The organism is Alkalibacterium putridalgicola (genome assembly GCF_900109825.1).
GTDB lineage: Bacteria > Bacillota > Bacilli > Lactobacillales > Carnobacteriaceae_A > Alkalibacterium > Alkalibacterium putridalgicola.
In genome coordinates this window covers 1-86,827 of sequence record NZ_FOBL01000008.1, presented here as the reverse complement: position 1 = coordinate 86,827, position 86,827 = coordinate 1, and the positions used below count along the sequence as shown (strand labels likewise).

The 86,827-nt window shown below is 44.9% G+C and carries 76 protein-coding genes, 1 pseudogene and 1 riboswitch; of the genes and pseudogenes, 60 read left to right on the top strand and 17 right to left on the bottom strand.

From position 1 onward, the window contains the following. Positions 1 to 161 precede the first annotated feature (161 nt). A complete protein-coding gene (locus BMX84_RS12400) occupies positions 162 to 470 on the bottom strand; it encodes a hypothetical protein (protein WP_143058666.1) in 309 nt (102 codons plus the stop codon). A 12-nt stretch (positions 471 to 482) separates the two neighbouring features. On the opposite strand from BMX84_RS12400, the gene BMX84_RS12395 reads away from it, so the two are divergent. Continuing rightward, a complete protein-coding gene (locus BMX84_RS12395; RefSeq protein ID WP_143058665.1) occupies positions 483 to 779 on the top strand; it encodes a hypothetical protein in 297 nt (98 codons plus the stop codon). A gap of 120 nt (positions 780 to 899) precedes the next feature. Then, positions 900 to 2,597, top strand: a complete 1,698-nt coding sequence (locus BMX84_RS04135) for a M3 family oligoendopeptidase (protein ID WP_091487472.1) — start codon at positions 900 to 902, stop codon at positions 2,595 to 2,597. Positions 2,598 to 2,670: 73 nt separating this feature from the next. Here BMX84_RS04135 and BMX84_RS04130 read toward each other — a convergent pair whose 3' ends face one another. Continuing rightward, positions 2,671 to 3,693, bottom strand: coding sequence for a GNAT family N-acetyltransferase (locus BMX84_RS04130; protein WP_091487471.1), 1,023 nt, complete (start codon positions 3,691 to 3,693; stop codon positions 2,671 to 2,673). Then, positions 3,694 to 4,458: a GNAT family N-acetyltransferase gene (locus BMX84_RS04125; RefSeq protein WP_091487469.1), complete on the bottom strand. Its 765-nt coding sequence runs from the start codon at positions 4,456 to 4,458 to the stop codon at positions 3,694 to 3,696. Between the two features lie 539 nt (positions 4,459 to 4,997). On the opposite strand from BMX84_RS04125, the gene BMX84_RS04120 reads away from it, so the two are divergent. From BMX84_RS04120 to BMX84_RS04110, 3 genes are all read left to right on the top strand, one after another. Beyond that, on the top strand, positions 4,998 to 6,371 hold the full coding sequence (locus BMX84_RS04120; protein ID WP_246119096.1) for a peptidoglycan DD-metalloendopeptidase family protein: 1,374 nt from the start codon (positions 4,998 to 5,000) through the stop codon (positions 6,369 to 6,371). Between the two features lie 103 nt (positions 6,372 to 6,474). Then, positions 6,475 to 7,239 (top strand): TrmH family RNA methyltransferase, encoded by a 765-nt coding sequence (locus tag BMX84_RS04115; RefSeq protein ID WP_091487467.1) that lies wholly within the window; start codon positions 6,475 to 6,477, stop codon positions 7,237 to 7,239. 160 nt (positions 7,240 to 7,399) lie between these two features. Further along, positions 7,400 to 7,927 carry an HD domain-containing protein gene (locus BMX84_RS04110; RefSeq protein WP_091487466.1) on the top strand — a complete coding sequence of 176 codons (528 nt, stop codon included), beginning with the start codon at positions 7,400 to 7,402 and terminating at the stop codon, positions 7,925 to 7,927. 779 nt (positions 7,928 to 8,706) lie between these two features. Here BMX84_RS04110 and BMX84_RS04105 read toward each other — a convergent pair. After that, a complete protein-coding gene (locus tag BMX84_RS04105) occupies positions 8,707 to 9,573 on the bottom strand; it encodes an SDR family oxidoreductase (protein ID WP_091487464.1) in 867 nt (288 codons plus the stop codon). Positions 9,574 to 9,602: 29 nt separating this feature from the next. Continuing rightward, positions 9,603 to 10,022: a hypothetical protein gene (locus tag BMX84_RS04100; protein WP_091487463.1), complete on the bottom strand. Its 420-nt coding sequence runs from the start codon at positions 10,020 to 10,022 to the stop codon at positions 9,603 to 9,605. Positions 10,023 to 10,214: 192 nt separating this feature from the next. Further along, a riboswitch (M-box (ykoK) riboswitch) is annotated at positions 10,215 to 10,382 on the top strand. A gap of 239 nt (positions 10,383 to 10,621) precedes the next feature. Between BMX84_RS04100 and mgtE the strand changes: the two genes are divergently transcribed. The 10 genes from mgtE to BMX84_RS04050 all read left to right on the top strand — a co-directional run bounded on the left by mgtE (position 10,622) and on the right by BMX84_RS04050 (position 22,744). After that, the gene (gene mgtE / locus BMX84_RS04095) at positions 10,622 to 11,989 is read left to right on the top strand and encodes a magnesium transporter (protein WP_091487461.1); all 1,368 of its coding nucleotides are present in this window, start codon (positions 10,622 to 10,624) and stop codon (positions 11,987 to 11,989) included. Between the two features lie 109 nt (positions 11,990 to 12,098). Further along, positions 12,099 to 12,437, top strand: a complete 339-nt coding sequence (locus tag BMX84_RS04090) for a winged helix-turn-helix transcriptional regulator (RefSeq protein ID WP_371860943.1) — start codon at positions 12,099 to 12,101, stop codon at positions 12,435 to 12,437. 303 nt (positions 12,438 to 12,740) lie between these two features. Next, positions 12,741 to 13,787, top strand: a complete 1,047-nt coding sequence (pheS, locus tag BMX84_RS04085; RefSeq protein ID WP_091487458.1) for a phenylalanine--tRNA ligase subunit alpha — start codon at positions 12,741 to 12,743, stop codon at positions 13,785 to 13,787. Positions 13,788 to 13,793: 6 nt separating this feature from the next. After that, entirely contained in the window at positions 13,794 to 16,211 is a 2,418-nt protein-coding gene (gene pheT, locus BMX84_RS04080) for a phenylalanine--tRNA ligase subunit beta (protein ID WP_091487456.1), read from the top strand. Positions 16,212 to 16,757: 546 nt separating this feature from the next. Further along, complete coding sequence (locus BMX84_RS04075; RefSeq protein WP_091487454.1) at positions 16,758 to 17,027, top strand: cell division protein ZapA; 270 nt, start codon at positions 16,758 to 16,760, stop codon at positions 17,025 to 17,027. Positions 17,028 to 17,050: 23 nt separating this feature from the next. Then, complete coding sequence (locus BMX84_RS04070) at positions 17,051 to 17,611, top strand: CvpA family protein (protein WP_091487452.1); 561 nt, start codon at positions 17,051 to 17,053, stop codon at positions 17,609 to 17,611. Positions 17,612 to 17,730: 119 nt separating this feature from the next. Then, entirely contained in the window at positions 17,731 to 20,103 is a 2,373-nt protein-coding gene (locus BMX84_RS04065; RefSeq protein ID WP_091487450.1) for an endonuclease MutS2, read from the top strand. A 104-nt stretch (positions 20,104 to 20,207) separates the two neighbouring features. After that, positions 20,208 to 20,519, top strand: a complete 312-nt coding sequence (trxA, locus tag BMX84_RS04060; protein ID WP_091487448.1) for a thioredoxin — start codon at positions 20,208 to 20,210, stop codon at positions 20,517 to 20,519. A gap of 284 nt (positions 20,520 to 20,803) precedes the next feature. Then, entirely contained in the window at positions 20,804 to 21,085 is a 282-nt protein-coding gene (locus BMX84_RS04055) for a hypothetical protein (protein ID WP_091487446.1), read from the top strand. 207 nt (positions 21,086 to 21,292) lie between these two features. Next, positions 21,293 to 22,744, top strand: coding sequence for an FAD/NAD(P)-binding protein (locus BMX84_RS04050; protein ID WP_091487440.1), 1,452 nt, complete (start codon positions 21,293 to 21,295; stop codon positions 22,742 to 22,744). 62 nt (positions 22,745 to 22,806) lie between these two features. Here the strand turns inward: BMX84_RS04050 and BMX84_RS04045 are convergent, their stop codons facing one another. Beyond that, complete coding sequence (locus tag BMX84_RS04045; protein ID WP_091487439.1) at positions 22,807 to 23,235, bottom strand: DUF2507 domain-containing protein; 429 nt, start codon at positions 23,233 to 23,235, stop codon at positions 22,807 to 22,809. Positions 23,236 to 23,446: 211 nt separating this feature from the next. Between BMX84_RS04045 and racE the strand changes: the two genes are divergently transcribed. The 4 genes and pseudogenes from racE to cbpB all read left to right on the top strand — a co-directional run bounded on the left by racE (position 23,447) and on the right by cbpB (position 26,071). Further along, positions 23,447 to 24,256 (top strand): glutamate racemase, encoded by an 810-nt coding sequence (racE, locus tag BMX84_RS04040; protein ID WP_091487438.1) that lies wholly within the window; start codon positions 23,447 to 23,449, stop codon positions 24,254 to 24,256. Between the two features lie 10 nt (positions 24,257 to 24,266). Then, a pseudogene (locus tag BMX84_RS04035) lies at positions 24,267 to 24,869 on the top strand (XTP/dITP diphosphatase); the annotation flags it as partial. 18 nt (positions 24,870 to 24,887) lie between these two features. Beyond that, on the top strand, positions 24,888 to 25,412 hold the full coding sequence (locus tag BMX84_RS04030; protein ID WP_091487436.1) for a metallophosphoesterase family protein: 525 nt from the start codon (positions 24,888 to 24,890) through the stop codon (positions 25,410 to 25,412). Between the two features lie 179 nt (positions 25,413 to 25,591). After that, the gene (gene cbpB / locus BMX84_RS04025) at positions 25,592 to 26,071 is read left to right on the top strand and encodes a cyclic-di-AMP-binding protein CbpB (RefSeq protein ID WP_091487435.1); all 480 of its coding nucleotides are present in this window, start codon (positions 25,592 to 25,594) and stop codon (positions 26,069 to 26,071) included. An 83-nt stretch (positions 26,072 to 26,154) separates the two neighbouring features. Here cbpB and BMX84_RS04020 read toward each other — a convergent pair whose 3' ends face one another. After that, entirely contained in the window at positions 26,155 to 27,036 is an 882-nt protein-coding gene (locus BMX84_RS04020) for a mechanosensitive ion channel family protein (RefSeq protein ID WP_091487434.1), read from the bottom strand. Between the two features lie 165 nt (positions 27,037 to 27,201). On the opposite strand from BMX84_RS04020, the gene BMX84_RS04015 reads away from it, so the two are divergent. The 4 genes from BMX84_RS04015 (at position 27,202) to BMX84_RS04000 (ending at position 29,294) form a co-directional block, all read left to right on the top strand. Beyond that, on the top strand, positions 27,202 to 27,612 hold the full coding sequence (locus BMX84_RS04015; RefSeq protein ID WP_091487433.1) for a DUF948 domain-containing protein: 411 nt from the start codon (positions 27,202 to 27,204) through the stop codon (positions 27,610 to 27,612). Positions 27,613 to 27,658: 46 nt separating this feature from the next. Beyond that, positions 27,659 to 28,165: a YtxH domain-containing protein gene (locus tag BMX84_RS04010; RefSeq protein WP_091487431.1), complete on the top strand. Its 507-nt coding sequence runs from the start codon at positions 27,659 to 27,661 to the stop codon at positions 28,163 to 28,165. Between the two features lie 87 nt (positions 28,166 to 28,252). Beyond that, on the top strand, positions 28,253 to 28,801 hold the full coding sequence (locus BMX84_RS04005; RefSeq protein ID WP_091487429.1) for a DUF421 domain-containing protein: 549 nt from the start codon (positions 28,253 to 28,255) through the stop codon (positions 28,799 to 28,801). After that, a complete protein-coding gene (locus tag BMX84_RS04000; protein ID WP_091487428.1) occupies positions 28,782 to 29,294 on the top strand; it encodes a DUF421 domain-containing protein in 513 nt (170 codons plus the stop codon). Before BMX84_RS04005 ends, BMX84_RS04000 begins: the two co-directional genes overlap by 20 nt. Before the next feature lie 49 nt (positions 29,295 to 29,343). Here BMX84_RS04000 and BMX84_RS03995 read toward each other — a convergent pair whose 3' ends face one another. After that, positions 29,344 to 30,444 (bottom strand): M24 family metallopeptidase, encoded by a 1,101-nt coding sequence (locus BMX84_RS03995; protein ID WP_091487479.1) that lies wholly within the window; start codon positions 30,442 to 30,444, stop codon positions 29,344 to 29,346. A 205-nt stretch (positions 30,445 to 30,649) separates the two neighbouring features. Here BMX84_RS03995 and ccpA point away from each other — a divergent pair, with 205 nt between their 5' ends. After that, positions 30,650 to 31,651: a catabolite control protein A gene (gene ccpA, locus BMX84_RS03990; RefSeq protein ID WP_091487426.1), complete on the top strand. Its 1,002-nt coding sequence runs from the start codon at positions 30,650 to 30,652 to the stop codon at positions 31,649 to 31,651. 382 nt (positions 31,652 to 32,033) lie between these two features. Here ccpA and BMX84_RS03985 read toward each other — a convergent pair whose 3' ends face one another. Both BMX84_RS03985 and trhO read right to left on the bottom strand, forming a co-directional pair. Next, positions 32,034 to 34,661, bottom strand: coding sequence for a transglycosylase domain-containing protein (locus BMX84_RS03985; protein WP_091487425.1), 2,628 nt, complete (start codon positions 34,659 to 34,661; stop codon positions 32,034 to 32,036). A gap of 174 nt (positions 34,662 to 34,835) precedes the next feature. Further along, positions 34,836 to 35,801: an oxygen-dependent tRNA uridine(34) hydroxylase TrhO gene (gene trhO / locus BMX84_RS03980; RefSeq protein WP_091487423.1), complete on the bottom strand. Its 966-nt coding sequence runs from the start codon at positions 35,799 to 35,801 to the stop codon at positions 34,836 to 34,838. A 270-nt stretch (positions 35,802 to 36,071) separates the two neighbouring features. Between trhO and BMX84_RS03975 the strand changes: the two genes are divergently transcribed. Further along, positions 36,072 to 37,460: a C40 family peptidase gene (locus BMX84_RS03975; RefSeq protein ID WP_177165457.1), complete on the top strand. Its 1,389-nt coding sequence runs from the start codon at positions 36,072 to 36,074 to the stop codon at positions 37,458 to 37,460. A 794-nt stretch (positions 37,461 to 38,254) separates the two neighbouring features. On the opposite strand, the gene BMX84_RS03970 is transcribed toward BMX84_RS03975, so the two are convergent. Beyond that, positions 38,255 to 40,060, bottom strand: a complete 1,806-nt coding sequence (locus BMX84_RS03970) for a M3 family oligoendopeptidase (protein WP_091487420.1) — start codon at positions 40,058 to 40,060, stop codon at positions 38,255 to 38,257. Positions 40,061 to 40,169: 109 nt separating this feature from the next. Between BMX84_RS03970 and BMX84_RS03965 the strand changes: the two genes are divergently transcribed. The 19 genes from BMX84_RS03965 (at position 40,170) to recN (ending at position 54,712) form a co-directional block, all read left to right on the top strand. After that, a complete protein-coding gene (locus BMX84_RS03965) occupies positions 40,170 to 40,691 on the top strand; it encodes a VanZ family protein (protein WP_091487418.1) in 522 nt (173 codons plus the stop codon). Between the two features lie 144 nt (positions 40,692 to 40,835). Then, positions 40,836 to 41,561, top strand: a complete 726-nt coding sequence (locus BMX84_RS03960) for a YebC/PmpR family DNA-binding transcriptional regulator (RefSeq protein WP_091487417.1) — start codon at positions 40,836 to 40,838, stop codon at positions 41,559 to 41,561. A gap of 149 nt (positions 41,562 to 41,710) precedes the next feature. Next, a complete protein-coding gene (gene comGA / locus BMX84_RS03955) occupies positions 41,711 to 42,787 on the top strand; it encodes a competence type IV pilus ATPase ComGA (RefSeq protein WP_091487415.1) in 1,077 nt (358 codons plus the stop codon). Then, a complete protein-coding gene (gene comGB / locus BMX84_RS03950) occupies positions 42,735 to 43,799 on the top strand; it encodes a competence type IV pilus assembly protein ComGB (protein ID WP_091487414.1) in 1,065 nt (354 codons plus the stop codon). Before comGA ends, comGB begins: the two co-directional genes overlap by 53 nt. 15 nt (positions 43,800 to 43,814) lie before the next feature. Further along, positions 43,815 to 44,150: a competence type IV pilus major pilin ComGC gene (gene comGC, locus BMX84_RS03945; RefSeq protein WP_091487412.1), complete on the top strand. Its 336-nt coding sequence runs from the start codon at positions 43,815 to 43,817 to the stop codon at positions 44,148 to 44,150. Between the two features lie 15 nt (positions 44,151 to 44,165). After that, a complete protein-coding gene (gene comGD / locus BMX84_RS03940; protein ID WP_091487410.1) occupies positions 44,166 to 44,618 on the top strand; it encodes a competence type IV pilus minor pilin ComGD in 453 nt (150 codons plus the stop codon). Then, positions 44,605 to 44,928 (top strand): type II secretion system protein, encoded by a 324-nt coding sequence (locus tag BMX84_RS03935; protein ID WP_091487408.1) that lies wholly within the window; start codon positions 44,605 to 44,607, stop codon positions 44,926 to 44,928. Before comGD ends, BMX84_RS03935 begins: the two co-directional genes overlap by 14 nt. 2 nt (positions 44,929 to 44,930) lie before the next feature. Continuing rightward, positions 44,931 to 45,377: a competence type IV pilus minor pilin ComGF gene (gene comGF / locus BMX84_RS03930; RefSeq protein ID WP_177165456.1), complete on the top strand. Its 447-nt coding sequence runs from the start codon at positions 44,931 to 44,933 to the stop codon at positions 45,375 to 45,377. Next, a complete protein-coding gene (locus BMX84_RS03925) occupies positions 45,377 to 45,862 on the top strand; it encodes a hypothetical protein (RefSeq protein ID WP_143058664.1) in 486 nt (161 codons plus the stop codon). The genes comGF and BMX84_RS03925 overlap by 1 nt, the downstream gene beginning before the upstream one ends. A 270-nt stretch (positions 45,863 to 46,132) precedes the next feature. After that, positions 46,133 to 47,194, top strand: coding sequence for a M24 family metallopeptidase (locus BMX84_RS03920; RefSeq protein WP_091487403.1), 1,062 nt, complete (start codon positions 46,133 to 46,135; stop codon positions 47,192 to 47,194). Positions 47,195 to 47,319: 125 nt separating this feature from the next. Then, entirely contained in the window at positions 47,320 to 47,877 is a 558-nt protein-coding gene (efp, locus tag BMX84_RS03915) for an elongation factor P (RefSeq protein WP_091487402.1), read from the top strand. A gap of 53 nt (positions 47,878 to 47,930) precedes the next feature. Further along, positions 47,931 to 48,335, top strand: coding sequence for an Asp23/Gls24 family envelope stress response protein (locus BMX84_RS03910; protein ID WP_091487477.1), 405 nt, complete (start codon positions 47,931 to 47,933; stop codon positions 48,333 to 48,335). Next, positions 48,332 to 48,817 carry a transcription antitermination factor NusB gene (gene nusB / locus BMX84_RS03905; RefSeq protein WP_091487400.1) on the top strand — a complete coding sequence of 162 codons (486 nt, stop codon included), beginning with the start codon at positions 48,332 to 48,334 and terminating at the stop codon, positions 48,815 to 48,817. Before BMX84_RS03910 ends, nusB begins: the two co-directional genes overlap by 4 nt. A gap of 173 nt (positions 48,818 to 48,990) precedes the next feature. Then, entirely contained in the window at positions 48,991 to 50,340 is a 1,350-nt protein-coding gene (gene xseA / locus BMX84_RS03900) for an exodeoxyribonuclease VII large subunit (protein ID WP_091487399.1), read from the top strand. Positions 50,341 to 50,353: 13 nt separating this feature from the next. Further along, positions 50,354 to 50,569 (top strand): exodeoxyribonuclease VII small subunit, encoded by a 216-nt coding sequence (locus tag BMX84_RS03895; protein WP_091487397.1) that lies wholly within the window; start codon positions 50,354 to 50,356, stop codon positions 50,567 to 50,569. Positions 50,570 to 50,601: 32 nt separating this feature from the next. Continuing rightward, positions 50,602 to 51,483 carry a polyprenyl synthetase family protein gene (locus tag BMX84_RS03890; RefSeq protein ID WP_091487396.1) on the top strand — a complete coding sequence of 294 codons (882 nt, stop codon included), beginning with the start codon at positions 50,602 to 50,604 and terminating at the stop codon, positions 51,481 to 51,483. Positions 51,484 to 51,507: 24 nt separating this feature from the next. Next, on the top strand, positions 51,508 to 52,314 hold the full coding sequence (locus BMX84_RS03885; protein ID WP_091487394.1) for a TlyA family RNA methyltransferase: 807 nt from the start codon (positions 51,508 to 51,510) through the stop codon (positions 52,312 to 52,314). A 198-nt stretch (positions 52,315 to 52,512) separates the two neighbouring features. Next, entirely contained in the window at positions 52,513 to 52,962 is a 450-nt protein-coding gene (gene argR / locus BMX84_RS03880) for an arginine repressor (RefSeq protein WP_091487392.1), read from the top strand. Positions 52,963 to 52,993: 31 nt separating this feature from the next. Continuing rightward, positions 52,994 to 54,712 (top strand): DNA repair protein RecN, encoded by a 1,719-nt coding sequence (recN, locus tag BMX84_RS03875; RefSeq protein WP_091487391.1) that lies wholly within the window; start codon positions 52,994 to 52,996, stop codon positions 54,710 to 54,712. Positions 54,713 to 54,784: 72 nt separating this feature from the next. On the opposite strand, the gene BMX84_RS12780 is transcribed toward recN, so the two are convergent. Continuing rightward, on the bottom strand, positions 54,785 to 54,898 hold the full coding sequence (locus BMX84_RS12780; protein ID WP_281282298.1) for a SpoIIIAC/SpoIIIAD family protein: 114 nt from the start codon (positions 54,896 to 54,898) through the stop codon (positions 54,785 to 54,787). A gap of 178 nt (positions 54,899 to 55,076) precedes the next feature. Here BMX84_RS12780 and gndA point away from each other — a divergent pair, with 178 nt between their 5' ends. The 4 genes from gndA (at position 55,077) to BMX84_RS03855 (ending at position 60,055) form a co-directional block, all read left to right on the top strand. After that, on the top strand, positions 55,077 to 56,516 hold the full coding sequence (gndA, locus tag BMX84_RS03870; protein ID WP_091487389.1) for an NADP-dependent phosphogluconate dehydrogenase: 1,440 nt from the start codon (positions 55,077 to 55,079) through the stop codon (positions 56,514 to 56,516). Positions 56,517 to 56,737: 221 nt separating this feature from the next. Continuing rightward, a complete protein-coding gene (locus tag BMX84_RS03865; RefSeq protein ID WP_091487388.1) occupies positions 56,738 to 57,430 on the top strand; it encodes a response regulator transcription factor in 693 nt (230 codons plus the stop codon). After that, entirely contained in the window at positions 57,427 to 58,968 is a 1,542-nt protein-coding gene (locus tag BMX84_RS03860) for a HAMP domain-containing sensor histidine kinase (RefSeq protein WP_246119097.1), read from the top strand. Before BMX84_RS03865 ends, BMX84_RS03860 begins: the two co-directional genes overlap by 4 nt. A gap of 157 nt (positions 58,969 to 59,125) precedes the next feature. Continuing rightward, the gene (locus BMX84_RS03855) at positions 59,126 to 60,055 is read left to right on the top strand and encodes a nuclease-related domain-containing protein (RefSeq protein ID WP_091487386.1); all 930 of its coding nucleotides are present in this window, start codon (positions 59,126 to 59,128) and stop codon (positions 60,053 to 60,055) included. Positions 60,056 to 60,659: 604 nt separating this feature from the next. Here the strand turns inward: BMX84_RS03855 and yidC are convergent. Together yidC and BMX84_RS03845 are read right to left on the bottom strand one after the other, a co-directional pair. Then, complete coding sequence (yidC, locus tag BMX84_RS03850) at positions 60,660 to 61,640, bottom strand: membrane protein insertase YidC (protein WP_091487385.1); 981 nt, start codon at positions 61,638 to 61,640, stop codon at positions 60,660 to 60,662. An 82-nt stretch (positions 61,641 to 61,722) separates the two neighbouring features. Next, entirely contained in the window at positions 61,723 to 62,094 is a 372-nt protein-coding gene (locus BMX84_RS03845; RefSeq protein WP_091487383.1) for an acylphosphatase, read from the bottom strand. A gap of 176 nt (positions 62,095 to 62,270) precedes the next feature. Here BMX84_RS03845 and BMX84_RS03840 point away from each other — a divergent pair, with 176 nt between their 5' ends. The 5 genes from BMX84_RS03840 to BMX84_RS03820 all read left to right on the top strand — a co-directional run bounded on the left by BMX84_RS03840 (position 62,271) and on the right by BMX84_RS03820 (position 69,742). Continuing rightward, positions 62,271 to 64,637 carry an FtsK/SpoIIIE family DNA translocase gene (locus tag BMX84_RS03840; protein ID WP_091487382.1) on the top strand — a complete coding sequence of 789 codons (2,367 nt, stop codon included), beginning with the start codon at positions 62,271 to 62,273 and terminating at the stop codon, positions 64,635 to 64,637. A gap of 199 nt (positions 64,638 to 64,836) precedes the next feature. Next, positions 64,837 to 65,934: a BMP family lipoprotein gene (locus tag BMX84_RS03835; RefSeq protein WP_091487475.1), complete on the top strand. Its 1,098-nt coding sequence runs from the start codon at positions 64,837 to 64,839 to the stop codon at positions 65,932 to 65,934. Between the two features lie 190 nt (positions 65,935 to 66,124). Next, the gene (locus tag BMX84_RS03830; RefSeq protein WP_091487474.1) at positions 66,125 to 67,732 is read left to right on the top strand and encodes an ABC transporter ATP-binding protein; all 1,608 of its coding nucleotides are present in this window, start codon (positions 66,125 to 66,127) and stop codon (positions 67,730 to 67,732) included. Continuing rightward, complete coding sequence (locus BMX84_RS03825) at positions 67,707 to 68,783, top strand: ABC transporter permease (protein ID WP_371860944.1); 1,077 nt, start codon at positions 67,707 to 67,709, stop codon at positions 68,781 to 68,783. The genes BMX84_RS03830 and BMX84_RS03825 overlap by 26 nt, the downstream gene beginning before the upstream one ends. A gap of 2 nt (positions 68,784 to 68,785) precedes the next feature. Continuing rightward, on the top strand, positions 68,786 to 69,742 hold the full coding sequence (locus tag BMX84_RS03820; protein ID WP_091487379.1) for an ABC transporter permease: 957 nt from the start codon (positions 68,786 to 68,788) through the stop codon (positions 69,740 to 69,742). 280 nt (positions 69,743 to 70,022) lie between these two features. Here the strand turns inward: BMX84_RS03820 and mnmM are convergent, their stop codons facing one another. Then, positions 70,023 to 70,586 (bottom strand): tRNA 5-(aminomethyl)-2-thiouridylate-methyltransferase MnmM, encoded by a 564-nt coding sequence (gene mnmM, locus BMX84_RS03815; protein WP_091487377.1) that lies wholly within the window; start codon positions 70,584 to 70,586, stop codon positions 70,023 to 70,025. 228 nt (positions 70,587 to 70,814) lie between these two features. Between mnmM and BMX84_RS03810 the strand changes: the two genes are divergently transcribed. The 5 genes from BMX84_RS03810 (at position 70,815) to BMX84_RS03790 (ending at position 82,507) form a co-directional block, all read left to right on the top strand. After that, positions 70,815 to 74,111, top strand: a complete 3,297-nt coding sequence (locus BMX84_RS03810) for a LysM peptidoglycan-binding domain-containing protein (RefSeq protein WP_177165455.1) — start codon at positions 70,815 to 70,817, stop codon at positions 74,109 to 74,111. 654 nt (positions 74,112 to 74,765) lie between these two features. Continuing rightward, positions 74,766 to 77,183, top strand: a complete 2,418-nt coding sequence (leuS, locus tag BMX84_RS03805; RefSeq protein ID WP_091487373.1) for a leucine--tRNA ligase — start codon at positions 74,766 to 74,768, stop codon at positions 77,181 to 77,183. A 908-nt stretch (positions 77,184 to 78,091) separates the two neighbouring features. Continuing rightward, the gene (locus BMX84_RS03800; RefSeq protein WP_091487372.1) at positions 78,092 to 79,855 is read left to right on the top strand and encodes an ABC transporter ATP-binding protein; all 1,764 of its coding nucleotides are present in this window, start codon (positions 78,092 to 78,094) and stop codon (positions 79,853 to 79,855) included. Between the two features lie 219 nt (positions 79,856 to 80,074). After that, on the top strand, positions 80,075 to 81,739 hold the full coding sequence (locus BMX84_RS03795; protein WP_091487370.1) for a putative polysaccharide biosynthesis protein: 1,665 nt from the start codon (positions 80,075 to 80,077) through the stop codon (positions 81,737 to 81,739). Positions 81,740 to 81,778: 39 nt separating this feature from the next. Next, complete coding sequence (locus BMX84_RS03790; protein ID WP_091487368.1) at positions 81,779 to 82,507, top strand: pseudouridine synthase; 729 nt, start codon at positions 81,779 to 81,781, stop codon at positions 82,505 to 82,507. Between the two features lie 108 nt (positions 82,508 to 82,615). Here BMX84_RS03790 and BMX84_RS03785 read toward each other — a convergent pair whose 3' ends face one another. Together BMX84_RS03785 and BMX84_RS03780 are read right to left on the bottom strand one after the other, a co-directional pair. Next, positions 82,616 to 82,879, bottom strand: a complete 264-nt coding sequence (locus BMX84_RS03785) for a hypothetical protein (RefSeq protein WP_091487367.1) — start codon at positions 82,877 to 82,879, stop codon at positions 82,616 to 82,618. Positions 82,880 to 82,995: 116 nt separating this feature from the next. After that, positions 82,996 to 83,841 carry an NAD(P)H-hydrate dehydratase gene (locus tag BMX84_RS03780; RefSeq protein ID WP_091487365.1) on the bottom strand — a complete coding sequence of 282 codons (846 nt, stop codon included), beginning with the start codon at positions 83,839 to 83,841 and terminating at the stop codon, positions 82,996 to 82,998. A 226-nt stretch (positions 83,842 to 84,067) separates the two neighbouring features. On the opposite strand from BMX84_RS03780, the gene pepV reads away from it, so the two are divergent. Both pepV and BMX84_RS03770 read left to right on the top strand, forming a co-directional pair. Continuing rightward, complete coding sequence (gene pepV, locus BMX84_RS03775; protein ID WP_091487363.1) at positions 84,068 to 85,474, top strand: dipeptidase PepV; 1,407 nt, start codon at positions 84,068 to 84,070, stop codon at positions 85,472 to 85,474. 165 nt (positions 85,475 to 85,639) lie between these two features. Beyond that, positions 85,640 to 86,581, top strand: coding sequence for a midas domain-containing protein (locus tag BMX84_RS03770; RefSeq protein ID WP_091487361.1), 942 nt, complete (start codon positions 85,640 to 85,642; stop codon positions 86,579 to 86,581). Positions 86,582 to 86,827: the final 246 nt, after the last annotated feature.

Genomic DNA, 86,827 nt, shown 5'->3' with positions numbered 1-86,827 from the left:
AAACAGCATCATTATTATTATGTTCTTATAGAGTTACCTATTAGGGGGAGTCAATTGAAACATAGAAATACAATCTCAGGAGGGCTGATCAGTCTCTTAATTGACGCACTCGTAAAGACAAATAGTTTGAGCACTGCTAATGAGCTCCACATTGGACGTAGTCAGGAACATAACAGTTTGAGCAGTGCCATGATCTCCACATTAGACGTACTGACAAGAAAAATAGTTTGAGTAGTGCCAATGAGCCCCGCATTAGGTGTACTGACAAGAAAAATAGTTTGAGTAGTGCCAATGAGCCCCGCATTAGGTGTACTGACAAGAAAAATAGTTTGAGTAGTGCCAATGAGCCCCATATTAGACGTACTCACCAGGAAAACAGCTTGAGCAGTGCTAATGAGCCCCACATTAGACGTACTCATCAGAAAAATAGCTTGAGCAGTGCTAATGAGTCCCACATTAGACGTACTCACCAGGAAAACATATTGAGCACTGCTAATGAGTCTCGTATTGGACGTGCTCAGGAAGAAAACAGTTTGAACAGTGCCAATGAGCTCCACATTAGACGTACTGACAAGAATAATAGTTTGAGTAGTGCCAATGAGCCTCGTATTGGACGTACTCATCAGAAAAATAGCTTGAGCAGTGCTAATGAGCTCAACATTGGACGTGCTCAGGAAGGAAATAGTTTGAGCACTGCTAATGAGCCCCACATTAGACGTACTCACCAGAAAAAGAGTTTGAGCAGTGCCAATGCGCTGTTCGCATTAAGTGTTCACTGACTATAGAACTAGATCAATGCTTTTATCCAGTGTAATACTAAGAGTTTATTCATTTAATTATACTGAAATTATAATCCCTGTGCTATACTGTTATTAACTTATAACTACTGGAGGAAGACAATGAAATTTAATGACTACACTTATGAAAGACCGGATTTTGACCTGTTCAAAAAAGATTTCATCCATCTGATCGATCAGCTGAAAGGCGCTTCATCTGTAGACGAAGTAAAAGAAGCGATCGACGAAGTGTCGGCGCTGACCTCTTCGCTGGATACGATGGCTACTTTGGCATCCATTCGCTACTCGATCGATACAAAGGACGATTTCTATGAACAGGAAGACAACTATTGGAATGAATATGGCCCATTGTACCAGGAATTAAATACCCGATACTACAGGGCCATAATGGAGTCGCCTTACTTAGAAGAGTTGAAAGACAGTTATCCAAGGACGTTTATCCAGAATATGCAGTTCGAACTGGACTCCTTTGATGCCAGTGTCATCGAACTGCTTCAGAAGGAAAACCAGCTGAGCAGTGATTATCAGAAGCTGATTGCCGCTGCAGAAATCGAATTCGACGGGAAGACGCTTACTTTGTCTCAGTTTGGTCCCTATCTACAGTCGACGGACCGTGCCGTCAGGAAAGAGGCAAGCGAAGCCCAACTGAGCTACTTTGAAGAAAATGAAGAAAAACTGGATTCGATTTACAACGAACTGGTCACCGTCAGAGATCAGATCGCTAAAAAATTGGGCTACAAAGATTTCGTCGAATTGGGTTATGTCCGAATGAAACGCTTTGACTACGACCGTGACATGGTTGAAGTATACCGAAAGCAGGTCCTGGACTATGTGGTTCCTGTCACGAAAAAACTGGCTAAGCGCCAGGCAGACCGTATCGGAATCAAGGATCTGAAACATTATGACGAAGCCTTGCAGTTTCTGGACGGGAATCCGACGCCTCAGGGAGATCCGGATTATATCATTGAAAATGGACGCAAGATGTATCATGAATTAAGTGATGAAACAGCAGAATTTATCGACTTTATGTTCGATAAAGAACTGGTCGATCTCCTGTCTAAAGAAGGAAAAGCGAGTGGCGGCTACTGTACGTATATTCCCGACTACAAGTCTCCATTCATTTTTGCCAACTTTAACGGGACCTCTGGCGATATCGATGTTCTCACACACGAAGCGGGTCATGCCTTCCAGGTCTACCAGTCACGCTGGATCAAGCAACCGGAGATCGTGTTCCCGACGTTTGAAACATGTGAGATCCACTCCATGAGCATGGAATTCTTCACATACCCGTGGATGGAACTGTTCTTCAAAGAGCAGACGGATAAATACAAGTTCGACCATCTGAGTGGCGCGATCCGTTTCCTTCCTTATGGGGTGCTAGTGGATCACTTCCAGCATGAAGTGTATGAAAATCCTGAGTGGTCGCCAGAAGAGCGCAAAGCATGCTGGAGAAAGCTGGAGAAACAGTACCTGCCGCAGCGCGATTACTCTGAGAGTGACTTCTTGGATAAGGGGACGTACTGGTTCAGACAGGGCCATATTTTTGCTTCGCCGTTCTACTATATCGATTACACGCTGGCTCAGGTCTGTGCCCTGCAGTTCTGGAAACGTGCCATCGTTGATGAGGATGACAAAGCCTGGGGAGACTACATGGCCATCTGTGAAGCAGGCGGCACAAAAAGCTTCCTCGAAACAGTCGATACAGCCAATCTGCGTTCACCTTTTGAAGAAGGTTCGCTGGAGCGAGTCGTGAAAACGATCGATGATGCCCTGGCAGCTGTGGACGACAAAGCGTTATAAGATAAGACAAAAAAAGATAACCGCTGAGCATATAGCATTTAGCATATGCCAGGTGGTTATCTTTTTGTATGTTCTACTCTTTAGATGTGTAATCATTCAGCTGATCTTCAAGAGCCTCGAGCGTTTCTGTCTCTTTTTCAAGGATTTTCTCCAGATCCTGTAGCTCTTTCTCAACATTCTGGATAAGTGTATTGGCTCGCTCGAATGATTCAGAAATGTCATCAGATAAAAGTGCCTCTTTCGATAAGCCATGCAGGATCCAAGGGGAAGGCAGATCGAAAGGATGATCTGTCGGAAGAAGGGCAGCTTCGGCTTCGGAAAGATCCCACCAGATCACTGTCTCACTATCTTTCTGTTGAGCCACCTTCAGCTTTTCCTGAATGGTTCTGAACAAACCGGACTGTTCCATAAAGTCTGACCACGGATAAACGACATGTAAATAATTCGTGCCTTTAAATTCTTCCCATAAGATGACATAGCGGCTTTGGTCTGCATTTTCGTAATAATGCCAGTCATCAATGGACCCTTCGAACAGTTCTTCACTGACAGGGAAAGGGTAATAGGCTTCAAGCGGAAAGACTTTTTTATCAAAAGACGGATCAAGGTACGTGCGTCTGATCCAGTCCGCCTTTTTGGCTTTTTCAGTGACTTCTTTCCACCGTGTTGATTCGTCTATGATCAGACTGTCGACAGAGTCTGATTGAGCGGCATAAAGCAGTGTCACTGGTGGCAGACCGACTTTTTTCAGGACCGCCTGAGAGGCTTTATTGTACTGTTCGGTATTGGCACCGATCCATTTTACATCCGGATGTGAAAGGGCCTGTTCCAAACTGTACCTGACTATTTGGGTCCCGTAGCCGTTTTTTCTATGCCGATGGTCAGTCCGTAAGCGTCCAAGCATGGCATAGTGATCCTTGAATATTGTGAAACCCGATAAGGCAACGAGTTCATCAGATACAAACAAACCAAAAAGATGATTAGGCCCTCCGATAATACGGTGAAAGGCCCACAGCATATAGTCATCGTCCAAGCCTGTCTGCATCTTTTTATAATAAGAAATATCTTCTTTTGTTAACCGTCTTATCTCTTCGCTCATTTAACCTTCTCCTTTGATAACTTTTTGTGCACCGATACGAAAACCTTCATAGTGGAATCCCGCTTTTTTATACATATCTTTAGGAGAATCTTCCGCATCAGCCACGAGGAAGACAAGGGTCTGCCTTGTCAGTGCTTCATTAATAATGAATGACTGTAATGCCGAGGCAATGCCTTTTAGCCGGTGCTTTTCCAGTGTGAACAAGTCATCCAGTTCCAGCCCCTCATCGCTATCGATCATAATGCAGGAACCGGCCGGCTCTCCCTGGAAGTATGCGAGAAGAAAGGTGACTGCTTTATCTTTGAAGAGGCGGTCGTAATAAGGTTGTTTAGATTCGGCAAAAGAGTCAGATACCGTTTTATCTTCTATATAATTCAGTCGCTTGAATGCATCCAGCTGGTCAGCTTGTACTTCGGATACGTTGATATCCGGATGTTTCTCTTTAAATACATAATGTGCCGGATCAAGTGAATAGAGTTCCAGCTTTTCCAGTCCATACTCTTCACCATTTAAGTAGTCTAAAGTATCCGGCATGATACCCTGATTTTCCGGCCAGTAAAATTTAACGTGGGTTAGACCATTTTCTTCTGAGAATGTCCTATGCATCGATTCGATCAGTTCGAACTCTTCTTTCGTCGGGGAATATTTCAGCTGAAAGAAATTTGAATCATATCTGAATAAGACATCCGGATCATAGTACTGTGCAAAAAACTCGTTTTCATCGATCAGTGTGCTGTGTGTGGCAATGGCATTAAATGTGACCATACGTGTCTTCCTTTCTATACTTACTATAGAATAGCAAATTCAAAGGTAAACGTTAAGCCTAAAGTGACAAGTGATCCGAGAGAAAATAGAAATATGCTGCTCATAAACGTTTAAAATCTGATTTTAATACAGTTTTGAGTTAGTGATCGAGGCTGGAATACGACTGAAATCGGATACAATTTATACTGGATAAAAAAAAAGTGTCAAATTAAAATGAGATTTGTCACCTTTTGTTCACCGTTTTTTGTCAGAATTATAAGTTGGAGCGGAGCGTATTTAATTAGAAAAGCCTTTATACCAGCATTTGTAAAGGTTACGTTTTGCCATGGTTTCTTCAAATAATACAGTTATGTAACAAACGGACACAGATTTTGTCATTAGATTTAAATCTTAGACTATCCTATCCTATGCTATGATGTTTTTAGTGCTTGAAACAAATGAGCAAACATTAAAAGTATAAACCAACATTTAAACGTATAAAAATAGAAAGATCACCGTTAAGGGTCGATCAATAAATTGTGGATTAGGAGTTTTTCAGATTGAATAAAAAACGTATCATTACAGCAATGGCTTCAGTATTACTTGCAGCACCATTCTTGCGTCCGATGGAAGTCGATGCTTCTCAAAAATTAAATGAACTTCAGCAGCAGGAACAACAGCTGGAAAAAGAAGCACAAAAAGTGAGCGGCGAAATTCAGAGTCGTGAAGAAAAAATGGAAGCACTTGAAAATGAAAAAGCTCAACTTGAAAAAGAAGTAACGGCCCTTCAAGCAGATATCGACGCTTTGGTTTTGGAAATCAACGAACAGGAAAAAGAAATCCAACGCATCAAAGAAGAAATCGAACGTCTGCAGGACGAAATCGCGCAACTGCAGCAGCAGATCGATGACCGTAATGAACAACTGGAATCACAAGCACGTTCTGTACAGACGAACGCCAGCGCTTCAGACATCGTCGACTTGCTGATGTCTGCTGAAAGTTTGTCTGATTTAGTTGGACGCATCAATGTCGTCAACAAACTTGTTACTGCAAACCAGGAAATTATGGAAGAACAGATCGCTGACCAGAATGCTTTAGAAGAAAACGAAAAACAAGTTAAAGCTGAACAGACAGAGATGGAACAAGTTAAGGCTCAGCTGGAAGTCAGCCGTAATAACTTAATGAACCAGCGTCTGGAATTAGATGACAAAATCGTTCAGATCGCTGAAAAATATGAAATGACTGACGAAGAAAGAAAATCATTCGTCAATGAACAAGCGATCATTGCAGAACGTACGAGCACTTTAAATGAAGAGATGAAAGCTGAGAAACAGCGCATCATTGAAGAAGAACGTGCCAGACAAGAAGCGATCCGTATCGCTCAGGAAAAAGCTCAGAGAGAAGCCGAAGCGAAAGCTAAAGCAGAAGCGGCAGCAAGAGCCAAAGCCAAAGCAGAAGCAGCAGCTAAAGCCAACGAAAAAGACCAGGCTTCAACGTCTTCAAACAGTTCGAACAGCTCAAACAATGCTTCGTCAAATAGTGTTCAAAACAGCAGCGGCTGGTTACGTCCAGCAAATGGCCGATACACGTCACCCTTTGGCTACCGTGTACATCCTGTAACAGGCAGACGTACATTCCACAATGGAACAGATATTGCCGGTGGAGGACCGATCAGAGCCACTCGTGCAGGTACAGTAAAATCAGCATCATATTCTGGAACATACGGTTACCGTGTGATCATAGATCATGGTGATGGCTATGAAACCTTATATGCTCACATGCAGCCTAACTTAAGTGTTGCGCCGGGACAGAGAGTTTCTCAAGGACAGCAACTGGGAATCATGGGTACGACAGGACGTTCAACAGGCGTTCACTTGCACTTCATCGTTTATAAAAACGGTACACCAGTTAATCCTATGAACTACATCAGATAATCAAGACTACTAAACCGCAAAGAGAGAAGGCTGAAGAGCTTTCTCTCTTTTTTCATGTCGTGTATACTGAATTATGAAGATCAGAGCTGGAGGAATGACTATTATGGAAAGAATCGAATCGACACAGAACAAGCAGGTAAAAGAATGGAGAAAACTGCTGACACGTAAAGGCAGAAAGAAACAGAACAGATACCTCGTAGAAGGCCTTCATTTAGTAGAAGAAGCAATAAAATCGGATACTGAGATCGATGTACTGGTCATCAGAGAAGATAAAGTCATGGATTATGCCTATCTATATGAAAAAAGTGAGATAGATGCTGTGGAAGTAACGGAAGAAATTACCAGTATGCTGAGCGATGCTGTGACCGAACAGGGGATCCTGGCCGTCGTTAAAAGTCAGGAATCTCCTGACGATATCAGAGGAAATAAGCCTGTCCTGATTCTGGATGAAGTCCAGGACCCGGGGAATCTTGGTACCTTGATACGCACCGCTGATGCTGCTGGGTTTGAAGGTGTCATTATAGGAAAAGGCTCTGTTGACTTGTTCAATCCTAAAGCACTTCGGTCAGCCCAGGGCAGTCACTTTCATTTGACTATCATTCATGACGATATCGAAACTTGGATCGGAATGTTTAAAGACAGAGGTATTCCTGTCTATGGAACAGCTTTAGATGAAAGAGCGGTATCTTTCCGTTCGATAGAACCGCAAGATAAGTTTGCATTGATCGTAGGGAATGAAGGGAATGGGGTGAATCCCAAGCTTCTGGAACAGACCTCAGAAAATCTGTATATTCCAATCAAAGGCCAGGCAGAATCGTTGAACGTCGCCATCGCTGCAAGCATATTGATGTTCAGTCTTTATCAGTGATCAGCGTTTTTTGACAATTTTGTCACAAACGTCATGAAAACGTTTCTAAATTAGATTGTTTCCTTTTCTTTTTTCACTTAAAGGAGTAAGATTATTTATGGACAGTCGCATAATGCACGACTGCAGACAATCACTGACTCGTTTGAAAAGGGGACATTTGATGGAATTTGTTCGTTCAATTTGGGAAAATGATACAGATTATATGACATTAGTCGAAGATTTACTTGAAGATGAAGATTTACTTAAATTAGATGATATTACACATCACCACTATACAACACGCCTGATCCATTCATTATTTGTATCCTATGTAAGTTATAAGATCGCTAAACGCCTGAACCTTAATGTGAGAGCAGTTGCCAGAGCAGGCTTGCTGCATGATTTCTTTCACGAAGGCAGAGAAGAGATCGCATTAATGAATGAAGGTTCTCACAACTGTGTTCACCCAAAAATCGCAGTTAAAAATGCTCAACGCCTGACTGAATTAAGTGAACTTGAAAAAGATATTATACTGAAGCATATGTTTTTAACAACGACTGGCGTGGGGATCCCTCGGTATAAAGAAAGTTTTGTTGTGACATGTGTGGATAAATACTGCGCCATCAATGAAGTCTCAACACCTGTCAGATCTAAAGTCAAGCAGAAACTTTCGGAATGGAGCTTGAAACTAAGAGTGGTCCATGCTTAGTCTTAGATACCTATTAGTATGAAGTTCTGATTTAGAAGCTGTTTCCATTTATGTTTAGATAGTTTGAACATAAATGGAAACAGCTTTTTTGTATTTTTTACTTTATTGGCCGTCTAGTAAAGAACGGACGAGATTTTGGGGGGAAAGGTGGATACTTGTGACTCTGCAGGAACAAGATGACAGACTCGAGATACACAAGGAACTGAGTGTTTCATTATATAAGTGAAGTGACACACTCAAATTATAGATGATTCTGACTTTGTCATTTCTGGTTTAAAATGACAAGGTCAGACTTAACAGGAACCTGAGCCTGTCACTTTAGAGATAAAGTGACACACTCAAAAATAAAAAATGAATGACCTTGTCATTTTTTGAATAAAATGACAAGGTCTGATGTGAATAACGAGCGAGCCTGTCATTTCAACAACAAAATGGCAAGCTCACTGATAACAGCCTGTTGACTTGGTCGTTGGTATCAGAATGCGTAAGAGATACTCATATTTATGTCCTCACAAGTGTGTTCGTGGTAATGTTGATCTTTCTTTAGCATGGAAAAAAGCGGAAGACGATACTGACTTTGATCCGCACACATTTTATTGTTAAAAGTACTGCTGCCGGGATCGTCGGACGAGAATGAAGTCAGTATTCAGCTGAACGATGACTTATCAGGAAAGTTATTTGAATGATCATTCGATTTAATCAGTATGATCATTCAAATGACGAGAAAACCCGATAGATCAGGAGATCCATCGGGTTTCTTTATACATGATAGATAAAAATCAGCCATTGACGACGGTCCCACTATTGACGTGTATCGTCTGACCACTGACATAACTTGAATCACTTGTTGCGAGATAGACATACGCAGGTGCCAGTTCATAAGGTTCACCGGGGCGACCCATAGGCACACCAGCATGTTCTTCATAAGAACTGCCCAAAGTAGCCGGGATTAGCGGTGTCCAGATAGGTCCTGGCGCTACAGCATTCACGCGGACTTTCTTCTCGATGAACTCCTTGTTTTGTGCAAGCGAACGGGTGAATGCAATGATCGCACCTTTTGTCGATGCATAGTCCATTAATCCAGGAGATCCTTGATACGCCGTGACAGAAGAGGAATTGATCACCGCTCCATTTTCAGCTAAATAGGGGAACACTTCCCGGGACCAGAAGATGGTCGAATAAATGTTTGTACGGAATGTGCGGTCCAGTTGCTCTGCACTGATATTCATGAGGCTCTCCTGTTTGTGTTGCTCGGCAGCATTATTGACGAGGACATGTATCGTTTGCCATTCATCAGCAACAGTTTTGACTGTTTCTTTAACGAAATCCTCGTCACCCACATCGCCAGCAAAAGTCAGGCACTTCACGCCTAATTCTTCTATGCGTGTCTTGGCTGATTTTAGATCGTCATTATCCTCTAAATCAACTAAGGCAACATTAGCACCTTCCTTGGCAAAAGCGATGGCCACCGCACGGCCGATACCGCTGTCTGCACCAGTCACGATGGTGTTGAAACCTTTCATTTTGTCTGCAGGCTTGTACGTATCGCTTTCCACTTCAGGGACCGGATCCAGCTTCTGGCGGTCATCATCCATTAAGTAATTCTTTTTTGGTTTTTGTGATTTAAGGTTATTTTCTTTGTTCATCAATATCATCCTTCCTTAATGTAGACGGATTACAGCGGAGAATTAAGCAGCAATTCGTGATTCTGAAGATCTATGATCTTCAGACGGTTATCTTCTTCAGTGAAAATGGATTTAAAAACCTGTTCGTCCCCGTCAGTGAACAAGATGACTCGCGTACTGCCGTTATCGGTAATTAAATAAGCATCGTAACCAGTAGGATCAAAAACATCCTGTTCTTCAAATTCTTCATATTGATCAATATTGTCGATCGATTCTGCCTCATCCATTTCACTTTCACTGACTGGAGCCAGTTCTTCTTCTGTAACCATTCCTTCGTTGGGTTCCTCTTCTATGGCGGCTTCTTCCTCGATTGGATCCAGTGCCTCTGTTTCACCGGGATCCTCCTCTGTCGTGCAGGCGCCAAGTGTTGCTGCTGCCATAAACAAAAGAATCAGTTTTCCTTTTTTCATTGTATCCCTCCTCGTATAATAATTTAGCTAAAACGTGTGTCCTTACTCATTTAGTATAAGTAATCTAAGATTATGCTACAAAGATAACGCTTCACCTTGTGAGTATCTCCTAGCTTCTAATGGATAAAGATCATAGGATAATTATTGCTTGATTGAATTAAGGAGTTTCGTTATGATTAAAACGAAAGATAACTGTAACCTTGTTAGGTGAGGCTACCATATGGAGACACGCTACTGCCCGGAAATGTCTAAAGACGCCAACGGGTCAGCAGGAATTTTCGGATGAAGGGGATTCTTAACGTAGCTGAGAAATTAATCTCTATGCCATATGAAGCTGAAGCTCAACGACAGAGGTGTTTTGGAAGATGACATCATGCTCATGTTCTTGACACGCTCGTAAATAGCGTGTTTTTTTGACTGTAATTTTAAAGGCGTCGTGTCTAGACTGTGATTTTTCAATAAGACCTTCTTGTTATGATTTCTCGGAAAGTGGAGGTGGGGCGAATGGATTCGGTTCCCTTGTCAGTTAACGTTAAAGAACCAAATAGATATACACTGTATGCCATCGCCAAGCCGGTGCAGAGAAGGGTGTTTTGACCATGAAATTAGTAAAAAGCAATAAACAGAAAACCTATGAACACATTTTTAAGGCAGCAAAAGAAAACGACAAGCAGGCCTTTCGTGACCTGTTTTTAAGACTGCATGACCGCGATCAGCATGAAGTATTTCATCTATTGTATCCAGATAAAAAACGTAAGATATCCGATTTTTTGACACCTGAAGAGTTTGCGGAAATATTCGAATGGATGGAAACAGAAGATCAGGAAGCCGCTGTCCAATATCTGCCTGATGCTTATATGGCTGAAGTTTTCAATACGATGGCTGCGGATGATGTGGCCCGTTTCCTCGCAGAAAGTGAGGAGACGGATAATCAGACACTGCTGGATATGATGGATGAAGAAGAGAGCCAGCGGGTTCAGGAAATCATGGCATATGAAGCGGAAACCGCTGGCTCGATCATGACTAAAGAGTTTATCGCGATCCAAAACAAGGAATCTATGGCTGAAGTTGTCAAACGTTTGAGAAAGATAGGCCGCGAAGCAGAAACGATTTACTATTTATATGTTATTGATGATAAGGAAAGACTTGTGGGAGTGCTGTCCTTACGAGACTTGCTCCTGTCACCTGAAGACGAGATCGTAGAAGATATCATGTTCAACCAGGTCGTTTCTGTCAAAGTCAGTGATGATCAGGAACATGTGGCGCGTGTCATTCAGGACTACGATTTACTCGCCGTCCCTGTTTTGGGCTTTAACGGGACCATGCAGGGGATCGTCACGGTCGACGATGTCATGGACATTATAGAAGAAGAAACGACTGAGGACTTCAATGAATTTGCCGCGATCAGTCGTGGAGATGAAGATCGTCGCAAACCTTCGCCACTTTCTACAGCAAAGTCACGTATCCCCTGGATCGTTGTGCTGCTGTTTCTGGGTATGATCACAGGGGGACTTATAGGCATCTTTGAAGAGACCCTGGAATCTGTGGTCCTGTTGGCCGCGTTCATGCCCATCATGATGGGGACCGCTGGTAACGTGGGGACGCAGTCGCTGGCTGTTGCGGTCAGAAACCTGACCATCGATGATGACCGGGATAAAGACAGTTTCTTCCAGACCATAAAAAATGAACTGGGAGCCGGAATGATCATGGGGCTTATTGCCGGGCTCGTCATGATCGGCATCGTCGTGGTCATTTACGGCAATCCCGTACTGGCCTTTATCATTGCTGTGTCCATGTTCATCACAGTCAGTCTGGCAACGGTCATCGGGACGACCATACCGACTATCATCAATAAATTCAAAATCGATCCGGCAGTAGCTTCAGGCCCTTTTATAACGACCATCAATGACTCGCTGAGTCTGATCATTTACTTTACTATTGCCACAATGCTGATCGAATTTTTATAATTGTGAACGAAAATCTAAATTTTGAAAAATCGGAATGTAACGTACCAATTTAAGTCTGTTAATGGTATACTGTTTAGTGTGAAAGTAGAGGTGACAGCATATGATAGAAATGGCTACAGCAAATACAATTCAAGATAGAGTCATCTGCCCGAAATTTGAACAGACTTTTGCCATCTTAGGCAAAAAGTGGACAGGATTGATTATTGATGTATTGTTGGATGGACCTCGACGTTTTAAAGATTTATCTCAGGCAATATCCGGCGTCAGCGACCGTGTGTTAGTTGAACGCTTGAAAGAACTTGAAAAAGAGGATATCGTGACACGAGATTTGGACGATTCCTGTGAAATGAAATCAGGTTATTGTTTAACTGAAAAAGGAAAATCCCTTAAAAATGTCATGACTGAAATTCAGGAATGGGCAGATCAGTGGATCTGTGAAATAGACTAAAACAAGAGATGAAAAAGAGTACGTGGATGAGACAAGATTAGAGAACGGTGCCCCGGCTGAAAGCATCGACTGGATCATTTACAGAAGTTCACTTTCATCGTATCTTTGCCAGGAACTCTTGTGCAGAGATGTATGTAGATCGACTTTGATCTCGGTATGCGCCGTTATGCAAAAGTGCAAAAGGAAACTTTTGAACAAGGGTGGTACCGCGTGTTGACCTCGTCCCTCTATTGGGATGGGGTTTTTTATTTTGTCTAAAAAGAAAGAGTGAATGTATCATAACTAAAGCAAAGGAGCATGACGATGGAAATGGAAGAAAAATTATCTGCACTGCTTGAAGCGGCAAAAGCAGAAGTCAGTGAAGCGGAAACGCTGAAAGAAGTAGAGAGCCTGCGCGTCAAATATTTAGGAAAAAAGGGTGAAGTGACAAGCGTCCTTAAAGGGATGAAAGATCTTTCGCCGGAACAGCGCCCTGTCTTGGGAAAAAAAGCCAATGAAGTCCGGGACGAAATCACAGCCCTCCTGTCAGAGAAAAGAGAGACCCTTGAAAAAGAAGCGCTGGAAAAACAACTGGCTGAGGAGGCTATCGATGTAACACTTCCGGGTAAACAGGTCACAACGGGGCAAACCCATGTGCTGACTCAGATCATGGAAGAAATCGAAGACTTGTTCTTGGGGATGGGCTATCAGGTGATCGAAGGCACAGAAGTCGAAACGGATTACTATAACTTTGAGCGTGTCAATCTTCCGCAGAACCATCCGGCCCGCGATATGCAGGATACATTCTATATCACATCCGACATCCTTCTGCGTACGCATACGTCGCCGATCCAGGCACGTACGCTGGAACAGCATGATTTTTCAAACGGACCGCTTAAAATGATCAGTCCAGGAAAAGTGTATCGCCGTGACACAGACGACGCGACGCACTCACACCAGTTCCACCAGATCGAAGGAATGGTCATTGACGAGAACATTACCATGGCTGACTTGAAAGGCACGCTGGAACTGCTGGCTAAAAAGATGTTCGGAGAAGAGAGAGAGATCCGTCTCCGTCCAAGTTACTTCCCGTTCACGGAGCCGTCTGTTGAGGTCGACGTGTCCTGCTTCAAATGCGGCGGTAAAGGCTGTAATGTCTGCAAGCAGACCGGCTGGATCGAGATCCTGGGTGCCGGTATGACCCATCCGCATGTTTTGGAAATGTCCGGTGTCGATTCCAAGAAATACGGCGGCTTTGCTTTCGGGCTCGGGCCTGACCGTATCGCCATGCTGAAATACGGCGTGGATGATATCCGTAATTTTTATCTCAACGATCAGCGGTTCCTGGAACAATTCAAGAGGAAAGGGTAGAAGAGCATGAGAGTATCAGTGAAGTGGTTAAGTGAATATTTAGATTTGAACGACATATCGCCGGTCGAACTGGCAGACCAGATCACCTTGACAGGTATCGAAGTGGACGACGTAACGTTACCGTCTCTGACTTTAGATAACCTCGTCGTCGGAGAAGTCCTGACAGCCGAAGCCATGGAGGGATCTGATCATCTGAACGTCACAACTGTGGATGTCGACCAGGGTGAGTCAAAGCAGATCGTCTGCGGAGCACCGAATATTAAAGCCGGTCAGAAAGTGATCGTTGCTTTGCCGGGGGCCAGACTACCTAACGGATTGAAGATCAAGAAAAGTAAACTGCGCGGAGTGGAATCCAACGGGATGATCTGCAGCCTTCAGGAATTAGGTTTTTCCGACGCCGTCGTTCCTAAAAAAGCAGAAGATGGTATCTATGTGCTTCCCTATGATGCCAAAACAGGTCACAGCGCCTTACCGTATATCGGTTTGGATGATGCTTTCATCGAGCTTGATATCACACCGAACCGTGCCGATGCTTTGAGCATGCGCGGCGTGGGCTATGAGGTGGCAGCTATCTTGTCACAGCAACCGTCCTTCCCGGAAGTGACTGTGTCTGAAGATGAATCTGAAAACATTGACGATTATATCAGTGTAGCTGTGGATGACAAAAAGGATGTGCCTGTCTATAAAATGCGCGTGATTAAAGACGTCACAGTACAGGAAAGTCCGATGTGGCTGCAGCGTAAATTGATGAACGCCGGGATCCGCCCGATCGATGCGGTCGTAGACGTGACGAACTACATCATGCTGGAATACGGTCAACCGCTGCATGCCTTTGACTATGATGCGCTTGATTCCAAAACGATCCGTGTCAGAAGAGCTGAACAGGATGAACAGCTGGTCACTTTAGACGGACAGGAGAGACGTCTGAATCCGGGGAACCTTGTGATCACCAATGGAGAAAAACCTGTCGCGTTAGCAGGTGTCATGGGTGGCGAAAATACGCATGTAACAAGTGAGACCAAAACGATCGCCCTGGAGTCTGCCTTGTTTGAATCCAGTGTCATCAGAAAAACAGCGCAGGCACTGAATCTGAGAAGCGAGTCAAGTGCCCGTTTTGAAAGAGGCCTGAATACCGCAGCTATAGAAACAGCCTTGGATCATGCGGCACAACTGATTGCTGATCTTGGGAACGGTCAGGTCATCAGCGGCGTTGCCCGTGTTGAAGCGATCCAGCCGGAGAATAAAAAGGTGACCATTACGCTTGATAGAATCAATCAGGCACTGGGCACTGAACTGGTCATGGATGAAGTTGTTCATTTAATGCATCGCCTGGGATTTGAAACAGAAACTGCCACAAACTCATTAACGGTCACTGTACCGCCAAGACGCTGGGATATCGAGATCGAAGCAGATATTATTGAAGAAGTAGCCCGCCTGCATGGCTATAACCGTCTTCCGGCAACCCTGCCTCACAGTGAATCTGTTCCTGGCGAGCTGTCCCATAAACAACAGCGTGTCCGCGATGCCCGTCATTTCATGGAAGGGGCCGGCTTATCCCAGGCCATCAGCTATGCTTTGACGACAAACGAAAAAGCCAATGCCTTTTCTCGTGCTGAAGGGGAACCTGTGAAACTGGACTGGCCGATGAGTGAAGAACATCAGGCACTGCGCAAGAGTCTTTTAAGTGGCTTATTGGATAATATTCAGTATAACGTGGCTCGTCAGAACAGACATGTCGGTTTCTACGAAATCGGGCGCGTGTTTTACCCAGTTTCTGACAGCAAACTGCCAGACGAAGTGACACATGTAGCCGGGGCCTTGACGGGTTCCCGCATCGAGTCAAACTGGCAGGAAAGTGAACAGTCCGTTGATTTTTACGCAGTCAAAGGTATACTGGAAGAATGGTTTGATGTCATCGGTGTCGCTGATGAAATCAGTTATGAACCGTCTAAAGCCTACTCAGAACTTCACCCGGGGCGTACAGCAGAAATCAGATGGCAGGACCAGGTCGTTGGTGTGATCGGTCAACTGCATCCTCAAATTGCAGACGAACGGGATCTTAAAGAGACCTACTTATTTGAAATCGATATGGATGCCTTGCTCGATTCAGAAAAAGAGCCGCTGATCTATTCATCGATCCCGAAATATCCGGGAACATCCAGAGATGTGGCCTTTGTTGTAGACGAGACGGTCCTCCATGACACCGTTCTTTCTGTCATGAAAGCACAGGGTGGCAAGTGGCTGAAATCTATCCGACTCTTTGACTTGTATCAAGGGGAAAATATCGAACAGGGCAAGAAATCGATGGCTTATAGTCTGGCCTATCAAAATCCTGAAGCGACCCTGAAAGAGGAAGAAGTTACAAGCGACTTTGAACAGCTGAAAGCAGCTTTAGTTGAAAAACTGGATGCCGAGATTCGCTAATATAATAATATTATGAATACGTAGAGAGACTGGGGTGTAAGCGTCCAGTCTCTTTTTCATCGGCTGATATCACGTTTAATGACTGGTAGCCGAGAAGGTTCGACACTATGGAATAAGATTTCATTACGTAGCTGTCGAAGAATGAGAACTTCGGTAATTAGAAAGAGTATCCGAGCCGGAAAGTACCGAAGTTTCCCATAGTTCGGTAAGTAGATCCAAGGCAGGCGCTGGTAATTGTCGAAAACCTCCTTGTTCGGCAATTAGAAGTATAATCCTGTTTTCAAAGTGTCGAACACACGTGAAATTCGGCTAGTAGGATAAAGAGGTCTCTTCTAAACTACCGAATCAGTCAAACTTCGGTACTTAGACTTTAATTAAATTAACCTAACTGTCGAACGCGGTTATAGAGGCCTTTATCAGTCTCACTTTTCATTTATAAACCTTTGAATATTCCAATAAAATTGTATAAAAAGCCTTGTAACTAATGCACTTTTAACGCATTCGTGTTATTATAATAAAGAATTTGAGAAGCGAGGGGGCTGTGTCATGTCCGAAGGGAAGCGAAGATTTAAAGCAACCATAGATGGAGAAACATACACGATTGTTGGTTCCAAGCCTGAAAAGCACATGCGCGTTGTGGCAGAAACTGTGGACGAACAATTAACCCAACTTAAAGAAATGACCAAGGGGTTGGATAAAGAAAAACGAGCCATCTTGCTTGCGATCAATGCAGTATCCGATCAATTGGCCATGCGTAATGAATTGAATGAGTGGAAAGAAAAATATGAGCAGTTGGAACAGAACAAGGAAAACTAACTGCAGCGAACAAGGAGAAAAGTATGCTGTTAACAGGAATCATAATCTTCACATTATTATTATCACTTTATAGCGGAGCACGACGCGGGCTGGTCCTGCAACTGGTCCTGACGATCGGATATGCCGTTTCATTCTGGCTGGCATTGAACTATTATCAGATGCTCAGTGACTATGCTGAAATGTTCATTCCGTATCCAACACCTTCATCGACTTCAGCTAATCCATTTGTATTATATGGCATGGACTTATTGTTCGAACTGGACAGCCCATTCTATAATGGGGTCTCTTTTGTAGTCCTGCTGTTTGCAGGCTGGCTGATCACACGGGTCATCGGCGGTTTGTTCCAGGCCCTGGCTGACTTGCCGGTCGTACGCACAGTCAACGCGGTGGGCGGCGCTGCTTTGAGCTTCATCGTTCATTATATCGGGATTTTCTTGATCCTCTTTGTTGCTTCGATGATACCGATGGGAATCGTGCAGGAGCAGTTCGAGTCGAGTGCCCTGGCTAGAGAAATCGTGACGGATACACCTGAATTATCCCAGCAAGTCTATGACTGGTGGATCGCACAGGGAATGGAAGAATAATTTAAAGAGATCAAAAGGAGAGTTGGTTGAAGGAAAACATCAGTATGATGCCTTTCAATCAACTTTTTTGTAGAGTTGTAAAAAGATAAGCTGGATTCAAACAGTTAAGGAGAGAAAGCATGACTGAAACATTTCAATCATCATTTAAAACACTGGAATATGAAAAAGTAATCATGAAATTAAGTGAACACACTGTATCAAAACTGGGGAAGGAAAAAGCCCGTACTATCCGTCCAACTAATGATAAAGACTACATCCTGGAACAGCTGGAAGAAACCGAAGATGCCTCACTCCTTATGCGGTTGAGAGGCGGCATGCCGCTCGCTGCCTTTGAAGACATCCGTCCTCACTTGAAACGTGTGCGTGTACAAGGGACATTGAACGGAACAGAGGTCGCACAGATCGGGCGAATGCTGAGAACCCTTCGGGAAATAAAAACCTTTTTCAGGAAAGCAGAAGAAGAGGACATCCCTTTAAACAGGCTTTATGATAAAATCAACGAACTGCAGACCTTCAATGCTCTGGAGAAAAAGATTTTTTCGGTCGTAGACGAAGGCGGTTATGTGCTTGATGATGCAAGTTCTAAACTAAAAGGGTTAAGAGACGGCATCAAACAGACGGAAGGACGGGCCCGTCAGAAACTGGAAAGTATTGTTAGAGGTTCTCAGGCGCGGTTTCTGACTGATGCGCTGATCACGATGCGTAACGACCGGTACGTTATCCCGGTCAAGGCAGAGAACCGTTCGACCTTTGGCGGTGTGGTCCATGACCAGAGTTCCACAGGGCAGACCCTGTTCATTGAACCACAGAGTGTTGTCGATCTAAACAACCGGCTGCGTCAGTATCAGGTGGAAGCCAAACATGAAGTGGACCGTATCCTTGCAGAACTGACCGTTGAGATAGAACCTTTCAGGGAAGAACTGGAAGAGCATCTCAAAATGCTGGTCGACTTGGATGTGATTCAGGCTAAAGGACGATTTGCCAAAGCGATCAAGGCTGTCAAGCCGAGAGTGAGCACTGAAAACCATGTTGAGCTGTATCAGGCTCGTCATCCACTCCTTGCTGAAGATGAGGTGGTCCCGAACGATATCATCATCGGTGAAGAATATAAAACGATGATCGTGACAGGGCCGAATACCGGCGGGAAAACAGTGGCTCTGAAAACCCTCGGACTGCTCCAGCTGATGGGGCAGTCCGGCTTGTTCATCCCTGCCGAAGAAGACAGTACGATGGGTATATTTTCAAGTGTCTTTGCCGATATCGGTGATGAACAGTCTATCGAGCAGAGCTTGTCGACCTTCTCATCTCATTTGACAACGATTGTCAATGTCCTGAAACGGATGGATGATAAAAGTCTTATCTTATTAGATGAACTGGGTGCAGGAACAGATCCGCAGGAAGGTGCAGCCTTGGCCATTGCCATCCTGGATGCGATCGCCCAGAGCGGCAGCTATGTGATGATCACCTCGCATTATCCCGAACTCAAGGCTTATGGCTATAACCGGGTGGAAACGATCAACGCCAGCATGGAGTTCAACGTCGATACATTGAGTCCGACATATCGTCTCCTGATCGGTATCCCGGGAAGAAGTAATGCCTTTGAGATCGCCAGACGTTTGGGCCTTGATTCAATGATCATCGACTCAGCCAAGCAGCTGATGAGCGGCGAAAGCCAAAGTGTCGATCAGATGATCGAAGATCTGGAAGGCAAACGCAGACAGGCTGAAACGGAAGCCGGTAAGGCCACTGAAGAATTGAGAGATGCCCAGCGGCTCCATAGAGAACTTAAAGCTGAATATGATGCCTATCAGGAAGAAAAAGAACGTCTGCGTAAAAAAGCGGAGAAAGAAGCGAACAGCTATTTAGAGAAGAAGAAACAGGAAGCGGAAGCTATCATAAAAGACTTGAGACAGAAACAGCTTGAAGGTCATATGAATGAACCGCTTAAAGAACATGAATTTATTGATGCACAGACCCGCTTATCCAATTTGAAGGCAGAAGAAGAAAGTCTGAAGAAAAATAAAGTACTCAATAAGCAGAAGAAGAAGAAAACACTGAAAGTCGGCGACAGCGTCGAAGTCCAGTCCTTTGGTCAAAAAGGAACGGTCATCGACAAGGCCGATAATAAACACTGGGTCGTCCAAATGGGTATGCTGAAGATGAAACTCCATGAATCGGATCTGTTGCAAGTCGCACCGGAAAACGAACCGAAGCAGCGCGTGTCGGTCAAACGTTCATCCAGCGCCGGAGTGTCCACTGAGATAGATGTCAGAGGCGAACGTGTGGAGGAGGCTGTGAACAAAGTCGATCAGTATCTGGATCAGGCGTTACTGGCGAACTACCCGAAAGTCACGATCATCCACGGCATGGGTACTGGAGCAGTCAGAAAAGGCGTGCACCAGTATCTGAAAAAACATTCGCAGGTCAAATCATACAGTGATGCACCGGCAAACCAGGGCGGCAGCGGTGCAACGATCGTGACCTTTAAATAAAAACAATCACAACGGTAGACAATAATATAAGAATTTGCTATACTAATAAATGGAATGAGCAACTTACTTTTAATAAGTAAGTCAATATATAGGAGGAATTTATAATGGTTAGAGAATTAACAGATAAAAACTTCGATCAAGAAACTGGATCAGGCTTAGCATTAACAGACTTCTGGGCAGCATGGTGCGGACCTTGTCGCATGCAGTCACCTGTTATCGACGAATTAAATGAAGAGTCTGACGGAAGTGTCAACTACTTCAAGATGGATGTCGATGCAAACCAGGCTACACCAAGCAAATTCGGAATCATGAGCATCCCAACATTGCTCGTAACTAAAGATGGCGAAGTCGTAGACAAGCTGATCGGTTACCACAGCAAAGAACAGATCCTTTCTAAGTTAGAACAGCATCAGTAAACAACAGTTGATTGGGAGCAAAGTTCAAACACTTTGCTCTCTTTTTTTGCTTTAAATCAAGTTAGTAAGTTGATTATCCTTACAATTATATTGTGTCTATTCTATGACTTTCCGTCATATATAACTAGTAATAACTGGAAAGGGACTATACATTTACGTTTACGTGATATAAAATGATGTTAATAATTACGGGATTCAAACACTTTTGATGTTCAGCGTGTTATAAATCCGACAGTATATATCGAATCGTCCGCCTATTCTTAACTTGCCTGGAGAGTGATGTAATGTCTCATAGTGAAGAAAACCAGTCTGTATTGACACCAGCGATTCAGTACAGATATTTGATTGAATGTAAAGACAAGACTGTGGAACTGGAAGTCGAAAACCGGGATGTTCTGCATAACGCAGATGATGAAATCGATTGTCCTCTGGATGTCGTTTTGAGAAAAAACAATTACACGTTTAATGATTTGATGTCGTGGGATGCAAGAGAAGTCAGGTTTGTCGAAGTATGCGAGGACGAAGTATACACATTGAATAGAGTTTCTTTAAATGTAAATTTATAAATCACAAGTGATTTTTCTTTTAACGAAGATCAATCACTTTTTTTATTTAGCCGGAAAAAAACGTGCCTGGAGATTTTCATCTTTTTTGACAATAGAAAATTTCAACCAAGTGGATGAGAAGTAAACGAAAACTGTTAGCATCTTTTTAATTTACATATAAATTCTGGTATGATTATAAGGACAAATGACGATCTGGAGGAGTGACGCATGCACATAGGGATTATTGGTTTAGGGGTAGCCGGCATCAGTATTTTAAAAGAGGTCGATAAACAAACCACACAGGAAATGAAAGAGCAGCTGTCTGTCACAGTCTTCTCCGAAAGCGAAGGCTTTGGGACAGGATTTCCTTATCAGCCGGACGATGATGCCTTGCTGATCAATCAGTATACTGAAACGATGAGTATCGACCTTGAAAATCAGGAGGAGTTCATTGAATGGGTGAAAAACAAGAGAAGCTTGAATGACTTGAAAAATACACATTTGCCGCGAAGCTTATTTGGAGAGTACTTATATGAAGAGACGCTGAAGCTGATCGAAAAGCTCAAGGTGGCTGTCGTGCGTGAAAAAGTTCAGGCTGTAAAAATCCTTGAAAACGGTCAGTTCACTATCACGACTGACAGAACAGAAAAACAGGTGGACAGTGCGCACCTTTGTATCGGTCATCTGGCTTATCAGGATCCTTACGACTTAAAAGGAGAAACGAATTTTATTTATAACCCCTATCCGGCAATGAAAAAGCTGTCTTTCGAGAACGAGACACCATCGATCGGGATCCTCGGGACCGGACTGACTGCCATCGATACGTATTTATATATGAAAAAGACGCATCCTAAAGCAGAACTGACTTTTCTCTCACTGGAAGGCCGGTTTTCATCTGTGAGAGGACATGAACCCGACATACACACTCATTATATCTGCCGGGAAAGCATTCAGCATCTGGTAGAAAAAGACAAAGACTCAGTATCCCTTGAACGTATCAAAGAATGGTTCCAAAAAGAAACAGACGACCATGGTATCGATCTTTCCTGGGTCTGGCAGAATCTGGGTGAAGGAACAATCGAAGGCATGCAGAAAGACTTGCAGCATAAAGAAGCATTAGGTAAGTTCCAGGCACTTATCCGCAAGTTGAGAGACTGTTATGCCCTGCTGTGGAACGCACTTCCAGATGAGGAAAAAGATGTGTTCCTGAAAGAGTTTGGACGAAAATGGTCATTCTTCAAAGCGCCCATCCCTCAGAAAACAGCCAGACTTTTAATAAATGACATCACAGAAGGGAAAGTAAAGCTGCTAAGGGATATCCGTTCGATCAAGAAAGAGAACGAACGGTTCAAAGTGGTGTTCAATGATCATAAAGTCCAGTCCTACGAGCATATAGTGAACGGCACAGGACAGCAGAAGGATCTGACCAGAAATATTCATCTCCAGCAGCCTGTAGTCAGACAGATGCTGGAAGCTGAAATACTGATGCCTTACCGTTATGGCGGAGCATTGATCGACTATCCGTCGATGTGTGCAGTCAATCAAAAAGGCGGAAGAGTTTCAGGGCTGAGAGTATACGGTCAGCTGGCATCCGGGATACAGTTTGGCAACAGCAGTGTAGAAATGGTAGCTAAAAGTGCCCAGTATGGTGTCAGGGACATGCTGAAAGATATTGATTGAACAGGAAAACCCATGCTCTGAATAGCTGCGGCAAAGGCAGTGATCAGTGCATGGGTTTCATTCTAGTCATTCAAAGATACTTTACTATCAGACTGCAGTAAAAAAGTGACCAGGGATTTTTTGGGATAGACGGCGTAGGTTGCTTCTGTGTAGTCACCGGTCACCGTCTGATAACCTTCTGCAAGAAAGCCGGCCTCCAGCGAAAAAGTGGGATCGGTCGTATGAGACAGACGATGTGTGACCAGTGGACCCGTCATGTCATAGTGCAGGGTTTTTTTGGTCGATTTTGTCTGCATCAATTCACCTGCAAAAACGGTGCCGGTCTGTTGAATGAGATCTTCCAGGGATGAAAAGGTATGAGAACGAGCCAGTTCCTTTCCGGCCCAGTACAGTATATCTGCTTCATCTTCTTTAAGTAAGTTGGGTAAAAGAGCATCTCTTAAGAGACTGATACTGTCCAAGTGGGATGTGTGTTGATTTTCAGCGTGCATAGATTCACCTCTCGCTTTTCGTCTCTAATGTATGCGCGTTTTGTCTTTCACTTTTCCAGTAGATTCTTTATAATGGAAGAGGAGACAAAAATCATACTTATTCATTTTACCTTTTTTTTAACGAGGTTTCTATAGTAAGATGTTAATTTTAGCATGATTGAGAACAATAAATTCAAATACAAGAAAGTAACTGAGATAAGGTTGTATAGATATGTTGAATAGACCAATAGGATTACTCGACTCAGGTGTAGGTGGTCTGACAGTACTGAAAGCTGTGAAAGACCGTCTGCCGAATGAGTCGTTTGTTTATATCGGAGATACCAAAAGGTGCCCGTATGGAAATCGTACAAAAGAAGAAATCATAACCTTTACGCTGGAGCTGGTCCAGTTCCTGCTGGATCAGAATGTCAAGATGATCGTTATCGCCTGCAATACGGCCACTGCTCATGCTCTGGAAATAGTGAGAAGTAAGGTAGATATCCCTGTCATAGGGGTGGTTGGGCCAGGAAGTAGAGCGGCCGTTTCCACATCAGACTCCAAGCAAATAGGTGTACTAGCTACAGTTAGTACAGTCGAATCTGGGTTCTATGAACAGTCTCTTTTAGAAAAGGATGGAGAGATAGAGGTTAAAAGCCTGGCTTGCCCCGAGTTCGTGGATATCGTAGAAGCAAATGCCTATGAATCTGCAGAAGCAAGGACGCTGGTCGAAGAAAAACTCGCTGGTTTCAAAACTCCCAAAATGGATACAGTCATTTTGGGATGTACACATTTCCCGCTGCTTGCCCCTTTTATTCAGGAGGTTTTAGGCCAGGATGTGACCTTAGTTGATTCCGGCGCATTGACCTCTTATGAAGTGGCTAAAGGTTTAGAAAAAAAAGGACTCGAAACGGCAACTGATAGTAAAGGAACGATACAGATCTTTACAACAGGATCGGAAGCCAGATTCAGGACCATTGTAGAAAACTGGCTGGAAACGGATCAGCTCGATATAAAAAGTATTTCACTGGAAAGGTTGAAATGATCGAATGGATGAACGTAAAACGATTCTTATAGCGACAAAGAATAAAGGAAAAGCGAAAGAATTTGAAGCACTATTTAATAAAAAAGGTTACAGGATCGTAACCCTGCTGGATTTTCCGGATATTGAGGATGTGGAGGAAACAGGGACGACCTTTAACGAGAATGCGCTGCTGAAGGCAGAAACGATTGCAGAAAAACTGGACACCCTGGTTCTGGCAGATGATTCAGGATTAGTCGTGGATGCTCTGTATGGTCAACCGGGCGTTTATTCTGCACGCTATGCCGGCGAAGAAAAAAATGATGCCAAAAACAATGCCAAGCTATTGAATGCACTTGCCGATAAAAATGAAAATGAGAGACAGGCACACTTTCACTGTTCGCTTGCTCTGGCACATCCCGGAAAAGAATCCTTAGTCATTGAAGGAAGACTGGACGGTGAGATCGCCGGCGTCCCTCGCGGAGAGAATGGATTCGGTTATGATCCGCTGTTTTATTTGCCTGAAAAAGGAAAGACGCTGGCGGAATGCTCCCAGGTTGAAAAAAATCAGATCAGCCATCGGGCAGATGCGTTGAAGAAGCTGGAACACCATTTGGATGACTGGCTGAATAACTAGTGGAAAGGGAGATGCAGAATGAAAATAGTAGTGGTCAGTGACAATCACGGCAATACGTATTTCATGGAAGAGATTTATATGATCCATCAGGAAGATACCGATGAATGGGTGCACTGCGGGGATTCAGAATTGATGGAAGACCATCCACTCTGGCAGACATATAAGACGGTTCTCGGCAATATGGACATCACGAATAAATTCCAATTGAGCCGTACAGAATATATCAACGGATTTCGTTATCTGCTCGTCCATGGTCATAAGCACAGCGTGAAGCGTTCATACGATAGAGTGACAGCAGAAGCCAAAGCAGCAGATGTTAAAGTGGTTTTTTACGGTCATACCCATATCCCAAAAGTCGAAACAGAAGATGGCATTACCTTTATTAATCCCGGCAGCATTGCGCAGCCCAGAAACAGAGATAAAGGGACCTATTTAGTGATGCATATCGCTGATGACCTTTCATCAGCTGAACTCAACTATTATGATCAGGATCACAATATTCTGCTCGATCTGAATACCACTGTATCATTCACTGATCAATAGCCAGGTATCCTCATTGAATTCTCATTTATTTAAAGGTCTTAACCACTATAAAGAGTAGACCTGATAAGAATGTTCAAAAGTCATCTAAGAATCTTCTCTGAAATGATGGTTTTATTTTGGAATTCAAAAGAAAAAAAGGTACAATATAAGTGAGTATAATGGGTACAAGGAGTGAAGAAATGATAGGTGAAAAGATAAAGAGACTGCTGATCGAGAGTGAGAAAACATTAGTCAAACCGGCAGAACAGGTGGCAGTCGTTGGTGTCAAGAACAGGCTCGATCATGCCCTGCTTTTACTGACGACCGACAAGTATGCTGTGGTACCTGTCTTGGATGATCAGTCAAGAATGCGTGGACTCATCTCAATGCCGACGATCATGCAGACGATTATGGACATACAGGATGTCCATTTTGAAAAATTAGGGGAAATCGAGGTCGGCGAAGTCATGGATAGGGATTATCCCTATGTATTAGAAGAATTTGAACTGGAAGATGTTCTTCATATGCTGGTCGATTATGCCTTTATCACAGTTGTTGATAGTGACGGATATTTTAAAGGAATCATCACACGCAGCGAAATACTTAAAGGGACGAATCGTATCGCCCATGAATTCGAAAAAAAATATATCATTAAGGATAAAGAAACGATTGCCCAGTAGGCAATAAAAAACCACTTCAATCGGCTTACGAATGACTGAGCTGATTGAAGTGGTTTTTTCGTATTTGTGCAGATCAACATGATTTATCCGTTCGGTAATTCTAGTGTGACGTTGGGAAGAGCGATGCCATCCTTTGTCAACGCATCCACATACTTCTCATAAAAAACATTGCGCATGCCGTATTGTGTACCGGATTTCGTATACATAATGACTTGAACAGCCAATTGTCCCGGTCCCACAGGTACAAAAGAAATTTCAGTTGGGGCAAGCGTGATCTCATCATATTCAGGAATGGCGTCACTATTCACCTGTTCCAGAACTTTCCTCACTGTTTCCAGATCAGTAGACGGATACAGTCTTATCTGGATAAGAACACGCATGTCCGCACGGGAACGGTTGCTTATGATCGTGATTTCACGGTTGGGGATAAAATGCAGTGTCCCGTCAAAATCTTTGACCTGTGTCGTTTTCAGATTTACATCTTCCACAGTCCCTGTGATCCCGCTTATCTCAACAACATCGCCAACATCGATCTGTTTTTCAAGCAGGATCATAAAACCATTCACGATATCAGCAACAAAGCCCTGAGCACCTAAAGACAAAGCTAAACCGATCACACCGGCACTGGCAAGCAGTGTCCCGACAGGAATACCGATCAGTTCCAGGATCACATAGATCAGGAAGAAGTAGAGGACGGCATTGAAAATATTTTTACTTAATTTATGAAGGGTGTTCAGTCGGTTGGGTACCGTATGCTTTTCCCTGATGTATCGGTTAAAGACTTTTTCGATCGCATAGCGGCCGATACGTCTTAATATGAAGAATATAATAACGGCTAAAATGATTTGTAGAAGTACAATAATAACTGACCAGGCAATTTCCTGCCATTCAATGGCATTCCACTTTTTCATAAATACATTTATTTGTTCATCAACATTTTCTAGAGGTTCTGGCGTCTGATCCATAATAGCTCCTTTACGATCTTCTGATTAAATAATATAGTCACTTATCATTTTAACATGATTTTAAAAAGATACAATTTAATCATAGATTCAAATCATCTCAGTTGCATTTAAATCAACTTAAGTGGTAACCTTAATTCATACAGAATATAAGAAAGAGGGATAAATATGACAGGTGGAGAAATAGCAGCATTAATTGCAGCAATAGCTTTTGCAGTACTCGTTTTAGGTCTGGTTTACGTGCTGTTCAAAGTGGCAAAAATGGTTTCCGAACTGAATACAACAGTAGAGGAAGCGAATAAAAGTTTAAGCACCATAACCAAAGATGCCGATCTTCTTCTGATCGAGGTTGAAGGATTACTTAATAAGTCGAATGTCACACTGGATGATGTGAATGGTAAACTCGGACTGACCGATCCTTTATTCAAAGCTGTGGGAGATTTAGGCGAGTCCGTTTCCAGTCTGAACCATTCGACTCGCAACTTAAGTTCTCACTTAGCGAGTGTTTCCAAGAGAGGTGCATCCATAGGTATTGCAAAAAAAGTAGGTTCGACCATGAGCAGAGATAGAAGAAAATAATAAGTCAGCTATCCATCGATAAATAAAAAAGGAGAGATGTTAAATTATGTTGATCCATAAATTAGGTAAAGTATACGAAGTAAAAGGTTTTGTTCTCGGGACATTTGTTGGTGCTGCAGTTGCCGGTTTGACTGCACTACTTCTTGCTCCAAAATCAGGTAAAGAGGTACGTGGCGACATCAAGGACCGTACTGTCAAAACAAAGGATCAGGCTAAAGATTACGTGAACAAAGCAAAAGATAAAGGCATGGAATTGAAAGATTCTGTCAGCAAAAAAACGGAAGACTATAAGAAAGATGCTTCTGCAAGTTATGAACAGTTAAGTGGTCAAGCTGAAGAAAATATGGAGAAAGCCGGAGAGAATCTGGATAAAATCAAAAAAGAAGCAAGAGAAACAGCTGAAAAAGTCAAAGGAAAAATGAATAAGGAAGAGTCTAAAAAAAATGATCCGACGGTTCCAGAAACAACGTCTCGTGCAGTAAGTGCCGAATCCCAGTTGGATACAGAAGACGACAAAACAGATGCCACTTATTTCAATCCTGACAACAAGTAAAGGAAAGACAAAAAGTGAGGGGAAGGATGCGGTTAACATCGCATCCTTTTTCATACACAAAATAGCCTGAAGAGGGGGAAGGGAAGATTGGATATCAGACAAATGAGTGAACTCTTCCTGATTGCCTTTTTCAGCTATGTCATCGTGCTGTTTTTGCTCAGGCTATCAGGCAAACGGACACTTTTGAAGATGAATGCTTTTGATTTTATCATCACGGTCTCGGTTGGTGCTGTATTCGGGAATATGCTGATCAACTATAAGGAAAATCTCTTCCAGGGGCTGTATGTCATTTTTCTGCTGCTATTGTTCCAGTTTTTCTCCAGCCTGCTTTCTTCCAGGTATACCTTCTTTGATACGTTGTTGAAGGCCAATCCGACACTGCTTTTCTATGAAGGGACGTATTATGAAGCGATCCTAAAGAAGGAACGTATCCCCAGATCGGAAGTGCTGCAAGCCATGCGTGAACAGGGCATCGGAAGGATCGAAGAAGTGGGAGCTGTGATTTTGGAAACAGACGGAACCATTTCTGTACTCCCGAAAGAAAAAAGTAAAGAGAATAATTTGGATACATTACAAGATTTGGATAAAAAAAGTAAAAAAAGAAAGAAGGATTCAGATGACGATCAGTTTGATTGAAGCCGTAAAACTCATAGCAATCAGTGTGGTAAGTTTCATTTCTATTGTCCTGATTTTACGCTCCTCAGGGAAAAGAACGTTGTCCAAGATGAATGCTTTTGATTTCATTGTGACCGTTGCTTTAGGATCGGTACTTGCAACGACCATTGTCAACTATAAAGCCTCTTTCTGGAGCGGTATATTGACCTTTGCCATGCTGGTCACCCTTCAGCATGTGGCGACCTGGTTGTCTGTCCGATATAAATCGGTGGGATCTTTGTTAAAGTCGGATCCTGCATTACTCTATTATAATGACACCTTCCAGGAACAAGCGATGAGAAAAGAACGGGTCGACAGAAATGAATTGAAGCAGGCGATAAGAAAGTCAGGGTATGTGTCTTTTGAAGGGATCTCAGCCATTATCCTGGAATCAGATGGGACACTGACTGTTATGTCAGATTCGGAAAAAAGACAACTCGAAAAAGAAGATTTTATTTTTATTGAAAAACAGTAAAAAAATCCTGCCTCAGGAAGACTTAGACGTCTTTGGGCAGGACTTTTTATTATTCTTTTATAGGAAGTTCGATCATTTCTTTTGGTGTATGAGTGAGCGGCAAGGCCCCCGACTCTGTGACATAGACACAGTCTTCAATACGGACACCGTAGTAATCCTCGATGTAAATACCGGGTTCTATCGAGAAGCACATATTTTCTTCGATCTCAAGTGCAACTCCGGGTGCGATATTAGGATATTCGTGAACAGATTTTCCTAAACCGTGTCCCAGTCGATGAGAAAAGTACTCACCATAACCGGCATCTTCGATATGCTGGCGGGCTGCCTTATCGATATCACCGGCACGTACGCCGGGCTTAATAAAGTTTTGTGCGTTCTCCTGAGCATCTTTAACGACGTTGTATATCTCTTGTGTCTTTTTATCCGCTTGGCCGTAAACGACTGTCCGGGTCATATCGCTTGTGTAGCCCTTGTAAACGACCCCTAAATCAAAAAGGACCCACTCATTTGGCTGGAGCTTGCGACTTCCTGGGTTGCCGTGCGGACTCGCAGCGTGATCACCGAATAAAACCATGGTCGGGAAACTCATCTTTTCGACCCCATATTTTTTAATCTCATATTCGATCAAGGCAACGACTTCTGCTTCGGTGATACCATTTTTAAGTGAAGACATGCCGATTTCCAGTGCTTTGTCCGCCAGTTGTCCGGCTTCTTTCATGATGTCGATTTCATATGATTGTTTGATCACTCGCAGATTCTGAATGAGCGACGTACTATTTACGAATGAGGCGGTTGAGAATACGTCTTTTAACTCATGATAACGCGAGACTACGAGCGACTCTTCGTCAACTCCGACGTGCCTGGTCTTATTTGTTTCGCCTTTTAAAGCATCTTTCAGGAGAGACCAGGGGGATACTTCATCTTTGTAGGAGAGTATCCGGTCGCATGTGGCAGCTGCTTTGGCCGACTGTTTTTCAAGTTCCGGTACGATCATCCAGACTTTGTCGGAGAACACCAGCACAGCCACTACACGTTCGTGCGGCTCGCTTTCAAAACCAGTTAAATAGGCAACGGTCAATGGTTCATCAAAATAAAGCATGTCTAACTTTTTATCGCGCATCGTCTGTTGAAGCTTCTTTATCAATGTCATGAGTAACCCTTCTTTTCTGTGATTTAGATTAAGTTTATCAGAAAAAAAGGCCATAGTATAGCTGAAGAAAGCCTTTTCTGAAAAATAGTTAGAAAATTTCATGAAAATTACATCTTATAATTGAAATTGTAAGCGGACTCTGTTATCCTATATTAAGAAGAATGCGCTCACAAAAAAATCAAATCTCTTTAGAAGGAGTTATATCATGGATAAACAAACAATAACAATTTACGATGTTGCCCGTGAAGCCGGCGTCTCTATGGCGACTGTCTCGCGTGTGGTCAATGGCAACCCGAACGTTAAACCAACAACCAGAAAGAAGGTACTAGAGGTCATCGACCGTTTGGATTATCGTCCAAACGCAGTGGCCCGTGGACTGGCAAGTAAAAAGACCACAACAGTAGGGGTCATCATCCCTGATGTTACGAATCTTTATTTCTCATCCCTTGCTCGCGGAATCGATGATATTGCAACGATGTACAAATATAATATCATCTTGGCAAACTCAGATAAGAATGAAGAAAAAGAAGTTCAGGTGTTGAATACACTGCTGGCGAAACAGGTAGATGGTGTTATCTTCATGGGTAACAAGATCACTGATGAACTGCGTGCTGAATTTTCACGCTCCCGCACACCTGTCGTGTTAGCGGGTACAGTGGATCCGGACGAACAGGTAGGCAGCGTCAACATCGATTACGAACAAGCCACAGAAGATGCCACAATGATGCTGGTCGATAATGGACATAAAAAAGTAGCGTTCATTTCTGAAAGTCACGAAGAACCGATCAATGGTATCTATCGACTGAATGGTTACAAGAAGGCTTTGGAAAAAGCGTCATTACCTTATGAAGAAGACTTGGTCTTACAGTCTGAATACACATATAAAGTAGGGGAAGCCGTTTACGAACAGCTGAATAAAGCTGGTGCAACAGCAGCCGTAGTTGCAGATGACGAATTAGCTTTAGGTGTTTTGAATGCGGCACTTGATCGTGGCGTAAGCGTACCTGAGGACTTTGAAATCATCACATCGAACAACTCCAAGCTGACTGCGATGTCCAGACCGAGACTGACCACAGTGGAACAGCCGCTTTATGATATCGGTGCAGTAGCCATGCGTCTGTTGACGAAGCTGATGAATAAAGAAGAAACAGAGGAAAAAACGATCACATTACCTTATACGATCGGTTCAAAAGGAACAACGAAGTAAAAAGTTGATGAGAAGAGGCCGGGGAAACCCGGCCTCTTTTGCTATGTAAAGGTCCCAAAAAAATACGAGCAGCTGCAGGTTCCTCGATGATGTCAGTGGAGAACCAAACTGTTATTGAGACAACTTCATGAGCATATTTGTGAGGAACTGGTCGCTAAAGTTCTATTGAGACTAGTTCCTGAGAAAATTGTTGAGGAACTGGTCACTAATCAAACTTTAGCAGTACTTTGATTAAGGCTCAGTTTAACAAGTTATGGAATCATGCTTACAACATATCCACAGGAGTTGGATTAAAAAATAATAGGACGCTGCCAAAATAATGATCTATATAAAAAAGAGACTGGGGGAATGGTACCCCCAGTCTCTTTTAACATCTTATATCTTATTCTTCAGATTCTTCTGAATCACTAGTGTCTTCATCAGATGAGTCATCCGATTCCGGTTCAGGTTCCTGATTCTCTTCCTCTTCAGGTTCCGGTTCGGAATCAGCTTCTTCTTCTGGTTCGCTTTGTGGATCTTGTTCTGCTTCGGGTTCCGATTCTTCTTCTGAATCGTTGTTATCTTCGGATTCTTCATTGTCAGACTCATCTTCATCTTCGGACTCTTCTGAAGGGCGTCTGCCTCCCCAGAATTGTGCCAGCTCTTCATCTGTAGCTCCGATAGCGAAGTCATAGACAGTCGGTCCAGGAATATTATCTTTTTTGAACACTTCAGTATGAGTTGGCCCAGAGAAATTAAAAGTGCTGCCTCCTGGCGTTTCTACGGTTCCGGACTTCATTCCGGTAGCCTGGATAACTGATTCATCAGTCACGCTGGACGGACGAGGGAATTCTTCGCCGACCCCGAAAATATCAGGATTCACTTCATAAACGGCACTCATCAGTTCAGCCCAGAAATTACGGTTACGGCGGCTTGGATGGATACCAAAGTCGTCACCCAAGCGGAAATTATCATTACCATAGCCGATCCACGTCCCAAACGTGATGCGGGGTGTACTAGCGGCATACCAGATATCTTTGCGATCCTGTGTCGTACCGGTTTTTGAAATCCAGTCTGCTTCAAAAGGAAGGTTATCCATGGTTCCACGAGCAGTCCCTTGAACGTGTATATTTCTCATCATATCGACGAGAAGATAGTTTGAATCCTCTCCCCAGACACGGGTTTCTTCATGTTTGTGTTCGTACACTGTTTCTCCGTTACTATCCTCGATACGTTCAATGATATAGGCATCTGCATGGACACCGTTGTTTCCTATCGTGGAGAAAGCACTCATTAAGTCAACGGGAGGAATACCTTCAGTTAAACCCCCAAGAGCAGTAGAAGCATTATCAAACTCGCTGCTTGGAATCATTGCCTCGGAAATTCCCATGCGTCGGATATATTTTTCGGAGACATGGTCATCTTTCATCTCCATGAAGATCTTCGCAGCAGGTATATTTTGAGATATTGTGATTGCTTTTTCAGCTGTCATCCATTCATTCGTTATGCGTGTCGCATTGGTTATAGGATGACCGACATAATCGCCCACATCTGAGTCCCAGGTTGGAACTTCATAAGGGGTATCCGGAATAATCGTAGCTGGTGTGATGATATCATTTTCAAGCGCCGGACCATAAACAGCTAAAGGTTTAAAGACGGAACCTGGGCTACGGTTACTTTTAAAAGCATAGTTGTACTGTTCTGTAGTGTAATCAGCACCGCCGATAAATCCGATGACACGTCCTGTTCTGTTATCGATCATAGCACCCGAGGTATTGATAGGCACTTCGACTTCGTGTGTTTCACCTTCGTCATCTTCATACGTATAGTAACGTGGGGCTCCCAGCTGATCTTTGTATTCAGCAGTAACACGTTCAAGGGTGTCATGGATTTCTTTGTCGACAGTAGTGTGGACCTTGTAGCCCTGGTTTTCAAGAGCGTATTTTGCGCGTTCATTGTATTCCTCGACTAATTCAGGATTTTCCTCGAGCATTTCATCCGTGACTTCTTCAGCCTGCATGAAGTGTTCTGAAAGTATTTCCAGAGAGCGTTCGAGCGCGATATCATATACGTAGGTATTATCGTCATAATCCATGTTTTCCTGATTGATAAAGTCCTGAGTGATATCGTAGGCGCGAGCTTCTTCATATTCTTCTTGGGTGATATGACCTTCACGGTACATACGGAACAAGACTTCATGCTGGCGTGAAATACTTAAGTCGTGGCTTTCCTTTATCTGTCCGTAATTTGTATAAGGAGTGAAGACGATGGGGCGCTGTGGCAATCCGGCTATGAAGGCGGCCTGAGGAAGCGATACGTCGCTTGCTGAGACGCCAAATATGCCTTGTGCAGCTTCTTCGACCCCTGCAATGTTCTGTCCTTTATTGTTACGCCCAAAAGGGGAAACGTTAAGATAAGCTTCCAGTATTTGATCTTTGTCTATTTCATTTTCCAGATGATAAGCAAGCAGGATCTCGTTTGCCTTACGCTCATGCGTGACTTCTGGAGACAGGATCTGCTGTTTGATCAGCTGCTGCGTTAAAGTAGATCCACCGGTTGTTGCTCCGGAATCAGAAAGTTCCTGAACTAAAGCACGGGCCACCGCTTTGGGCACCACGCCTTCATGTTCGAAGAAGTATTCATCTTCAGTTGAGACAACAGCATTGATCAGCAGATCTGAAACCTGGTCAAGTGGGATTGGTGTACGCAGCAAATCTGAGCGTACATCACTGATCAGACTACCATCTGCATAATACATACTTGATTTACGTGTGTAGTCTTGTATCTGGCTGACCATTTCCTCACGTTTCGGGATCTCTGACCCGTGAACAAGAGAGGCAAAATATCCGACTGCTGTTCCTGCTCCGAGAGAGCCGGCAACGAGCAAAATAATAATGAGTAAAATGACTAAAGCTTTAACGACACGGTAAAAGATATCGAAGTAATAGACAACGGATTCAAAACGCGATGACTGTTCAGTTTCTGTGGTTTCTTCCGACTGTTTTTGTTCTTCATTTTCAGATCGTTTCATTATAGGCTCCTTATTTAGTTTATATAGTGATATGACTTGGTATATTATAGCAAAATCAGAGGAAAAATAAAACGAAAGGCAGGGTATTCCTGTAACTAATTCGGTTATGTGACGGAATTGTTAAGGCAGTATAGAAAGTCCCTCTGCCTTGTAACAGTGCAGAGGGGATGGAAACTATACTTTTTCAGGAAGACTTTCACCGATAGCTTCGAGACGCTTTTCTACCTCTTCACAGCTCAACTGATGTTCTTCAACATAACGGTTGTTGGGGTGTACACGACAGTCATGCGTACAGCCTCGCAGATATTTATGTTCATTTTCTTCTGACATAATGACCTGACGGTTGCATTCAGGATTCGCACAGTTCACGTAACGTTCACATGGCTCACCATCAAACCAGTCTCTGGCAATGACTTTTTTGTCTACTTTATTGATGTCTACGCTGATGCGTTCATCAAAGACATACATTTTACCGTCCCATTTTTCTCCTTGTGTCTGAGGGTCGGTACCATAGTGGTGAATACCGCCATGCAGCTGCCCCACATCTTCAAAACCTTCTTTCATCAGCCAGCCCGTCAGTTTTTCACAGCGGATCCCGCCGGTACAGTAGGTGACGATGCGTTTGTCCATGAATTTCTCTTTGTTCTCTTTGATCCATTCAGGCAGTTCTCTGAATGAACGGATATCAGGGCGAATGGCTCCTCTAAAGTGTCCCAGATCGTATTCATAATCGTTACGGGCATCCAGAACGATAGTGTTCTCATCTTCCAGTGCTTCTTTCCATTCGACCGGATCTAAGAATTTACCGGTCAGCTCGCTGGCATCGTGGTCTTCTTCGCCCAGTTTCAATGAAACGATTTCGGGACGGTAGCGCACATGCATTTTTTTGAATGCATGGCCATCGGCTTCATCGATTTTAAAATAAATGTCACTGAAGCGTTCATCAGAACGAACGGCTTCCATGTAACGGTCTGTCTGTTCGATCGTACCGGAACAGGTGCCGTTCAAGCCTTCTTCGGACACGAGAATGCGTCCTTTCAGTCCGATGTCCTGACACAGTTTCATATGTTCATCTCTGAATCTTTCGGGGTCTTCAATGTGTACATATTTGTAATACAGTAATACGCGGTAGTCACTCATGATTATTTCCTCCTAGAATACAGTTCAATACACAAAAATAATAAGTGTAATCACTAAAAAGTATAGGTGTTGGAGCGCCAAATTGCAAGTATTCGGTACTTTCTGACTTGTGAAAGATGTCTAAGTGACATGGAAGTGTAATCTTATTGAAACCAGCTTATTATTCGCAAGTGTTATACTTAACCATAGTTAAGAAAAAACATGCTCAGTACTAATGGGATATATACTTTTTGCCCATCTAAATTCACCCAAATATGGAGGGAATGTCCGTTGATCAAGAAATTAATTATATCTGCATTCACAAGTACGTTGTTATTGAGTTCACTTGCACTCACACCTGAAGTTTTTGCGAACGAATACGATGAAGCCATTCAGGAAAATGTTAAAAAAATAGAAGAAACTGAAAACAAGGTACATAACTTGGAAGATACGATCGATTCTTTGCAAGTTGACGTTCAAGCTACAAAAGACGAATTGAATACGATAAATAATGAAATTTCAGAAAACGAAGAACGAATCACAGAGGTTGTAGAAAAACTGGAAGCAGCCCATAAGGAAATGAAAGCTCTGCAGGAAGAGGTTGCTGAGCTCGAAATCGTTATTGAAAAACGTAACGAGCAGCTTGAGAAACAGGCAAGAAAGATCCAGGTAGATGGTCAGACAGTTAATTTCATCGAATTCATCATCGACGCTGAATCCTTAAGTGATATCCTGGGACGTATCGATGTCGTTGCCAACCTTGTCGACACGAACCGTAAACTGGTAGAAGCACAGGTGAGAGACCAGCAGGCAGTCATTGAAAAACAGGATCACACTGAAGAAACGATCGTCCAACAGAATGCCCTAGCCGCTGAACTGGAAGGCATGTCAGAAGAGCTGGAGCAGCAGCGTCTGGAAAAAGAAGTGCTGGTTGCCCAGCTTGCTGCTGAAAGAGCAACAGCTCAAGCAGACCGGGACCGCTTCTTGTCTGAAAAAGCCGAAGCTGAAAAAGCAGTAGTGTCGCTGGTCGCTGCCAGAGAAGAAGCAGCCCAAGCCGCTCGCGCAGCAGAAGAGAGAAGACGTGCCGAAGCAGAAGCAGAAGTCTCCGTTTCTTCATCTGATGAAAGCGAACTGGCTGATAGTTCTACCGTCAATGTTTCTCAGTCAGTTTCCAGTGAATCAGCCAATGCCAGTACATCAGTCAGCAGTGAGGAACCCACTTCTTCTAGTGCAGCAAATACAGAGGAACAGCCGGTTCAAGAAACAAGCAAGCCAAAACCTGATCCGAAACCGACTCCAGCACCAGCTCCATCGAGTGGTGGCGTGACCTGGGGACAGATCAGCTCCTATGCCAACGGTGTATTAGGAACCCCTTATTTATATGGTGGATCAACGACCGCTGCATTTGACTGCTCAGGTTTTACGAGCTATGTCTTTAGGCAAGTCGGAGTCAGTCTGCCACGCTCCGCAGCCGGTCAGTACGCGTCTTCACAGAAGGTATCGAATCCGCGTCCAGGAGATCTGGTATTCTTTTCTGAAAACGGCTCACGTGTGAGTCACGTAGGGATCTACGTCGGTAACGGCCAATTCATCGGATCTCAGTCAAGCACGGGTGTGGCTTATACTCAAGTCAATTCGAATTACTGGGGACGTCGTTTCGTCGGATACGGTAGATATTAAAAAAGTATAATAGGATGAAAAGCCCTGATGACAAAACTGAGAAGTTGTTGTCATCAGGGCTTTTTTGTATTTAAAGAAGGAAGATTCTCGTCCGCTGACGAGAATCGACTATACGGAAGGGCAGTAAGAAAAAAAGGTCGAAGGATGTGAACAGATCCTTGAATTCAGGATAAGAGAGGTGCAGGTAAAGGACCATTCTCACTAGGACTTGTCGACACAATACCATTCTCACTTTTTCAGGCAAATATTCCTGGGCTTACAAGGTGCAGAGTTTTGATTCGATTTAGTCGTACTATGAGTTAAGCTGAGTGAGTCGAATGCAGCCTTTAATGGACGTGCTCAGATCAGAAAAAATTTGAGCGGTGTGAATAGAGGGCACAATAGACGTACTCAATTCAGATTCCGCTTGAGTACTGTCAATGACGTGTGCATTCGACGTGCTGAGCGTAAAATCAGTCTGAGCAGTGTTAATGAAGAAGGAATAAGCCGCACCCAAATGCTTAGAAGCAGCGGGTACGTTCAATGATGGGGACATTGGACGTACTCGGCCCCGTTTTAATCCGGGCAAGCTTAATGAAGGCCACATTGAGCTTATTCAAGTAACAACGACTGTTCAGCACGCTCAATGCCGGTCTGATAGACAGTACTCGGCTGAAGATGTACACTGAGTGAGCTCAATCAGCCTATTTTCAGGAAATCAACTGATAGATAAAACAAAAAGGAGCAGCGATCACCCTGTGAAAGGATGTGCTGCTCCTTTTTGAATTAGTCTATTCACTGATTTCGATTTACCTTTAAATGCGGTCTGCAGTCAATGCAAGGTACTCATCGATATCCGTTAAGATCTCATCGATTGCTGACTGCCAGAAATCAGGCTGGGTCAGGTCGACTGCCAAGTGTTTTTCAGCAAGTTCTTCCGTCGTCATGCTGGCCGTATCTCTCAGCAGGTTTCGGTAGTCGTCAGAGAAGGACTGGCCTTCCTGTTTGGCTTTGGAATAGATCCCCAGACTGAACAGAAAACCGAATGTGTATGGGAAGTTGTAGAAGGAGATCCCTGTGATATAAAAATGCAGTTTGCTTGCCCAGAACGTTGGATGGTAAGTGTCCAGCGAATCCAGGAAGGCTTCTTTCTGTGCCTCTTCCATAATGGTGCTCAATTCCTCTTCGTTGACGAGACCGTTTTGACGGGCTTCGTAAAAACGTTTTTCGAAAAGGAAACGGCTGTGGATATTCATGAACATGATCGCCGCACGTGAGATCTTGCTGTCCAGGAGGGCGATTTTTTCTTCTTCAGAGGCAGCAGCTTCGACCGTGGCATCAGATATCAGCATTTCTGCAAAAGTCGAGGCGGTTTCGGCTACATTCATGGCATAGCTGCGGTTCAATGCCGGCAAATCACGCATGACATGGCTGTGATAAGCATGACCTAATTCGTGAGCCAGTGTCGACACATTGTTGGCACTGCCTGAAAACGTCATGAAAATACGGGATTGTTTGCTCTCCGGCAGGTTGGAGCAGTAAGCCCCAGGGCGCTTGCCTTCTTTGTCTTCGGCTTCGACCCAGCCTTCGTCAAAGGCACGCTGCGCCATGTCCTGCATCTCCTGGCTGAATGTCCCAAAGTGAGTCGTCACAAAGTTCTGTGCTTCTTCAAACGAATATGTTTTAGGCTCGTAATCACCAACGGAAACAGGGGCTGTGACGTCTGCCCAGTTAAGCTTGTCTTTGCCCATTAAAGCTGCCTTGCGGTTCAGGAATTCGACAACTTTCGGCTTGTTGTCTGTGATCGTGTCCCACATGGTATTCAGTGTCTCTTCTTTCATGCGGTTGTATTCGAGCGGCGGGTTCAAAAAGTCTTTCTCATCTCTCAGATCATAAGTCTGAAGTCTGAAACCGGCCAAATGGTTGAGCGTATCGGAAAACAGCGGCGCTTTTTCCTTCCAGGCGATCTCCCAGTCTTTCAAAAGACGAGCTCTGACGGCAGGATCTTCAGAACCTGTCAGCTTATTGGCTGCCTGTCCAGCTGACAGGTAAGTGATTTTGCCGTCTTCTTCAAACGGCACATTGACACTGTTGACGATGGTCTGGTACATGTTACCGAACCCATTCAACCCGTCAAGAGACAGTTTTTGAATGATTTTCTCTTCTTTTTCAGATAATAACTTCTGACCTTTTTCTCTTTTCTCCTGCAGCGGAAAAGCACTCTGTTTAAATGGTTCGGTCGCGACTAAAGTTTCCCATTCGTTTTCCGGTACATCTTTCAGTTTTTTCATGAAGAGGGTTTCCACTTCACTCATCTGACTGGCGACGGTACTGAGCTGATTCACGACTTTTGCTGCCTGAAGATCTTTAGTATTGGCTGAAAACAGACCGCGGGCAAAGGTCCCGGCTTCAGACAGGCCGTTCCCGATCGTTTCTCTTTTTTTCAGGAACGAGGCCAGTTCGTTGAATTCCGGATGGTCCTTGGAAGGCTGCCATTCACTGATTTGAGTCAACGTTTCCTTGATCAGTGTGTCAAGCTCTTTAATACGAGACTGTAAAGCCTCGGAGTGACTTCCCCCTGAAAATACGCTGTCCATATTCCAATTCTGTGATGCTGTCATTAAATATCTCTCCCCTTAAATTAGACTGATTTTATTGTATCGTTTTTTTCTTTCCATATCCAGACACATCAGTTAGAATAGAGTTATTGACTGAATGAGGTGTGTTGGAATGAATAGAAAAGTAAAACCGATCGATAATATATATCTGCTGCTTGCTTTTGGTATGATGGCTTTACTGTTTTACAGCTCTTCCATGGGGTATGAAGACCAGAATGTGCAGCCTTTGCTTCATCAGTGGCTTGAGGGCGAACCTTTGAGAGGTCTTTTGGAACGGGTCGAATTCATGTATGCCGGCAGTGAAGTCAGCATTGCGTCACAAGGTTACATAGGATTTATAGAATTCTTCATCAGAAAAGGGGCGCACTTTGTCTCTTACTTCCTGCTGGGTTTATTCTGGTTTTTAGGCCTGAGAAACCGGGTGGCTCAACCGTGGCTCACGTTTTTAGTGGCCCTGCTGCTTTCGGTCGGCTATGCCTCCTTTGATGAACTGAGACAAGCCTTCCATCCGAACCGTACGGCGCTAATGGAAGACGTGATGCTGGATACCGCCGGCGCTCTTGTTGGTGTGGCTATAGCACTTCTTGCCAAGCCCAAAGGAAGAAGACGACAGAAACTGCGGTTCAGATCCTGATACTCACTGGAAGAAAAAACGTATAAAGGATAAGGAGTGGGTTGTAAGCGAAATCACTCTTTTTCTGTGCGGTTGATATAGCTGGAAATTTTGGTATAATAACAAAGGAAAAACGTAAATCAAATTCAGGAAAGAGGAATTGTGATGGCAGGACATTCAAAGTGGAATAATATCAAGCAGCGTAAAGGGGCACAAGATGCCAAGCGCGGAAAGATATTCCAGAAATTATCTAAAGAAATATACAAAGCAGCAAAAGACGGCGGAGCGGATCCGGAAATGAACGCATCTCTGCGCCTGGCTGTGGACAAAGCAAAATCGAACAACATGCCCAACGATAATATCGACCGTGCAATCAAACGTGCGACCGATGCCGGTCAGGGTGACAACTACGATGAAGTGATTTATGAAGGCTATGGACCTAACGGGATCGCCGTACTCGTGCATGCTTTGACGGATAACCAGAACCGTTCAAGCACCAATGTGAGAGTGGCTTTTGACCGTAACGGCGGTTCTTTGGGCGAAAAAGGCTCCGTGAGCTACATGTTCGACCGTAAAGGCTACATTGCGATCGACCGCGAAGGTCTGGATGTGGACGAAGACACGATGCTGATGGAAGTGCTTGAAGCCGGTGGCGAAGAACTGGAAACCAGTGACGAAGTTTTTGAGATCTATACGGAAGCCTCAGATTTTACAGCGGTTAGAGATGCACTGAAAGAAGCAGGCTTCACACTGGATCAGGCAGAACTGACCATGATCCCGCAGACGACTTTACCGGTGCCTGCCGATAAGGAAGAAACATTTGAGAACCTGATCGATGCGCTGGAAGACGACGATGATGTCAGCGAAGTCTACCATAATGCAGAAGTTTAACCGATAATCAGGAAGAAAACGTAATAGATGAGACCAAGACCTTGAGTAGGTGGAAAAAAATTCCATTTATTTGAGGTTTTTTTCGTGAGCAATAAAATAAATGGACAATATATAAGGTAGGACAAATAAATTATGAAAGGGAGGATGTGATGGACACCGAAGCCTTTGCCGGCCATCTGCTCACGATGGCTGATTCTTACCGGACCAGCGATATCCATATACTGCCGGAACAGAAGCACTATGACGTATACTTTCGTCTGAACGGTCAGATGGAAAAACAGTACTATCTGGACCGGGAAGAAGGGACCCGGCTCATCTCTTATTTTAAGTTTCTGTCGAATATGGACGTGGGGGAAAGACGTCGCCCGCAGAGCGGCAGTACGACATTTCAGCTGAGTGAGAAAGCCATCGACTGCAGGTTTTCTACGATCAGTAACTACCAGTCGCAGGAATCACTGGTCATCCGTCTGCTTAAGCAGAAAGAGGAGGATTCACTCGTTCCGGGGACATTCTTCTCTCAGGAATGGGAGAAACTGGAGCGGCTGGTTCAGGCGAAATCGGGTCTGCTGCTGTTTTCTGGGCCAGTGGATTCAGGCAAGACCACGACCATGTATCATCTGATCAAGAACCGCATGCAGGGAGAGAAACAGCAGGTCATCACCGTGGAAGACCCGGTGGAGATAGAAGAAAGAAGCTTTCTGCAGACTCAAGTGAATGAAACAGCCGGAGTCACCTACGAGCATCTTTTAAAATCGAGTCTCAGGCATCATCCGGATGTCATCATCGTTGGAGAAATCCGGGATGAAGAAACAGCCCGAATGGTGATACGCGGGGCACTGACCGGTCATCTCCTCGTTGCTTCGATCCATGCTAAAAATGCCAGAGGCGTCATTTCAAGGATGCAGGAACTGGGCGTCGGGCTGCCACTGCTCAAACAGACCCTGATCGGCGTCGCTTTTCAGACTTTGCTGCCGCTTTACTGTCCGTTGTGTGGGATGAATTGCCAGACCTACTGTTCGCATCACGCCAGAGGGAAAAAACGGCTGGCTCTGTTTGAAGTGATGACGGCGGAAGAAATGGGTGCTGTGCTGGGCGACAGTGCGGTGGGAGAATCATTATCTAATGCATCAGGCAGCCGGGAATTCAATCATTTACTGGAAAAGGTGTATGTGAATGGCTATATCACTGAAAAAACCTACCACCGCTACTTTATTTCGAACGCATAAAGAAACATTGCGTCAGGGACGTTTCCTAAAACGCTGCGGCCAGCTGCTTCTGGACGGTTTTTCACTGCAGGAAGCGCTGGTATTTCTGGAGACCATCGTGGACAGCGACTCCAGACAGATGATCGAAGTCGTTCACAAGGAAGTCAGCCGCGGCGAACTTTTTTCTGCGGCGTTAAAGGAGGCCGGCTTTTCAGATGTCGTGTGTGCTCAGCTGTATTTCTCCCTTTTTCATGGTCAGCTTGCCCAGACAGCAGTGAAAGCGGGCAGTCAGCTGCTGAAACAGGCGGAAAAGAAGCGGAAAATGCAAGCCCTTTTGCAGTATCCTGTTGTTCTCCTGTTTTTTGTCATGATCATGCTGCTGGCGATGCGGTTCGTCCTCCTGCCGCATATCCATGAATTGACTGCACTTCAGCCAGAGCAGCTGGATATCGGCACGCGTCTGGTGGTTGCGGGCGTTTATCATGCGCCTGTGATCCTGGCCGGAGGGAGCCTTGTCTTTCTGCTCATCCTGCTGCTGTTGATTAATAAGGGAAGAAAACTGACACCGATGAACCGTCTGCAGTGGCTGACCAGATGGACGCGGTCATCACTGTTCACCTTGTACTGGAGCCAGTTTTTCTCCAATGAATGGGGGTTTCTCCTGAAAGGTAACAGTAGTCTCCTGGAAGTCGTCACGATCATGAAAAAGAATACCTTGTCTCCTTTGATCACTGAAGTAGGAGAATATATCGAAATGGAAATGAAACAGGGAAAGTCCTTTCATGACAGTCTCCAGGAACTGGCATTTTTGAAAAAAGAAGTCATCCTGGTGGTCAGACAGGGAGAGAAGTCGGGGCACTTGGGACAGGAACTGGAAATGTATGCAAGAGAATGCGAGGAGGAATTTGATAAACAGATCGAACAGGTGATGAACTGGGTCCAGCCAGTCATCTTTATATTCGTGGCGCTGGTGATCGTGGCGATCTATGCGGCTTTGCTGCTGCCGACTTTCAATGCGCTGCAGACATTTTAGGGAAAGAGGGAAAAAATGAAAAACTTAAATGCATGGATAAAACGGGAAGAAGGCTTTACATTAATTGAAATGTCACTGGTGCTGTTCATCATCTCAGCCCTGCTCCTGCTTTTTGTACCGAACCTGTCCGGAAGACAGACCGATGCCGCCGATACTGGAGATGAAGCCATAGCCAGTGTACTCCAGTCCCAGGTGGATATGTACAAGATGGATAAGAATGAAGCTCCAGACTCGTTCGGGACTATGAAAACAGCAAACTATCTCACTGATAAACAACTGACAAAAGCAACTGAAGGGTTTGATTTAGTTAATGGCGTCGTCAAAGCCAAGACAGAAACCAGTCTACCCTGACTAAGGAGTTAATGCATGTTTGCAACACTTAAAAAAGACGATGGTTTCACACTCATAGAAGTTGTGCTTGTCTTATCGATCGTTTCAATGCTGGCGACCTTTCCAGTCATGCACTTTGCCCAGCTGAAAAAAGAAACGGAAACCCAGCTGTTCTTTGAAGCTCTGCGTTCGGGGATCACACAGATCCAGACCGAAGCGGTCATCAATGATCACTGGACGAACATGGAGGTGCGGCCGACCAACCGGCTGATACGGTTCCGAGTCACGGGGAAAGAAAACAGTGATCATCCGGCCAATCATATCCTGTATTTACCTGAGTCCATCTCTTTATACGGAACATCAAAAGAATACCAGTTTTCACGAAGTTCAGGCAATCTCGGTAATATCAACGAACTGAATTTCAATACTATTCACGGAAGAGTGACCGTGAGTTTTCAGATGGGGAGTGGACGGTTTGTCATTGAATGAAAAAGATTCCGGTTTTATCATGCTTGAAAGTCTCGTAAGCATCAGTATACTGGCTTTTTTTATCGGGATCGTCTTTCCGTTTGCCATGGAGCTGCTGGTGATAAGGGAGCAGACAAAAACTGACGTTGAACTGAACCGGTTCTTATACGAAAGTGCTTTGTTTTACGATAAGGATGATCTGAAGAGCCGTCAGTTCTTATCCGGTGATGTAAAAGCGCACAGCTTTGAAACAGACAGCAGTATTCATATTTATATCGAAGAAGATCGAGTCAGGGAGATCGATTTCATAGCCGCAGAGTGGAATCCATGAGAATGCCGAGAGACGACGGTTTTTCACTACTGGAAGTCATCATCACTCTAAGTATACTGAGCAGTTGTGTGCTTTTGTTTTCCTTTGCCATTTCACAGATCCAGACGACACGGAGCCAGATAAAGGATGAACGGCAGATCGAATGGCATCTGTTTATCAATCAGCTGGAATATGAACTCCAAGACAGTGGAAACGTCACAGCCAGCAGGAACAAAGTGAGTTTCGATATTTATGACCCAGAAGATCAGCGGATTAAGACGGTCTCATATGAGCGTTATTTTCAGATCATCCGGAGACAGGTAGGGTCGCTTGGTCATCAGCCGATCCTGCTGGAAGTGTCAGCTGCCGAGTTCTCATTGCTTGAAGAGACCTTAACGATCCAGGTCGAATGTAATAACGGTGAAGAGTACAGCGCCAAATTTCGTGTGAATGAAAAGGACAGTGGATGATGCCGATAAAAAGATATATGAGTGAAGAAGGCAGTCTGCTGCTGTCGACCTTTCACTTACTGTTGTTCATCTCGTTTCTGATCTTATCAGTGACAGGGGTCGTCTACAACCAGCTGATGCAGCTGCAGCAAATCAGTCAGTCGTATGAGGCAAAAGCACTGATCGAAGTGAGTGAGTCAATGCTCAAAGACAGACTTGTATGGGAAGATGTGGAGACAGCCACCCTTTATTTCAGTCAGGGGCACGTGGAGATCTTGAAAGAGACGGACGCAGAGTATTCACTCGTAGCCTATTTAAATAATCGCTATACGAGCCGGCAGAGGTTCATCGTCGAGCCGGACCCCACTCTGGAGGAAATACTGATCATTCAAGGAGATCCGGATCCAGCTGATGTACCATTGGCTGATGAAAACAGCAGTACGGGAGGGACAGGGGAATCGAGTGGAGGGGTGGAAGAAAAAGAGACATTAACGGGAAACGAATGATTTGTACCTGTCAATAACTATCAAAAGGATTGTAATAAATAAGTATCACGAAAAAGAGTTTGATTTTTCAAAAAATAAACTGGACAGCCTAAAGAGCATTTCTGAAGATAGACGTATAAGTCTTAACAGAATGCTCTTTCTTAATAACCAGACAATGGACATACATACCGGTACGCGTTTATTTTTCGGCCCTACTTTGCTATAATAAAAAAGGAGTGTTCATATAGATATGAACAGAGTGGAATTCAAATTAGAGAATAGGGTGTAACTATGTCACGTGTAGAAAAAATTCAGAACAAGATGAAAGAACAGAACGTTGAAGCATTACTTATAACAAGTCCATATAATCTGAGATATGCTTCCGGATTTACCGGATCGACGGGGCTGAGCGTCATGACGCAGGACAAGGCATACTTCGTTACCGATTTCCGGTATACCGAACAGGCTGCAGAACAGGCTGTCGGCTTTGAAGTGATCCAAAATACAGGACCAATATATGATGAAGTGAAAACGATCGTTGAAAATGAAAAAATCAATGTTTTGAGTTTTGAAAAAGATTTCGTGACCTATGCTACATTCGACCAGATCAGAGACATGCTGCCATGTGAACTGAACCCAAGCAGCGGACTGCTGGAATCGCTGCGAGAAATCAAAGACGAAGACGAAATCGAAACCATCCAGAAGGCGATCCGGATCACGGAACACGCCTTTGAAGAAATACTGCATTATATCAAACCCGGCGTGACAGAAATAGCTGTCGCCAACAAACTTGACTTTTTGATGCGTGAACAAGGTGCGACAAGTGTCTCTTTTGACACCATCGTGGCCAGCGGCAAGCGTTCTGCAATGCCTCATGGGGTGGCCAGTGACAAGGAGATCGAAGAGGGCGACATGATCACGATAGACTTCGGCTGCTACTATAAAGGGTATGTTTCAGATATGACACGGACATTTTCTTTGGGCGATCCCGGGGAAGAACTGAAGAAAATCCACCAGATCGTTCTGGATGCCCAGCTGAAAGTGAACGAGGCGGCCAGACCTGGTATCACAGGTAAAGAACTGGATGCGATCGCCCGAGAATACATTACTGAAAAAGGCTACGGTGATGCGTTTGGTCATTCTACCGGTCATGGCATCGGACTGGAAGTTCACGAAAATCCAGGGATCAATTTCCGAAACGAACAACCGCTGGTCGAAGGCAATGTGATCACCAATGAACCCGGAATTTATATTCCCGGATTGGGCGGGGTAAGAATTGAAGACGATCTGGTCATCACGAAAGATGGTAACCGCAATCTGATGAAGGTAACCAAAGAACTGATCCAGCTTTAAAAAGTTAAATTTATAGAAAAAATTACCTGTGAAAATAGGTTTTCATACCTAATCATGATACAATAGAAGCAAGCAAACTCATCGGTTCTTGAATACCGATCGAGAGGTAACTAGGAGGAAATCGAATGATATCTACAAGTGATTTAAAAACAGGACTAACGATCGAATATGATGACAGCATCTGGCGTGTCGTGGAATTTCAGCACGTTAAACCAGGTAAAGGTGCTGCGTTTGTCCGTTCAAAACTTAAAAATCTGCGTACCGGTGCTCTGCAGGATAAAACATTCAGAGCCGGCGAAAAATTCGAGGCAGCACATATCGAAACCAAAACGATGCAGTATCTTTATGATAATAACGGCAGCCATGTCTTTATGGACACGGACACTTATGAACAGCTGGAGATCCCAGGCGAGCGCATCGAAGAAGAACTGAAATACATGAAAGAAAACATGGAAGTCAGCATCATGATGTACGGAAGCGAAGTCATTGGTGTCGAAGTCCCTAACAAAGTCGAGCTGAAAGTCGTAGAGACTGAACCGGGTATCCGTGGTGATACATCCGGCGGCGGGTCAAAACCTGCTACACTGGAAACAGGCGCAGTCGTAACTGTTCCCTTGTTTGTCAACAAAGATGATGTACTGGTCATCAATACAGCCGAAGGAACATACGTCTCCCGCGCGTAACTAAAAGTTTGCTGAACCATTTCAAAGGAGGAACGACAGTGGAAGAAAAAGTGATGAGAACAAACCAGAGCAATCCTTTCGGTGAAATCGAAGTCGCCCCTGAAGTGCTTGAAGTTATTGCCGGTATTGCGGCTAACGAAGTGGATGGCGTCTATGCCATGCAGGGGAAATTTACCAAAAAGATGAAAATCGCCTTCGGGAAACCGAATCATAAAAAAGGTGTGCATTTAACTTCTGACGAAGACGGTTTGAAAGTAGATATCTACTGCTACTTCAAGTTTGGCGTCAACGTACCTGAAGTCGCGCAAGCCATCCAGAAGAAAGTGCGTGAACAGATCTTCCATATGACAGATATCACGTTAGCCGAAGTGAATATCCATATCGCAGATATCGTACCGGAAAAAACATCATTCCAGGACTTGTTTGACCTGGACAGAGAAGAGGATGAGGAAGAGTGACCACTGTAAGGCGTGTAATTAGGGAAAAAGCCTTTCAGTCTCTTTTCCAATTAGCTACCCATGAAGAACTGACTGTAGATGAAGCCATTCAATTAGCCCTTGATAGTACGCTGTCGCATAAAGACGACCGTTCGATCGAAGAAGCGATGGCTGCTGTTCTACCGATAGAAAACAAAAAAAATAAAGAAGAAATCGTGACTGATGCCATCACCTATCTGAGAGTGTTAGTAAATGGTGTTCAAGAGCATCGTGACGATATCGATCAGACGATTACAAAGCATTTGAAAAACTGGACGATAAACCGTCTGGAGCGGACCAACTTATTACTGTTGAGACTAGCGACATATGAATTGGTTTACCAGCCGGCAGTAGATAAGCGTGTTGTCATGAACGAAGCGATCGAACTGACGAAGACATTCAATGATGACAAGTCAAGCAAGTTCGTCAACGGCATCCTGCAGAGTATTGCCGACAATAGATAGAACTTTTTCTGTCGTTCCCAAATTATCTGCTTTTGTTATGGATGAGCTCAAGAACTGAGATGAATGACGAGCAGTAAGAGAGGGCGAAAAGCAGGACGGAAGACCGTCTGCTTTTCTGCTCTTTTTCTATTTACATAACTAACAGAAATGAAAATCAGGAAGGAAAAAAATGTATGGACCAGGAGTACCTAACTGTTACTCAGCTGACACGTTACGTTAAACGCAAGTTTGATCAGGACCCCTATCTGGAACGTGTCTTTGTCAAAGGAGAAATATCGAACTATAATCCGAAACGCCGGAACAGGCATCAGTACTTCAGCATCAAAGATCAGGGAGCTAAGCTGTCTGCTGTGCTGTTTTACAACGAACAGCAGAAACTGGGGATAGATCTGGAAGAAGGCATGAGTGTATTAGCGGTCGGCCGTTTATCGGTATATGAAAAGACGGGCGCTTATCAGCTTTATGTCGACCATATCGAACCGGAAGGACTGGGACAGCTTTATGCCGCGTATGAACAGACGAAGAAGAAACTGACCGAAGAAGGCTGGTTTGATCTCGAACGCAAGAAGCCGCTCAAGCGGTTCCCGAAAAAAATCGGGATCATCACAAGTCAGAGCGGAGCCGTTATCAGAGACATCCAGACAACGATCGAAAGACGCTTTCCCATAGTGGAACTGTACTTGTTCCCAGCCGTCGTTCAGGGAGACAAAGCCGCAGATTCCATTGTCAGAAGCATCCGTCAGGCAGATCAGGATTATGACCTGGATACCCTGATCGTCGGACGTGGAGGCGGGTCCTTCGAAGACCTTTTTCCGTTCAACGAAGAAAAGGTGGCGCTGGCTATCGCAAATGCACGAACGCCTGTCATCTCTTCTGTCGGACACGAAACGGATACTACCCTGGCTGATCTAGCTGCCGATATCAGAGCTGCTACACCGACAGCGGCTGCCGAACTGGCGGTACCGGTGCTGACTGAAGAAGTCGGCCGGATCGACCAGAACCGTCAGCGGGTGACGCAGGCGATGACGACGATCATCCGTCGTGAAAAAGAACGTGTCGACCGTCTGGAGCGTTCGTATATCTTCAGACAGCCCAGACGCTTGTATGATGGATACAGTCAGAACCTTGATCAGCTGACAGACCAGCTGATCCGGACCGTCGATGATCAGGTCAAGGAAGACAAGTACCAGGTACAGCTCTTAGACCAGGAACTGAAAGCCTATCACCCTTGCGCCAAGGTCAGACAGGCTGCCGAAAATAGAGAACAACTGACGAAACAGCTGATGTCAGCAGCTAAACACTACGTAAAAAATCAGGAAAACGATGTGAATAGCCTGATACAGTCACTGGATCATTTATCCCCGCTGAAGATCCTTAGTCGTGGTTATGCCATTGCACAAAATGAAGCGGGCGTAGTCAAATCAGTGGATCAGGTTACTGCAGAGGATAAAATCGACATCACGGTCGCGGATGGCAGCATCAAAGCGAGAGTGGAAGAAACAGTGAAGAAAGAAATTGAGTAAAAAGGAGAACTTTATGGATAAAGAAAAAACATTCGATGAAGCAATGAAAGAACTGGAAACGATCGTGACAAAACTCGAACAAGGTGATGTTCCTCTGGAAGAGGCACTGGATCAGTTTCAGGAAGGCATCAAATTGAGTCGCTACTGTAAAAGTATCGTAGAAGATGCGGAAAAAACAGTAACGAAAATGGTCAATGAGAATGGGAATGAAGAAATACTTGAAGACTGAACAGTTACTTAATGACATAAAAGGAGCCGGCTATGCATTTTCAGACGTTTACTAAAAACTACAAAAAATCATTTGAAAAGTATTTAACTAATCTGGTTCAGGATAAAAGCCAGACAGCAATTGAAGAAGCCATGCGCTATTCTCTGGAAGCAGGGGGCAAGCGACTTCGTCCACTTATCCTGATCGCGCTGGTCAATGCTTTTGATAAGGATGTATTGCAGGCTTACCCGGCTGCGGCAGCGCTTGAGATGATCCATACCTATTCGCTTATACATGACGACCTTCCCGCAATGGATGACGATGACTTGAGAAGAGGCAAGCCGACCAGTCACATCAAGTTTACCGAAGCGACGGCTATACTGGCTGGCGATGCGCTTTTGACCAAGGCTTTTGAAGTTGTGACAGAGGGAGAACTTTCCGATAAACTCAAACTTGCCTTGGTAAGAGAACTGGCTCAAGCATCAGGACATGAAGGCATGGTCGGGGGACAGCAGGCAGATATGGATGGTGAAAACAAAGACTTGACCGTCGAAGAATTGGCCTCGATCCATTCACGTAAAACAGGTATGCTCATTCGATTCGCTTTTCGAGCGGCAGGGATCTTATCCGAAGTAGACAAGAACACCCTAAGCGATCTGGATACGATAGCTGACAAAGTCGGCATTGCCTATCAAATCAGAGATGATATCCTTGATGTCAGCAGTACCGAAGAAGAACTCGGTAAACGTGTCGGAGCAGATGCAAAACATGGCAAGAGCACTTATCCGGCTTTACTTGGACTGGAACGTGCACAGGAGCTTTTCGCTGAACATCTTGATGAAGCTTTGGCACTGAACGAGGCGATAAACAACCGTATATCTAACTTTGACAAAGAACTGCTGGAGTCCTTTATCCAGTCTCTTAAATTGAATTGAAATGCTCAACAGCGAGGTGAAAAAGTGAAAAAAGAACGGGCAGATGATTTGCTTATTGCACAGGGATGGGCCGAAAATCGTGAAAAGGCGAAGCGGTTCATCATGTCTGGGAAAGCCTATACGGAAAAGGAAGAACAGATTTTTACAGCAGGAGAAAAATGGCCGGGAGATACAACCGTCTATATCAAAGGGACTGATCAGTTGTATGTCAGTCGCGGCGGAAGAAAACTGGAAAAAGCCCTTGAAGTGTTCGACATAGACTTAAGCGGCCGGATCGTTCTGGATATCGGAGCCTCGACAGGTGGTTTTACCGATGTATGTCTGCAGCAGGGGGCGAATCGTGTCTATGCCCTGGATGTCGGGACGAACCAGCTGGCCTGGAAACTGCGGATCGATGAACGCGTCGAAGTGATGGAACAGACTAACTTCAGACATGTCACGATCGACGATTTCAAAAAAGGAAGACCTGAATTTGCGACGATCGACGTTTCGTTTATTTCTCTGAAAAAAATCTTTCCGACGCTGAAAACGATCCTTATAGAAGGCGGCGAAGTCGTGGCGCTGATCAAGCCTCAGTTTGAAGCACATAAAGAGGATGTCGGCGAAAAAGGCATTATCACCGACCGGTCCGTTCACGAATATGTAGTCAGAGACAGTGTGGATTATCTCTATGATCAGGGGTTTGAAGTGAAACAAGTGATTCCCTCACCTATTAAAGGCGGGAAAGGAAACAAAGAATTTCTGGCCCATATCGTTTTAAGAGGAAAAACACCTCAAAGCAAAGAGGAACATGTGAACAGTGTGATCAGCGAAGCGCTGTTTGCTGACTGATCACTGTATATAATCGATTATAATATTAATAAACTGCTTTTTCTATGCAGCTGCTGTGTTTAAAAGAACATAGCTTCTCAAAGTGTTGATGTTGGCATATATGGTGAAAAGAAGTATAATAAGAGTGTATAAACTGTATAAATATACTGACGACCTGTGAAGCTCACAACGAGGCAAACATGCATAGGAGTGAAAAAAGTGAAAAAGAAAGAAAGACATCAATTGCTGAGGAAGCTCGTTCAGCAGGATGTAATTCGAAAGCAGGAAGATTTCGTCGATAAACTGCATGAACGTGGGATCGAAGTCACTCAGGCAACGATTTCCAGAGACATCAAAGAACTGCAGCTGGTGAAAGTACCGGCTCAGGACGGCGGCTATCGGTATAATCTACCTCCTGAGATGAATTACGATATTTCCAAGAAACTCTCCCGCTTGATGAGAGATGCCTTTGTATCCATCGACACCCAGAGAGAATTTGTTTTAATTCGAACGCTTCCCGGAAATGCCTTTGCACTGGGATCTTTGATCGAGACAGCCAAGTACAGTGAAATGTTCGGCTGTGTCTCAGGCGACGACACGGTCTTAGTCATCTGTCGTGATGAAGAAAGTGCAGAACGTTTCCAGAGAAGAATCATCTCCTTTATATAAACTAATCATTAACAGACTAGGAGGTTTGTCTTTGTTAGAATCGTTGCGGATCAACAATTTTGCAATAATAGAAGAATTGTTCTTAGACTTTAAAGAGGGCATGACTGTATTGACGGGTGAAACCGGTGCAGGAAAGTCCATTATCATTGATGCAGTAGGCTTGCTGGCTGGAGGAAGAGGATCGACAGAATTTGTCCGCTTTGGGTCAAAAAAATGTGTCCTGGAAGGTGAATTCAGTTTCAGACCGTCAGCGGAGCTTATGGCTCTGTTCAGTGAACATGAGATCGAACATGAAGCCAATACTCTGCTTGTTCAGCGTGAGATCTTCACGAGCGGCCGGACCGTCTGCCGTATCAACGGGAGCATCGTGACCATTGCCGTACTGAAAGAAATCGGCAGTCACCTGATCGATATCCATGGACAGAATGAACATCAGGAGCTCATGGTAACTGAATATCACAGTCATCTGCTCGACTACTTTGGCCCCAAAGAGCTGCTCAAACTGAAGAAAGAATACCAGGATGTCTTTCACGATTTTAAACAGCTGACTAGAGAGCGCGACCAGTGGGTGTTCAACGAACAGGAACTGGCCCAGCGCCTGGATATCTTAAGGTATCAGGTCGATGAAATCGAAGCGGCCCAGCTGCATCCGAATGAAGAAGAGGAGCTGCTGGAAGAAGAGAAGAAACTGGCGAACCATCAGGCGATCGTCGAAGCCTTATCTTCCAGTTATGCGGCCCTTCAAGGAGAAGAATACAGTGGACTCGACAGTGTCGGGCAGGCTATGGAAAAAATGGCTGCTGTGGAAAACATAGACGAGTCATTCAAGCAGATATCGGAAAGTTTGTCCACAGCCTTTTTCCAGCTCCAGGAAGCGGCCAGTGATATTTATTCTGAACTGGATGGTCTGGAGTATGATGAAGAACGGCTCAATGAGATCGAGACCCGCTTGAATTTTATTCAGCAGCTGAAACGGAAATACGGAAATTCTGTGGAAGCCATACTTGATCATTTTGAGAAGTCAGATAAAGAACTCAAGAGTCTGGAAAATAGAGAAGAGCAAGTGGATGGATTAAGTAAAAAAATCAAAACCGCTCAGACTCAGGCCCGCAAACTGGCTGAAGAACTGTCAGCCATCAGAAAAGAGACAGCAGTTGAACTGGAAAACAGTATTCAGGAACAGCTGAAAGAACTTTACATGGAAAAAGTGAAATTCCAAGTCGCGTTCAAAGGTCCTGAAGCTGCTGGAGCAGATGAACCGGTGCTGACCGAACAGGGAATCGATAAGATCGAGTTCTTTGTTTCCACCAACCCTGGTGAACCGTTGAAAGCACTGAGTAAAGTGGCATCCGGCGGAGAACTGTCGCGTATGATGCTTGCCATGAAGACGATCTTCTCGCAGTCACAAGGCATCACGAGCATTATCTTTGACGAGGTGGATACCGGTGTCAGCGGCCGTGTGGCTCAGGCGATCGCGGATAAAATTTATTCGGTCGCCAAGCATTCACAAGTCCTGTGTATCACTCACCTGCCTCAGGTCGCTGCTATGGCTGATCAGCATCTCTACATCAAAAAGACTACAGACGATGAACGCACGCAGACAAGTGTGGAACGTCTTATGGAGAATGACCGTGTGGAAGAGATCGCGCGTATGCTTTCCGGAGATGAACTGACTCAACTGACTAAAGAAACTGCAAGTGAATTACTGAAACTAGCCGGAAAGAAAAAAGAGCGTGTCAAAAAGAAATGACTGGAATCAAAAAAATCTCCTGTCTGAATAGCAGACAAGAGATTTTTTCCAGGATGTTTAAGTGATTGTTGATTATAATACGCTCAGTAATGAAGCAAATACTGGGACAACCATCGTCAGAACAAGAATACCGATCACGATGCGTGTCATTGTGCCTGTAGATCCTTTTTCTTTTCTGTTAGCCATAGGATGTGCACCCACTTTCTTAATTCATTTCAGCTATAAGTGTACTGAAAGTAGCTTTAAAATGCAAGAGTCAAGTTGAGAGTTTCAAAAGTGTTCATATTTTGTTAATATATAAAGGTAAACTCTGTAAGAAAAGAGATAAGTAATTCAGCACGAAATAATAGGAGGAGTTTGATCAATGAGTAAACAACAAGTCGGCGTCATCGGAATGGCTGTCATGGGGAAAAATCTGGCCTTGAATATCGAGAGCCGCGGTTATTCTGTGTCGCTATACAACCGTACGTCATCAAAAACAACAGCGGTAGTCGAGGAAAACCCTGACAAAAATGTCGTAGCTACCTATGAACTGGAAGAATTCGTCGATTCTCTTGAAAAACCAAGAAAGATTTTGTTGATGGTTCAAGCCGGTAAAGGAACAGATGCTGTGATCCAGCAGTTACTGCCTTATTTAGATGAAGGGGATATCCTTATCGACGGTGGAAATACATTCTATCAGGACACGATGCGTCGCAGCAGCGAACTGGCAGACTCAGGCATCAACTTCATCGGTACCGGCGTATCCGGCGGTGAAGAAGGCGCGCTTAAAGGTCCAGCGATCATGCCGGGCGGACAAAAAGAAGCCTACGATCTTGTATCACCGATCCTTGAAAAAATCGCAGCCAAAGCTCCGGCCGACGGTGAACCATGCGTGACCTATATCGGACCGAATGGCGCCGGACACTACGTCAAAATGGTGCATAACGGTATCGAATATGGCGACATGCAGCTGATCGCCGAATCCTATGACTTAATGAAAAATATGGTCGGCTTGTCAAATGAAGAAGCGGCAGAAGTCTTCAACGAATGGAACGAAGGCGAACTGGATAGCTTCCTGATCGAAATCACAGCCGATGCACTGACTAAAAAAGATCCTGAAACAGGAGAAGACATGGTCGATGTCATCCTGGACCGTGCCGGAAACAAAGGGACCGGTAAATGGACGTCTCAAAGTGCTTTGGACCTGGGCATCCCACTTCCATTGATTACAGAATCTGTCTTTGCCCGTTATATTTCAGCAATGAAAGAAGAACGTGTGGAAGCCAGCAAAGTCCTGCCTAAACCGGCAACAAAACTTTACGATGGCGACAAAAAAGAACTGATCGAAAAAATGCGAGAAGCCTTATACTTCAGTAAAATCATGAGTTATGCACAAGGTTTCGCCCAAATGGGGACAGCATCTAAAGAACATGATTGGAACCTCGAATATGGTGAAATCGCTAAAATCTTCCGTGCCGGCTGTATCATCCGTGCGCGCTTCCTGCAAAAAATCACGGAAGCGTATGAACGTGAACCGGAACTTAAGAACCTGGTCCTTGATGAATATTTCATGGATATTGCTGAAAGATATCAGCAGTCAGTGAGAGATCTTGTTGGACTGGCAGTGCAGGCAGGCGTTCCTGTACCAGCCTTTTCATCAGCGATCGCCTACTACGATTCCTATCGTTCAGAACGTTTACCGGCAAACATCATTCAGGCACAGCGTGACTACTTCGGTGCGCACACGTATCAGCGAGTAGATAAAGAAGGAACGTTCCACTTCGACTGGTATGGTAACGAAGGTGAAGAAAGCTGGGACTAGACTAAGGTTATTTTATAAAAAAAGTTATAATAGTAGGTTTTCATTCCGAAAACCTACTATTTTCTCGTTATAAATTTTATAACTTGTTATAATGTTTAAATTAGATTAGTCTTACATTTCTAATTATTCAAAATTGTGGTAAACTGAAAGGGCGTAATGTCAGGAAAAATCACATTAATTTAAACTCATAAACGCATAAAAAAACAGTAGGAGTGAAAAACGTGGCAAAGATTTTAATTATTGAAGATGAAAAGAACTTAGCTCGCTTTGTTGAACTAGAATTGACACATGAAGGGTTTGAAACGGAAGTCCGTTTTGACGGTCGTTCAGGTCTGGAAGCGGCAGTCGATGAAAATAAAGAATGGGATATCGTCCTGCTCGACTTGATGCTGCCCGAATTAAATGGTATCGATGTTGCCCGACGCATCCGTCAGGTCAGCAACGTGCCGATCATCATGATGACAGCCCGCGACTCTGTTATTGACCGTGTTTCTGGTTTCGATCATGGTGCGGATGATTATGTCGTCAAACCTTTCGCGATCGAAGAATTATTGGCGCGCATGCGTGCACTGCTTCGTCGTATCGAAATCGAAACAGAAGAAAACGTCAGCCGTCAGACGACCATCACGTATAGAGACATTACGGTCGAAAAAGAAAACCGTGTCGTTAAACGCGGAGAAGAAGTCATTGAACTGACTAAAAGAGAATACGAACTCCTTGTCGAACTGATGGAGAACTTGAACGTCGTCTTGTCGCGTGAAGTGCTTTTAAATAAAGTCTGGGGATATGAAACTGAGGTGGAAACCAACGTGGTGGACGTCTATATCAGATACCTGCGTAACAAGATCGATGTTCCAGGAAAAGAAAGTTATATTCAAACGGTCAGAGGAACAGGCTACGTGATGCGTACGTGAAACCTCAAGCAGCCGTTGATACGAAAGGAATAAATGAGAAAAAACGTATTTCTTTGAGATGGAAGTGGACTATCGGGGCTGCGATTGCACTATTCTTAACTTATACCATATTTTCTACGATCCTGTTCATCACTTTTCAGCAGATCATGATCGACAATGAACAGCAGGCGGTCAGGAATGTCATGGTGAATTTGACAGAACGATTCGGTCAGCACTTTTACGATCTGACAGAAGAGGATGTTGAAGAGATCCTGGATCAGCAGGAGTTGTATCTGACCCCTGAAATGCCCATTATCGAAGAGACGCAGAATCAGCGAAGTACGCCTTTGCGTGCAAGTCAAGGGAGTATTGTGATCAGAGTCTACAACCCTGAAGAAGAATTATTATATGAAACCAATGATAGCGATATTGCCTTTGAACCGAATGAAACGCTTCAGATCGAATCGGTGGAAGAAGGGCCGAATGGTGAAGCTTTATCGGCCATCACGCCCGTCTACTCCTTTTTGAACAATGAACGGATCGGATACGTCCAGGTCATCAACACCTTGTCGTCCTATCACGAATTGTTCAGAAGTGTTTTAGGTGCGATCCTTCTGACGGGGGTCATCGCCCTGCTCTTTAGTGGGGTCATCGGTTATATTATAGCCATTTCCTTCCTACAGCCGATCCGCCGGTTGACCGAAGCCATGCATATCATTGAAAAAGATCCTGAGTCCAGTGAACGTATCGATGTGGGAGACGGGAACGATGAGCTGACAGAACTGGCCAATGCCTACAATGCCATGCTCGATCGGATGCAGCGGAACATCGAACAGCAGAAACAGTTTGTGGAGGATGTATCCCATGAGCTGCGCACACCAGTGGCTGTCGTAGAAGGACATATGAAACTTCTGAACCGCTGGGGTAAAGATGATCCTGTCGTTCTGGACGAGTCACTCAGTGCATCGCTTCAGGAAATCGAACGCATGAAGAGCCTGGTACAGGAGATGCTCGACTTGTCCCGTGCCGAACAGGTGGAGATCCATTATAAAAATGAACGGACATCCGTGCGTGAACTCATCAATCAGACCTACAACAACTTCAAGCTGGTCCATCCTGATTTCACTTTTATTCTGGATGATGACCTTCACAAAGAAACCTATGTCAATATTTACCGTAATCATCTTGAGCAGATATTGATCATCCTCTTGGATAATGCAGTGAAATATTCGACAGATCAGAAAGTAGTTCATTTGAGTGTATCTGACAATGGCTCGAATATTCAGATCGCCATTCAGGACTTTGGTGAAGGGATGACTGAAGAAGATACCGAGAAAATTTTCCACCGTTTCTATCGTGTCGACAAAGCGAGAAGTCGTCACAAAGGCGGTAATGGACTGGGCTTATCTATCGCTAAGCAGCTGATCGAAGGCTATCATGGGAAAATTTGGGCAGAAAGTGTCCTGCATCACGGATCTATCTTCCGGATCGAATTACCGAAACTTAAAAAAGCAAAGACTTCTTTGAAAAACACGGAAGCCAGTACCAGCGAAGACTAATAAAGAATATCATCTAGAATAGAATACCTTCACTCTGAACCGTACATCTTTATGTATGGTTCGGAGTTTTTTTGACAAAAAAAGTCAGTTTCTGATTTGTTGGGTAGTAATTACTATAGAAGGAATTATGAATTTCTATAGAATTGGAGGAGCATAAATGGACATGATGGAGATGACTGACATGTCATACATGATTAACAGGATGGAAAGGACGAACGAGACGAAGAGAAAGAAATCAGATCAGCTGAAAATACTGGAGTCGCTGAACAGCCGGACTCATTTGGCGCATGCTCAGCAGCAGTATATGATCAATCTGCAAAAGGGGTTTGAGGGCGAAGCACTCTTTGACAAGCTTATTCAGAATTATCTGGGTACGGATAGGGAATGTCTGCAGGACCGGCTAATCACTTACAACGGGTCGACAGCACAGATCGATGCCCTGATCCTTATTGGCAACACGCTCAATCTGTATGAAGTGAAAAATTATGAAGGGGAACACCAGCAGTTGTCGGGACACTTCCGCCGTCTCAAAGGACAGGAATTCATCTGTCCGAGTATCCAATTGAACCGGACAGAGAAAGTTCTTCGGCAGATTTTAAGTCAGTGGACTGAAACTTTTGAGGTACATTCGTATGTGATTTTCGTCAATCCAGCCTTTACGCTATACGATGCAAAAATCAGTGACCCGTTTATTCTGCCGACACAAATCAGGAAGCACTTTGAGAAACTGAAAAAGAATCAGACACAGTCATCAAAAGAATGCATCCGGCTCATCAATAAGCTGCAGTCGGAAAGCAGAAGCGGCGAAAAGTACAGAGGAACACCTCAAAATTATGCTTACGAAGATTTGAGAAAAGGACTCATCTGCAGTAACTGCCATTCATTCAACTTGAAACTGACCCAGCGTCAGGCTATCTGTCGGGACTGCGGTGAACAACGGAAAAATGACAGACTGCTGCTAAGTCATATAGATGAACTTACCTTGCTTTTCCCGGAAACAAAACTTACAACAGCACTAGTGTATGACTGGATCGATGGAAAGTTGATTAAAAGAAGAATAGGACGGTTATTGCATAGTCTTTCTTGAACAGAGGGTTAACTTTAGATGTTTTAGATTTCAGAGTAGAATGTCGCAGTCGCGAGCAGAGAAGGCGATGAGTGAACAGTTAGGTGGATGAAATGTCGCAGTCACGAGCAGAGGAGCGGTCGAGTGAACAGGTAGGTGGACGAAATGTCGCAGTCGCGAGCAGAGAAGGCGATGAGTGAACAGGTAGGTGCACGAAATGACGCAGTCGCGAGCAGAGAAGCGGATGAGTGAACAGTTAGACGGACGAAATGTCGCAGTCGCGAGCAGAGAAGCGGATGAGTGAACAATTAGACGGTCGAAATGTCGCAGTCACGAGCAGAGGAACCGATGAGTGAACAGTTATGGAGGTGAAATGTCGCAGTCGCGAGCAGAGAAGCGGATGAGTGAACAGATGGGCGGACAAAATGTCGCAGTCACGAGCAGAAGAGCAGACGAGTAAACACCAACGACTAAGATAAGACCTAAAAGGACGGCAATCGCCCAGGCGATTGCTTACCACCTGAAAGATCTCAATAAGGAAACGATGTGGCCTTGGCCACATCGTCACCCCATTTAAAAGCAAAAGAAAAAGGAGACGCCGAGGCGTCTCCTTTTATCATACTACTTACTTGTTGCGTTTCTGTTTACCTGTATTTCTGCGCTCTTTCTGCTCAAACGGACTTTGATTGCGTCGTCTGTTTTTTGCGGAAGGAGCAGGGTTGAGCTGTTTCGATTCAGTGTCAGTTTCAGTGGCTTGGACTGTTTTACGCTTGCGTTTCTTACGTTTGATCACAGGTTTGCCACCGTGCTTTTTCTCCATCTCTTTTTCCAGTTTTGGTTTGTAGTATAAGTTCGTGATCAGCGACTGGCCGATCGCTACAAATCCACCGGCGAACCAGTATAAAGTCAGCCCGGCCGGACCAGTGATCGAGAATATCAAAATCATCACAGGACTCATGTACATCATGGCACCTGTCTGCTTGCGCGTTTCTTCGGGCATACCCGCCTGCATGACTTTTGTCTGGATGAAATATAAAACACCGGTCAGCACAGCGAGGAAGATACTTGGATCACCAAGATTGATCCCTAACCATGTGGCGCTTTGAATAGATTCGGACATGCGGATCGCCTGGAACATGGCGGTGAATACCGGCAATTGAATCAGCAGCGGCAGGCACCCAGATAGACCACCCAGCATATTGACGTTATTTTCTCGATAAATCTCCATCATCTCTGCCTGGAGTTCCTGTTTCTCTTTTTGATCGTTTGTTTCTTTCATTTCAGCTTGAATCTCATCAGTAACCGGCTTGACTGTGGACATTTTTGCCTGCTGTTCCATAGTCGTACGCTGCTGTTTGATCGATAAAGGCAGGATCAAAATTCGAACGATAAAGGTAATCGCAATGATCGCCAATCCGTAACTTCCGGTGATATCTGCCAGGATCTCTATGAAATTTTGTGTCGGCAGGACGAGGTAATCATAGAGGAACTGTGACATGCCACCGGTAGGATTACCAGCTTCATCGACTCGCATACACCCTGATAAAAATAAAACGATGGAGAGCATTCCACCTGATAAAAGCCATCTTTTTGTACGGTTTTTCAATTATATTCAATCCTTTAAGTTGAATTAGTGGTTAGGTTTCCTAACACGCTATTCACCACTATACCTTAATGGAAGAAAGAATTCAATTGGCCTGTGAAAAATTTGATTTTTCTTCAATGTTTTGGTCATAGGTCACGACAACTTTCTCCACTTCTGCAGCAGGAGAAGGTCCTTTGCGAAGGGCTTCGATGAATCGATTTAACTGATCCTGCTCCCCGACACCTTCCACATAAACAGTTCCGTCGGGTTCATTGCGCACAATACCTTTGACACCTAACTCATCTGCAGATTGTTTGGTTGAAAAGCGGAAACCTACACCTTGGACACGTCCTGAAATTTCTGCACGCATCTTCTGTTTGCCGGAACTTCCCAATGGATCATTCGTGTAAATGACTTCACCACTGGAGTCGCGGTTTTTCCCCTGATCAAAAAAATCTTTAAATAAAGAACCCATCATAAATCCTCCTTTTTATAGTCCAATAGATATTTTTGGTATACTATCAGTTTACTTGTCTATAGAGGCTTAGGTCAAAAGATAGCATTCACTAACCAGTTAGAGTCAGACCCGGCCTACCTTGGAAAGACATTTCATGCTATAATTAACCAGAATATCAAGGAAGGAGTGCAGAGATGGCACGTACAAAGAAACGAGGAAGACCAAAGAAAAAACAGCACGTCATCGCACCGGAATGGATCGGATTCATCCTGTCATTCATGAGTATCCTGACTTTGGGATCATTCGGTTTTGTGGGACGATTCTTTACCAATGTCCTGCGATTTTTCGTTGGCGAAACCTATACATTTTCAGCAATCATATTATTAGGACTCGGCATTTATCTCATACTTAAAGGTGACTGGCCAAGCCTGAAAGGAGCCAGAACACGAGGTGGCGCACTTTTATATACTGCCTGGCTGGTTTTTCTTCATTCACGGTGGTTCGCACCGATCATCAATGATTCCATAAACAGTGTCGTGGCGACCTGGCGCTTTTTCTGGCCGCAGTTCACATCCAATACTATCGGGACGGATATAGGCGGAGGCATGATCGGTTCATTGTTCTTCAGTGTCAGTTATTTCCTGTTTAGTGTGGTAGGGACATACCTGATGATCATCGCGCTCGTCTTTTTTGGGATCATGACCTTTTTCCAATTTTCTTACCGTCAGCTGTTTGACCGCATAAGACATGCTCTCAAAGCTGTCCTCATGTGGATAGGGAATGGCTACAAAGAGTTCAGAGCCAAACGTTCTGAAAAAGCCAAGATCAGAAAGAACAACAAAGGCAAGTCCAAATCTAAAAAAGAGAAGAATAAACCGGATAAGACAGTTGTCACTCAGCCAGGTGATCCTAGAGAAGAAAGCGTCATGCAGAACCAGAACCAGGAATCCGAGCAGACAGCTCTGGAAATCGAAGGTTATCAGGAACTGCAGGCAAAGTACAAGCAGCAGGTGGAGAACAAAGAGTCTGCGAAACAAGCCAAAGAAACCGGTCAGACAGATGAAAGTACAGCAGAAGACGGTCCGGTGGAATTTGAGATCGGGGAAGAAGAAAACCAGTCGTATAAACTCCCTCCTGTTACACTTTTAGATGAACATGAAGCTGTGGACCAGTCAGATGAATATTCGATCATCCAGAAAAACGTCAAAAAACTGGAAGAAACGTTTGAAAGTTTTGGTGTGAAAGCGAAAGTGACCAAAGCCAATCTTGGCCCGGCTGTAACGAAATACGAGATTCAGCCTGCTACAGGTGTGAAAGTCAGTAAGATCGTCAACTTAGCCGATGACTTGGCGCTGGCGCTGGCTGCCAAAGATATCCGGATGGAAGCACCTATTCCTGGCAAGGCAGTCATCGGGATCGAAGTGCCGAACTCTGAAGTCAGCACTGTTTCCTTCAGAGATACCATCGAAGGACAAGTCAATAATAAAGAAAAACTTTTAGAAGTACCTTTAGGCCGGGATATCGCTGGGAATGTAGCCATGGCTGATTTGGCGAAAATGCCTCACTTGCTTGTTGCCGGAGCGACCGGTTCGGGTAAATCCGTCTCGATCAACGGCATGATCACCAGCCTTTTACTCAAAGCGAAACCCAATGAAGTCAAGCTGATGATGATCGACCCGAAAATGGTCGAATTGAACGTCTACAACGGCATTCCGCACCTCCTGACACCCGTCGTGACCAATCCGAAGAAAGCCGCTCAGGCGCTGCATAAAGTGGTTCAGGAAATGGAACGTCGATATGAACTGTTTGCGGCCAGCGGGACCCGTAATATGGAAGGGTATAATCAGTACGTCAAGAAGAAGAACGCTGAAAATGATGAGGGCTTACTGCCACTGCCTTACATTGTCGTTATCGTCGACGAGCTGGCCGATTTGATGATGGTTGCTTCCAATGAAGTGGAGGATGCGATCATAAGACTCGCTCAAATGGCCCGGGCTGCTGGTATCCATATGATCCTGGCCACACAAAGACCGAGTGTGGATGTTATCACAGGGATCATCAAAGCCAACGTGCCGTCGCGCATTGCTTTTGCCGTATCAAGCGGGACCGACTCACGTACGATCCTGGACAGTAACGGCGCTGAAAAGCTCTTAGGCCGAGGAGATATGCTCTTCCAGCCGATGGGTGCCAACAAAGCCACCCGTGTGCAGGGGGCGTTTATTTCCGATGAAGAGGTGGAAGCTGTCGTCCAATTTGTAAAAGATCAGCAGGAAGCCAATTATGTTGAAGAAATGATCCCTAAAGATGAACCGAAAACAGAAGCAGGCGAGTCTGAAGACGAACTTTACAACGATGCCGTCGATCTGGTCGTCGACATGCAGACCGCAAGTATCTCCTTGTTACAGAGACGTTTCAGGATCGGATACAACCGGGCAGCGCGAATCGTAGATGAAATGGAGGTCCGGGGAATCGTGGGGCCGCACGAAGGATCTAAACCGAGGGAAGTCCTTGTGACGGAAGATCAGATGGCTGATAACGCTGAACAAGCAAATGAAAATTAGCTGGTTTATATTGATAAAAGCAGGTTAAAAAAAGATTAAAAAATTTTAACTTTCATTTTTATTACAGGAGTGTTACTATATATCCATGAAAGGGTTAACAGTTGAACTATTACGGTAATCTTAAGACCTTCACTGTAATAGAACTTCTTTGACCCTTAAAGCAACTAAAAAAACAGTAGGGGGAATTACCGTGTCAAAAATGAAGTTAAGAAGTTTACTCGCAATTGGTTCATCAGCATTTCTTTTAGCAGCTTGTCAAGGAGAAGATGCATCGGATCCAGCTGAGGATCCAGCAACAGAAGAAGAAACAGGAACTGATTCTGGTGAAGAAGCTGGAGAAGAAACAGAAGCTGTTGACTTCTCGATCGGTATGGTTACCGATGAAGGTGGCGTAGACGACCGTTCATTCAACCAGTCAGCCTGGGAAGGTATGCAGGAATGGGGTCAAAACAACGGACTAGAAGAAGGCGATGGTTACGCATACTATCAATCTGATGACTCAGCAGACTTCGTACCTAACTTGAATCAGGCTTTAACAGATGGATATGACATTATTTATGGTATTGGATACTTATTGCTTGATTCAGTTAACCAGGTAGCCGATCAGAATCCGGATCAGCACTTCGGTATCGTTGATGATATTTCTGACCGCGATAACGTTGTATCTCTAACATTCGCAGACCATCAGGCAGCTTTCTTAGCCGGTGTTGCAGCAGCTGAAACAACTGAAACAGGAAAAGTCGGATTTATCGGCGGGATCGCCGGACCAGTCATCGACCGTTTCGAAACAGGATTTACTGCCGGTGTTGCTCACGCTGATGACAGTGTAGAAGTAGACGTTCAGTATGCAGAGTCATTCGGTGATGCAGGTATTGGTCAACAAATCGCAGCTGGTATGTTCTCAAACGGCGCAGACGTGATTTACCACGCAGCTGGTGCTGTAGGTAACGGTGTCTTTACAGAAGCACGTAACCGCATGGAATCAGATCCTGATAATCAATTATGGGTAATCGGTGTCGACCGTGACCAAGAAGAAGAAGGCGAATACGATGGCGGAAACCTTACTCTAACTTCAACACTTAAACGAGTAGGAACGGCTATCCAGGAATCTGCTAACCAGGCAATGGAAGAAGGATTCCCTGGTGGAGAAACGATCGCTTATGGTTTAGAAGAAGGCGGCGTTGACTTGGTAGAAGGTAACCTTTCTGAAGAGGCATGGACTGCTGTAGAAGAAGCTCGTCAAGCTGTTATCGACGGAGAAGTCGAAGTTCCAGAATTCTCATACAGTCAAGAATAATTAAATAGTTCAAAGTTCAGAGTTCTAAAAGTTAATAATGAAGCGCTGGTCTATCGGCTGGCGCTTTTTCTAATAATTTAATTAAATCACTTGCACAAATACTTTGAATAAGTAATAATGTGAAATGTTATAAAAATATAACGAGGATAGGGAGGGATCGGTAGTGGCACAGACAGAAAAAGTCATAGAAATGAAAGGCATTACAAAAAAATTCGGCGAATTCAAAGCGAATGATAACATTCATTTAAATGTCGAAAAAGGTGAGATTCACGCCCTTTTAGGAGAAAACGGTGCGGGTAAATCCACTTTGATGAACATATTGTCTGGATTGTTAGAACCGACTTCAGGAGAAATATATGTAAACGGTAAGAAAGAAAAAATTGATTCACCTGAAAAAGCGAATCAGTTAGGTATTGGTATGGTGCATCAGCATTTCATGCTCGTGGATAAATTCACAGTAGCTGAGAACATCATGTTAGGGAAAGAAAAACATCGTTATGGATTCATGGACGATCAAGGTGCTGAAAAAGATGTAAAAGATTTATCGGAACGGTATGGTTTGACAGTAGACCCGTCTGCCAGGATCGAAGACATTACTGTAGGAATGCAGCAGCGTGCTGAAATCCTTAAAACGTTGTTCCGTGGTGCGGACATCCTGATTTTCGATGAACCGACAGGGGTACTGACACCTCAGGAAATCGATGAATTGATGGACATCATGAAGAAATTGACAGAGGAAGGCAAATCGATCATCATCATTACGCACAAACTGGATGAGATCAAAAAAGTTGCTGACCGCTGTACAGTTATCCGTCGTGGTAAGAGTATCAATACTGTTGACGTAAAAGAAACGTCTCAACAGGAATTGGCTGACATGATGGTCGGACGTTCTGTTTCATTTAAAGTAGATAAAGAAGCCAGCAAACCTAAAGGTCCCGTTCTTGAAATCAAGAACCTGACTGTTAAAGAATCTCGTGGATTGGAAGCCGTCAAAGGTATCGATCTTGAAGTTAAAGCGGGCGAAGTTTTAGGGATAGCCGGTGTTGACGGTAACGGCCAGTCAGAACTTATTCAAGCCATCACAGGGTTGACTAAAGTGGAATCGGGAACGATCAAATTGGACGGACATGACATTACGGGTAAAAAACCACGTCAGATCACAGAAACAGGGTTGGGACACATCCCTGAAGACAGACACCGTCACGGTCTGGTATTGCCGATGAAACTGGAAGAGAACATGAGTCTTCAGCAGTATTATCAGGAACCGTTCAGCAAAAATGGTTTCTTGAAGCATGACAAGATCAAAGAATACGCTAAGAAACTGATAAAAGAATTCGATGTCCGTACACAAAGTGAAGAATCAACAGCAGCATCACTTTCTGGTGGGAATCAGCAGAAAGCGATCATTGCGCGAGAAATCAGCAGGGACCCTGCTTTACTGATCGCTGCTCAACCAACACGCGGGCTGGATGTCGGTGCGATCGAATACATTCATAAGCGTTTGATCGAACAACGTGATAATGGAAAAGCTGTTTTACTCATGAGTTATGAATTGGATGAAGTTATGAATGTATCTGACCGCATAGCTGTTATGTATGACGGAAAAATCATTGCGATCGTCAATGCAGACGAAACATCAGAAAATGAATTGGGTCTCTTGATGGCCGGAGTTCCGCTTGAAAAAGCGAAACAAGAATTAGCCAATAAAGATATCAAAGCTGGAACGGCTGGAGCAGCCGGGAACGCTGTAAAAGATGGAAAGGAGCGTGAGACTGTTGCTAACGACGAATCAAAATAGATTTAATGCTTTACTCATACCTACTTTATCCATTCTTTTAGGATTCATTTTTGGGGCACTTCTAATGCTGTTATTCGGCTATAATCCGATCGATGCCTATCAGGCGATGTTGATGGGTGTATTCAATAGTCCTTATTTCATGGGTGAAGCAATGAGACAAGCTACAGTCCTGACATTTACAGGTTTGGGGTTTGCCATTGCATTTAAAGCAGGATTCTTCAATATCGGGATCGCCGGTCAATTGCTGGCTGGCTGGGTCGCAGCCATATGGGTAGCTTTGAGTTTCCCTGATTTACCGAGAATCATCCTGCTGACATTAAGTATCGGTGCGGCTATCATTGCTGGAGCTGTTTGGGCTGGTATTGCCGGTGCCTTACGTGCTTACTTTGGAACAAGTGAAGTTATCGTTACGATCATGTTGAACTACACCGCGCTGCACTTAACAAACTATATTATCAGAAATGTCCTGACTACCGGTAACACGACTGATCGTGTCAGTGACAATGCAAGTTTGAGTGTCGGCTGGTTAACAGACTTGACTCAAGGTTCCAGAATCAATATGGGACTATTCATTGCTATCATTGTTGTTATTTTGTACTGGGTCTTCATGACTCAGATGACAGCCGGGTTCGAAGTCAGAGCGGTTGGATTGAATCCAGATGCTTCGACTTATGCCGGTATGAGTGCAGAAAGAAATATTATTTTGTCCATGCTGATCAGTGGTGGTTTAGCTGGTTTAGGTGGAGCTGTTCACGGATTAGGAACATTTGGAAACCTCTTTACACAAAGTGGACTGCCAAGTTTAGGGTTCAACGGGATCGCTGTTGCCTTACTTGGGTTAGGTAATCCGATCGGTATATTCTTCTCTTCTATTTTATTTGGTGTCCTTGATGTCGGGGCTGGCTTCATGCCTAACCGTGCAGGCGTACCCGATGAAATGGCCGATATCGTTATTGCTGCAATCATATTCTTTGTCGGTGCGAACTACATCATTCGTGTGGCACTGGATAAAATGCAAAGCAATAAAACTGCAGAAAAAGGAGGAGAATAGGCATGGATATTGTTTCATTATTACAGTTGATCGTTTCTAGTTCATTAGTATATGCCGCTCCATTGATCTTTACTGCTTTAGGTGGAACGTTCTCTGAGCGTAGTGGGGTCGTCAACATAGGACTGGAAGGTATCATGGTTATGGGTGCCTTTATGTCAGCTATATTCAACTTGATGTTTTACAGTACATTTGGCGCTATGACGCCTTGGTTAGGTCTTTTAGCCGGTGGACTTATCGGGATCTTATTCTCATTGATCCACGCGGTGGCAACGATCAACCTGCGTGCTGACCATATCGTTTCCGGTACAGTTATCAACTTAGCCGCACCAGCTTTAGCTGTGTTCCTGACACGTGCCATTTATGGTGCAGCTCAAACAGGTCCATTAGCACGTTCATTCGGCTTTGCTAACATTTTCTTATTGGAAAAGATTCCAGTTATCGGTCCGATTTTCTTCCAGAATACGTCTGGACCTGCTTATCTGGGTATCCTGACTGCAGTTATTGCTTGGGTCGTTTTATTTAAGACTCGCTTTGGCCTGCGTCTGCGTTCAGTCGGAGAACATCCACATGCTGCTGAAACATTAGGAATCAACGTATATCTGATGAAATATGCAGGCGTTATGATCTCTGGTTTCTTAGGCGGTATCGGTGGTGCCATCCAAGCTCAAGCGATCCATAATGAGTTCGGTATCCTGACGGTTGCCGGGCAAGGATTTATCGCGATGGCGGCTATGATCTTTGGTAAATGGAATCCTTTAGGAGCAATGGCAGCAGCTATCTTCTTCGGATTTGCTCAAAGTTTAGCCCGTATCGGTAACTATATTCCGATCATTCAAGATATTCCAGGAGTCTGGCTGCAGGTTCTGCCATATCTATTGACTATCATCATTCTAGTCGGTGTTGTAGGACGTTCTGTCGCACCTAAAGACTTAGGAAACACATTCGTTAAATCAAAATAATTTAAGAAAAAAGGTCATCCGGTTCTTTCATCGGGTGACCTTTTTATGTGTTATTAGTATTATTTTTGGACTGATGATCAGACAGGTATCGCAAGTGACAACTAAATAAACCTTTTAGATTAAAATATGGGGGAAGTTTGACTGATTGCTTTTTTATTCATCCATTCACTTATCTGACCGACTGTCTTCATACAGCCTGAATAGTGCAGGACTTGAATAGACTGAAGAACATTACTCTATCTACTTTCTCTATTGATCGATAAGGTCTATGAGTTCTGGATCATTTTTTTTCAATGGCAATGAGAAAAGGTGGAGAATTTTTCTGATTAAGGAAGTTATAGTGTAAAACAGAATAGTTTTTCTGTGGAAGAGATTCAACGTAGTCCAGGATGACATCCTTTTCCTCTTCACCGCCTTGATGACCGTAATAAACCATCAATAGGACCAGTCCGTTCTTTTTCAGACGGGATAAGGCCTGTTTGACACTGCTCAATGTGGACCCGGGCGTAGTGATGATCGACTTATCCCCTTTTGGCAGATAGCCCAGGTTGTAGACGACCAGTGAAACGGTTTCTGCTGGAGGAAGGATGTCTACTATATTCTCATGGCCGATAGGGTGGAGCTGGACACGCTGGTCTAAACCAGCCTCGATCAACCGTCTTTTAGTCGTGTCGATCGCTTGTTTTTGGATGTCGAACCCGATCACTTTTCCTGTATCTTTGACAAGCCGGGCGAGCAAATGTGTATCGTGTCCGTTTCCGACTGTCGCATCGATGACGGTATCACCGGGCTGGATGGTCTGATTCATCAATGCATGCGAATAAGCTAAAGCTGAAAGTAACAACTGAGATAAACTCCTTTATGGTTATATTTAGTGAGACGTACTGAATGAGCAGCAAAAAGTGCTGACCGTCTCGTATATTTAGTAAATGGTTAGTTAGATTATAACACTATTTATATTACGATATGGTAACAAAACGATTTAAAGCAGTTCAGGCATTTCTCTTTTTAAAAAAGAGCGTTATAATATATGAACAGAACAAGATATATATTTGAGAGGAGCAATTATTACATGATGAAAAGACATTACATGCCCCTTAATACTAAAATACATCTAAAATCGCAGACAAAATCTTTTGCTTTATCCACAGGGATACTGGCCGGGCTGGTCGCTTCTGGCGGATTTAGTCCAGCAGTGAATGCAGAAGAACTGGATATCGACCAGGAAAAGCTGGGAGACCTTTATGAGCAGTACAACCAGATCGAAAGAACCGAAAGCGATGAAGCAGACACTGAAGCAGATGATAAAGCAGACAGTGAAACGGCCGAAGTGATCACAGAACTGACAGAGGAACAGAAAGAAGAACTTGAGATCATCAAAAATCAGCTGATCAAAATGATCGAACTGGCTGGTGGAGAAAGTGTATTGGAGCAATTACATAGCCATTCACTGACTTATGAGCAACTGGATACGATATTCAATGCACTCCTTGAGCGCAGTCTTACTGATGATTCAAATACAGAAGATGAAGAAACAGTAGAAATGACAGACGATCAGGATACTGACGGCCTGGATACTGCAGTAGAAGAAGATGCACAGCCAAAAGTCCTTAACATAACTGAGACAGCTGCCACATCAGAAGAAGAGGATAAAGAGCTATTAGAGCAGAACATAGAAGCAACTGAAGCAGTAACTGATGAGCCGGAGGGAGTAGATGGCACGGACCCGGTTCAGGAAGTCAAGGATGAGGAAAATGTCGAAACTGTCAGACCTGCTGAGATTCTAGAACCATCTGAAACAAAAGAGACGCCAAGTGCAGCTGAAGAAGAGGAAGAGGCTCTGGTTTATGTCGTCAAGTCGGGAGATACGTTGGGCAAGATCGCACAAAAATACCAGACCACAGTGGCTGAACTGGCAGCACTGAATAACATCACTAACGTCAACCGTTTATCGGTCGGTCAGGTCCTGGCTATAAATGAAGCGGGTCAAGAAGAGGCAAAGGTTCCGCAGCCGACCAGACCAGATGATTTAGATAAGGTGAGCACACCGCAGGAATTCGTGAAAAACATCTCGGGCTATGCCCAGCGTGTGGCCAGCGAACAGAATATCTATGCCTCTGTCATGATCGCCCAGGCCAGCTTGGAGTCCGGTTACGGCAAGAGCAGTCTGTCCCTGCCGCCAAATCATAACTTGTTCGGCATCAAGGGTTCGTATAAAGGCGAATCCGTAGCCAAACGTACGCAGGAATATTATCCGAATACAGGCTGGATCACGATCACTGATAACTTCAAGAAATATCCGTCTTATGAAGAGTCGCTCCAGGATAATGCCAATCTTCTGCGCAAGGGTCTAAGAAGCAATTCTGCCTTTTACTCAGGGACTTGGGCCGAAAACACAACGAGCTATAAAGACGCCACACTATGGCTGCAGGGAAGATATGCCACGGATCCAACTTATGCATCTAAACTGAACAGGATCATCGAACAGTTCGACCTGACGCGCTTTGACCAGGTCGACGTGAATAAAGACAGCGCAGAGACCGGCACACCGGAAAATCCGGCAACGCCAGAAAATCCTTACGAAAAAGTAACGACCTATAAGATCATCAGCGGGGATACACTCAGTCGGATCGCACAGAGATTCAACACGACCGTTCGTGAGCTGAAAGCAGCGAACAAACTGACCGGTGATCTGATCTTCGTGGGTCAGGAACTCATCGTGCCAGTGCAGGATAAAGAAACCGAAACGCCCGATATGCCAGTCTCTCCGGAAGCCCCAGCTGAAGACGCAGCGGATTCTGAAGAAAATGAAGAAACAGAAGTACCTTCAGAGGACGAAGAGCCAGACAAGCCTGAGGAGAGCCCTTCAGAAACGCCGGTAGAAGATGAAGCGGAAGAAGACAGCGACGCCTCAGATGAACGCTACACAGTCAAACGCGGCGACACACTTTCTCACATCGCCAAGCGCTTTGGCATAACCGTGGCCCAGCTCAAAGCAATGAACAAACTCACCGGGGACACTATTTATGTCGACCAGAAGCTGTTAGTTCCTGAAATCACAGAAGTCCCTGAAGAGAACGATGAGCCCGTTCTAGATGCTGAAGATGAAGTCAAAGAAGACAGTGGACAAGGTGAAAAAGAACCAGAGGATACAGACGAAGCATCGTCTGTCTTAGTCGTCAGTGGTGACACGCTGTCCCAGCTTGCCAAGCGTTACAAGACGACGGTGAAAGCCATTCAGGAAGCGAATAAGCTGATTTCAGACCGTATTTATGTCGGTCAGCGACTGACTCTTCCAAAGACGGCAATGGATTCTAGTGAACAGCCTGTAAAAGAAGAAGACAAGCAGGATAAACCGGAATCAGAAGAGGCTACACCGTCCGGACACGAAGACATCTATACAGTAAAAGCCGGCGACACCTTAAGTCACATTGCTAAAGAATTCAACATGACGGTCGCTCAGCTGAAAGAACTGAACAAGCTTTCCAGTGATCTGATCCGCGTGAACCAGCAACTGCGCATATCCGGCAAGTCGGTAGAGGACGCCAAGCCTGAACCGTCTAAACCGGCAGACAAGCCTGTAAAAGAAGAAGCACCAGTCGACGCGACCTACACCGTGAAGTCAGGCGATACATTGAGCCACATTGCCAAACGCTTTGATACGACCGTTTCCAAACTCAAGTCAGCCAACAGACTGACACGAGATGTCATCTATGTCGGTCAGAAGCTGAAGGTCAACGGAGCGGATCAAATCGAAGAAGAAAAGACGGAACCGGTAAAAAATGACCAGCAGAATGATGCCGTAGACAATGCAGCAAGAACTGTCACAGTCAAAGCCGGCGACTCGCTCGGCGTTATCGCACGTACTTACGGCGTTTCACTGACCCAGCTGATGAAACTGAACAACATCAAAAATGCAGACCGTATTTATGTCGGACAGACACTGAAGCTCGGGCAAAAAAATGCCAGCGTTGACGCAGAGGATAAGGAAACAGATAACGTGAAACCAGCACCTTCTAAACCTGATTCATCTGAACAAACGAAGGCTTTGACTTATCAGGTCAAAGCCGGCGATACACTTTCTCACATCGCCAGAGAGTTCAAGGTGACGGTCAGCCAGCTGAAAGAATGGAACACGCTGAAAAGCGACATCATCTTTGTCAATCAGAAACTGACGGTCAACGTTCCTTCTGATGATGAAAAATCTGAGTCAGCAGAAACGGAAGCAAAAAACAAAACCTATACGGTAAAGTCAGGGGACACCTTATCGCACATCGCTAAGGCGCTGAACCTGTCAGTTAGAGAACTCAAAGAACTAAACGATCTGAAAAGCGATCTGATTTTTGTAAATCAGCGTTTAACGGTCTAATCTAATCAGAAACCCAGCTGCGTACCTTGCAGCTGGGTTTCAACTGTTTTAAGAGCGATTGAATGGTTTTGGAACAAGTGACGCGTGGTTTCATCTTCACTTGTACCGGTAAGCTGTTTGCAAGACAAGTGACGAAGATTTGAAGACTCACTTATCACGATTCACGATTATCTTTACAAGTGACGGCAATTTTTCTGTTTACTTGTTAAGATCTGTCATTTACCAATACGTCATACAACAGTATACGCTCTTTTATTAAAACAGCGGCGCTTTTTTCCAAAGGATGCTTTAGAGTCAAATAAGTGTTGCGGCGGTCTCAAAGCTTTGGTATGATAAGTAAAAGATTTAAATGCTTTGCAGGAGTAGTAAGTGAATCGTCTGACTTAGAGAGTGTATGGCTGGTGAAAATACACGAGACGCTAACTGAACTCGCCCGCAGTCGATGCAGCTTTAAGCTATCAAAGTCTTAAAGACGTGTTCCGCGTTAAGGAGAGAGGTTGCCTGGTATTCTTTAAGTAGCAGGCGGCAAATATAGGTGGTACCGCGACTTTAACGCCCTATGCTCAGTGAAATATAAGCTGAACATAGGGCTTTTTTTATTGTCAGAGGGACCGCGAACACAGTGAGATAAGGTAAAAAAAAGGAGAGAACAACATGTCTTTTAATCATCACGAGATCGAAAAGAAATGGCAGGAATTCTGGAAAGAGAACCATACTTTTAAAGCAACGGAAGATGACGACAAGGAATTTTTCTATGCGTTGGATATGTTCCCGTACCCGTCAGGTCAAGGCCTGCACGTGGGACATCCGGAAGGCTATACCGCAACAGATATCATTTCACGAATGAAGCGCAGTCAGGGATACAACGTCCTTCATCCAATGGGCTGGGATGCATTTGGACTTCCTGCAGAACAGTATGCTTTGGATACTGGGAATGACCCGGCGGAATTCACAGAAAAGAATATCCAGACCTTCAAGCGTCAGATCAACTCGCTCGGGTTCAGTTATGACTGGGAAAGAGAGATCAACACCACGGATCCCGAGTACTATAAATGGACGCAGTGGATCTTCACGAAACTGATGGAACACGACCTGGCTTATCAGGCAGAAGTCCCTGTCAACTGGTGTCCGGCCTTAGGGACAGTGCTGGCCAATGAAGAAGTTATCGACGGGAAATCTGAACGCGGCGGACATCCTGTCTACCGCAAGCCGATGAAACAGTGGATGCTTAAGATCACAGCTTATGCCGACCGTCTGCTGGAAGACCTTGAAGACGTGGACTGGCCTGAACATATCAAAGACATGCAGCGCAACTGGATCGGCAAATCTGAAGGGGCAGAAGTGACCTTTGACGTCAAAGACTTATCAGAATCCTTCTCCGTCTTCACGACACGCCCAGACACACTATTCGGAGCGACTTACGCTGTCTTGGCGCCTGAATCTGATCTGGTCGACAAGATCACATCGGCTGACCAGAAAGACGCGGTCGATGCGTACCGTAAAGAAGCAGACAAAAAATCCGATCTTGAGCGTACGGACTTGAATAAAAACAAAACGGGTGTCTTCACAGGGGCCTATGCCATCAACCCGGTCAATGGAGAAGAAATGCCGATCTGGATCGCCGACTATGTCCTGGCTTCCTACGGGACAGGCGCGATCATGGCTGTACCGGCGCATGACGAGCGTGACTTTGAATTCGCACAGAAGTATGACTTGGAGATCCGTCCAGTATTAGAAGGCGGAGATACCACGAAAGAAGCGTTTGTCGGCGACGGCAAGCATATCAACTCTGACTTCCTGAATGGACTCGGACTTGAAGAGGCTATAGACAAGATCATTGACTTCCTTGAAGAGAAAAATATCGGCGAACGTAAAACCACTTACCGTCTGAGAGACTGGCTCTTTGCCCGTCAGCGTTACTGGGGCGAGCCGATTCCTGTGATCCACTGGGAAGACGGCACGACTACGACGATCCCTGAAGAAGACCTGCCTGTGATCCTGCCGAAAACGACGGAGATCAAACCGTCTGGAACGGGAGAATCACCGCTGGCAAATATCACCGACTGGGTCAATGTCGTGGATGAAGAAACCGGTATGAAGGGTAAACGCGACACCAACACTATGCCGCAGTGGGCAGGTAGTTCATGGTACTTCCTGCGCTTTATCGATCCGCACAACACGGAGATGCTGGCAGATCCTGAAAAACTGAAGAAATGGCTGCCGGTCGACTTGTATATCGGCGGAGCAGAACATGCCGTGCTTCACTTGTTGTACGCGCGCTTCTGGCATAAATTCCTGTACGATCTGGACCTGGTCCCAACCAAAGAGCCGTTCCAGAAACTGTACAACCAGGGCATGATCCTGGGCGAGAACAACGAGAAAATGTCGAAATCTAAAGGTAATGTCGTCAATCCGGACGATGTGGTCGACAAGTTTGGCGCAGACACGTTAAGAGTCTATGAAATGTTCATGGGTCCGCTTGATGCAGCGATCGCCTGGAGCGAAGAGGGGCTCGAAGGCTCACGCCGCTTCCTGGACCGCGTCTGGCGTTTGCTCGTTGACGAAGACGGTAAGCTCCGTGACCGCATCACGACCTATAACGACAAGTCGCTTGAAGTCGTCTACCACCAGACGGTGAAGAAAGTGACCGAAGACTATGAAGCTCTTCAGTTCAATACGGCTATCTCGCAGTTGATGGTCTTCACGAATGCGGCCTATAAAGCAGAAGGTCTGCCGCTCGAGTATGTTAAAGGGTTCATTCAGATGCTGGCGCCTGTTGCACCGCACTTGGGCGAAGAGCTCTGGGCAAAGGTGAACGGATCTGAAGAAAGTATTTCTTATGAACCTTGGCCTACTTTCGATGAGACCAAACTGGTCAAAGACGAAGTTACCGTAGTCTTCCAGGTGAATGGCAAAGTCCGTTCGAAGGCACAGGTATCAAGTTCCATCTCCAAGGATGATCTGGAAGCGATGGCAATGGAAAATGAACGCATCCAGGAATTCCTCGAAGGAAAAACGATCCGCAAAGTGATCGTCGTTCCTGGCAAACTGGTCAATATCGTAGCGAACTAAGCTTTTTAATCTATTGTAAAGTGGAGGGAATCAGCTCAGGCTGATTCCTTTTCCTGTTTAAATGAAAAACATCACTGGGTTGGACTAATTTTGATGGGTTCGACCGGAAAGCTTTGCCGGTGAGCGTCTTTATCCGCAACTCAGGAGATTACAGGTACATGAGATGCTGTTATTGGGACTGATAACGATAACTCATTAGGTTACTGGGCAGCGAGTTCCTGTTATCACAGGCCATAATCCCAACTGGCTAGTTCTAGAGAGTCTGGGTTACTATTATAAGAGCCTATAACCCTAACTCGGATAAAGCAATGGGGTCGTGCTCCTATTATCCCGGCTGATAACCGCAACTCCTGGACCATTTGATTTTTGAGATAGTGCTATAGCAGTCTATAACCGGAACTCGCAAGGTTTTTAAGCTTTGAGTTCCTGGAATAAGGAAGAATTCCCAAAGCTGGAACGTCCAGTAGCGCTTGAGTTCCCGGAATAAGGAAGAATTCCCAAATCTGAAGCGTCCAGTAGCGCTTGAGTTCCCGGAATAAGGAAGAATTCCCAAATCTGGAGCGTCCAGTAGGTCTTGAGTTCCGGAAATAAGACTGTATTCCCGAAAGTGACACGAACAGTAGCGCATGAGTTCCTGGAATAAGGAAGAATTCCCAAAGTTGGGTCTTACAGTAGTCTATGAGTTCACGGAATACGCAGCAAGAAAGCACAGCAATCGAAAAATTTTGTTTCCCCAGAAAAAATCTGAAGCAATCATCGGAAAAACTGGAAATGAAAGCACCAATAAGGGTAGAGATTGAGCCGGCCGGCTCAACCTCTTCATTTCTAATAGCTTACTACCAGAGGATGCGTTAAAATAAAAGAGAGCATTGAAACAATTAATGAAGCAGGAATCGAGGAGCGTTTTTATGGATAGAAAAAGAGAACTCAAAACACCGACCAAGCAGGACCTGAAAAAATTCAGCCGTCTCTTGTGGTCGACCAACATATCCAAAGGACTAATTGCCATTGGTCTGGCTGGCAGCATCATCTCCACAGTGACCCAGCTGATGATCCCGCTGGCCACCCAGCAGTTTATCGATGGTATTGAATTTGATTTCTTTACCCCGTGGATGATCGGCGCCGTCATCGGTATCTTTATCGTACAAGTCTTATTCAACGGCTTTTCAAACTATGTCTTACATAAAATCGGGCAGCATGTGGTGGCGGGTTTGAGAGAGTTTCTCTGGAACAAAATCATCCGGCTCCCGGTATCGTTCTTTGACAGGTATGCCTCCGGAGAAATCGTCAGCCGTCTAACGAATGACACGTCCATCGTGCAGAACCTGATCTCATCCTTCTTCCCGCAGTTCATCAACGGGATCCTGACACTGATCGGCATCTTCTTCATCCTTATCGTCATGGACTGGCAGATGACACTGGTCATGCTCACAGCCGTCCCGCTGGCGCTGATCCTTACGCGTCCTCTAGGTAAACGCATCGCTAAAGTTTCCCGGGAAATGCAGGACGAAACCGCTCAGTTTTCCGGAAAAGTCCAGCAGACGATCGCTGAGATACGACTGATGAAATCCTCGACAGCAGAAACCTTCGAAAAAAATAAAGGCGAGCAGAATATTAATAAACTGTATCGTATCGGTCTGAAAGAAGGCAAGTATATCGCCATTATTGGTCCCTTGATGTATACACTGATGATGGGGGTCATGGTTTTCGTCATCGGCTATGGTGGGGTCCGTGTAGCACGCGGCGTTATGACGACGGGACAGCTGGTCGCTTTCCTGCTGTATCTGTTCCAGGTCATCTTTCCGATCACCACCTTCATGAACTTCTTCATGCAGATCCAGAAAGCGGCCGGCGCCACCGAACGGATCGCCCAGATCCTCGACGAAAAAGAAGAAGAGAAAGCTGAGGGCAAAGAAGTAGCGATCGACGATCTGCCGATAACTTTTGACAACGTGAGCTTTTCCTATGAATCAGACAAGGAAGTCATCAGGCAGATCTCGTTTGAAACACAGCCGGGTGAGAAGATCGCCTTTGCCGGACCGAGCGGGGGCGGGAAATCGACGCTCTTTGCCCTGCTCGAACGGTTTTATACCCCAGACAGCGGTGAGATACGTGTGGGCGATATGCCGGTCGAAGAGATCAGTCTGCAGTCCTGGCGCAGTCAGATCGGCTATGTGTCTCAGGAAAATGCGATGATGTCGGGTACGATCAGAGAAAATCTCTGCTATGGACTGCCGAACCCGGAAAGTTTGACAGAAGACCGGTTGTGGGAAGTGCTCGAAATGGCCTATGCGAAGACATTCATCGAACAGTTCCCGGATAAACTCGAAGAAGAGATCGGCGAACGCGGAATCAAACTGTCTGGCGGACAGCGTCAGCGCATCAATATCGCCCGGGCCTTCTTAAGAAATCCCAAGATACTGATGATGGATGAAGCAACAGCCAGTCTGGACAGTCAGTCTGAAAAAATCGTTTCACAGGCTTTGAATAAACTGATGGAGGGACGGACGACCTTCGTCATTGCCCATCGGCTGTCAACGATCCTGGACGCGGATAAGATCCTCTTTATCGAAGAAGGACGGTTGACGGGCATGGGACAGCATCATGAACTGCTGAAAACTCACCCGCTTTATCAGTTGTTCGCCAGTCAGCAGTTGTCAGAAGAAAGGTAATATAACGATTGAGTGACAATTCTGGAACGTTTCATGAATCTTTACGCTAAACGATTGCGCCCTTATGATTAAAACAGTAAAATAGGGGTTAGGTCAAAAGGAGCCGTGTGCTCCTTTTTTTCTGAATAAAATAATAATCCGCTATATTGACTGTTTAAGTAAAGTGCTTGACCTTTTAGCGCAACACAAAAGGATTCTTTGAAAGAAGGTTTCAATAAAATGAATAACGATACAACAAATAAGGCAGTTCATAAAGACGACTCTCACGATAGTAGAATGGTCAGTGGAGCTGCATGGATGACTGCCGGAAGTATGACGTCAAGGATCCTAGGGGCATTATATGTTATCCCCTGGTTTGCCTGGATGGGCGGTCAGGAACCAGGGAACGCGGCCATGGCGCTGTATCAGATGGGATATACGCCCTATGGCTTTTTCCTGGCACTGGCCACAGCGGGTGTGCCTTCTGCCATTTCAAAGCAGGTCAGTTATTACAATGCTCTGGGTGAGTATGAAGTCTCCAAAGGGATATACAAACAGGGACTTAAAATCATGGCATTCACTGGTGTCTTGTCTGCGCTGGTCATGTATTTCATAGCACCTCTAATCGCCCAGTCCAGTCCGTCGTCAAGTACGAGTGAAGCCGTGATCATCATGCGCTCCCTCACGCCGGCTTTGCTGATCATCCCGGCCCAGAGTGTGACCCGCGGCTTTATCCAAGGCCACAATAATATGGCGCCTTCAGCGATCTCGCAGATCCTGGAACAGCTGACACGGATCATCTTCCTTTTAGGCGCCGTCTATATGATCAGACAGGTGATGGGTGGAGAAGTCGTCACAGCCGTGGCGTATTCAACCTTTGCGGCATTTGTAGGCGCGGTGTTCTCACTGGGCTTTCTGGCCTATAATCTCAAACACATGAAGACGGCCTTTGACTATGCACCGGAAGAAAGTGCTGGGAAAGTTTCCGTGTCTCCCAATCAGCTGATCGTCAATATCATCAAAACATCGATTCCGTTTATCATTATTGCTACAGGTATCATCGTTTTCCAGATGGTCGACCAGCTGACCTACAGTCCACTGATGCGTGCCTTTTCTGATATGAGTCTGGACATGATCGAAGAAACATACGGCATCACGCAGGGGAATGCGCACAAGCTGATCATGGTGCTGACGTCATTTGGTACGGCGCTGTCGATCGCTTCCGTTCCGCTGATCAGTGACCTGATCGCGAAAAATAATATGAATGAAGTCAGAAGACAGTTTTCTAAAGCCGTACAGCTCCTTTTGTTCGCCATGTTCCCGGCTGCCATCGGTATGGCTATCGTTGCCGAACCGCTGTATGCCATCTTCTACGGCCACAGTGACCTGGGAACCAGCATCACGCAGGTATCGGCTGCCATGAGTATTTTTGTTGCTTTATATGCTGTCCTCGGGAATATCCTGCAGGCTTCTAATCTGACGCGTCCGGCGATCAAAGCCCTGCTTACGGGACTGGTCGTGAAGATCATCAGTCAGGTACTGTTCGTCTGGCTGTTTGGACCTTATGGCATGCTCTTGTCAGCCATAGCCGGCTTTTTAGTCAGCTGCGGACTGATGATGACTATCATGCACAAAAACACACATTATTCTGCCACACGTCTCTTCAGACGTTCACTGCTGATTTTACTCATCTCATTAGTGATGGGCGCAGGTACTGGATTGACAAAATTCGGACTGAACTTCTTTATCGACTACAACAGCCGGTTCCAGTCCCTGATCGCTCTGGCGGTCCTTGCGGTGGTCGGTATCCTTATATACGGATCGCTGGCACTGAAAACACGTTTGGCTGATCGGCTGGTCGGAGCCAAAGCTGCTAGTGTGAGACGTAAACTGAGAATGAACTAGATAGATAACAGACAAGCGAGCAAGACGAAAGGAGAGCTTATGCGTTTAGATAAATTACTGGCCCACAGCGGCTTAGGTACACGCAAAGAAGTAAAGAAACTGCTGAAAAAGAAGATCGTTGAAGTGAATGATGAAATCATTGTCGATCCAAAAACGCATGTCGACCCTGAAACGGATACGGTGACAGTCGGCGGGGAAAGCATCGACTACCAGGAATTCGTTTACTTCATGCTGAACAAACCTCAAGGGGTCATCAGCGCGACTGAAGACCATGTTCATGAAACAGTCCTGAATCTACTGGAACCACAGGACAGTCTCCAGGAGCCGCATCCGGTCGGTCGTCTGGATATCGATACAGAAGGGCTTTTAGTCCTGACCAACGACGGGAAACTGACGCATCGTCTGCTTTCACCTAAACACCACGTAGACAAGAAGTACTTTGCAGAAGTCGAGGGACTGGTCACGGAAGAAGATGTCAAGATATTCAAAGAAGGCATCACGCTCACCGACGATCACGAATCCTTCGAGACCATGCCGGCTGAACTGATCATTCTGGAAACGGACGAAGCGTCCGGCACATCACGCGTGGAGGTCATCATCCAGGAAGGCAAATTCCATCAGGTCAAACGCATGATGGAGGCTGTCGGCAAAACGGTGATTTTCTTGAAGCGCCTATCAATGGGGGAACTGAAACTGGATCCCCAACTGGAACTGGGCGCTTACCGACCCCTCACGGATGAAGAAATCGATCTGCTGAGAAACAGTTAAACAGAATACAATACAAAAAGACATGAACCGTCTGACGCTCGCCTTTAGTGAAAAAGGGAAGCCCCGACTGGTTCATGTCTTATTGTTTATCCTTGAAATCGACAGTCTCTACAAGACGAACGTCTGCAGAATGAGTGCAAGAAAGCCGGCAGAGATATAAGCGGCTGCAATGCTGATCGTCCAGATCGTCTTGCGCTTTTCGTAGGCATATTCTTCATCAGAATACTCACCGCTGGCTTTGGGCATCTGCCAGAGCGTGAAAACGAACAGTGCCGCGATACCCAGGAAATATACGAGCTGAAAATTCAGATACATCAGAATAAAACCCAGTATAAAGGTCCATACACTGATCCATAACAGTTTCTTTTTCATTTGAGGTCATCCTTCACAGTAAACTTGGTCACTATTTAATTGTATCGTTTCTGCTGATGACTGGCAATGGAAAATAGTGTGAAGCGATCGGCCGTACCTTTTCAGCTCGTCAAGTCCTAGATCCAGCGCCTGTGTTTATCTGTCGAGAACTCCTTCATGACTTTAGGGATCTCTTTGATGATGGCGGTCGGCAGCGTCACATAATGTGTCAGGCTGAGGTCATCTGCGATATAGCTGTGCAGATAAACAGCTGACAATACGCCTTCTTTGATGGTATCGAATTGAGGAACGAAGCCGCCGATCATGCCGGCCAAAGTATCGCCCATCCCACCGGTCGCCATGGACGGATTACCAGTCGTATTCTCCCAGACTTCATCATCACAATAGACTTCTGTACGGGCTTTTTTAAGGACGACAATAGCGTTCAGCTGTTTGGCATAGCCCAGATTGACATCATCGTACTGATCATCAGGCGCCAGATGAGTGAGTGTACGCCATTCTCCGAGATGAGGTGTCAGGACAAGCGTGGCATCAGGTTCAGGCACTGTTTCATTAACGTGCAGATAGATACCGTCGCCGTCCACCAAAAGGATCTGATAAGACTTGACGGTCTCGTAGACGGTCTGTAAGACAGCAAGTGCTGTTTCATCTCGTCCAAGACCTGGTCCCAAAACGATCATGTCCACCGACTCGACGTAATGTTTCAGCTGCTGTGTGTCAGTCATATCCGTGAACATCGCTTCCGGCAGACGGGCATGCAGGGCGGCTTTATTGGAAGGGTGGGTGGCCACTGTGACCAGACCGGCTCCGCTGTAGACCCCGGCAGAGGCAGCAAGGATGATCGCCCCGCCCATATTCTCGTTGCCGCCCACAAACAGGACCCGGCCATAGGACCCTTTATAGCTGTCGCGTTCACGGGTCGGAAGAAAAGCTCTGACTTTATCTTTAGTGATTTTTTCCATGTGATATACCTCCTGAAATTGACAAATGTTCTTATCCTTAGTGTAGTACTTCTGCCTGAAAGAATCACGCCAAAACGACTGTTAAAGAAGAAAAATACGTGTGAAAAAACGTAAAGACCAGAAATCTTCCGACAAAATCCTGACACATTGATTGGAGTTTCATGAAATTAATGATAAAATGGTAAAAGAGAGTACGTTTTGATACTCAATCAAGGAGGACGAATAAATGACACAAAATATAGACTGGAAAGCAGAAGCAGCGCAGCACAAAGACGCGTTTTTTGACGATTTATTTGAATTACTGAAGATCGATTCTGTACGTGACGACGATAAAGCCACGGACGACGCCCCTGTAGGACCGGGACCAAAAGAAGCCCTGGAAGCCTTTCTTAAATTAGGCGAGCGCGACGGCTTTGAAACGAAGAACGTCGACAACTGGGCCGGCCACATCGAATACGGTGACGGCGATCAGCTGATGGGCGTTTTAGCTCACGTCGACGTCGTGCCAACAGGAACGGGCTGGGAAACCGATCCCTTCGAGCCGGTCATCAAAGACGGCCGTTTGTATGCCCGCGGATCAAGTGACGACAAAGGACCCGGCGTGGCAGCTTACTACGCACTGAAAATGATCAAAGAGCTTGACCTGCCCGTATCTAAAAAAGTCCGTTTCATCATCGGAACAGACGAAGAAAGTGAATGGAAAGGCATCAAGCATTATTTGGAAACCGAACAGGAACCGGACTTTGGGTTCTCGCCTGACGCAACATTCCCGATCATCAACGGTGAAAAAGGCAATGCGACCGTCTTTATCGAAACCAAAGGGGCAGTCGACGGCGGATCAGAAGAACTGGTTCAGTTTGAAGCCGGTCTGCGTCCGAACATGGTCCCTCAAGATGCCGTAGCAGTCGTTAAGAGCCAGAACCCAGATGCCCTGCAAAACAGCTTGGCAGACTTCCTGGATGGCCTGCCTGTCACAGGAACAGCCGGTGTCGACGGTGATCAAGTGACTTTAGAATTTGTTGGTAAAGCAGCTCACGGAAGTAAGCCAGCCAGCGGTGTCAATGCAGCAACCTACTTGGCACGTTACCTTTCAGATTTCGACTTTGCCAAAGATGCCAAAGCCTTCCTGGAACTGACGATGCTGTATCTGCACGATGATCCTAAAGGTGAAAAACTAGGCATCGACATCACAGATGAAACGATGGGTGAACTGACTTCCAACCCTGGCGTCTTCTCATTCAAGGCGAATGAATGCGGCAAGATCACTGTGAACATGCGTTACCCTCAAGGCACGACAGAGGATGCTTTATTTGAAACGTTCAAAGCTAAACTGTCAGACTATGACGTGACTTTATCAAAAGCTAACGGAAAAGAGCCACATTATGTACCGGCGACTGATCCTTTAGTCACGACCCTGCTTGACGTGTATCACCGTCAGACAGGCTTGGATGCCCACGAACAGGTCATCGGCGGAGGCACATACGGCCGCTTGATGGAACGCGGTGTCGCTTACGGCGCAATGTTCCCGAACAGTGTGGACACCATGCACCAGGCCAACGAATTCATGGCAGTGGATGACTTGATGAACGCTATGGCCATCTATGCAGAAGCCATTTATGAACTGATTAAATAATCAGAATAGACTCAATATGACGCATCCCCTTTACTGTTTAGTGACAGTAGAGGGGATGTTTTTTGATTATTCTTATATAATATATAGCTTTTTATCGAAAAGCCCTCATCAGTTTGCGGCAGCTGTGTTATACTGGATTAAACTAGGTTGAAAAGGAGACGTCTTATGAAAAAGTTACTTGCTGATAGTTTTCACTCCTTAGTTTCATTTCTCAAAGAGAATAAGGCAGCATCAAGTGTCATTTCAGCACTGGTCCTCGTTTTGTTCATTATTGTAACGATCGGCATCGGACGGTCCCAGCATCGTATCGACCGACAGGAATTGCAGGCTGTGGATTCGGCAGTGGATGCGGCGGAAGAAGAGGGTTTTTCTGAAGAGGAGAATGACGACCGGACCGATGAGCTGGAAAAAGCGGATAACAGCAACGATAAAGAGGAAGCTGTTGACGAAGATGCGGATAAGGACTTAGAAGAAGACCTTGAAACGTCGGAGCTGGATGAAGAGACGGACGTTTCAGATGTCGAAGAAGAGTCGGCAAATGAAGAAACAGAATGGACAGAGACGGCAGAAACAGCCTCGTCATCATCAGAATCCGAATGGACAGCGCCAAAAGATAGTGATTCATCTCAAAAGACTGACTCGTCAAGTAACTCAGATACCAGCCAGTCATCTGACAAAAACGAGACAAGCCAGACAGACAACGAGCCCGCGGAAAAACCGTCCGTGAAACCAGACACTTCTAACGAAGACTCAGCCAACAAGGTTGACGAAAAGACAGAAAAAGATGAGTCCACTGATAAAGAGGATGAGACGGGTGACCAGACGACGGATCCAGTAAAAGAAGAGCCGACGGAAGAAACAGAAGATGGGACGGTCGACCCATCTGAACCCGACTCAACAGATGAACCGGATGAAGATCAGACGGAAGGAACACCCGTTGAAGACGAACCGGCAGACGAACCGGTAAAAGAGGAAAACAAGAAGCCCGCTTCAGATTCAGATCAGCAGACGGACACTAAAGAACCAGCCAATGACACAGAACCGGCTGACACCACTACGCAAAACGACAGCAAACAAACGAGTGATGATCCTGATACTGAAGGATAAGGGTTGAAAGCAATAAAGAAGAAGCTAGCCGCGTGCTAGCTTCTTTTCGTAAATAAAAGAACAGATGTAGAGACCACTCACTTATTACTAAAGACTGAATAGACACTTTTACGGTCGAGATGTCGCAGTCATGAGTACATTGATCAATGAGTGAACACTTTGGTAGCCGAAATGTCGCAGTCAGGTCAGCCAGGATCAGCGAGTGAACACTTCGGAGGTCGAAATGTCGCAGTCAGGTCAGCCAGG

Excerpts from the sequence above, each read along its gene's own strand:
- BMX84_RS04105 (WP_091487464.1), bottom strand. The coding sequence starts at position 9,573 with ATGAACAAAGAAAATAACCTTAAATCACAAAAACCAAAAAAGAATTAC.
- BMX84_RS03965 (WP_091487418.1), top strand. The coding sequence starts at position 40,170 with ATGAATAGAAAAGTAAAACCGATCGATAATATATATCTGCTGCTTGCT.
- BMX84_RS03985 (WP_091487425.1), bottom strand. The coding sequence starts at position 34,661 with ATGAAACGATCTGAAAATGAAGAACAAAAACAGTCGGAAGAAACCACA.
- BMX84_RS03960 (WP_091487417.1), top strand. The coding sequence starts at position 40,836 with ATGGCAGGACATTCAAAGTGGAATAATATCAAGCAGCGTAAAGGGGCA.
- BMX84_RS03855 (WP_091487386.1), top strand. The coding sequence starts at position 59,126 with ATGGACATGATGGAGATGACTGACATGTCATACATGATTAACAGGATG.
- comGC (WP_091487412.1), top strand. The coding sequence starts at position 43,815 with ATGAAAAACTTAAATGCATGGATAAAACGGGAAGAAGGCTTTACATTA.
- BMX84_RS03830 (WP_091487474.1), top strand. The coding sequence starts at position 66,125 with ATGAAAGGCATTACAAAAAAATTCGGCGAATTCAAAGCGAATGATAAC.
- BMX84_RS03920 (WP_091487403.1), top strand. The coding sequence starts at position 46,133 with ATGTCACGTGTAGAAAAAATTCAGAACAAGATGAAAGAACAGAACGTT.
- BMX84_RS03800 (WP_091487372.1), top strand. The coding sequence starts at position 78,092 with ATGGATAGAAAAAGAGAACTCAAAACACCGACCAAGCAGGACCTGAAA.
- BMX84_RS04020 (WP_091487434.1), bottom strand. The coding sequence starts at position 27,036 with ATGGATCAGACGCCAGAACCTCTAGAAAATGTTGATGAACAAATAAAT.
- BMX84_RS03970 (WP_091487420.1), bottom strand. The coding sequence starts at position 40,060 with ATGACAGCATCACAGAATTGGAATATGGACAGCGTATTTTCAGGGGGA.
- pheT (WP_091487456.1), top strand. The coding sequence starts at position 13,794 with ATGAGAGTATCAGTGAAGTGGTTAAGTGAATATTTAGATTTGAACGAC.
- BMX84_RS03790 (WP_091487368.1), top strand. The coding sequence starts at position 81,779 with ATGCGTTTAGATAAATTACTGGCCCACAGCGGCTTAGGTACACGCAAA.
- trxA (WP_091487448.1), top strand. The coding sequence starts at position 20,208 with ATGGTTAGAGAATTAACAGATAAAAACTTCGATCAAGAAACTGGATCA.
- pheS (WP_091487458.1), top strand. The coding sequence starts at position 12,741 with ATGGAAATGGAAGAAAAATTATCTGCACTGCTTGAAGCGGCAAAAGCA.
- BMX84_RS04110 (WP_091487466.1), top strand. The coding sequence starts at position 7,400 with ATGGAATTTGTTCGTTCAATTTGGGAAAATGATACAGATTATATGACA.
- BMX84_RS03995 (WP_091487479.1), bottom strand. The coding sequence starts at position 30,444 with ATGACATTGATAAAGAAGCTTCAACAGACGATGCGCGATAAAAAGTTA.
- comGD (WP_091487410.1), top strand. The coding sequence starts at position 44,166 with ATGTTTGCAACACTTAAAAAAGACGATGGTTTCACACTCATAGAAGTT.
- gndA (WP_091487389.1), top strand. The coding sequence starts at position 55,077 with ATGAGTAAACAACAAGTCGGCGTCATCGGAATGGCTGTCATGGGGAAA.
- ccpA (WP_091487426.1), top strand. The coding sequence starts at position 30,650 with ATGGATAAACAAACAATAACAATTTACGATGTTGCCCGTGAAGCCGGC.
- BMX84_RS03890 (WP_091487396.1), top strand. The coding sequence starts at position 50,602 with ATGCATTTTCAGACGTTTACTAAAAACTACAAAAAATCATTTGAAAAG.
- mgtE (WP_091487461.1), top strand. The coding sequence starts at position 10,622 with ATGAAATTAGTAAAAAGCAATAAACAGAAAACCTATGAACACATTTTT.
- cbpB (WP_091487435.1), top strand. The coding sequence starts at position 25,592 with ATGATAGGTGAAAAGATAAAGAGACTGCTGATCGAGAGTGAGAAAACA.
- BMX84_RS04115 (WP_091487467.1), top strand. The coding sequence starts at position 6,475 with ATGGAAAGAATCGAATCGACACAGAACAAGCAGGTAAAAGAATGGAGA.
- BMX84_RS03770 (WP_091487361.1), top strand. The coding sequence starts at position 85,640 with ATGAAAAAGTTACTTGCTGATAGTTTTCACTCCTTAGTTTCATTTCTC.
- racE (WP_091487438.1), top strand. The coding sequence starts at position 23,447 with ATGTTGAATAGACCAATAGGATTACTCGACTCAGGTGTAGGTGGTCTG.
- xseA (WP_091487399.1), top strand. The coding sequence starts at position 48,991 with ATGGACCAGGAGTACCTAACTGTTACTCAGCTGACACGTTACGTTAAA.
- BMX84_RS03810 (WP_177165455.1), top strand. The coding sequence starts at position 70,815 with ATGATGAAAAGACATTACATGCCCCTTAATACTAAAATACATCTAAAA.
- BMX84_RS12780 (WP_281282298.1), bottom strand. The coding sequence starts at position 54,898 with ATGGCTAACAGAAAAGAAAAAGGATCTACAGGCACAATGACACGCATC.
- comGF (WP_177165456.1), top strand. The coding sequence starts at position 44,931 with ATGCCGAGAGACGACGGTTTTTCACTACTGGAAGTCATCATCACTCTA.
- BMX84_RS04045 (WP_091487439.1), bottom strand. The coding sequence starts at position 23,235 with ATGCACGCTGAAAATCAACACACATCCCACTTGGACAGTATCAGTCTC.
- comGB (WP_091487414.1), top strand. The coding sequence starts at position 42,735 with ATGGCTATATCACTGAAAAAACCTACCACCGCTACTTTATTTCGAACG.
- BMX84_RS04130 (WP_091487471.1), bottom strand. The coding sequence starts at position 3,693 with ATGAGCGAAGAGATAAGACGGTTAACAAAAGAAGATATTTCTTATTAT.
- BMX84_RS04000 (WP_091487428.1), top strand. The coding sequence starts at position 28,782 with ATGACGATCAGTTTGATTGAAGCCGTAAAACTCATAGCAATCAGTGTG.
- BMX84_RS04090 (WP_371860943.1), top strand. The coding sequence starts at position 12,099 with ATGGCTACAGCAAATACAATTCAAGATAGAGTCATCTGCCCGAAATTT.
- BMX84_RS04055 (WP_091487446.1), top strand. The coding sequence starts at position 20,804 with ATGTCTCATAGTGAAGAAAACCAGTCTGTATTGACACCAGCGATTCAG.
- comGA (WP_091487415.1), top strand. The coding sequence starts at position 41,711 with ATGGACACCGAAGCCTTTGCCGGCCATCTGCTCACGATGGCTGATTCT.
- pepV (WP_091487363.1), top strand. The coding sequence starts at position 84,068 with ATGACACAAAATATAGACTGGAAAGCAGAAGCAGCGCAGCACAAAGAC.
- BMX84_RS03835 (WP_091487475.1), top strand. The coding sequence starts at position 64,837 with ATGAAGTTAAGAAGTTTACTCGCAATTGGTTCATCAGCATTTCTTTTA.
- BMX84_RS03845 (WP_091487383.1), bottom strand. The coding sequence starts at position 62,094 with ATGGGTTCTTTATTTAAAGATTTTTTTGATCAGGGGAAAAACCGCGAC.
- BMX84_RS03840 (WP_091487382.1), top strand. The coding sequence starts at position 62,271 with ATGGCACGTACAAAGAAACGAGGAAGACCAAAGAAAAAACAGCACGTC.
- BMX84_RS03925 (WP_143058664.1), top strand. The coding sequence starts at position 45,377 with ATGCCGATAAAAAGATATATGAGTGAAGAAGGCAGTCTGCTGCTGTCG.
- BMX84_RS04015 (WP_091487433.1), top strand. The coding sequence starts at position 27,202 with ATGACAGGTGGAGAAATAGCAGCATTAATTGCAGCAATAGCTTTTGCA.
- BMX84_RS04065 (WP_091487450.1), top strand. The coding sequence starts at position 17,731 with ATGACTGAAACATTTCAATCATCATTTAAAACACTGGAATATGAAAAA.
- BMX84_RS04135 (WP_091487472.1), top strand. The coding sequence starts at position 900 with ATGAAATTTAATGACTACACTTATGAAAGACCGGATTTTGACCTGTTC.
- BMX84_RS03780 (WP_091487365.1), bottom strand. The coding sequence starts at position 83,841 with ATGGAAAAAATCACTAAAGATAAAGTCAGAGCTTTTCTTCCGACCCGT.
- BMX84_RS04030 (WP_091487436.1), top strand. The coding sequence starts at position 24,888 with ATGAAAATAGTAGTGGTCAGTGACAATCACGGCAATACGTATTTCATG.
- efp (WP_091487402.1), top strand. The coding sequence starts at position 47,320 with ATGATATCTACAAGTGATTTAAAAACAGGACTAACGATCGAATATGAT.
- BMX84_RS04075 (WP_091487454.1), top strand. The coding sequence starts at position 16,758 with ATGTCCGAAGGGAAGCGAAGATTTAAAGCAACCATAGATGGAGAAACA.
- trhO (WP_091487423.1), bottom strand. The coding sequence starts at position 35,801 with ATGAGTGACTACCGCGTATTACTGTATTACAAATATGTACACATTGAA.
- BMX84_RS03785 (WP_091487367.1), bottom strand. The coding sequence starts at position 82,879 with ATGAAAAAGAAACTGTTATGGATCAGTGTATGGACCTTTATACTGGGT.
- BMX84_RS04070 (WP_091487452.1), top strand. The coding sequence starts at position 17,051 with ATGCTGTTAACAGGAATCATAATCTTCACATTATTATTATCACTTTAT.
- BMX84_RS04100 (WP_091487463.1), bottom strand. The coding sequence starts at position 10,022 with ATGAAAAAAGGAAAACTGATTCTTTTGTTTATGGCAGCAGCAACACTT.
- BMX84_RS03795 (WP_091487370.1), top strand. The coding sequence starts at position 80,075 with ATGAATAACGATACAACAAATAAGGCAGTTCATAAAGACGACTCTCAC.
- BMX84_RS03895 (WP_091487397.1), top strand. The coding sequence starts at position 50,354 with ATGGATAAAGAAAAAACATTCGATGAAGCAATGAAAGAACTGGAAACG.
- BMX84_RS04010 (WP_091487431.1), top strand. The coding sequence starts at position 27,659 with ATGTTGATCCATAAATTAGGTAAAGTATACGAAGTAAAAGGTTTTGTT.
- BMX84_RS04050 (WP_091487440.1), top strand. The coding sequence starts at position 21,293 with ATGCACATAGGGATTATTGGTTTAGGGGTAGCCGGCATCAGTATTTTA.
- BMX84_RS04125 (WP_091487469.1), bottom strand. The coding sequence starts at position 4,458 with ATGGTCACATTTAATGCCATTGCCACACACAGCACACTGATCGATGAA.
- BMX84_RS03820 (WP_091487379.1), top strand. The coding sequence starts at position 68,786 with ATGGATATTGTTTCATTATTACAGTTGATCGTTTCTAGTTCATTAGTA.
- leuS (WP_091487373.1), top strand. The coding sequence starts at position 74,766 with ATGTCTTTTAATCATCACGAGATCGAAAAGAAATGGCAGGAATTCTGG.
- BMX84_RS03910 (WP_091487477.1), top strand. The coding sequence starts at position 47,931 with ATGAGAACAAACCAGAGCAATCCTTTCGGTGAAATCGAAGTCGCCCCT.